A 115,343-nucleotide genomic window follows, 5' to 3' on the forward strand; every position below is an offset into this window, starting at 1 on the left:
GACGGGAGTAATGGGCCGACAAAAGAAAAACACGATCGACCGACCGGGATGAACGGCCGTTTCCGGTAAACGAGACCTATAACCAGAGGGATAGAGACATGACCAACAGACGGCAATTTCTCACACGGGCTGGGGCGGTGACCTTGGGCGCTACCGGTGCCGCAACGCTCTCCACGCCGGCGATCGTGAAGGCGCAGACGGCCATCAAATGGCGTTTCCAGACCTATGCCGGTGCCGCACTCGGCGAGCACGTCACCAAGCCGATCGTCGATGCGATCAACGCGGCGGCCAAGGGCGAGCTTGAAATCGAGCTTTACTACGCAGACCAGATCGTCCCGACCGGCGAGCTCTTCCGCGCGCTTCAGGCCGGCACGATCGATGCCGTCCATTCGGACGACGATTCCATGGCTTCGCCTGCGGACGTCGCCACCTTTGGCGGCTATTTCCCGCTCGCCACCAAGCAGATTCTCGACGTGCCCGTGCTCTTTAAGCAATACGGTCTCGCCGACATCTGGAAGTCTTCCTATGAGAAGGTCGGCGGCGTCGTATGGCTCTCGTCTTCGGGCCAGGATCCCTGCCACTTCAATACCAAGAAGCCGATCACCTCGCTCAAGGACCTCGAAGGGCTGCGGCTCTACACTTTCCCGACCGCCGGGCGCTTCCTCAGCCAGTTCGGCGTCGTGCCGGTCACCATTCCCTACGAGGATGCGCAGGTGGCTGTCCAGACCGGCGAGCTTGACGGCATGGCCTGGTCCGGCATCACCGAGGACTACACGGTGGGCTGGGCCGATGTGACCGACCATTTCCTGACGAACAATATTTCCGGTGCCTGGATCGGCTCCTTCTTCGTCAACGAGCAGAAATGGGCGGAATTGCCGGAGCACCTCAAGGGGCTTGTCCTGACGGCAATCGAATCCGGCAACAACTATCGCAACCAGTGGTACTGGGGCGGCGAAGCCAAACTGCGTGCCGGGGGCGACAAGCTCAAACTGACCAGCATTTCGGCCGCCGACTGGAAGCCTGTCGAGGAAGCCGCCAAGGTTTTCTGGAAGGAGATTGCCGGACAGAGCGAGACAGCTGCAAAGGTCGTCAAGATCTTCGAGGACTACAATGCCGTCCTCGAGAAAGCCGGACCGCCCTACACGAACGGATGATGGGTTCAGCCCGCACAATGAAGGCTCGGGAGCAATCCCGGGCCACCTCCAAATGAGAAACCCGAGAAGGGTCTGAACCGCCAGGGTAACGTCATGAGCACGACTTATACATTCGAACAGTTGAAGAAGGATGTTGCCGAAGGCCGCATCGATACCGTCCTGGCCTGCCAGATCGACATGCAGGGAAGGCTGATGGGCAAAAGGTTCCATGCACAGTTCTTCGTCGATAGCGCTTGGGAAGAAACCCATAGCTGCAACTATCTTTTGGCGACCGATATGGAGATGGACACCGTCTCCGGCTACAAGTCGACGAGTTGGGAAGCCGGCTACGGCGATTATACGATGAAGCCGGATCTTTCGACGCTTCGCCGGATCCCGTGGCTTGAAGGCACGGCGCTGGTTCTCTGCGACATGCTCGACCACCACACCCACAAGGAAGTCCCGCACTCGCCGCGCGCCATCCTGAAGAAGCAGGTTGCCCGGCTAGAGGCGATGGGCCTGAAAGCCTTCATGGCGACGGAACTCGAATTCTTCCTGTTCGACCAGTCCTATGATGACGCGCGCAAAAGCGGCTACCGCGACCTGAAGCTCGTCAGCGGCTACAACGAAGACTATCACATCTTCCAGACCACCAAGGAAGAAGACGTGATGCGGGCGATCCGCAACGGCCTGCAGGGCGCCGGCATTCCGGTTGAAAACACCAAAGGCGAAGCGTCCGCTGGCCAGGAAGAGGTCAACGTCCGCTACGCCGACGCGCTGACCATGGCCGACCGGCATGTGATCATCAAGAACGGTTGCAAGGAAATCGCCTGGTCTCGTGGCAAGGCGATCACCTTCCTCGCCAAGTGGAACTACGATGCTGCCGGCTCCTCGTCGCACATCCACCAGTCGCTGTGGAGTGCCGACGGCAAGACGCCGAGATTCTTCGACAAGGATGCCGAATACGGCATGTCGGACCTGATGCGCCACTATGTGGCCGGTCTTTTGACCCACGCCGGGGAAATCACCTATTTCCTGGCGCCCTATATCAATTCCTACAAGCGCTTCGTCGCCGGCACGTTTGCGCCGACCAAGGCCGTCTGGAGCAAGGACAACCGCACGGCCGGTTATCGCCTCTGCGGCGAGGGCTCGAAGGCCATCCGCATCGAGTGCCGCGTCGGCGGCTCCGACCTCAATCCCTATCTGGCCATGGCGGCGCTGATCGCGGCCGGTATCGCCGGCATCGAGGGCAAGATGGAGCTTGAAGCACCCTTCGTCGGTGACGCCTATGGCGGCAACAACGTCCGCGAAATTCCGCGCACGCTGCGTGATGCCGCTGCAGCTCTCAACAGTTCCAAGATGCTGCTCGACGCCTTCGGCGAGGACGTCATCGAGCACTATACCCGCGCCGCCGAATGGGAGCAGGAAGAATATGACCGCCGGGTGACGGACTGGGAGGTGGCGAGGGGGTTTGAGCGGGCTTGAGATAATCGCAACGCAGCGGTCGGATTGTTGCTTTCTTCGCAAGGTGCTAGAATGTCTAGATTATTGGCGAGGATTTCGGCATGAGTGGTATCGACAGTGCATGGTTCCATGAACAACTGGCCCGGAAAAGCGCTTCACTGCGGGACCTCGCCCGCTTCATGGAACTCGACCCGAGCGCCGTGTCACGCATGCTGAACGGCGAACGCAAGATGAGCGCAGAGGAACAGGATAACATTGCGGCCTTTCTCGGCGCCGCCCTTCAAGATGTCGCCGCGCATCGGCGTGGCGGCATTTCGGGTTTTGGCGAGACCAAGCAGGAGGCCTATGTTCCGGAGCCGATGAAGATGTTTACAAAGGACGACGTCATCTACAAGGACGGCAAGCGCTATATGGAAACGGAAGACGGCAGGCTTCTGGAATTGCATCCTGCCTATGGGTGTATGGAGGGAACAATCACGATACCGCCTGGTGTTGATTTGACAGAACCGATGGACTGGGGCGAGGACTGGGGCGACAAGCTTTACAATGAATAGCCGTTTTTTGCTCGATACCTGTTTCGTGATCTGGATGTCGCAGAAAGAGCTTATCGCTCCAGCAGCTTTGGAGGCGTTGGGCAACAGCAAGACGCGGCAGATTCCGGTTTTCGTATCTGCAGTGACAGCTTGGGAAATGGCTATGCTCCTTGCGAAGGGCCGTTTGCGCGAAACGCGAAGTGCGGAGCGTTGGTACAGCGATTTTCTGAAGGATGGTGAATTCACCGAGCAGCCGGTCACCGCCACTCTCTTCATAGCCTCTTGTTCTTTGCCGTTTCTCAACCACAAGGACCCGATTGACCGCATCCTCATCGCGACCGCACGCGAGAACGACTTGACCATCATCACGCGCGACCGCGCAATCCTTTCCTACGGCGAAGCGGGCCATGTCCGTACGCTGGCCTGTTGAAATTTCGGAGACACTGATGACCATGATCCAATGCATTTCCCCGGTGAACGGGGAAGTTTACGCGGAGCGCCCCGCCGTTGACGCAGCTACCGCTTCGGCGGTGGTTGCGCGTGCGCGCGCTGCACAGAAAAGCTGGGCGAAGCTCGCCGTCGAGGACCGGGTGAAGCTGGTTCTGTCCGGTGTCGCACGGCTTAACGAAATGGTCGACGAGGTCGTGCCGGAACTCGCCTGGCAGATGGGCCGACCGGTGCGTTACGGCGGCGAGTTCCGCGGTTTCAACGAGCGCTCCAATTATGTCGCTACGATCGCCGCCGATGCACTTGCTCCGATCGTCGTCGAAAACAGCGGCAATTTCGAGCGCCGCATCGAGCGCGTCGCTCACGGTGTCGTCTTTGTCATCGCGCCGTGGAACTACCCATACATGACGGCAATCAACACGGTCGCGCCGGCGCTGATGGCGGGCAATGCCGTCATCCTCAAGCATGCCAGCCAGACCATCCTGGTCGGCGAGCGCATGGTGCGCGCCTTCGTCGAAGCCGGCGTTCCGGAAGACATCTTCCAGAACATCTTCCTCGATCACGTCACGACCTCGTCGCTGATCGCGGCCAAGAGCTTCGATTTCGTCAATTTCACCGGTTCCGTCGAGGGCGGCCGGTCGATCGAGCGGGCGGCGGCCGGCACCTTTACCGGGCTTGGCCTCGAGCTTGGCGGCAAGGATCCCGGTTATGTCATGGAAGACGCCGATCTGGATGCCGCCGTCGATACGCTGATGGATGGCGCCATGTTCAACTCCGGGCAGTGCTGCTGCGGCATCGAGCGTATCTATGTGAACGAAAACCTTTACGACGATTTCGTCGAGAAGGCCGTGGCCTTTGCGTCTGCCTACAAGCTCGGCAATCCGCTGGAGCAGGAAACTTCTCTCGGCCCGATGGCGCACAAGCGTTTTGCCGCCGAGGTGCGCGCGCAGACAGCCGAGGCCGTCGCCAAGGGTGCCAAGGCTCTGGTCGATCCGAAACTCTTCCCGGCCGACGACGGCGGCGCTTATCTTGGCCCCCAGGTTCTGGTCGATGTCGATCACTCCATGAAGGTCATGACGGAAGAGAGCTTCGGCCCGGTCGTCGGCATCATGAAGGTGAAGAACGACGCCGAGGCGCTGGCGCTGATGAACGATTGCAAATACGGCCTGACGACGTCGCTGTGGACGAAGGATGCCGAACGCGCCGCGCGCATTGGCCAGGACCTCGAAACCGGCACCGTCTTCATGAACCGCGCAGATTATCTCGATCCGGCGCTCTGCTGGACCGGCGTCAAGGAAACCGGACGCGGCGGCTCGCTGTCGGTCATCGGTTTCCAGAACCTGACCCGCCCGAAATCCTACCACCTCAAGAAAGCCTGACCCATGACCATCACTGCCAACTGGAGCTACCCGACATCCATCAAATTCGGGGCAGGGCGCATCAAGGAACTCGCCGACCATTGCAAGGCAGTCGGCATCAAGAGGCCGCTGCTGATCACCGACCGTGGCTTGGCGCCGATGCCGATCACGCAAAGCGCGCTCGATAGTCTCGACGCAGCCGGTCTCGGCCGCGCGCTGTTCGCCGATGTCGACAGCAATCCGACGGACATCAATCTCGATGCCGGCGTCAAGGCCTTCAAGGCCGGCGGCCATGACGGCGTGATCGCCTTCGGTGGCGGTTCGGGCCTTGATCTCGGCAAGGCCGTCGCCTTCATGGCCGGCCAGAGCCGTCCGGTCTGGGATTTCGAGGATGTCGGCGACTGGTGGACACGGGCCAGCGTCGAGGGCATCGCCCCGATCATCGCCGTGCCGACCACGGCCGGCACCGGTTCGGAAGTCGGCCGCGCATCGGTGATCACCAACTCGCAGACGCACACGAAGAAGGTCATCTTCCATCCGAAGTTCCTGCCCGCGATCACCATCTGCGATCCGGAACTGACGGTCGGCATGCCGAAGGTGATCACCGCCGGCACCGGCATGGACGCCTTTGCCCATTGCCTGGAAGCGTATTCCTCGCCCTTCTACCATCCAATGTCGGCCGGCATCGCGCTGGAAGGCCTGCGGCTCGTCAAGGAATATCTGCCGCGCGCCTATAAGGACGGTACCGATATCGAAGCCCGGGCCCATATGATGTCGGCCGCCGCCATGGGTGCTGTTGCCTTCCAGAAAGGGCTCGGCGCCATTCATTCGCTGTCGCATCCGGTGGGCGCGATCTACAACACCCATCACGGCATGACCAATGCCGTCGTCATGCCGCCGGTGCTGCGTTTCAATCGCCCGGCGATCGAAGGGAAGATCGCCCAGGCCGCCGCCTATCTCGGCATTTCCGGCGGTTACGACGGATTCTACGACTATGTCCTGAAGCTGCGCGAAGACCTCGGCGTTCCGGACAAGCTGTCGGCGCTCGGCGTCGGCACCGACCGCATCGACGAAATGGCCGCCATGGCGATCGTCGATCCGACGGCTGGCGGCAATCCGGTCGAATTGACGCTTGATGCCGCCAAGCAGTTGTTCAAGGACTGCATCTAAACAAACGTGCGGTTTGCCGCTTACTGCATAATTCCTTAAATCGGAATCGATTTAAGGATAAAATTATGCAGCAGATTTAAAGTGTTACAGCGACCTTTGCGCGTCATATTTGACGCGCGGCGCTGTAGCAGCATCAACAATTCAGGAGGGCCAGCATCTGCGCTGGCCCTTTTGTTTTCCGGCCAAGGATTGTTTGCCGTTTTTTAATCCCGTTTTGCAACCTTGTTGATGGAGACGCGCGACCTTCGAGGCGGATCGGGTGCGTGCGGTGCGGGTTCCGGAAGCAACATGGCGATCATTTCAATTGCGAATGCAAAAGGCGGCACCGGCAAGACGACGGCGGCCGTGCTGCTTGCCATGGAGTTTGCCCAAAGGGGCGGCAAGGTCGTGATCCTCGATTGTGATCCGCTGGCCTTCGCCGCCAAATGGCACGGCCTGCCCAGGTCGATCGACGTCATTTCCATCGTGACGGGTGTTGCCTTTGCCAATCTCGGCGGCAATCTGCGCGTGCTACAGGGGCAGGCCTCGCATATCATCGTCGATCTCTCCTGCGCCCGCGATGCGCTCGTGGCGCTTGCCGCCGGTCTTTCGGATTTGGTTCTCATTCCGGTGCAGGGATGCGCCATGGATGCGCAGGGCGCCGCCCATGTGCTCGATCTCGTCGGACAGGTGCAGAGCAATGCGCGTGGCCACATCAATCATGCGGTGGTGCTGACCCGCGTCAATTCCTTCGTCACCACGCGCGCCATGCGCAGCGTCAAGGCGCTGCTTGCCAGTCGTGGTGTTGCCTTCCTGGATGTCCCCATCATGGAGCGGAGTGCCTATCGCGACATGTTTGAACATGGCGGCTCGCTCTATGCGATGGATGAAGGCCGGGTCAGCAATCTTGCCAAAGCACTCGCCAACATGCAGGCGCTGGCGCTTGAGGTCGAACGCTGCATCGCCGGGCCAAAGCATCTGCAGTCGAATTGCAGCCTGGCCCGTATTGGCTACAAGGCTCCGGCCGAAGTTTCGCCGCCCTGGAAGCGCGCGGCCGGACCAACCGATCCCGACGTCTTCCATATCGATCTCTGACGTCGAGCTTTTCTCCATTTTATCAAGAGACTCGCCCGAGACTCTCTTGAATTCCGTTCGACGGCGTTCAGCAATCGTTAATTCTCGGGAGGGCTGTATTCAGACTTTGTTAACCACGTTCTGGAAGATTTGATTAACCGAAGCGCGATGGTTTTCGAGCGTTAGACGGGAGCCATGCCGGGGCTCGGACTTCTTTCAGACAGGAACAGACATGCCAGTCATTACATTCGCGAATACAAAGGGCGGCGCGGGCAAGACGACCGCCGCACTCATCCTGGCAACCGAGCTTGCCCGCCACGGCGCCCGCGTCACCATCCTTGATGCTGACCCGCAGCACTGGATTTCCCACTGGCATGATATTTCCGGCAAAATTCCGAATGTCGATGTCATCTCCTATGTGACCATGGCCTCCATCCAGGGACACATCAACGAGAACAAAGCAAAGACCGACTATTTCATCATCGACCTGGCCGGCGCGCGCAACACGCTGATGGCAACCGCGATCGGCCTGTCCGATCACGTCATGATCCCGATCCAGGGCTGTGCGATGGACGCGAAAGGCGGCGCCCAGGTTCTCGAACTGCTCGGCTATCTCAAGGAAAAGGCCGGCGTCGATATTCCCCATTCGGTCGTGCTCACCCGCGTCAATTCGCTGGTTACCACCCGCGCGCTGCAGGTCGTCAAGCAGCTACTGGCCCAGCGCGCCGTGCATGTGCTGGAAACGCCGATCATCGAACGCTCGGCCTTCCGTGATATCTTCGACTGTGGCGGCACGCTCCAGACCATGGACCCGCACCGGGTCAGCAATCTCGACAAGGCCTGCGAGAATGCCCGCGCCTTCGGAGACGAAGTCCGCAAGCTGTTGCCGCTTCGTCTCACCGGCGGTATGCGCCGCGCCGCCTGATCGGTCATCCTCTTCGATGAAAAAACGGGCCGCGCATCGATTGCGCGGCCCGTTTTGTTGAGACGGCGGTCAGAACCGCCGGTCGATGAAATGCTTGGCCTGTGCGCCGACATGGTAGAAGGCGGACTTCATGCTGCGCCACGGGTCTGGCGTCACGGGCGTTTCGAGGATGGGCAGGGCAGCGGGCTCGCCCGTCACATGATTGGCAAGTGCTCGGCCGAAGACGGTGCCGGGCGCGATGCCGCGGCCATTATAGCCGCTGACGGAAAAGACGTTCGGCGCCATCACATGCATCTGCGGCAGGTTGTTGGTGGTCATGCCGATGCGGCCGTCCCACCAGTATTCGAAGCGGATATCGCCAAGCGCTGGAAACAGCTTGCGCAACGACCGTTCGGCGAAAGCCCGGTGCGTGCCTTCCGCCAGCGTATCGAGCCGGCCGACGCTGCCGAAGATCAGCCGGTTCTGCTGGTCCATGCGGAAGGACGTCATGACGAGGCCTGTGTCCCAGCAGCCTTGCCGTTCGGGCAGGATGGAGCGGGCGAGATTGTCCGATAGCGGCGTGGTGGCAAACTGGAAATAGGGCAGGATCGTCAGTTCCTGGGTGTAGCTGGTCCAGGGCGTCTGGCTCAGCATGTCGCCATAGGCATTGGTGGCGACGATGACGGACTTGGCCGTGATCGTGCCGTTGCCGGCCGACAGTTTCCACAAGTCACCGGCGCGGGTCGCCGAACGAAGCGGGGTATCGGTATAGATCTGCGCGCCAGCGGCAAGGGCCGCGCGGGCAAGGCCACGGGCGTAGGCAAGCGGCTGGATCGTGCCGGCGCGCCGGTCGAGCAGGGCGCCGGCAAAACCTTCAGCGCCTGTCAGCGCGGTTGCCCGGTTTGCGTCGAGAACCTCCACCGGCGCGCCGAAGGTTTTCCATTGACGTTCGCGGTCTTGAATGTCCTTGACGCCTTCCGGGCCAACAGCCAAGTGAAGCGTGCCGTTACGCACGGCTTCGCAAGGCATGTCGTGCTTTTCGACGAGTTGGTAGACCAGCGACGGGCCGTCACCGAGTTCGCGCAGCAGCCGGGTTCCGACCTCCTTGCCGAGCGTGGCGATCAGGTCCTCGGGCTTCGTCCACATGCCGGCATTGACCAGGCCGACATTGCGGCCTGAGCCGCCGAACCCGATCATCTTCGCCTCGGCGACCGCGGCCGTGACGCCCTTCTCGGCGAGATGCAGGGCGGCGGAGAGACCGGTAAAGCCGCCGCCGATGATGGCGACATCAACGGTGATATCGCTGGAGAGCGGTCGGGTTTCGGGAGCGGCGGGCGCCGTTGCATGCCATAGGTTCGGAAGGGTGCGTTCGGCGGCCATCAAGGCATTCCTCGTCTGTCGGTTTTGGTCTTCGATGTCTCCGACAGATAACGCATCGCGGCAATGTTTTTTTATGAGAATATCTGATGAAGTCATGATCCCGGGCATTGCTGCCGACCTGCTGGAAAAGGTCTGCACAAATGGAAAGGTCGTGGCGCGCTTCCAAGCTCAACGCCACGACCCTGATGTCCATTCTTCGCGAAATCGTACCCTAATATCGCTTTTTCCGACCGTAGACACGTATCGGCGAATACTTTCGTGCTGAAGGTCTCAGGTCGCGGTTTGATCGCCGAGCCTGATGACCGTCATTTTCGCCTACAAAAGGTCTTCGTCACTCCCCCAAATAGGGGAGCTGAGATATTTTTTCATTCTCAGTCGAGAAATTCGACCGTGGTCCCCACACTGACCATCTTGGCCAGTTCCGTTGCGTCCCAGTTGGTGAGGCGCACGCAGCCATGGCTCTGGGTCTTGCCGATCTTCGATGGTTCCGGCGTGCCGTGAATGCCGTAGGTCGGTTTGGATAGCGCAATCCAGACGGTGCCGACCGGACCGTTCGGACCAGGCTGCAGGGTAAGCACCTTGTCGTTTTCGCCCTGCTTGAAGTTGATCTTCGGATTGTAGGTGTAGCCCGGATCAAAGGCGATGCGATCGACCTGCACCGTGCCGGACGGCGACGGTGTATCCGACGAGCCGATCGTGGCCGGATAGGCCGCAACGAGCGCACCGGCGTCGTCATAGGCGAAGATCTGCTTGCGGTATTTGTCGGCAACGATGCGGGCGACCTTGCCCTTCTTCACCTCGCCGGGATTGATCACCTTGATGATCGTGCCGGGAATGGTGAAATCGATGCCGGGATTGAGTTCGCGCAGATAGGCCTCGTCCATGTGGAATTTCTCGCCCAGCATCTCCGTCGTTGCGGTGAAGGAGAGATGCGGCAGGGCGGCCTTGTGGGCGTAATCTTCCGGGATAGAGGCGACGTAGGGACCGGCGGCATCCGCCGCGGTGATCGTGTAGGTGGTTATCGGCAGCCCGCCGGTGAACCGCAGTCGCTCGAGGATGTCATCGGTATTGTTCGGATCCAGCGTCTCGCCAGTCGCCTGCTGCCAGGCTTCGATCGCCTTGGTGACGTTCGAGCCGGTCTTGCCATCGATCACACCAGGCGAAAAGCCTTCGCGATCGAGGAAGACCTGCAGAGCGGTGATTTCGGCGCTCGACTTCTTGCCGATGCGGGCTGCGGCCGGCAGCGTCTGGCGCTGCGGCTGCATGTCTTGCGTCGGCTCGGACGGCAGGGCAACCATGTCGTTCTCGTCCGGTTGCGACGGTAAGGCCCCGCGTTCGACGCTGGGCGGCGTGACATCGCGGTAATCCGGGATCGAGCCGGTCACATCGCCGGGCTGCGAGAAGTTCTGGTCAGGATAGCCTTGGTCGGAGAAGCCGAAGCCCTGATTGTTATAGGCCTCGCGATTCATGTCGCGGCGGCGCATGGTATTACGCTCGCGGCCCGTCCCCATAACGGTCGCGACGATATTGCCCCAGCTGTCGACCAAAACGGTGCGGCCCCGATGGTCGCGCATCATCCGCACTTCACCCGATTCGGGGATGTAATCGAGTATTTCACCTTGTGGCGTCACCAGCACGGCGTTGTCGGGCAGGCGGCCAAACGCGTCCTGTGCCTTCGCGTTAGAGGTAAGCGCGAGCGGGCTGGCGCAGGCAAAAAGGGCGATACTGAATCGTAATGCGAACGTCACGGTAAACCTGTTGTCTGGCAGTTGAGCTCGGGGCGTACAAATCAAATGGGACGGTAATATGAATAAACTGAATTCATTATGAACAGTTCCCTAAAATCCATGAATTTCGGTGTGTTGGCCTTTTTCGGCAGGTGAACCGTTGGCGGCCCTGCGCTACCCTCTTAGAGCATGGCCGCGGCGATTCCCGCCGCGCGAAACCTGGTAGAGGATTGCGTATGCCCATCACGACATCCGGTGGCGGCGAGGGCGAATTCCAGATCCTGCTCGACCGACAGTCGGCGCTGGATATCGGCGCTTTTGTGATCGATGGTGTCGATATCTCCCCGGGAATTGCCATTCCGTCGGACGGCGACCGCCGTATCGACCATGCGCTGCAGGGCTTCTTCTTCACCTGCGGCCCCGACCACATCCGCCATCCGGAGTCGATCGAAGGAGATGCGGAGGGACGGATATTTCCCTTGCACGGGTCGCTCTGTGCAACGCCGGTCGGCTGGACCCGAATGGCGGAAGCGGACGAGGCGCCCGGCTGTTCCGGAGAAACCGACGTCCAGCTTGCGGGTGGCGGAACGGCGCGTGTCTTGCGGCGGTGGTCGATCAATCCCGATACGTCCGAAGTCATGCTGGCGGACCGGATCACCAATACCGGCGACCGGCCGTTTCCGCCGATGCTGATGTATCACATGAATATCGGTGGCTGGCTGATGGGTGAGCAAACGCGGATTTCCGGAACCATGTTTTCGGGAGAAACACGCTCCTGGCGTTTTGGCGAAGGAGAGCGCGCGCATTTCTGCCTGCCCGCCGCAGCATCCGCCGAGAACGGCTGGGCAAGCGTAACGCTCGGTCCGTTCGAGACCCTGTCCGGACGCTCGCTGACCGTCCGCTTCTTGACGGACACCCTGCCATACCTGCAGATGTGGCGATGCCAGCGGGGTTCGGCCGACGTCGTCAGCATCGAGCCGGTCTCGCACCGGATCGCCAAACGCACGGAACTCGCCGCCGCTGGCGAAATGTCGCTGCTTGGGCCGGGGAATAGCATCGACTACGCGCTGGCGTTCCAGATCGGCTGAGCCGCTTTCCGATTGACGCATCATACCGCCGGTCTTACATCAGTCCGGGCATCATTTTCGAGGAAGGCTTTCCCATGGACATTCGCCAGATCAACGATGAATATTCGGTCACCGGTCAGATTTCGGTCGAGGATCTCGACGCGATCAAAGCCATGGGTTTCAAGTCCATCGTCTGCCATCGCCCGGATTTCGAGCAGCCCGACCAGCCGCAATTTGAAACGATCGCCGCCCGCGCCAAAGAACTCGGCCTCGACATCACCCATATTCCGATCGGCCCGATGGGCGTGACGGAGGATGCCGTGCGTGGGATGGTTGATGCTCTCGACACGTTCGAGCGCCCCATGCTCGGCTACTGCCGCTCCGGCGCCCGCTCCACCAACGTTTACCAGCAGACCCAGCATCTGCGCGGGTGATCTTTTCTGGTCAGCGGACTGTCCGACGCTACCGCCCCTCATCCGGCCTGTAGGCCACCTTCTCCCCGTTTTGACGGGGAGAAGGGACAAGCGGCAAACTCTGTCGTTCCCTCTCCCCGTCAAAACGGGGAGAGGGCTAGGGTGAGGGGCAAATCAGCGAGAAGCGTGGCAAGGGCGGCAGCCCTGTAAACCTACCCATTCCGGATCTGCGAGAGTGTCCGCGTCGGCGTGATGGCTTCCGGATCGAGCCGGATCTCGATGATCGACGGTTTGCCGCTCGCCCGCGCGCGCAGGAAGGCATCGGCGAACTCTGATGTCTTTTCCACCAGTTCACCGTGGCCGCCATAGGCGCGGGCGAAGGCGGCGAAATCGGGGTTGGTAAGGTCGGTGCCGCTGACCCGGCCCGGGTATTCCCGCTCCTGGTGCATGCGGATGGTGCCGTAGATGCCGTTGTTGATGACCAGCGTGATGATCGGCAGGTTGTAGCGCACCGCGGTCGCGAACTCCTGGCCGTGCATCATGAAACAGCCGTCGCCGGCAAAGCAGATCACCTCGCGGTCCGGAAACAGATGCTTGGCCGCGACTGCCGCCGGCAGGCCGTAGCCCATGGAGCCGGAGGTCGGCGCGGCCTGTGTGTTGAACCGACGGAACCGATGGAACCGATGCACCCAGGTCGCATAGTTGCCGGCGCCATTGGTGAAGATCGTATCCTTGGCGGTATTCTCCTCGATGAAGCGCATGATCGGCCCCATCTGCACATCGCCTGGCCCGGTTTCCGGCGGGGTCGACCAGGCGAGATAGGCCTGGTGCATCGCCGCTGCCCGGCCGTTGCCTGCCGGGTTTGCCGCAGGGGTCAGTGTTTCAAGCGCGGCCGCGAAATCCGAGGGTGACGCGACGATCGCCAGATCCGGGCGATAGACGCGGCCGAGTTCGCTTGGGTCCGGATGGACATGGACCAGCGTCTGGCGTGGGTAGGGGATATCGATCAGCGAATAGCCGGACGACGGCATTTCGGAAAACCGGCCGCCGATGAGGAGTACCAGATCGGCCTCGTGAATTTCCTTCGCCAGGGCAGGATTGATGCCGATCCCGACATCGCCGGCATAATTGGGATGCAGGTGATCGAACAGCATCTGGCGCCGGAAGGAGCAGCCGACGGGGAGATCGAACCGCTCCGCGAAAGCCTGGAACTGACGGACGGCATCCTCCGTCCAGCGCGTGCCGCCGAGGATGGCGACCGGGCGCTCAGCCTTGGCGAGCAGGGTTTCGAGCGCCGCCATCTGGCCGGGGCCGGGATGGCTCTCCACCGGCTGGTAGGGACGTGCGGCGACCGCTTCGGTCTTCTGTGTCAGCATGTCCTCCGGCAGGGTCAGAACCACGGGGCCGGGGCGACCGGAAGTTGCGATGGCGAAGGCGCGGGTGACGAATTCGGGAATGCGGGCGGGATCATCGATCTCGCCCACCCATTTGGCGATCTCGGTGAAGGCGCGGCGATACTCGATCTCCTGGAAAGCTTCGCGTTCACGGGCTTCGCGCTGAACCTGGCCGATGAACAGGATCATCGGGATCGAATCCTGTCTTGAAATATGCAGGCCGGCGGACGCATTCATGGCGCCGGGTCCGCGCGTGACCATGCAGATGCCGGGCTCTCCCGTCAGCCGGCCCCAGGTATCGGCCATCATTGCCGCGCCGCCTTCCTGGCGGCAGACGACAACGTCGATATCGGTGTCATGGAGCGCGTCGAGCACGGCGAGATAGCTCTCCCCCGGCACGCAGGACACCCGCTTGACGCCGTTCGCCTTCAGCGCCTCGACGATCAGTTCTCCGCCTGTCTTCATATCCGCTCCTCCCAAAAGCCTAAAACCATATTCTTAGATGGCCGGTGATACCGGCGCGATACCAGCGCTCTTGTTGATCCTGCGTTCGCGCCAGATGATGTAGAGACCGGAGGCGATGATGATCGCAATCCCCAGCCATTTCAGGGCATCCGGCAAGTCGCCGAACACCAGCCAGCCGAAGATCGTCGCCGAGACGATTTCCAGATATTGCAAAGGTGCCAGCACCGAGGCCGGCGCGGCGCGGTAGGCATAGACGCCGAGCACGCCGGAAATCGTCGCCACGACGCCGACGCAGAGCAGGTAGAGGCTGGCGGTCATATCCGGCGTGACCGGATCGAAGACCGCCGAACCCGTCCCCTCGCCAAACAACAGCAGCAGGCCGCAGAACAGCGCGCCCCACAAGCCGGCATGGAACTGCATCGACCAGGGATCCTCGCTCTGGGCGACCATGCGCGTCACCAGCAGGAAGATCGCCAGGCCGAAGCCCGAAACGATGGGCAAAAGCGCGATCCAGCCGACTTCCTCCATGCTCGGCTGGATGACCAGCAGCGCGCCGAGAAAGCCGACGGCGCAGGCCGTGTAGCGCCGCCAGCCGATGGTTTCCTTCAGGAAGATGCTGCCGAGAATGGTGAGGATGATCGGCTCGACGAAGAAGATGGCGATGGCATCGGCAACCTCCATCACCTTCAGCGTGGTGATGAAGGAGAGCATGGTGATCAACAGCAGGCCGCCGCGCAGCATGTGCAACCCGGTCTTCTTCCATGTCAGGTCAAACAGCGTGCCGCGCAACAGCACGATGGGCAGGATGAAGACCATCTGCAGCACGAAGCGGATCGCCGTGATCTGTGCTGATGGAATAGTGGCGATCGCCAGCTTGGAAAAGATATCGATCAGCGGCGCGATCAGGACCGCGATCACCATCAGGCCCAGCCCGAACGAAACGTCGCCGCTTTTCGCAAATGATGATGGTGAGGTGAGACTGGTCATGCGTCGTCAGATCCGCTTGTCCGCGATGATCGCCAGAGACCAGTCGGCAAAGTCCCGCATCGCGCGATCACGCTCGGTTTCGTTCAGCGTCTCGTGGCGCATCGTCGGATAGATGGTCGTTGTCACGCGCTCGAAGCCGGTCGCGACCATACGCTGCGAAAGCCAGTGGATTTCGCGCCCGCCGTTCGTCGCTGGATCCTCCCCGCCGCCAACGAGGTGGATGGGCAGGGCTGATGGCAGTTTCCGCAGGCGATCCGGCCTGACGCCCGAAAATGTCAGGTCGAACAGGTCGATCCACATCGAAACGCTGGCATCGAAGCCGCAGAGCGGATCGTTGATGTAGAGCGCCACTTCCGCCGGGTCATGCGAGAGCCAGTCGAAATCGGTCGTACGGCCGGCGATCGATTTGCCCCAGGCGCCGAAGGTGAGCTTTGGCAGCACGCCGCTCGGCACGTCCGAGCCTTTCAACATTTTCTCCACGGCAAGAATGACCTGCGCGGCGCGGCCGGCGAGACCGGGATTGAAATTGGAGTTCCAGACGGCGAGCCCGGCATATCGTTTGGGATCGTCCTCGGCTGCGTTGAGAGCGATCAACCCGCCCATCGAATGGCCGAACAGAATGACCGGCAGGCCGGGATGGCTGGCGCCCACCATGTCGCGCATGGCCCGGACATCGGCCAGCACCTTGGCGAGCCCTTGCGTGCCGGCAAAACGGCCGAGCGGCGCATCGCTGGCGCGCGTCGCGCCATGACCGCGGTGGTCGTTCGCGTAGACATGAAATCCCTGCGCCGCCATGAAGGCGGCGAAGCGGGCGTAGCGGGCGGAATGTTCGGCAAGCCCGTGGCTGATCATCAGCACGCCGCGTTCCGGCGAGACGGCGCCTTGACGACGCCAGGCAAGGGCCGCGCCGCTGGGGCTTTGCAATGTCTCGACCGTGGTGAACACCCCGAATCCTCTCCCCGGTGAAGTTCCAGCTCAAAGGGTTATCAACTTGATTTATCAGGCAAAGGCAATTGCTGCATGGTGCTCGTTTTGCATCAGGTCATAAAATATCCGCCGGATGACGATTCCAGGTTGCATTTTTCTCGTTTTAGACTTCATATGATCCTGTTTTGTTCTTATTTAACGGGAGGCACTGATGAAGGGGAATGTGAAATATCTTGGGTTTGCATTGGTGTGCTGCATGAGCCTCGTCGGCATGGTGGCCATGATGACCCTGCCGGCCCTTGCGGCCGAAAAGACGTCTTCTCCGCCGCCGAAAACCCAATATATCCTCGCCGTCAGCTGGCAGCCCGGTTTTTGCGAAACGCGGCCGAAGCGCAAGGAATGCGCCGGACAAACGGCGGACCGGTTCGATGCGACGCATTTTTCCCTGCATGGTCTCTGGCCGGTGAAGAAGAGTTATTGCGGCGTGGCCGCCGATATCCGCGCCCGCGACAAGAAGGGCAGCTGGCTGGACCTGCCGCAACTGGCGATGGCGCAAGACACGGCGGCCCGTCTCCTTGTCGCCATGCCCGGAACGCAATCCGGTCTGGACCGGCACCAATGGCTGCGCAGCGGCACCTGTCAGGGCGGCACGGCGCAGGACTATTTCGCGCTTCAGCTTAAATATCTCGATGAGCTCAACGGCTCGGCGGTCCGCACCTTGTTTGCCGGCCGGATCGGCGAGGAAGTGACGGAAAGCGAGATCAAGCAGGCTTTCGACACGAGTTTCGGCGCTGGCGCCGGCGAGCGGGTGCGGATGCGTTGCCAGAAGGCGGGATCGCGCAGCGTCATTACCGGACTGACGATCGGCCTTTCGGGAGACGTTTCGGCTGGATCCGGCCTGTCGCAGTTGATCCTTGCGGCGGGCGAGACTGATTTCAAATGCGATCGGGGCACCGTCGATGCGGCCGGCATTCAGTGAATGGCGTGCTTAAAGCCGGTTTCTTCATTGCTCCGGCGGGATAATTCGCCTACATAGCGGGCAAAATCCCATTCCGTCGGAGCAGTCTGTCCATGGCACGTCAATTCATTTATCACATGTCGGGGCTGAACAAGTCCTACGGCACCAAGAAGGTCCTGGAGAACGTCCACCTGTCGTTCTACCCCGACGCCAAGATCGGTATCCTCGGTCCGAACGGTGCCGGTAAGTCGACGGTCCTGAAGATCATGGCCGGGCTCGACACCGAATATACCGGTGAAGCCTGGGTGGCCGAAGGCGCGACCGTCGGCTACCTCGCCCAGGAGCCGCATCTCGACCCGACGAAAACCGCCAAGGAAAACGTCATGGACGGCGTTGCCGACAAGACGGCGATCCTCGAGCGCTACAACGAACTGATGATGAACTATTCCGACGAGACGGCCGATGAGGGCGCACGTCTGCAAGACATCATCGACGGCCAGAATCTCTGGGATCTCGACAGCCAGGTCGAAATGGCCATGGAAGCCCTGCGCTGCCCGCCGGCCGATGCCGATGTCACCAGTCTCTCGGGTGGTGAGCGCCGCCGTATCGCCTTGTGCAAGCTTCTGCTCTCCAAGCCGGACCTGCTGTTGCTCGACGAACCAACCAACCATCTGGATGCGGAGACGATCGGCTGGCTTGAAAACCACCTGCGCCAATATTCCGGCGCCGTCATGATGATCACCCACGATCGCTACTTCCTGGACAATGTCACGGGCTGGATCCTCGAGCTCGATCGTGGCCGCGGCATCCCCTATGAAGGCAACTATTCGGCCTATCTGCTCGCCAAAGCCAAGCGCATGCAGCAGGAATCGCGTGAAGATGCGTCCCGCCAGAAGGCGATCAGCCGCGAGCAGGAATGGATCGCGTCCAGTCCCAAGGCCCGCCAGTCCAAGTCGAAGGCGCGTATCAAGGCCTATGACCAGCTGGTCGAGGCGGCCGAGAACGTCCGGCCCGGCGATGCGCAGATCATCATTCCAGTCGCCGAACGCCTCGGACAGGTCGTCATCGAGATGGAAGGCATCACCAAGGGTTACGGCGACCGCGTTCTGATCGACGATCTGACGTTGAAGTTGCCGCCGGGCGGTATCGTTGGGGTCATCGGCCCGAACGGCGCCGGCAAGACGACCCTGTTTCGCATGATCACCGGCCAGGAACAGCCCGACAGCGGTACGTTCCGCGTCGGCAATTCCGTTCAACTGAGCTATGTCGACCAGAGCCGCGACGCGCTCGACCCGAACAAGACCGTCTGGGAGGAAGTATCCGGCGGCGCCGAAGTCATCAAGCTCGGCAAGTTCGACATGAATTCGCGTGCCTATTGCGGCGCCTTCAACTTCAAGGGCACAGACCAGCAACAGAAGGTCGGCAACCTGTCGGGCGGTCAGCGCAACCGCGTCCACCTCGCCAAGATGCTGAAGTCCGGTGGCAATGTCCTGTTGCTCGACGAACCGACCAACGACCTTGACACGGAAACACTCGGTGCGCTGGAAGTGGCGCTCGAAAATTTCGCCGGCTGCGCCGTCATCATCAGCCACGATCGCATGTTCCTCGACCGTCTCGCCACGCATATCCTGGCCTTTGAAGGCGATAGCCATGTCGAATGGTTCGAAGGCAACTTCGAGGATTACGAGCAGGACAAGATCCGTCGTCTCGGCGCGGAATCGGTCAATCCAAGCCGCGTCAGCTACAAGCGCCTGACCCGTTAAACGATCGACCGCGATGATGCGTCCGTGGATGCGTGATCAGCAGCCTGTTAAGAAAATTGAAAATGGCGGTCCGGTTGGATCGCCTTTTTCGTTTGTGTGAGCCTCGTTATGACATTTCATCTTGCGACAATTTTGAAAATCACATAAACATATCTTTATGTGTTGATGAGGTTTGGAAATGGCGCGAGAGCAGGGACTGGGTTTGGATGCGTTGGTCGACGTGCTCAAGGCGGCGGGAGAGCCGACCCGCATGCGTCTTCTCGCGCTGCTCGCGGCTGGCGACCTGACCGTCACCGATCTTACCGAAATTCTCGGCCAGTCGCAGCCCCGAATCTCCCGCCACCTAAAGCTGCTGGCCGAGGTGTCGCTGATCGATCGGTATCAGGAGGGGGCCTGGGCTTATTTTCGCCTGAAGGGCGAGGGGGCGGGCGTGGCGCTGGTGCGTGGCCTCCTGTCCGCCGCCAATGCCGACGATGCCGTCCTGACGCGTGACGGCGAGCGGCTCGCGTCGCTGAAACTGACGCGCTCGGAAAAGGCGCAAGCCTATTTCAGCCGCAACGCCGCCGAATGGGATGAATTGCGGCGCCTGCATGTGAGCGAAGCGGATGTCGAGGCGGCGCTGAAGGAAATGGTCGGTCCGGAGCCGGTGGATGGCCTGCTCGATCTCGGCACCGGCACCGGCCGCATCTTGCAACTCTTCGAAGGCATCTATCAGCGGGGCGTCGGCGTCGATGCCAGCCGCGACATGCTCGCCGTCGCCCGCGCCAATCTCGACCGGGCTGGAATCACCAAGGCCTCGATCCGCCATGGTGACATCTTCAACCTTCCGCTCGACGGTCGACAGTTCGACCTCGTCACCATCCACCAGGTCCTGCATTTCCTGCAGCAGCCGGAGGCCGCGATCGCGGAAGCCGCGCGCATGCTGTCGCCCGGCGGGCGGCTGGCGATCATTGATCTTGCGCCGCACGCGCTGGAATATCTGCGGGATGACCACGCGCATGTTCGCCTCGGCTTTTCCCGGCAGACGATGACGGACTGGCTGGAGAAGGCCGGCCTGACCGTCGAGCAGGCCGTCGATCTGACGCCGGATACCGATCGCGACCGGCAGCTGACGGTGACCATCTGGCTTGCCCGCGACCAGCGGCAGGCCTCCGCATTCGATACACCGGCGGGCAAACGCGCGCTGGCCCATGCCGGGAGGACATGACATGGCGATACACACTCTTTACCCGGCGGAACGCGGAAACCTGCGGCTCTCGTTTGAATATTTCCCGCCGAAGAACGACGAGATGGAGGTCCAGCTTTTCCAGACCGTTTCCGATCTTTCGGCGTTCGGCCCTGCCTTCGTGACGATGACCTATGGCGCCGGCGGCTCGACCAAGGCGCGTTCGTTGACGGCCGTTCGGCGCATGATCAACGAGGAAGGGTGTGCCAACACGGCGGCGCATCTGACCTGCGTCGGTGCATCCCGTGCCGAGGTGGATGCGATCGTCGGCGAGTTCATCGAGAGCGGCGTGCGTCATTTCGTGGCCCTGCGCGGTGATCCGCAGGGTGGCATTGGCGCCCGTTACGAGCCTTTCCCGGATGGCTATGAGAATGCCGCAGCCTTGATCGCGGCCATCGCCTCTCGCGGCGATTTCGAGATTTCCGTCTCGGCCTATCCGGAAAAGCATCCGGAAAGCCCGAATGTCGATGCCGATATCGACATGCTCAAGCGCAAGGTCGATAGTGGCGCGACGCGGGCCCTGACGCAGTTCTTTTTTGATAACAACGATTTCGAGCGCTATCTGGAGCGGGTGCGTCGGGCGGGCATCAATATTCCGGTGGTGCCCGGTATCCTGCCGATCAACAACCTGGCGCAGGTCAGCAAGTTTGCAGCCCTCTGCGGCGCCACGGTCCCGGATGCGATCGCCACGCGGCTCATCCATCTCGACGAGAGCCCGCAGGAGCGCTTCAAGGAAGCGACTTTGATCGCCGCCGAACAGATCGTCGATCTGGCGCGCCGGGGCTTGCGCGATTTCCATGTCTATACGATGAACCGGTCGCCGCTGGTCTCGGCCGTGTGCGATCTCGTCGGCTTCGAGCGGATAAAGCCTTCCGTTCTTCAGGCGACGGGAGCGGCGGCCTGATCGTCGCCTATCCCACTGCGTTCGGCAGAAAAAAGCCCTTGAGACCAGAAGGTTTCAAGGGCTTCGTTTTTGAGGCAGCTGTTGCTCTGCGGTGATCCTTTGAGCGTTTCACCTTGCTCGATCATGCTGCAATGGATTTACGGTATTAAAGTCCTTTTCTTACCGACTGGACTGGCTCTTCAGATGAAGAGCATGGTTGCGACGAATACGAACGCTGCACTTATCATGAGGACATTCAACGAATGTGTAAGTCCCATAACCGGCCCTCCTTGCGTTGACCCCTGAAAGATAGGGTGAAAATGTCACGCGTGAAAGGAAAAGTTATGCTGCGCTGCGGAAATCGCGACTTGAGAAGGGGTTATTCACAGGCTTAAATCAATGATTAAAAAGGCCTTTATCCGCCGCCACAATTTTTTCACAATGTCTTAAGCCTGGTTAATGTAACGCGCTGAAATGCGCCGTGAGTGACCGATTAGACACATGCGCGCGGTCATCTATTCCTCCCGATTCCGTCACGCCCGGCGGCGGCGCTGCAGGATTCGTCCATCGAGAACCACGAGCCCGCCGGCAATCAGCAGCATGCCGGCGACGTCGGTCGGTTCCAAAGTTTCACCGAGGAAGAGGAAGCCGAGGAGGATGGCGCTCGGCGGGACCAGCAGCGTCACCAGCGAGGTGTTGGTAGCGCCGGCGCGGCTCATGATGCGGAAAAACAGGATATAGCCGTAGGCAGTCGAAATGAGCGCGAGCGCCAGAACGGCCAGCATCGAGGTCATCGGCGGTACAGCCAGTGTCCAGGGCCGATCGATGGCGAGCGACAGCGGCAGCATGATCAGTGATGACGCCGTCAACTGCCCGGCCGCCGTCACAGGTGCCGCCAGCCCACGAAAACGCTTGCCATAGGTCGCGGCAAAGCCGTAGCTGACGGCAGCGATCACGGGAAACAGCAAGGCCCAGAGCGGAATAGTGCTGCCGGACGCGGTCAGGCCCGGCAGGGCGCTCGGGCCGATCAGCACGGCGGTGCCGGCGAGGCCGAGCAGGCAGCCGGCGATCTTGGCAAGGCTCAGCTTCTCGTCCTGCGTCCACGCGTTGGCGATCAGCACAGTCCAGACCGGCGTCGTGGCGTTCAGGATGGCCGCCAGCCCGGCGCCGATCTGCGTCTGGCCGAGAAAGATGAAAGTGTGCGGAATGGCGTTGTTGATCAGCCCCATCAGCAGGAATTGCGGCCATCGAGCAGCAAGCTCACGATAAATGTCGAAGCGGCCGAAGACATAGATGTGCAGGGCGAGTGCCGCGAGCGCCACGCGCAGCAGGACGAGCGTGAAGGCCGGCACATGCTGGATGGCGATGCGCGCGAAGAAGAACGAGCCGCCCCAGATCAGCCCGAGCAGCGCCAGCAGCCCCCAGGTGGCGAGTGTCATCCTGTTCTGTATGTCGCCCGTTTTTGTCTGCATTCGGCTTGACCTTCCCCTGTCTCCTCCGGATCATGGTCAGGGTTAAGGCCTGATATGGAAATTTGCCACCCGATTCTTGGGGGTGGGCCGTGACGATGAAGGACGATCTGCTGGAGCCGCTTGCGACACAATCGATTGCCGCTGCCGCGCATGAGGGGCAGGGGCTCATCTCCATTGCGATCGTGGTTGCTGTGGCGGCCCTCCTGGGGCTCGGGTTCCTGCGCCTGCGCCAGCCGCCGCTGGTCGGCTTCATCCTCGCCGGCGTGGCGCTCGGGCCGACCGGCTTCGGCTTCATTTCCTCGAGCGGCAATGTCACGCTGCTCGCTGAAATGGGCGTCGTCGTCCTCCTCTTCTTCATCGGCATGGAATTGTCGATCAAGGCCTTCGTGCTCAGCCTGCGGCAATCGGTTCTGGTGGCCGGCGGTCAGGTGGTCGCCGCCATCGCTGCGGCGGGCCTCATCCCGCTGATCACCGGGGCGAGCCTCGCCGAGGGGCTCATCCTCGGTTTCGTCATCGCCATGTCCTCGACGGTCGTCGCCATGAAGATGCTGGAGGATATGGGGGAATTGCGCAGCGAAACCGGCCGGATCGCGGTCGGCGTGCTGATCGCCCAGGATATCGCCGTCGTGCCCATGCTGATTCTCGTTTCGAGCCTGGGTGGTGAGGAGCAGAACATCGGCCTGATCGTCGCGAAGATCGTCATCGCCATCTCCATTCTCGCCGCGCTGCTCTGGTGGTTCGGCCATCGGGGAAAATTGAAGATTCCGTTCAGTGCGGAGATGGAAGACAAGGTCGAGATTCTGGCGCTCGGCGCGCTGGCCGTCTGTTTCGGAGCGGCGGCGATCTCGGGTCTTGCCGGCATGTCGCCGGCCTACGGCGCCTTTCTCGCGGGCATCGTCATCGGCAATTCCACTCTGCGCAGCCGCGTCATTCCGGTGATCGAGCCAATCCAGAGCGTGCTGCTCGTCGTTTTCTTCCTGTCGATCGGGCTGCTGATCGATCTCGATTTCATCGCGGCAAATTTCTGGTCTGTGTTGTTCGGCGCGCTGTTCGTTGTGGCAGCCAAGACGGTGCTGAACATCTTCCTGTTGCGCAAGACCGGGTCGTCACCACAGATCGCGTTGGTCGCCGGCCTGTCCATGGCGCAGATCGGCGAGTTTTCGTTCGTGCTGGCAGCCGCCGGCCTTGGCGCCGGCGTGTTGCGGTTCGAGACCTACAAGGTGGCGATCGCCGTCACTGCGTTGTCGCTGTTGGTCTCGCCGCTCTGGGTCAACATGATGCACAGGCTGGAAAACATCGCGTCGGAGCACCTGCAGACCTATCGGGAGGCCTTTGCGATCGCCTATGGGCGGGAATTGAGAGAGTTGTCAAAGCGGGGCGCTGCCCTTGATGGAGCCCGCTGGTCGCTCTGGGTGCGTTACCGCGCCTTTCGTCTTGCCCGCCACCACCGGCGGCGGGCGAAGATATCGACCGAAAGTCGGAACGACGATTAAAGCGCGTCGAGAACGGCCTGGGTTGCCCAGCCGTCGGCGGGCAGGCCGAGGCGCAGTTGCTCCTTCTGCAGCGCGGCGCGCGTACCAGCGCCGAGGATGCCGTCGATCTTGCCGACATCGTGGCCCATGCCCTGCAGCTTGGTCTGCAGCGCCTTCATGCCGTCGTCGCTGAGGCCCGGCTCCGGATGGTGCGTGTCATAGGGCGGTGCGCCGGCAAGCCGGGTGGCGAAATAGGCGGCCGATGTCGTGTAGATGAACGACTGGTTCCACTCGAGATAGACGTTGAAATTCGGATAGGTCAGAAAGGCGACGCCGTGGCGGCCCTGTGGGATGACCAGCGAGGCGGCGAGCTGCGGGAAGGCGGTGTTGCCATCGCGCGGGGCGACGCCAAGCTTGAACCAGTCGCCGGCCGTCATGCCGGTCTGCAACCCGGTTTTCTCCCAGGGCAGGTTTTCCGGCAGGTTCACTTCCTGGATCCATGGCTGGCCGGCGGTGAATCCGAGGCTCTTGATGAACTTGGCGGCCGTCAGGATCGCATCCGGCGAGCTCTGCTTGAGGTTGACATGACCGTCGCCGTCTCCGTCCATGCCCTGCGCGATGATGTCTTCCGGCAGCATCTGCACCTGGCCGATTTCACCGGCCCAGGCGCCCGTCGTCGTGCCGGGGTCGAGATCACCGTGCTGGACCATCTCGATCGCGGCGATCAGTTGCGGCCGGAACACTTCCGGGCGGCGGCAGTCATGCGCCAGCGTCACCAGGGCGTTGCGGGTGTTGAAGTCGCCCTGGACGGCGCCGAAATCGGTTTCCATTGCCCAGAAGGCGGTGATAACAGGGGCGGGGACGCCGAATTCCTTCTCGGCACGATCGAAGACCGCGGCATATTCCTTCATCTTCCTGGCGCCAATATCGAGGCGCGCCTTGCTGACGGTGCGCTGCGAGAATTCGGTGAAGCTCTGCTTGAAGACGCCCTGCGCGCGGTCGCGGCCCAGCACCTTTTCTGAAATCGCGGCACCGGCCAACGCGCGGTCGACTGCGTCGGCCGGGATGCCTTTGCCGATCGCCTCGGCTTTTACGCCTTCCAGAAAGACGGCGAGATCGCCGCCGCAGGGTGCGGCTGGCGGGGCGGCTTCTTGGGCAAGCGCGGTGGAGGTCAAAAGGGTGAGAAAACCGATCGAGAGAACGGAGCGCAGTGTGGCGCGTGTCATCGCAAGTCCTTGTTGGCAGGGCGGGTTGTCAGGTCGTAACCGGCCGGGCTCGACCGAACAGAGAGGGCCGATGCCGTCGCGGCAAGGTATGAGAGCCGCTGTCGCACGGCAATGGGGCTGAAAGAAGAATTACCGTGTCTGACGCGGAAATTTACGGTGTCGGTCGCGGTTTCGAGACGGCGGAGACCCAATTCTTCCAGTTTTTCTGTGATCCGGCAAAGACGTTGATGTCGGTATTGCCTGCAATGCCGGGAATGACGCCGGTGCTGGTATATTGCCAGAAGGCCCAGCGGCGCTCCTCATAGATTTTTGTCGGGTGCGCGGCGACCGAGCGGACCCAGAAATGATAGTCGTTGAACTGGCCGACGAGATTGTCGCGGTGGAAGTCCACCGAGGTATAAATGATCGGGCGCTTGCCGTAATGGGCTTCCAACCGGTCCATGAAGCGCTTCATTTCGGTCTGCACCGTCAGCGACGACGGCCGATAGGTGCAGGTCTTGGATTCGCCGTTCCATTCCACGTCGAGGACCGGCGGCAGGTAGACCGCGCTCTTCGGCACATTGGCAATGAACCAATCGGCCTGCTGATCGGCCGTCGAACAGAAATAGTAGAAATGGTAGGGGGCATAGGGCAGGCCGGCGGCGCGGGCCCTCTGCCAGTATTCGTTGAACTTGGCATCGACTCGATCCTTGCCCTCCGTCGCCTTGATGAAGGCGAAGGAGACGCCGGATGCCTTTACCTTGGTCCAGTCGACATCGCCCTGCCATTTGGAGACGTCGATGCCGTGGATATTGTGGTGGTGCGGCGTGCGCGCGCCGAAGTCCTGCGGATCCTTGTCATGGAATTTCGGCGGGATCGATGCCGTCGAGACGAGATCGTAATCCGTCGTCGAGCAGGCGGACAGAAGCGTCACAATGGGCAGCAGAGCCAGGAAAAGCCGGCGCATGAGGTATCCGTTTTCTAACGATCGACGACGTTGCCTCACACGATGATACCCGCTGTTATGATCATCCCCAGGAGGCGTGAACCTCATATTCACCATATCATCGTAAAAATTGGGTTAGTTTCAAGCACAATCACCGAATCCACGTCTGCGGCAGTCGAGCGTGGAAGCAGGGATGATCATGACGCAGGATCGTTACCCGGGGCTTGCGACTGTTGCTCAAGCCGGACGGCGGTAGACAAAGAGCCAGGCATAACCGCGGCCAACTGGCTTGAACTCGACCGCGTGGCCGGCCTGCGCCGCCTTCCTTTTCAGCACTGTGACGAGCGTCTTGCGCGGGGTGACATGAAAGCGTGTCAGCCAAGCCTGCAGGCCTCGCCGGAACAGGCGAGGCAAACGCTCCTGCTGGCCGAAATCGGCGATGTGCAGCGAGCCGCCGGGATTGAGCGCCGCAATCGCCGCGTCGATCGCCTTTTCCCAGTCCGGGATCATCGACAGGGCATAGGAGATGACGATCCGGTCGAAACCAGTCTGACCGAATTCCGACGGTGCAAAATCCGTGGCATCGGCGACCCGCAGGACTGTCCGGAGGAAGCCAGCCTTGTGCAGCTTCGCCTCGGCCGACATCAGCATTTCGGCGGAGATGTCGAGTCCGAAGAGCTGTGCCGCCGGAAAGCGGCTGCCGATCATCGCGAGGTTGCGGCCGGTGCCGCAACCGACTTCGAGCACGCTGCCGCCTGCAGGCATGTTTAGACCATGGATCATCGTGTCGCGGCCGAACAGATAATATTTTCGCGTCAGGTCGTAGAAATGGCGCTGGGTGCGGTACATCCGGTCCATGCGCTCGGCATGGCTGTCCTGTCCGTTGTCGATGGCAGTCATGCCATCTTCCGGTAGATGTGGAAGCCGCCATAGATCGCCGAGCGGTCCTTGAGGTTCAGCGCCTGCGACTGCTCGCCGTCATAGGACCACTGGGCGAGCAGGGTTTGCGACACGCGGCCTTCGAGAACACTGGCTTCGGCGGCCGTGCGAAAGATGACGATGGCGTCGTCTGCTGCGGTGCGGGTGATTTCCGTCCAAAGGTCGTTCAACTGCTTGTCGGTCATCCAGTCCTGCGCATCGAGCAGAACGTAGCGATCGACGGAGCCGGCCGTCTTTCTGGCCAGCAGTTCGGTGAAGCTCGCGTGATGGACATGCACGCGCTCGGCATTGTTGCGGATCGTCTCGTGGCGGCCGGCCTGCAGATAGACCGGCAGCTCGCCTTCGTGCGGCATGGGATACCGACGGGCAAACGCCTGCCACGTGAAATAGTTTTCCCGCAGGGGGAAGTGGCAGGAGAGCTTTTCCAGCCGCTGGCGCAACACGCCGGCAAGCGACTTCTCGTCGCTCAGGCTCGCCAGTTCATCGAATTGCTGCGGCGGAATGCCGAGACCGAACAGTGAGCTCTTGCGGCTGGTGATCCAGCGGATGACCGGACGGTCGAATAGTGGCGCGAGGCGCTCGTCGAAGAACTGGCGCTGTTCGCGCATCGAGCGGGCATTGGCAAGCTCGCTCGGATCCACGCCATGCAGGCGGGCGAGCAGGTGGCCAAGGCCAATGAAACGGCCGAGAAGGCCTGTGCGATAAATGTTCTTGCCGAAGACCCGGATGCGGCGCTGGCCGGTCAAGCCGCGGCTGTTCCAGTATTTCCGTGTTGCATCGTCGAGCTTCGGCGCGATGAAGAGGTCATAGGCCTGGACGTTGCTGGCAATGTCGTTGCGCGCCAGGAAGCGGACGATGTCCTGATGGCCGGGCAGATGACGGAAGGCGGCAAGCTTCAGCCGGTTCAGCGCCACATGGTGTGGATTGAGATCGACGACATCGATACGTTCCGGGGCAGCGGAGAGATAGGCCAGCATGTTGCAGCCGCCGGAGCCAATGGTAACGATATGGTGTTCCGGCCGGATCCGCATGGCGGCCATGTCGACGGCCGGGTCTTCCCAGATCTGCGGATAGACGAGGCCGGTGAAGAGAAGCCCGAAAAGTCGCTCAGACAGGCCATCAAAGCTCAGGGCCTTGTGCTGGATCAATGCGGTCTTGAGCTTCTGGTTCTTCTTGCCAAAGCCTGCATCTGGCGCGAGATCGGTCATGTCAGCCTGCCATCCGTTGACGATGCCGCGCTTCTAAGACGAGTCCGCTACACTTTGATGACGGTCTGAATATACAAATTCTCATCCATAAGATTTGATTAAGTGTGTCTGTGTTAGACAAGCCCATCCTTTTCGGGGCGCTGACATGATGTTAAAGTCTTTTCTGCCGAAATCGGAGCAGCGTCATGCTGCGGCGGGCGCGGCAATCGGGTCGCTCTTCCCGATCATTTGCACTTTTTACGACCGAATGACCGAGAGCGATTATGGCTTCTGGGGCAATGGTTCGGCGTCGATCGCCGTGAGCCTGATGCCGATTGTCTGCGGCGTGTTGTTTTATCAATGGGCATGCTCGCGCAACCGCCTGATCGCCGAGCTTCAGCAGCACCGCAGAACCGAGGAAGACTTGCAGCGCGTGGTTCACACAGACCAGCTGACGGGTATCTCCAACCGTTTTGCGCTGGAACGCGATATCCGCGAGAGGCTGTCGGCGACGACCAGGCCCGCCGATCGCACCGCTCTTCTCCTGCTCGACCTCGACCGATTCAAGTTCGTCAACGATTCCATGGGCCATGATGTCGGCGACGAGTTGCTGGTGGCGCTCAGCAAGCGGCTGATCCAGGCCGTGTCGGACACAGCGAAGGTTTACCGCCTGGGCGGCGACGAATTCGTCATCGTCATCGCCGAGGCGCCATCGGACGGCAAGATCGACGATATCTGCGCCACGATCAAAAGCCTGTTCTCCGAACCCTTCGATCTCTCCGGCGCGCAGTTCTGGACCGGCGGCAGCATCGGCGTCGCCTATATCGAGCCGGGCGACGAAACCATGTCGGCGGTGCTCAAGCGGGCGGACCTTGCGCTCTACAAGGCCAAGGAGATCGCCGGTAACAGTCACATGCTCTACGAGCCCGATATGGCGGCGGAAGCCTCGCAGAAGGGGGAGATGGAATATGATCTGTCCCGCGCGCTCGCCGCCGGCGAATTTTTCCTCGAATACCAGCCGATCGTCGGCATCGAAAGCCGGGCGATCCGCTCGTTCGAGGCGCTGATCCGCTGGCGTCATCCGGAAAAGGGCATCATCCCGCCGGATCTTTTCATCGCGTCCGCCGAAAGGACGGGCCTCATCCTGCCGATCGGCAATTGGGTCGTACGCACGGCTTGCCTCGAAGCCGCGCGCTGGCCGGCGCCGACGGGGATCGCGGTCAATGTCGCAGGCGACCAGTTCAAGGATCGTGCCTTCGTCTCGCATGTCAAGGCGTGTCTCGCAGAGGCGGGCCTCGCGCCCGGGCGCCTGACGATCGAGGTCACTGAATCGATCTTTCATGTCGACGCGGAGGTCGTCAGCCGGAGTTTGCAGGAACTGCGCGCCCATGGCGTGCGCGTTGCGCTCGATGATTTCGGCATCGGCTTTTCCTCGATCAACAATCTGAGGCGTTTCCCTCTTGACCAATTAAAGGTCGATCGTTCCTTCACGCGCTCCATGCTCGGTAACCAGCGCGACGCCGAACTGGTGGATATCATCTTGCAGCTTGGCAATACGTTCCAGGTCTCGACCACGATCGAGGGCATCGAAACCGAGGGACAGATGGAATTTGTTCGGGCGCTTGGTGCTTCGGAGGCGCAGGGTTTCCTGATTTCTCGGCCGGTTTCCGCCAACGACGCCTTCGCCATCCTGCAGCGCGAACCGGCAAAGCTCGCGGCGCGATCAATGGGTTAGAAACATTTCGCGCCAAAGTGATTGCCATAAAGCCTTTCTAAATGCGTGGAATCCTGTTTTTGTGGCCCCTTACAGTGCCGCGCGTCAAAACGATGCGCAGAGGTCGCTGTAAGACTTGAAAGACGCTGCATCATTTTATCCTGACATCGATCACGATTTAAGGAATTATGCTGTCGCGAAGCAGGGACGATGCGTATGCGCAGAAAATGGTTGTGGCTTGCGGGCTCGGTCTCGACAGCCATTGCGGGCGTTGTGGCCTGGCTCGTCGTGATGCCGCCGGAACTGCTGCGCGTCGGTGACGGCTATGCCGCCAAGATCGTCTGCTCCAATGTCTTTGTTGCCGGACGCGACCCGCAGGTCGTGCTGGCCGACGACGTCCAGGCACCGGGCCATCCGCTACTGCGCCTCGTGCGCATTTCCGTCGATGAGACCCGCAAGACCGTGACGGCGCGCATGTTCGGCTTTGCCGCGCCGGGGCATGCCATCTACCGCGAAGGACTTGGCTGCACCAATGTGACACAGGGCGAGTTCGCCGCATTTCCGGGTAACCGGCAACTCCGCCGTCGTGCGCAGCAGGTGGATGATTCCAAGCCCTGGCCAGATGGCAGCGGCACGGCGATCAATCCGGCGGTGCAGACGCTGGTGATGGATAAGCAACTGGCCGGTCCGGGAATGCGCGCCATCCTCGTGATCAAGAACGGCCGGATCCTGGCCGAGACCTATGCCGACGGTTTCAGCAGCGCGACGCCGCTGCTCGGCTGGTCGATGACCAAGTCGGTGACGGCGGCGCTGATCGGAATCCGTATTCGCGACGGAGAGATGGCGCTCGATCGCACCGAGCTTTTGCCGCAATGGCGCAATGATCCGCGCCACCAGATCACGCTCGCCGACCTGATGGCGATGCAGAGCGGGCTGCAGTTCAACGAGGACTATGGTGATGTGACCGACGTCACCCGCATGCTTTACCTTGAAGGCGACATGGCCGATTTCGCCGCGGACAAATCGCTCGAGGCAAAACCGGGCGAGCGCTTCAACTATTCGAGCGGCACCACGACGATCCTCTCGCGGCTCTGGATGGATACGTTCGGCAGCGTCCGCGAGGCACTGACCTTTCCGCGCGTGGCGCTGTTTAGGCCGCTCGGCATGACCAGCGCCGTACTGGAGCCGGACGCACACGGAACCTTCGTCGGTTCCTCCTACATGTATGCCACTGCGCGCGACTGGGGCCGGTTCGGCCTGTTCCTCCTGCAGAACGGCAACTGGAACGGCGAGCAATTGCTGCCGAACGGTTTCGTCGATTTCATGCGCACGCCGACCAAAGCGTCCAAAGGACGTTACGGAGCAGGGCAGGTCTGGACACAGTATGGACGTGATGGCGGCCCGGCTTTGCCGCCGGATGCCTATTGGATGCAAGGACATGACGGCCAGACGGTGATGCTGGTGCCATCCCTTGGTCTTGCCGTCGTGCGACTTGGGTTGACACCGTCGCGCAGCGGCTATGACGTGCGCGTCCTGGAGGCCAAAATAATAGAGGCGGTCAAATGACCGCCTCCAGAAAGTAAACTGCTTCCGCGAATTCGCCGGACTTATCGCATGCCGAGCGTATCGAGCAGGCCTTTGCGCTTGGCGTGGTAATAGTAGCCGCTGGCATAGAGCCTGACCGCGCCGTCATTCTGGTTGTCGGCCACCATCCAGGCGCCGGCCAGATATTTCGTCGCATATTTCAGGTTGGTTTCGGCATCGAACAGGCCTTCAGCCGGCCCTTCATAGCCAAGACCCTTGGCCGTGTTGTAGCGGATCTGCATCAAGCCATAGTTGCCGCTGTTGTAGGCGCGCGGATTGTAGGTGCTTTCGCGCTTGACGACGCGGTGAACCAGTTCTTCCGGAATATTGTTGAGCTTGGCGTAATAGGCGATCAGGCGATCGAGTTCCGGGCGGGAGCTTGTCGGCTTCTGGGTGATTCCCAAGGTGTCCGGAATAGCCTTCGCCATTGCGATAGCGCTCTGGCCGATCGACGGCTTCGGCATCGGTACGATCATGCGTTTGGCAACGAGCGTTTCGAGGCCGACCGGTTCGCCGGTGTCGAAATCCGACTCCATCGCGGCCATCATCACCATGCCCTGCGGAAGCAGCGGAGAGGTTTCAGTCGTTGCCGGCACAAGTGCATTGGCGGTTTCCGGAATGACGACGGCGGTTGCCGCCTGGACGCTTGCCGAAGCCTGCTGCGGCGTCACGAGCGCGTTGGCTGCCGATGGCGTCATGACTGCCGGCGTGGCCGTCGCGACCTGCGTCGTTGCCGTTTCGCCGGGCTTCATCATCGCGGTTTCGGCGGCAAGGGCGGCGGCTGTCGCGGCCGTGGCGCCATCCGGTGTGGGCAGTGCGTAAGCCGTCATTTCCGTTCCGGGCTTCGGCAGCGGGGTCACCGTCTGCACCGCCATCAGCTGTTCCATCGGCGTCCGCTCGACACTCGAGCAACCGCCAAGCAGCGTTGCCGAGATCAGGGCGCAGGCCGTAACGGCCGGTTTGTTAACGGAAAATCGGGTTTTTGCCATGCTGTCGCTTTCATGCTGGCAGGCAAATCATTGCCCGCAAATCAGCGGTCAAAAACCGCCATGCGCGAAACCTCATTAACCTATAGGGAAAACGATCGCAAGCCGGTGCCGCTTTTCACGTCGCCGTCCGCCTCAAACCGGCTGTCAGAAGCCCCGCGCCGACGAGCAAAGTACCGCCTGTCCGGTTGACGATCGCCTGTACTTTCGGCTTGCGAATAGTCTTGCGCGCGGCCGATGCCATGAGCGCGTAGGTCGTTGCATTGATGGTGGCAAGAACGAGGAATGTCGTCTCGAAAATCAGCATCTGATTGAACAGCGGACGGCTGAGATCGAGGAATTGCGGCAGGAAGGCCACGAAGAAAACGATGCTCTTCGGGTTCAGCGCCGTGACGATATAGGTGTGCAGGAAGATTCGCAGGGGCCGCTCGACCGGAGCGGCCATGGTGCCGTCGGCTGATTCCCGCGCAATGGGTGCGCGCCACAGCTTGATGCCGAGCCAGACCAGATAGGCGGCGCCGACCCATTTCAAGACGGTGAAGATCGCGGCCGAGGTGGCGAGCAGGGCGCCAAGGCCAAGCATGGAGGCTGTCATGGCGGTGAAATCGCCGAGCGCCACGCCGGCGACGGTGGCGCCAGCCGTCTTGCGACCATGGCCGAGCGCATAGGAAATGACGAGAAGGATGGTTGGGCCGGGAATCGCCAGCATGATGGCGGATGCCGCGACGAAAGCCAGCCAGTGTTCGATCGACATGAAAACGGCTCCGTTTGAACGTGGTCTTCGATCGAGGAAGCCATGCGCAAACGGAGCCGTCAAGTGTGATTTCCCGGATCGAAGTCCGGGACTATCCGGGAGAAATCAGCTGGCGTTCTTCCACGTCTGTCCGATGGCATCCATCACTTCGCCGAACCACTTGACCGAGGTGTCGAAGTGCTTGCCGCCCTTGATGCGCGGGAATTCGATCGTGCGCAGCTTGCCGTTCTGGTCTTCGTCATGGCCGGTGACGCCGGAGACCTTGTTGAGCGCGCTTTCGACCGCGAGATCGACCATGCCCTGGATCAGGCGCAAGTCATCGATATTGGCGGGAGCCGAGCGGGCATAGTATCCCGATTTCTGCACCATCGAGCGTTCGGCGCCAAGAAGGGCGGCAAACTGCTTGGAGAACCAGCCGCCGACATTGATCGTGTCGATCTTCACATGGCCGAACGCATCGCGCTTGACGGCTTCGCCGGCTGCTTCACGCTCGGCGACGACGGCGTCGAGGCAGGCACCTTCCGAGATGAACAGGGTGACGAAGCCGGTCTTGTCCATCGTCTCGCGCAGGCGTGCTGCTTCCGCTTCGAGATCGAACGCGGTCTCCGGCAGGTAGAGGCCATCGATATTCTTCATCTGGTGGTTCATCATGAAGCCATCGACGAATTCCCGGTCGTCGATATGCTGGATATAGGCGCGGGCGGTTGCGGCGGTCAGCCAGCCGCAATGGCGGCCCATGACTTCGTGCACGACCAGCGTCCGGGGTGCCGCACTCTGTTCGTTGCTGACATTGTCGAAGAACTTCGCGCCATATTCGGCCGCCGTCCATGCGCCCAGCGACTGGCGGATCGGCACGACGTCGTTATCGACTGTCTTCGGCAAGCCGACCACGGTGAGGTCGTAGCCATTGGCGCCGAGATAAGCGGCGAGATCGGCCGCGGTCGTGTTGGTGTCGTCACCACCGATCGTGTGCAGGATGGTGATGCCGTCGGCGGCCAGTCGTTCGGCGGCGACCCGCAGCGGATTCTGGCCTTCCTTGACGAGGCCACGCTTAACGCAGTCGGCGGTGTTGGTCAGCTTGACGCGGCTGTTGCCGATCGGCGAGCCGCCGTGGCGGTGCAGGACATGCGCCTTTTCGCGCATGTCGCGGGTGATTTCTATACGGTCGGCGAGCAGAAGTCCCTGATAGCCGGAACGATAGGCGACCAGTTCGATGTCCGGGGCGATATCCGTATAGCGTTCGATCAGGCCACCGACTGCGGAAGACAGGCAGGGCGCGAGCCCACCCGCGGTCAGCATTGCAACTTTCTGTTTGGCCATGGTTCCTCCTCAAGGGTATCGGCGGGATCGTTCGACGTTGTCTATCGCAATTCCCATGGAAGTTAAATGACATACAGAAGAGTGTGCGTCAGGCGATACGCGCCTTCCTGCCAAGCCAGACGATGAGGGCGACCGCCACCGCGAAACTGATCGTCGCGGGGCTGATCGCTTCGCCGACGAGCATGGCGGAGACGGCGAGCGTGACGAAGGATTGCAGCAATTGCACCTGCGCGACGCGGGCGATGCCGCCGAGCGCAAGACCTGCATTCCAGAAGACGAAACCGCCGAACATCGACATCAGGCCGAGATAGGCAAGCGCCCCCAGTTCGCTGTTGGTCGGCGCATGGACGCCGCTTTCCATGACCAGAAGCGTCGCGACGATAGACAGCGGCGCGGTGATGACCAGCGCCCAGGAAATGACTTCCCAGCCGGGAAGGATGCGCGAGACCTTTGCCGACAGAACGTAACCGAGCGAGGCGGTGACGGCGGCGAGGAACAACCAGAGATCGCCGGCCTGCAGATGGAAGCCGCTGTCGCGGATGGAGAAAAGGACGACGAGCGCCGCGCCCGCCAGACCATAGGCCCAGAAGGCCGGACCTGGCCGCTCTCCATCGACGATTGCCGCGAAGATCGAGGTCAGGAGAGGCAGGATCCCGAGAATGACACCGCCATGGCTTGCCGGAATGGTCTGCATTGCCGTGGTGGAAAAGATCGGAAAGCCGTAAACCACGCAGATGCCGGCGCCGAGCAGCATGCCGCCCTGTCCCTTTGGCCAACGCTTGCGCAACAGGATGAGTGTCAGCCCGGCGGCAACCGAGGCAATGACGGCACGGCCGAATGTAATGAAGAAAGGCGAAAACCCGCCAAGCGCGATATGGGTCATCGGCAGCGTCGCACCGAAGATGGTGACGCCGATCAGTCCGAGCACCATGCCCATGGCCTGCGGATGTGTCGAAATGCGCATGCGAACTCCGCAGCCGGATGTGAAGGATAGAGATGTTGCGCTCGCATCCGGAACCGTTTCCCGTCAAATTCATTTGCCTTATTGGATGATCACTGGCATGAATGCGCAGATAATGAGGTGCCATCACAAATTCGTCATTTGGCCCTCAGGTTTCGGATTGCCGCCTTGCAATAGATCCTGAACTCTGGTCATGCTGAAGACCGGAAGATTGTATTTTCAGATGACGATAGGGCCTTCGGCCAGACTGGTATCCCGCTCGGACACCCGGCCCCGGCGCATCGCCTAAACCTTTTGCTTATGAAGAGACCATGGGAAAGCACGTAGCCATATCGTTTTGGGACAGCATCCTCAGCATCGTCAACGCGACGGGCAATGCGCTCGCCGGTGTGGTCGAAGCGATTCGGACATTGTTCGAAGGCGATCCCGAAACCCGCCGCAAGGTGGCCTTTTCCGTCGCCATGATCGCGCTTTCGGCGAAGATGGCAAAAGCCGATGGCATCGTCACCGAGACCGAGGTCTCGGCCTTCCGCGATATTTTCAAGTTTCCCGACGACCAGGCACAGAATGTCGCACGGCTCTACAATCTCGCCCGCCAGGACGTCGCCGGTTATGAAGCCTATGCCGAACGCCTGGCGGCGCTTTGCGTTTCTTGCGAGCAGAACTGCCCCGTCCTCCAAGACATCATCGACGGCCTGTTCCATATTGCCAAGTCCGATGGCGCCGTGCACGAAAAAGAGTTGTCCTTCCTGATGCGCGTCGCGGAAATTTTTCAGATCAAGGAAGAGCGTTTCCAGGAAATCATGGCCCGGCATGTTCATGCCGGCAGCGATCCCTACAAGATTCTCGGCGTATCGCCGAAGGACGATTTTTCGCTCATCCGCAAGCGCTACCGTGTGCTGGTTTCGGAAAATCATCCGGACATGCTGGTGGCTCGTGGCGTGCCGGAAGAACTCCACGCGCTTGCCAATGACCGCATGGCCGCGCTCAATGCCGCCTACGAGGCCATCGAGAAAGAACGTCGCGCCGCATGACGGACTTCGCCTGCGACTATTCCGCCGCGCGCGTCGTGCCGTCGCCCAATCATGGGGAGCGGGTCGGCGTCCAGGCGCCGGACATGATCATTCTTCATTACACGGGCATGGAAACGGCGGCTGCGGCACTCGACTGGTTGTGTCGTGAAGAGAGCCAGGTTTCCAGCCATTATTTTGTCCACGAGGATGGCCGCGTCGATCAGCTCGTGCCGGAGAGCCGGCGCGCCTGGCATGCGGGCAAGAGCCTCTGGAAAGGTGAGACCGACATCAACTCACGTTCGATCGGCATCGAAATCGCCAATGTTGGCCACCCCGGCGGATTGCCGGATTTCCCTTTCGCGCAAATCCAAGCAGTCGTTGAACTGTGTCGAAACTGTGGCGAACGGTGGTCTATTACCCCTGAACGCGTGCTCGCACACAGCGATGTCGCCCCCATTCGCAAGGTCGATCCGGGCGAAAAATTCCCGTGGGCGACGCTGCATGCCGCCGGGGTAGGGCACTGGGTTGCGCCGGCCCCGATCGGCGGCGGCCGGTTCTTCCAGCGTGGCGATCAGGGCCAGCCCGTCGAGGCGGTACAGACCATGCTGTCGCTCTACGGCTACGGAATTGAAGTCACAGGCGTTTTTTGCGAGAAGACGGAAGGTGCCGTGGCCGCGTTCCAGCGGCATTTCCGCCCCGCCCAGGTCGACGGGATCGCTGATATTTCAACGCTCGATACGCTGCACCGGCTTCTGTCCGCGCTGCCGGATTTCAGCCTTTGAAAGGCCGCCGGAAACGTGTTTTCCGACAGGCTCTTTTTCCGACGATCTCACTAGTTTTGTGCGTTGCCACATCATCACCATGATGCGCGGGTCTTTTGCGGCCATACCAAACCGCAGGTGATTTGCACGGCTTCGGCCTTCTCCTGTTGATGATGAGAATCGGGATGTTTGACGGCAGGACGGGGTGCGTCCTCAACGTCATCGGCCCGGAATCGGAGACTTCAATTCATATGAGACTATCGAAACTTGCTGCGGCCGCGGCATGCTTCTGCATGCTGTTTTCCGGGGTTGAAACGTCGTATGCCGGGGGCAAAGACAAGACCATCACATCCGCCATTCCGTCGGCCACGCGCACGACGGGTTATCCGGTTCCGGATGTTTCCTTCAAAAATTCCGTTTATGCGGGCCTGATCCAGACCTATGCCAAGCAGTACGGCGTGCCGGTCGATCTCGCCCATGCGGTCATCAAGGTCGAAAGCAATTTCAATCCGAAGGCGCGCGGCAGCGCCGGTGAGATCGGCCTGATGCAGATCAAGCCCGCCACGGCGCGAATGATGGGCTATTCCGGCGGCAAGCGCGGCCTGTTCGATCCCGAGACCAACATCAAGTTCGGCATGAAATACCTCGCCGAGGCGCATGAACTGTCGGGTGGTTTCACCTGCGGCACGATCCTGCGCTACAATGCCGGCCATGGGGCCAAAAGGATGAACCCGGTGTCGCGCCGCTATTGCGGCAAGGTGCAGGCGATCATCAACTGAGGCGGACGATGCCGGCCTGCCGCATGATTCCTTAGATCGGAATCGATTCAAGGAGAAAATTATGCAGCCGATTTAAAGTGTTACAGCGACCTTTGCGCGTCATATTGGACGCGCGGCGCTGTAATGGTTTCGGGTTCTGTCCGGCATTTTTCCGATCCGAGGGTGTCAGCCTCGCTTCGCCGTGATATCTCCGCCTGATCGTTGCGGGGAATGGCGGATCATGGCGGAAACATTCGATTTTATCATTGTCGGCAAGGGCATGATGGGGGCTGCCGCCGCCCGGCATTTGGGCCAGAGCGGCGCCCGGATCGCGCTCATCGGCCCGGATGAACCGCAGGATTGGGAAAATCACCAGGGTGTTTTCTCCAGTCACTACGACAATGGCCGGATCACTCGGACGATCGATCCGGATCCCGTCTGGGCGCTTCTGGCGCAGCGGTCGATCGAGCGCTACGGCAGGATTGAAACCGAAAGCGGCATTGGCTTTTACAGCGAAGCCGGCTGCCTGATCACGGCACCCGCACCGGGCGGCGTGGATACCTATCTCGAACAGGTCATTGCCGCGCGCGACCGGCTGGGTGTCGAAGCACCCTTCATCGAAGCGAAGGACGTCGCTACCCGTTTCCCTTGGTTCCAGTTTCCGGAAGACTATTGCGGTGTTTTCGAACCGCGTAATGCCGGGCACATCAATCCCCGGGCGCTGGTTGAAGCGCAGGTCGTCCTCGCCGAAAAGGCCGGCGTCCGGGTGGTTCGTTCCGAGGTTTCGGCGGTGGTGCGCGTCGGCGCTGTCATCAATGTCCGGACCGTCGAGGGCAAGGTCTTCACTGCCGACCGTGCTCTGATCGCCGCCGGCGGCTTTTCCATTGCCAAGCCATTGCTGTCCCGGCCACTCGATCTCACCGTCAAGGCGCGCACCGTATTGTTCGCAGAGGTAGCCGAAGGGGACGTCGCCCGGTTTGCCCGCATGCCGTCGCTGATCGAGGCCGCTCTGGAGCAGGACCAGAGCTATTACCTCCTGCCGCCGATCCGTTATCCCGACGGCAAATTCTACATCAAGATCGGTGGTGACCCGAGTGATATCAACATTGGCAGCGAACCGGATGTGCGCGCCTGGTTCCGAGGCGCGGCCAATCGGACGGCGGCCGATCATATGGCGGGCCTCCTGTCGCGCGCCATGCCATCTCTCAAACCGGCATCGCTGACCTGGAAGCCCTGCGTCACCACGTTTACCCGCCATGGCTATCCCTATATCGGTTTTGCCGATTCGGACCGGGTCGCTGTCCTGACTGGCGGCAATGGCGCGGCGGCCAAGAGTTCGGACGAGATCGGCCGGCTGGGGGCCCTGTTGCTGCAGAACGGCGTGCTCGACGCGCCGGAATACGAGACGGATTTCGCGGTCTGCTTCCGGTAACAGATCGCATCGCTGAACCTTTTTGCTTTTGGCGCTGGCAATTGGCCGGAGGCTCGGTTATGCACCGCCTGCCAGTTGGCCGGGCAGCCGCGCTCCGCTAGGACCGAAAGGTTGCGGGGGGAGGAAAGTCCGGGCTCCACGGAAAAACGGTGCCGGATAACGTCCGGCGGGGGCGACCCCAGGGAAAGTGCCACAGAGAGAATACCGCCTGCGCCCGCGCAGGTAAGGGTGAAAGGGTGGGGTAAGAGCCCACCGCGCGCATGGCAACATGGGCGGCAAGGCAAACCCCACCGGGAGCAAGACCGAATAGGGATGACGCGGTTCGCGCAAGCGGACCGGCCTTTTCCGGGCCAGTCATCCGGGTGGGTTGCAGGAGGCAGCGTGCAAGCGTTGTCCCAGATGAATGGCTGCCACGTTCCGGCTTTCGGGCCGGTGCCATACAGAACCCGGCTTACAGGCCAACTGGCACATTTCCTCTTTTTTGATCAATCTTTTGGCGTTTTCGCAAATCGCGTATCCGCTTGAATGGTTGTTCTTTTTAGATTTTACTAAAATTTAAATTAGTTATTTTTGCATGCCGGGATTCGGCTTTGAATCCAAGGTGTTGCCAGTCCAATCGTAACCATTTGTTAAACTTAACAGACTATCAATATTTGCTCGACGCGCATGCCGAAACAGAGCAAATCCCATTGACGCCCATATGGTCCCATGCTATCCCAATCATGCACTGCACAAGGGCTGATTAAGGCCCATTCACCGCAAGTTTCGGGATCGCCCTGCCAGGGGTTTTCGCGCGGACATGTCGTCCGTCGTTGGAGTGCTGTGTTTTGTTCTGAGGGTGCGCGCGGGCTGTTGGGGCCGGCATGTCTACCGGAAACGGCTGTATTGCGTCATGAACCGCTTCCTATCGCATGCGACAAACCGGATCGACTCGAAGGGGCGGGTTTCTGTTCCCTCGATGTTTCGCTCGGTTCTGTCTGTGCTCGATATTCGGGAGCTTTATTGCTTCCAGGATTTTGTTTTTCCGGCTATCAGCGCCGGCGGTCCGGACCTTCTGGATCGTTTCGAAAGGCAAATCAGTGGCGAGGATCCCTTTTCGCCGCAGGCCAATCAGATGTCGCTCCTTGTTCATGGGGGCGGGGTCTTCATGAAGCTCGATCAGGAAGGCCGGCTGATGGTCACGGATTTTATCCGCGATTTCACCGGAATAACCGCGGAGGTCACCTTCGTGGGGCGGGCGGATCATTTTCAGTTGTGGGCGCCGCACGTGTTTATCGAGACGCAGGCGGCGGCACGGGAAGAGCGCAGGTTGCGAGGTCTGCGTTCGGACTAGAGTGGAGAAACGGAATGATGGCGGATCAAGGCGGAGGTTCTACTGATGCCGATGGCGGACCGGTCCGTCACATTCCGGTTCTTCTCCCCGAGGTTCTGGCGAGCCTCGACCTTCAGCCCGGCAAGGTCATCCTGGACGGCACGTTCGGGGCGGGCGGTTACACGGCGGCAATCCTGGCCGCCGGCGCCGATGTGATCGCGCTCGATCGGGATCCGGCAGCCATTTCCGGTGGGCAGTCTCTGGTCGAGGCAAGCGACGGCCATCTTACACTGGTGCATTCCCGTTTTTCCGATCTCGCCCAGCATGTGCCGGAAGGTGGCCTGGACGGTGTCGTGCTCGATATCGGCGTTTCCTCTATGCAGATCGATGAAGCCGACCGTGGCTTTTCCTTCCAGCGCAAGGGGCCGCTCGACATGCGCATGTCGTCGGACGGTGTTTCGGCGGCTGATGTCGTCAACCGCGCCAAGGTGTCTGATCTCACGCGCATTTTCGGTTTTCTCGGCGAGGAGCCGCAGTCCGGCCGTATCGCCCGCGCCATCGAAAAGCGGCGTCTCGAAGAGCCCTTCGTCACCACGCGTGACCTGGCCGGCCTCATCGAAATCGTCACGCCGCGCAAGGCCAAGGACAAGATCCATCCCGCGACCCGCGTCTTCCAGGCGCTGCGCATCTTCGTCAACGATGAGCTTGGCGAGCTTGCCCGTGCGTTGTTTGCCGCCGAGCAGGTGCTGAAGCCCGGTGGCCGCCTGACTGTGGTGACCTTTCATTCACTGGAAGACCGTATCGTCAAGAAATTCTTCCTGGATCGGGCCGGCAAGGCGTCCGGTTCCCGGCATCTTCCTGTTGCGCATGAACGCGCGGCAACTTTCGCACCAGTTGGGAAGTCCATGGTGGCGGCCAGCGAAGATGAAGCGTCCCGCAATCCGCGTGCCCGATCCGCCAAGATGCGGGTGGGTAGCCGGACCGATGCCCCGCCCGAGGCAGATGATCTGTCCATATTCGATTTGCCCAACCTTGCGAGCCTTGGAAAGATGGGGAGCTGAGAGATGTTGCGTACTTTGGACATCGTCCTGATCGTCGTCATGACGGCCGCCGCGACGGTCACCTATACGATCAAGCACCAGGCTGAGAACAAGCTGGAAGAAGTCCGCAAGCTGGAAGCCGAGATCAAGCTGGAGGAAGACACGATCGACCTCCTGCGCGCCGACTGGGCGCTGCTGACGCAGCCGAACCGACTGGAAAAACTGGTCGGTCTTTATCAGCAGGACCTGCAGCTCGCCCCGACCGCCTCAACCCAGATCGCCCAGCCGCAGGAATTGCCGATGCTCCGATCCGAGCTTCCGCCGCCAGCGGATGTTCTGGAGGCCATGGGCATGGGGAAGGGCAAGTCGAAGAAGCCGGTGGTCAAAGCCGACGATACCGATGATGTAGAAACGGGTTCGGTGGCGCGCTGATGTCTTTTCTGTCTCGTATCATGGTCGTCAAGAGCAAGGCGCATTTCTCCGCCGGCGGCAACAATCATCCAGGCGACATGGGGCGGCCCTTCGAGGGCACGCGCAAGCGCAACAACAATCAGGCGAGAAGTCGCGTCGCGATCGTCATCGCCAGCTTCGCCGCCGTCTACTGCGTGATCGGCGGGCGCCTCGTGCAATATGGTCTGGCGCAGCCGGAAACCGTTTCCAGCATTGGCCGCGGCGATAATCTGATGGCCTCGCGCCCGGATATTCTCGACCGCAACGGTGAAATCCTCGCAACCGACATCCGCACGGTCTCGCTCTATGCCGAACCGCACAAGATCGTCGATGCGGATGACGCCGTCGAGCAGCTCGCGACCGTCCTGCCCAATCTCAATGTCGCCGATATCTATAACAAGCTGAAGTCGCAATCTCGGTTCCAGTGGCTGCGCCGTCAGTTGACCCCGAAGCAGCAGAGCGAAATTCTCGCGCTTGGCATTCCCGGCATCGGCTTCCGTCCGGAAAAGCGCCGCTTCTATCCCGGTGGCGCGACCGCGTCGCATATCGTCGGTCATGTCAATGTCGATAACCGCGGCATTGCCGGCATGGAGCGCTACATCGACAGCCAAGGGCTGGCCGATCTTGCCGCCATCGGCATGACCAGCAATGCCAAACTCGAGCCCGTCAAGCTGTCGATCGACCTGCGCGTCCAGAACATCCTGCGCGATGTCGTGGTCGATGCCATGGGCAAGTTCAAGTCTCTGGCCGCCGGTGGCGTGGTAATGGATGTCAAGACCGGCGAAATCCTCGCCATGGTCTCCTATCCGGACTACGACCCGAACAAACCGGCCGATGGCGCCAAGGAAGGCTGGATGAACCGCATGTCGAACGGCACGTTCGAGATGGGGTCCACCTTCAAGTCCTTCACGACCGCGATGGCGCTCGATTCCGGCAAGGTGAAGCTGACAGACAGCTTCGATGCCCGTTTCCCGATCCGCATCGGCGGTTTCACCATCAAGGACTTCCACGGCAAGCACCGCGTCCTGACCGTGCCGGAAATCTTCCAGTATTCGTCGAACATCGGCACCGCCAAGATGGCGGATATCGTCGGCATCGCCGGCCACAAGGAGTTCCTGACCAGGCTTGGTCTGCTCACCAGGATGCAGACGGAACTGCCGGAAGTGAAGATGCCGAGCCAGCCACGCGAATGGAAGAAGATCAACTCGATCACCATTTCCTTCGGCCACGGCGTCTCGACCACGCCGTTGCAGACGGCTGTCGCCGGCGCGGCGCTGTTGAACGGCGGGAATCTGATCGAGCCGACCTTCCTGCCGCGTACGGAAGAAGAGGCTGCCGCCGTTTCGACGGCGGTCATCAAGAAGTCGACAAGCGACGACATGCGCTTCCTGTTCCGCTGGAATGGGGTCAACGGCTCAGGCAGGAACGCCCGCGTGCCCGGATACAATGTCGGCGGCAAGACGGGAACGGCGGACAAGGTCAAGAACGGTCGCTATTCCAGCGACGCCAACTTCAACGCGTTCCTGGCCGGCTTCCCGATCGACAATCCGCGTTACGTGGTTTTGACCTTCATCGATGAGCCGAAGACCGACAAGGGCAATGGCGCAGCGCTGGCCGGCAACACGGCGGCGCCCATGGTCCGCGACATCATCAGCCGTTCGGCGCCACTCTTGGGCATTGAGCCGAAATTCGGCGAGGACGGTTCTGCCTTGCTTGTGTCTTATTGACCATGGAATGACAATCAGGAGGATTCGCCGCCCGGCGCATCGGTTTGTTTTGAAAAGTGCTTCCATGAAGATCCAAGACCTGATCGGGAAAGATTTCCCCGAAATTGCCGCGCAGTTGAACCCTGAAGCCGGCAATATCGATATTGTCGCGATTACCGCCGATAGCCGGCAGGTTGTTCCGGGTTCGCTGTTCGTAGCGCTTTCAGGCACCAAGGCCGATGGCAACGTCTTCATTGCCGATGCGATCGCGCGCGGGGCGGCAGCGGTGGTTGCGGGCGCAAATCCGGGCAATGGAACAGCCGTGCCGGTTCTGGTTGCGGCGCTGCCCCGTCAGGTCCTCGCCTTCGCTGCCGCCAATTTCTACGGCGTCCAGCCGCACACGATGGTCGCGGTCACCGGAACGGCAGGCAAGACCTCGGTTGCCTCCTTCACCCGCCAGATCTGGGCCCATGCCGGCTTTGCCGCGGCGATGATCGGCACGACGGGCGTCATCGCGCCCGGCCGCAACGATTATGGTTCGCTGACGACCCCGGATCCGGTGTCCTTGCACAAATTGCTCGCCGAACTCGCCCAGTCCGGCGTCACCCATGCGGCGATGGAAGCATCGAGCCACGGGCTTGACCAGAACCGGCTCGATGGAGTTCGCCTCGCGGCCGCCGGCTTCACCAATCTCGGCCGTGACCACATGGATTATCATCCGACCCTCGAGGAATATATGGCGGCCAAGATGCGGCTGTTCGACGGCGTCTTGCCGAAGGGTTCGCCGGCGGTGATCTTCGCTGACGATGCCTGGTCCGGCCAGGCAATCGCTGCCGCCGAGGCCGCTGGCCAAGAGGTCCTGACCGTCGGGCGCAAGGGCGATTATCTCAGCCTGAAACGCGTCGAGCATTTCCGTCACAAGCAGGTTGCCGAAATCCATGTCGGCGATGCGATCTTCGAGGTTCATCTGCCTTTGGCGGGCGATTTCCAGATTTCCAACGCTTTGGTCGCCGCGGGCCTTGCCATGTCGACCGGCGTCAGCACCAAGGCGACGATGGCGGCGCTTGAAAAGCTGCAGGGCGCCTCCGGCCGTCTCGAACTGGTCGGCCATACCAAGGACGGCGCGCTCGCCTATGTCGATTACGCGCACAAGCCTGATGCCTTGGAAAACGTGCTGACCTCGGTTCGCCCCTTCACCACAGGCCGCATCATCGTGGTCTTCGGTTGTGGCGGTGACCGCGACAAGGGCAAACGTCCGATCATGGGCGAGATCGCCGCAAGGCTCGCCGATATCGTCATCGTCACCGACGACAATCCGCGTTCGGAAGTTCCTTCCACCATTCGCAGCGAGATCATGGCCGCCGCCAGGGGGGCCACCGAAATTGGCGATCGCGCCGAGGCGATCAAGGCCGCCGTCGAGATGCTGAAATCAGGCGACACGCTGATCGTTGCCGGCAAGGGGCACGAGGAGGGCCAGACGGTCGGCTCGGTCACGCTACCCTTCTCCGATCATGCCGAACTGCGCAAAGCATTGGGAGGGCATTGATTTGAGCTTTCTCTGGACAACCAGCGACCTGATGGCGGCCATGCACGGGCGGCCGATGGGAAAACTGCCCGAAGGCATCACCGGCATTTCCATCGACAGCCGTTCGCTCGGCAAGGATGAGGCCTTCTTTGCTATCAAGGGCGACCGTGTCGACGGTCATGACTATGCTGGTGTCGCCATGGCGAACGGCGCGGCGTTGCTGGTGGTCAGCGAGGCCAAGCTGCCGGCGCTCGGCCGTCTCAACGCACCGATGATCGTCGTCGACGATGTGCTCGATGCCATGGTCCGCCTCGGCTGCGCCGCGCGTGACCGCAGCGCCGCCAAGATCATCGCTGTCACCGGTTCGGTCGGCAAGACGACGACCAAGGAAATGCTGCGCCATGTGCTGGAGCCGTCCGGCCGGGTGCATGCCTCCGTTGCCTCCTTCAACAATCATTGGGGCGTGCCGCTGACCCTGTCGCGCATGCCGGAAAACACCGATTTCGGCATTTTCGAAATCGGCATGAACCATGCCGATGAAATCCGGCCGCTGGTCAAGATGGTGCGCCCGCATGTGGCCGTTATCACCACGATCGCCGCAGCCCATCTCGGCAATTTCAAGGATCTCGGCGAGATCGCGGCTGCCAAAGCGGAGATCATGGAAGGCCTCGTCGATGATGGCCACCTGATCCTCAATCGCGACAACGACCAGTTCGACGCGTTGGAAAAGGCAGCAGCCATTCAGGGCGTTGCCCATGTCCACAGCTTCGGTAGCAGCCCCAAGGCCGATTTCCGCATGGTCGAGTTTACCGGCGGCTCCGAAGGTGCGGTCCTCTGGGCCGTCGTTGACGGCAAGACACTGGAAATCCAGATGGGCGCGCCCGGCCGCCATATCGCCGAAAATGCCCTGGCTGTGATCGGTGCCGCCAGCCTTGTCGGAGCAGACATGGAAGCAGTGTTGACCGCGCTTGCGACGCTGCAACCGGAGAAAGGACGTGGCACACGCCATCACCTCTCGAACGGCTCTGGTTCGTTCACGCTGATCGATGAAAGCTACAATGCCAATCCGGCATCCATGCGGGCGGCGATCGCGCTGCTCAGGGATGCGCAGGTGTCGGGCGAGGGGCGGCGGATCGCCGTGCTCGGCGATATGCTGGAGATGGGCGAATTCGCAGGTCGCGTCCACGCCGAACTCGCCGGCCCGCTGGTCGAGGCCGGTATCCGCGACGTCTGGCTTGCCGGACCGGAAATGGCGCATCTGCGCGATGCGCTGCCGGCCGACATCGATGTCGTCTATCGCCAGACGGTCGATGAATTGAAGGAATTTTCGATGGCGTCGATCACCACGGGGGACGTGGTGATGATCAAGTCGTCGAAGGGAACGGGCTGCGGCAGGATCGTCACGGCGCTTCTCGATGCATATCCGGCATTTTCCGGAACAGGACAGGCGGAATAAGCATAGGACAAGGCTTTGAAGGCCGATGTCCGGTGCTGACACTTTTGATACCACGCAGCTATTCTTCCATTCGTTGATTCTGATGAATGGGATCTGCAACGAACCTTTGGGGAAAGGTCCCTCATGCTCATCTGGCTTGTCGAACTGGCGGACCATTTTCAGTTTTTCAATCTGTTCCGGTACATCACATTCCGTACCGGCGCGTCCTTGTTCACGTCCGCACTGATCGTCTTCCTGTTCGGACCACGGATGATTTCGTCATTGCGTGTGCGCCAGGGCCGCGGCCAGCCGATCCGGGCCGATGGACCGCAGACCCATTTCAAGAAGGCCGGTACGCCGACCATGGGCGGCCTGATGATCCTGGCCGGCATCGTCGGTTCGTCGTTGCTCTGGGCCGATCTGTCCAGCGTCTACGTCGTGTCGACGCTGCTGGTAACGCTTGGTTTCGGCGCCATCGGCTTCTATGACGATTACCTGAAAGTCACCAAGCAGTCGGACAAGGGGTTTTCCGGCCGGGCACGCCTTGGTCTTGAGTTCCTGATCGCCGCCATCGCCGTGTTTTTCATGATGCGGACGGCCCTGTCGGCCGGCGTCGCCGGCTCGACCTTCGGCTCCTCGCTGACCTTTCCGTTCCTGAAGGATTTCACCCTCAATCTCAGCTATTTCTTCATCCTGTTCGGCGGTTTCGTCATCGTCGGCGCCGGAAATGCCGTCAACCTGACCGATGGTCTGGATGGTCTCGCCATCGTCCCGGTGATGATCGCGGCGGCGTCCTTCGGTGTCATCGCCTATCTCGCCGGTAACGCGGTCTTTGCCAACTACCTGCAGATCCATTTCGTGCCCGGCACCGGCGAACTGGCCGTCATCCTCGGCGCCGTCATTGGCGCTGGTCTCGGCTTCCTGTGGTTCAACGCGCCGCCGGCCGCCATTTTCATGGGCGACACCGGTTCGCTGGCGCTCGGTGGCCTGATCGGCACGGTGGCCGTCGCCACCAAGCACGAGATCGTCATGGTCATCATCGGCGGCCTGTTCGTCATGGAAACCCTGTCGGTCATCATCCAGGTCTTCTGGTTCAAGCGCACCGGCAAGCGCGTCTTCCTGATGGCGCCGATCCACCATCATTTCGAAAAGCTCGGCTGGACCGAAAGCCAGGTCGTCATCCGCTTCTGGATCATCGCGGTCATCCTGGCCATGGTCGGCCTGTCGACCCTGAAGCTGCGGTAGGCCGATGATCCCCGTCACCACATTCAGCGGCAAGCAGGTCGCCCTTTTCGGTCTCGGTGGCTCGGGGCTGGCAACCGCGCAGGCTCTGGTCGCCGGCGGCGCCGAGGTCACCGCTTGGGACGACAATCCCGACAGCGTCGCCAAGGCGGCGGCTGCCGGTGTTGGCACCGGTGATCTTCATCACGCCGACTGGTCGGCCTTCGCCGCCTTCGTGCTGTCGCCCGGCGTGCCGCTGACGCATCCGAAGCCGCACTGGACCGTCGATCTTGCGCAAGCGGCCGGGGTCGAGGTCATCGGCGATGTCGAACTGTTCGTGCGCGAGCGCGCCGCCGTGGCGGCGGATTGTCCGTTCATCGCCATCACCGGCACCAACGGCAAATCGACGACGACGGCACTGATCGCCCATATCATGAAGGCGAGCGGACGCGACACGCAGCTTGGCGGCAATATCGGCACTGCGGTCCTGACGCTCGACCCGCCGGCGTCGGGCCGCTTCTTCGTTGTCGAATGCTCGTCCTACCAGATCGACCTTGCCCCCACGATCAACCCGACGGCTGGTATCCTGCTCAATCTGACACCGGATCACCTCGACCGGCATGGCAGCATGGAACACTATGCCGGGATCAAGGAGCGGCTGATCGCCGGGAGCGATACCGCGATCGTCGGTGTAGACGATGTCTATACCGAAGCCGTCGCCGACCGTGCAGCGCTGGCCGGTCGTCATGTCATCCGTATTGCCCGCCATCGCCCGCTCGGGGAGGGTTTTTACGCTGACGAAACGCGGATCATGCGCGCCGAAGGCGGACTGGCCACGGTCTTCGCTGACCTCGATGGCATCGCCACCCTGCGCGGCAATCACAATGCCCAGAATGCGGCGGCCGCCATCGCCGCCTGCCTTGCGGTCGGCGTTTCCGAGGCCGAAATCCGCGACGGGCTTGCCTCGTTCCCGGGCCTCAAGCATCGCATGCAGCCGGTCGGCCGCAAGGGCGACGTCGTCTTCGTCAATGACAGCAAGGCGACCAATGCCGATGCGGCGGCACCGGCGCTATCGAGCTATGACCGCATCTACTGGATCGCCGGTGGCCTGCCCAAGGAGGGCGGCATCACCACGCTTGCGCCGTTCTTTCCGAAGATCGCCAAGGCCTATCTGATCGGCGAGGCGGCGCCCGCCTTTGCGGCGACGCTGGGTGACGCCGTTCCGTTCGAGATTTCGGGCACGCTGGAGCAGGCGGTTGCACATGCGGCGGCGGATGCGGCGAAGGACGAGCGCGGCCCGTCGGCCGTCATGCTGTCCCCGGCTTGCGCAAGTTTCGACCAGTACAAGAATTTCGAGGTTCGTGGCGAAGCGTTCGTGAAGCATGTCGCTGCGATCGATGGTGTGACGATGTTGATATAGCCGCCCGGCGGCTGATGGGGCCACGAGCCCTGACGAAAAGGATACGGGCGCGCTGCGCCGTTGAAGGGGACGAAGAGATGGTAAGCCGTGCTGAACGTGGCCCTGTGGCCGACTGGTTCTGGACGATCGACAGGTTCTTCCTGGCGACCTTCATTCTGTTGATGGGGATCGGCTTCATGCTGTCCTTCGCCGCAAGTCCGGCGGTCGCCGAGCGGTTGAACCTCGACAGCTTCCATTTTGTCAAAAGGCACGCAGCCTTTCTCCTGCCCTCGCTTGGCATCATGATCGCGATCTCCTTCCTGACGCCCCGGCAGGTGCGCCGTGCGGCGATGATCCTGTTGATCGTGTCGCTCGCCATGATGGTGCTGGCGCTGTTCTTCGGTGCCGAGGTCAAGGGTTCCCGCCGCTGGATCTCGCTCGCCGGCTTGTCGATCCAGCCGTCCGAATTCATGAAGCCGGCCTTCGTCGTCGTCTGCGCCTGGCTGTTTTCCGAACATGCCCGCCAGCCGGAAATCCCTGGAAACCTTTTTGCCATCCTGCTGTTCGGTATGGTGGCGGCGCTACTCGTCGCCCAGCCCGACCTAGGCCAGACCATTCTCACGACCACCGTCTGGGGCGGTATGTTCTTCATGGCCGGCATGCCGTGGATCTGGATCATCCTGCTCGGCGGGGCCGGCGTCGGCGGTTTGGTCGTCGCCTATACGGTGCTGCCGCACGTCGCGGGCCGTATCGACCGGTTCATGACAGGCGAGGGCGATACGTTCCAGGTGGACACCGCCCGTGAAGCCATCATCCGTGGCGACTGGCTGGGCCAAGGGCCGGGCGAGGGCGTCATCAAGCGCATCATTCCTGATAGCCATACCGACTTCATCTTCTCCGTCGCGGCCGAGGAGTTCGGCATCATCTTCTGCATGGTCGTGGTGGCGATCTTCGCCTTCCTCGTCATGCGCGGCCTGTCGCATGCGTTCCGCGAGCGCAACGACTTCAACCGCTTTGCGGTCGCCGGACTCGTGCTGCAGATCGGCATCCAGTCGATGATCAATGTCGGCGTGAACCTGGAGCTGCTGCCGGCCAAGGGCATGACCCTGCCGTTGATCTCCTATGGCGGTTCGTCCATGGTGGCGATCTGCGTCACGGCCGGCTTCATCCTGGCGCTGACGCGCCATCGTCCGGAAAAGCGCGCCGTTGAGCGCAGCCTCTTCCGCTCCGGCGTGGGCGTTCCCGCCGAATAAGGATTGATCATGACCAAAGCCATCATCATGCTGGCCGCCGGCGGGACCGGCGGTCATCTGTTTCCGGCGGAAGCGCTCGCCTTCGAACTGAAGGCGCTGGGCTATTCCGTGCATCTGGTCACCGACAGTCGCGCCGAGCGCTATGCCGGCAAGTTCCCGGCCGATGAGATTCATGTGGTTCCTTCCGCGACGATCGGCTCGAAGAATCCCCTGAAAGTCGCCTCGTCGCTCTGGACGCTCTGGTCCGGTATTCGAATCGCCCGCCGGCTGATGGCGAAGGTTCGGCCGAAGGTCGTCGTCGGTTTCGGTGGTTATCCGACCATTCCGCCGCTCTTGGCCGCCACCGGCATGGGCATTCCCTCGATGATCCATGAACAGAACGCCGTGATGGGCCGCGCCAACAAGGCGCTCGCCAAGCGCGTCATGGCGATCGCCGGTGGCTTCCTGCCCGAAACCGATGGCGTCTATGCAGCTAAGACGGTGACAACAGGCAATCCCGTTCGTCCGGCGGTTCTGGAAGCGGCCAAGGTGCCGTATCAGGCTTCTGGCGCGGGCGAGGAGTTCCGGCTGGTCGTGTTCGGCGGCAGCCAGGGCGCGCAGTATTTCTCCAAGACCGTTCCGACGGCCGTCAGTCTGCTTGACGACAGCTTGAGGCAGCGCCTCAAGATCACCCAGCAGGCGCGCGCCGAAGACATGCCGATGGTGCAGGGTTGTGTGGCCAAGCTGGAGATGAACGCGGAAATCGCGCCGTTCTTCAACGATATGGCTGAGCGGATCGCGGGCGCGCATCTGGTGATCTGCCGCTCCGGTGCTTCCACCGTCTCGGAAATCTCGGTCATCGGCCGTCCGGCGATCTTGGTTCCCTATCCTTATGCGCTCGATCACGATCAGGCCGCCAATGCCGCGACGCTTGCCGCGACCGGTGGTGCGAAGGTCATCGTGCAGGCCGAATTGTCGGCGGAAAAACTCAGCCGCATTCTCACCGATGCGATGAACAATCCGGAGAAACTGGCCGGCATGGCGGAAAATGCCCGCAAGGCCGGCAAGCCCGATGCCGCCCGCTTGCTTGCCGCCATGGTTGAAGCTATTGCCAGCGGTTCGACGATTGCCAAGTTCAAGGAAACACGCTCATGAAAATGCCGCAGACGATCGGCCTCGTTCATTTCATCGGTATCGGTGGTATCGGCATGAGCGGCATTGCCGAGGTGCTGCACAATCTCGGCCATCGCGTGCAGGGATCGGACCAGTCCGACAGCGCCAATGTGCAGCGTCTGCGTGACAAGGGCATCGAGGTTTTCGTCGGTCACAAGGCGGAGAATATCGGCGATGCCGAGGTCGTCGTCGTGTCGACCGCGATCAAGAAGAACAATCCGGAACTGATCGCCGCGCGTGAAAAGCTGCTGCCGGTGGTTCGCCGCGCCGAAATGCTGGCGGAACTGATGCGCTTCCGCAATGCCATCGCCATCGGCGGAACCCATGGCAAGACCACGACCACCTCGATGGTTGCGACTCTGCTGGAAGCCGGTGGTCTCGACCCCACCGTCATCAACGGCGGCATCATCAATGCCTATGGCACCAATGCCCGCATGGGCGAGGGCGAGTGGATGGTAGTCGAGGCCGACGAATCCGACGGCACCTTTCTGAAGCTTCCGGCCGACGTTGCTGTCGTCACCAATATCGATCCGGAACATCTCGATCATTACGGCAACTTCGATGCCGTGCGCGCCGCTTTCCGCCAGTTTGTCGAGAATGTGCCGTTCTATGGCTTCGGCGTCATGTGCCTCGATCATCCCGAAGTGCAGACGATGGTTTCCAAGATCGAGGACCGCAAGGTCATCACATATGGTGAAAATCCGCAGGCCGACGTGCGTTTTTCCAATATCCGCATGGACGGCGCGACATCGGTGTTCGACGTCGAAATCCGCCGTCGCCGCACCGGTCAGGTGATCCAGTTGCAGGATCTGCGCCTGCCGATGCCTGGCCGCCACAATGTGTCGAATGCCACGGCCGCTATTGCCGTTGCCCAGCGGCTGGGCATCTCGCCAGAGGATATTGCCAAGGGACTTGCCTCCTTTGCCGGCGTGAAGCGGCGCTTCACCTTCACCGGGGAATGGAACAATGTCCGCGTCTACGACGATTACGGCCACCATCCTGTCGAGATCAAGGCGGTGCTGAAGGCTGCCCGAGAGGCCTGCCAGGGCCGTGTGATCGCCGTTCACCAGCCGCACCGCTTCACCCGCCTGCAAAGCCTGTTCGAGGATTTTTCCGCCTGCTTCAACGACGCCGATACGATTCTCCTGGCGCCGGTCTACTCCGCCGGCGAGGAGCCGATCGAAGGCATCAACTCGCAGGAGCTCGTCTCTCGCATCAAGGCAGGCGGTCACCGCGATGCCCGTTTCATCGAAGGCCCGGAAGCAATCGCGCCGATTGTATCGGCCATTGCACAACCCGGTGACTTTGTGGTTCTCTTGGGGGCTGGCAGCATCACATACTGGGCTGCCGCACTCCCGAAGGAACTCGCAGGCATTTCAGGAAATTCCGCATGAAACAGGTAAACGGTGAAAAACTTCTGGCGTCTCTTGGAGACGGCATCAAGGATGTGCGTGGGCGTCTGACGCCGGACGCGCCGATGGACCGCGTCACCTGGTTCCGCGCCGGCGGTCTTGCCGAGCTGATGTTCCAGCCGCATGACACGGACGATCTCGTCACCTTCCTCAAGATGTTGCCGGAGGAAGTGCCGATCATGGTCGCCGGCGTCGGCTCGAACCTTCTGGTGCGCGACGGCGGCATCAAGGGCGTCGTCATCCGCCTTTCGGCGAAGGGGTTCGGCGATGTCGAGCTGATTTCGGAAACGCGGGTGAAGGCTGGCGCCATCTGCCCGGACAAGAACCTTGCGGCCATGACGCTCGATCACGGCATCGGCGGTTTCCATTTCTACTATGGCATTCCCGGCTCGATCGGCGGCGCGCTGCGTATGAACGCCGGCGCCAATGGCGGCGAAACGCGCGAGCGCGTGGTCGAGGTCCATGCGGTCGATCGCAAGGGCAACCGGCATGTGCTCTCCAACACTGACATGGGCTACAGCTATCGGCATTCCTCGGCGGCCAGGGACCTGATCTTCACCCACGCTGTCTTTGAAGGTTATCCGGAGGACAAGGTGAAGATTCGCGCCGACATGGATGCCGTCCGCCAGCACCGCGAGACGGTGCAGCCGATTCGTGAAAAGACCGGCGGCTCGACCTTCAAGAATCCCGAAGGCCACTCCGCCTGGAAGCTGATCGACGAAGCGGGTTGCCGCGGCATGATCATCGGCGGTGCCCAGATGTCGCCGATGCATTGCAACTTCATGATCAACACCGGCCAGGCGAGCGGCTACGAGCTGGAATATCTCGGCGAGACCGTGCGCCAGCGTGTCTACGAGACCTCCGGCATCACGCTGGAATGGGAAATTAAGCGCATCGGTAATTTCATGCCGGGCTATGAGGTCAAGACATTCCTCGGCGAACTGACCGCCTGAAGCCCAGGTGAAACGAGACAACAAAAAACCGCCGCGGATCGCTCCACGGCGGTTTTTCGTTTTGTATAGGTCTTGCCTAGGACTTCGTTCTCGCCAGACAGCAGCATGCGGGCAAGCGTGACCAAGGCGGCGACGCCCAGATAACGGCAAGATCTCGGGGATTGGGGGGCTCAAAAAATTTCACGATTCCGACCTCATGCCATGGCTCGTTTGCCAATTAAAATTTATCTTCGGCTCTTTCGATTGCTTAATCCTTGACCGGAATCGCTTTTTCAAAAATCTTGGGTTGTGCGGCATTTATCGAGCCGCCTTTAGCTGGCTGTATCGTGCGGATGTTTCACTCAGGGGGGCCTGGCTGGAATGGGTTTCATGCACGGGAAGTCTTCTCGGAGCGTCGCTCCGGTTTGAAGGGAAAATCATGTTCAAGAAGCTTTCGGCTGAATTTTTAGGAACATTCTGGCTGGTATTCGGCGGCTGCGGCAGCGCCGTCCTGTCGGCCGCCTTTCCGGAGGTCGGAATCGGCCTGCTCGGAGTGTCGTTTGCCTTCGGCCTGACGGTGCTGACCATGGCCTATGCCGTCGGCGGCATTTCAGGCGGTCATTTCAATCCGGCCGTGTCGGTTGGTCTTACGGTCGCCGGCAAGTTTCCGGCCTCTTCGCTGGTCGGCTATATCATCGCCCAGGTCGCCGGTGCGATCCTGGCGGCCGCGGCACTTTACCTGGTCGCCAGCGGCAAGGCCGATTTCCAGCTCGGCGGCTTTGCCGCCAACGGCTACGGCGAACATTCGCCGGGCGGTTATTCGCTGACTTCGGCGCTGGTCATCGAGGTTCTGCTGACCGGCTTCTTTCTCTTCATCATTCTCGGCGCAACCAGCGGCCGGGTGCCCGCCGGCTTTGCGCCGATCGCCATTGGCCTTGCGTTGACGCTCATTCACCTGATCTCTATCCCGGTCACCAACACCTCCGTCAATCCGGCTCGCTCGACAGGGCAGGCTCTCTTCGTGGGCGGTTGGGCGCTGCAGCAACTGTGGCTGTTCTGGCTGGCCCCGATCGTCGGGGCGGCGCTTGGCGGCATCGCCTGGAAGGTCGTCGGCGAAGAAGACTGATCATCCCACTGATTCCGGACGGTCAAGGAAAGCCTCGTAGCCTCACGCTGCGAGGCTTTTGCTTTTCGAGCGCCCAGCGGCGCCGGCATTTTTGCTTGCGCCAGATTCACGCTCTGATTCCAAGCGATGAATCGAGGCACGGCATTGAATCGATGCGAAATATTTACCCTTCTCTTGGGTAGGGTTAACCAAAGTAAACGGTTCATTAACCATAATGCCGCTCTAGTGGGATTGTGCCTGATGGTCGCGACTCGTGTGCGAACAAGCTAGGCGCAAGCAGGAATTTGTAAGGCTGGCGTCATGTCGGGGGTTTTTATGAGTGGTAAGCATGTCGCTGTCCTGATGGGCGGATTTTCTTCGGAGCGGCCGGTGAGCCTGTCCTCCGGGACTGCGTGCGCCGATGCTCTCGAAGGTGAAGGTTACCGCGTCACCCGCGTGGACGTGGGCCACGACATTGCGTCCGTGCTTGCCGACCTGCGCCCCGATGTTGCCTTCAACGCCCTTCACGGTCCGTTCGGTGAGGATGGAACCATCCAAGGTATCCTCGAATATCTTGAGATTCCCTATACGCATTCCGGCGTGCTTGCCTCGGCGCTCGCCATGGACAAGGCGCAGGCCAAGATCATTGCTGCTGCCGCCGGTATTCCGACGGCCGAGGCGCGGGTCATGGATCGTCACGATTTTGGCGCTGAGCATCCGCTGAAGCCGCCTTATGTGGTCAAGCCGGTGCGTGAAGGGTCGAGCTTCGGTGTGGTCATGGTCAAGGAAGACCAGTCGCATCCGCCGCAGATCGTAACCTCCAGTGAATGGCGATACGGTGACCGGGTCATGGTTGAGCGGTACATCGCCGGGCGCGAATTCACCTGCGGCGTCATGGGTAATTGCGCGCTGGGAGTCACCGAAGTGATTCCTCAAGGGCACGCCTTCTACGATTATGATTCCAAGTATGTAAAAGGCGGTTCAAAACACGTCATTCCGGCGGAAGTTTTACCGAATATTTACCAAAAAATACAAACACTCTCCCTCAAGGCGCATCAGGCGATTGGATGCCGCGGCGTAAGCCGCTCCGACTTCCGCTTCGACGACCGCTTCTCTGAAGACGGAGAGCTCATCTGGCTGGAAATCAACACTCAGCCCGGAATGACTCCAACCTCTCTGGTGCCCGAAATGGCCGTTCATGCCGGCCATACCTTTGGTGAATTTCTCAAGTGGATCGTGGAGGACGCGTCGTGTTTGCGTTGAGAGGCAGGAAGACAAGGCTTCGTGCGCCACTGGAAGCGGCTGACCTGGATGGTCAGCGCGTTCTTCCGCGGCCGCTTCGCCGCGTCGTGCGTTTCCTGATCAGCCTTGGAACCGGTCGCATCCACTTCATGCCGTATACCGGCACCATTTCGGCTGCTATCTTCCTGGCGGCGACTGGTTTTTATGGCATGTCGCTCGGAGGTCATAGCCAGAACGTCGCCCAAGCGACGACCTCGGCCGTTGGTTTCGCAATCGAGGACGTCAAGGTCTCCGGCAACGATCAGACCTCCGAGATCGACATCCTGCAGCAGCTCGGCCTTGATGGCACGACCTCTCTCGTCGCGCTCGACATCGATGTTGCCCGCAAGCTGATCAGCGAAATGCCGTGGGTCGAGAACGTTGCGGTGCGCAAGGTCTATCCCGGCACGATCGAGGTGACGCTCAAGGAGCGCAAGGCTTTCGGCATCTGGCAGCACGGCTCCGATCTGTCGCTGATCGAGGCGAGCGGCAGCGTCATCGCGCCGTTGCGTGACAATAAGTTCTCCGAACTTCCGCTGTTCGTCGGCCGTGATGCCGAGACGTCGGCTGCGGAATTCTACGCGCGCTTTTCGCAGTGGCCTGAAATCTCCAAGCGCGTGAAGGCCTATGTCCGTGTCGCCGGCCGCCGCTGGGACTTGATGCTGGACAACGGTATCACCATCAAGCTGCCGGAACACGATCTCGATCGCGCCATGCAGGTGCTCTCGACCATGGACGAGGGGCAGCAGTTGCTGGAGCGCGATATCGCCGCCGTCGACCTGCGGCTCGAGGATCGCACCACGGTCCAGCTCACTCCGGAAGCCGCCGCCCGCCGCGACGTGGCGCTGGAAGCCCGCACGAAAAAATTGAAGAAGTTGGAGCAGGAGAGCCGGACATGAGCATTTTCGGTTCCTCGCATATCGGTCTGCCTCGCCTGAAGCCGCTGTCGTCGAAGCGGTCGCATGTCGTTTCGGTGCTGGATATCGGCTCGACCAAGGTGGTCTGCATGATCGGCCGGCTGACACCCAAGGTCGAAAGTCAGATCCTGCCGAACCGTACCCACTCGATCGAGATCATCGGTATCGGCCATCACAAGTCCCGTGGCATGAAGAATGGCGTCATCGCCGATCTCGACGCTTGCGAAAGCGTTGTCCGTCTCGCGGTCGATGCCGCCGAGCGCATGGCGGGCCTGACGATCGACAGCCTGATCGTCAACATCTCCGCCGGTCGCCTGCAGAGCGATATCTACACCGCCTCCATCGATCTCGGTGGTCAGGAAGTCGATGCGGCTGATCTCAAGAAGGTTCTGGCTGCTGCCGGCCAGCAGTCGCTGCGCCAGGACCGCGTCATCCTGCATTCGCTGCCGACGGGGTTTTCGCTGGATGGCGAGCGCGGTATCCGTGATCCGCTCGCCATGTTCGGCGACCAGCTTGGTGTCGACATGCATGTCCTGACCGCCGAGCGCGCCGCCCTGAAGAACCTCGAACTCTGCATCAATCGCGGCCATCTGTCGGTCGAAGGTATCGTTGCGACGCCTTATGCCAGCGGGCTGGCGGCCCTTGTCGACGACGAGGTCGAACTCGGCTGCGCCGCCATCGACATGGGCGGCGGCACGACGACGATTTCGGTCTTCGCCGAAGGCAAGCTGGTTCATGCCGACGCGATCAGCCTTGGCGGCCATCACGTCACGACGGACCTTGCTCGCGGTCTCTCGACCCGGATCGAGGACGCCGAGCGCTTGAAGGTTGTCCATGGTTCGGCACTGCCCAACACCGTCGACGAGCGCGAAATCGTTTCTGTGCCGCCAATCGGCGAGGACGACCGCGACCAGCCGACACACGTGCCGCGCGCCCTTGTCTCGCGCATCGTGCGGGCCCGAATCGAGGAAACGCTCGAACTCATTCGCGACCGCATCCAGCGCTCGGGCTTCTCGCCGATCGTCGGCAAGCGCGTCGTCCTGACGGGTGGCGCCAGCCAGTTGACCGGCCTGCCGGAATCGGCGCGCCGCATTCTCGCCCGCAACGTCCGCATCGGCCGCCCGCTCGGCGTCTCCGGCTTGCCGGCAGCGGCCAAGGGCCCGGCCTTTTCGACCGCCGTCGGCCTGATGATCTATCCGCAGGTCGCGGACATGGAAACCCACGCGACGCAGGGCGGCCTGCTCTCGTCGCTGGCAGGAAACAACAGCCGGATCGCCCGCATGGGCCAATGGCTGAAGGAAAGTTTTTGAGGCCCGAAGCCTGCGAAGGACAGGAACCTTTCGCAGCCGAGGGAAGCATGAAGAGTTTTAGAGATTTGGCCGACCCGGCAAGGCGGCCAGAAACCAGGAAGGAACGGGTACAATGACGATCAACTTGCAGAAGCCGGATATCACCGAGCTGAAGCCGCGCATCACCGTGTTCGGTGTCGGCGGCGGCGGCGGCAACGCTGTCAACAACATGATCACCGCAGGCCTCGAAGGCGTCGATTTCGTCGTCGCCAACACCGATGCGCAGGCACTGACCATGACCAAGGCCGAGCGCATCATCCAGATGGGTGTCGCTGTCACCGAAGGCCTCGGCGCCGGCTCGCAGCCTGAAGTCGGCCGTGCGGCCGCCGAGGAATGCATCGACGAAATCATCGACCACCTGAACGGCACGCATATGTGCTTCGTCACCGCCGGCATGGGTGGCGGTACAGGTACCGGTGCTGCTCCGGTCGTCGCCCAGGCCGCCCGCAACAAAGGCATCCTGACGGTCGGCGTCGTCACCAAGCCGTTCCACTTCGAAGGCCAGCGCCGCATGCGTCTTGCCGACATGGGCATCCAGGAACTGCAGAAGTCGGTCGATACCCTGATCGTCATCCCGAACCAGAACCTGTTCCGGATCGCTAACGACAAGACCACGTTTGCCGACGCGTTTGCGATGGCCGACCAGGTCCTCTATTCCGGCGTTGCCTGCATCACCGACCTGATGGTCAAGGAAGGCCTGATCAATCTCGACTTCGCGGACGTCCGCTCCGTGATGCGCGAAATGGGCCGCGCCATGATGGGTACGGGCGAGGCATCCGGCGAAGGTCGCGCAATGGCCGCCGCCGAAGCCGCGATCGCCAACCCGTTGCTCGACGAAACCTCGATGAAGGGCGCCCAGGGCCTCTTGATCTCCATCACCGGCGGTCGCGACCTCACCCTGTTCGAAGTCGACGAAGCCGCTACCCGCATTCGCGAGGAAGTCGATCCGGACGCAAACATCATCCTCGGCGCAACGTTCGACGAAGAACTCGAAGGCCTGATCCGCGTTTCGGTCGTGGCAACGGGTATCGATCGCACGGCCGCGGAGGTGGCCGGTCGTTCCGCCGACTTTCGTCCTGTAGCCGCAAAGCCGATCATTCGTCCGTCGATCGCCATCCCGGCAGCCCCGGTCCAGCAGACCGTTGCCATCCAGCAGCAGCCGGCCCCGATCGCTCAACAGCCTGTGGCCCAGCAGCCGGTCGTGCAGCCGCAGCCGGTTGCTCAGCCGGTTCAGCAACAGACCGCCGATTCGATCGCTGAAGCCATCCGTGCAGCTGAACTGGAGCGCGAACTGTTCCTGTCCATGCCGCGTGGCGGCGCCACCGCTCCGGTGCAGCAGGCTCCGATCCAGCAAGTGCAGGAAGACTTCCGTCCGCAGAGCAGGCTGTTCGGAGCCTCCGCTCCAGTCGAACAGCCGGTCATGCAGGCTGCCGCTCCGGTTCAGCGCGCTGTCGAAATGCCGGCTTACCAGCCGCAGCCCGTTGCCCCCGCACCGGTTGCTCAGGTTCGCCAGGAGCCAATCGCTCCGATGATCCGCCAGCAGGCCGAACAGATCCGCATGCCGAAGGTCGAAGACTTCCCGCCGATGGTAAAGGCCGAAGCCGAGCATCGCGCTCAGCCAGTCGCCCAGGAAGAACGCGGCCCGATGGGTCTCCTGAAGCGAATCACCAATTCGCTCGGCCGCCGCGAAGAAGAAGCCCATGATGTGGCTGCCGACATGACGGCCGGTGCTCCGGCCGCAGCCTCGCAGCAGCGTCGTCCGCTGTCGCCGGAAGCCAGCGTCTACGCACCGCGTCGCGCTGCTCCGCTCGAAGACCGTGCCCGCGTCGCCTCGCAGCCGCGTGCTCATGAAGACGATCAGCTCGAAATCCCGGCGTTCCTGCGCCGTCAGTCGAACTGATCTGACACCCGCCTTCCACCTTGCCGAAATGCCCGGGTTTGCGCCCGGGCATTTTTTATGGATTATGCATTGTTTTCAGTTGCTAACGGGGAGGTCGCCGAAGCGTAACAAAGCGAAAGAAACAGTGATTTGGAATGACGCCCCGCTGCAATTATCTTCACAATCGGGACTGATGAGGCGGCATTGCGATTCGAGACTTCGCTGGCTTGCATGTTGGACCGGCAGGTGGCGTTTCGTGCCGCTTTCCGACTGTGTGGCCTGCGGCGTTTAAAAAGGCGCTTGGCTCTCGTCCCGTAAGACAATTCGGCGGTAACGCCACGATGCATTTGAAGGCGAGAAGCATGGGACTTGGAATTGGACAGCTTGGGTTTCAGACGACGATTGCGGAGTCTGTCACTCTGTCCGGCACGGGCGTTCATTCGGGCGCCGAAGTAGCGATCACGTTCCATCCGGCGGAAGCCGATAGCGGCATCATCTTTCAGCGCATGAATGGTGACACGGTCATTGCCGAATACAAAGCCGTGTCCTCGCAGGTCGGCAACACCGATCTCTGCACGATCCTCGGCTTCACGCCGGCCACGTTCATCGCCACTATCGAGCATGTCATGGCGGCGATCTACGCGCTTGGCCTCGACAACCTCCTGATCGAGGTTCACGGCGCCGAAATGCCGATCATGGACGGCAGCTCTGCTCCGTTCATTGAGGCGATCGAGCAGGCCGGTATCCGCGCTTTGGCAACCAAGCGCAGTTACATCCGTATTCTCAAGCCGGTTCGTATCGAATCGGGCGCGTCCTGGTCGGAGTTTCTACCGTATGAAGGTGGTATGCGTTTCGAGGTGGAGATCGATTTTGACAGTCCGTTGATCGGCCGTCAGGCCTGGAGGGGCGACATGACGCCGTCGACATTCAAGAATGAGCTGTCGCGTGCGCGCACCTTCGGCTTCATGCGCGATGTCGAGAAGATGTGGGCCGCCGGCCGCGGCCTCGGCTCTTCGCTCGAAAACTCCGTCGTCATCTCCGACGACAACACCGTCATCAACGTCGAAGGCCTGCGTTATGCCAAGGACGAGTTCGTGCGCCACAAGACGCTCGACGCCGTCGGTGACCTCGCGTTGGCCGGCATGCCGTTCCTGGGCTGCTACCGTTCCTATCGCGGCGGCCACAAGATGAACGCCAATGCCCTGAAGGCTCTGATGAGCGATCCGACGGCCTACGAGATCGTCGAGACCGCGCCGCAGCGCCAGCGTTCGGCACCGCGCGAAGTCATGGCCGTCAACGCCCCGTGATGTTTGTCCGGTTCGCTCATGCGAAATCGGGTTCCAACTTGCCAGAAGCCGGTCTTTTGACCGGCTTTTTCATGATCAAGCTGCCACAAAATTGCGTTAATCAATCATCATGACGTTGCGGTCTTGTTGCATCTTGATCTAAAACGCGGTTCATAGGCGGCGGTATTCTTACTGCCGTACGAGTTGGGATTTACGAATGGTATTTGCAGGCCGGTTTGAATTGAAGAAGATGGCGCGGATTGCCGTCATCGCGCTTGCGGCATCCGCAACCAGTGTGCTGGTGACTGCCTGCCAGAACGATCCCGACATCGATATCACCAAGCTGAGCGCGGAAACCGACCCGCCTGAGGTTCTTTACAATCAGGGTCTTGCCAACCTCAATGCCGGCAAGACGACGGAAGCGGCGCGCAAGTTCGACGCAATCGACAAGCAACACCCGTTCTCGGAATATGCCCGCAAGGCACTGGTCATGCGGTCCTTCATCAATTATCGCAACGGCCAGTATCAGGACGCCATCAACGGTGCCAGCCGCTACCTCAATCTCTATCCGGAGTCCGAAGACGCTGCTTACGCGCAGTACATCGTCGGTCTTGCCTATTCCAAGCAGATCCCGGCGGTGACGCAGGACCAGAAGCCTGCCTTCAAGACCATCGAGGCGATGCAGGCGGTGATCACGAACTATCCCGATTCGGAATATGTCGAGGATGCCCAGGCGAAAATGCGCTACGCCAAGGACCAACTCGCCGGCAAGGAAATGCAGGTCGGGCGCTATTATCTTGAGCGCAAGGAATATCTGGCGGCGATTACCCGCTTCCGTTCCGTCGTCGAGAAATATCCGAACACGAATCAGGTCGAGGAAGCGTTGTCGCGTCTGGTCGAGACCTATTTCGCCATGGGCATTACCAGCGAAGCGCAGACGGCGGCGGCCGTCCTTGGCCATAACTACCCCGATAGCCAGTGGTATGCGGATGCCTACAAGCTTTTGCAAACCGGCGGGCTTGAGCCGCGCGAAAACGGAAATTCGTGGATTTCGCGTGCAGGCAAGCAGCTTCTGGGCGCCTGACGGCCCTCGACGAAGAGATTTGAAACGGGATGCTTTCACAGATTTCGATCCGCGATATCGTCCTGATCGAACGACTTGATCTGTCCTTCGATGCCGGCCTCTCCGTGCTGACCGGCGAAACCGGCGCTGGAAAATCGATCCTGCTCGACAGCCTGTCGCTGGCCCTCGGTGGCCGTGGCGACGGATCGCTGGTGCGCCATGGTGGCGACAAGGGGCAGGTGACGGCGGTGTTCGATGTCGGCATGGGGCATCCGGCCCGGCTCTTGATCCGCGAGAATGGCATCGATGACGACGGCGACCTGATCTTTCGCCGCGTCCAGTCGGCCGATGGTCGCACCAAGGCCTATGTCAACGACCAGCCGGTTTCCGTGCAACTGATGCGCCAGGCCGGCCAGTTGCTGGTCGAGATCCACGGCCAGCACGACGATCGCGCGCTGGTCGATACCCACGCCCACCGCACATTGCTCGATGCTTTCGGCGGACTTGCCGAGGAAGCGCAGAACGTTGCTGGCCTCTACCGCATCTGGAAGGATGCGGAGCGGACGCTGAAGAAGCATCGCGACAAGGTCGAGGCCGCGGCCCGCGAAGCGGACTATCTGCGCGCCTCCGTCGAGGAATTGGAGGGCTTGTCGCCGCAGGATGGTGAGGAAGACGATCTCGCCGAACGCCGTTCCCGGATGATGAAGGCCGAGCGCATCGCCGTCGATATCAACGAGGCGAGCGAATTCCTGAACGGTCATGCGTCACCTGTGCCGTTGATCGCTTCGCTAGTGCGCCGGCTGGAGCGTAAAAGCCACGAAGCACCCGGCCTTCTGGAAGAAACCGTCGAATTTCTCGATACCGCGCTCAACCATCTGTCCGACGCGCAGATGGCCGTCGAGGCCGCACTTCGCAAGACTGAATACGATCCGAAGGAACTGGAGCGTGTCGAGGAGCGCCTGTTTGCCCTGCGGGCCGCCGCCCGCAAATACTCCGTCCCTGTCGTCGGTCTGCCGGCGCTCGCCGTCAAGATGATCTCCGACCTTGCCGATCTCGATGCCGGCGAGGAGAAGCTGAAGCAGCTCGATGTCCAGTTGGGGTTGACCAAGGGCGCTTTCGATACTGCCGCGGCTGCCCTTTCGGCCAAGCGCCACAACACGGCGACAGCATTGTCGGATGCGGTCATGGCGGAGCTTCCGGCGCTGAAGCTTGAGCGGGCGCGGTTCATGGTCGAGATGACGACTGACCCGGAGGCAGCAACGGCCGAAGGGATCGATATCGTCGAATTCCACGTCCAGACCAACCCCGGCACGCGTCCCGGCCCGATCATGAAGGTGGCTTCGGGCGGCGAACTTTCGCGCTTTCTCTTGGCGCTGAAGGTGGCACTCGCGGATCGCGGCTCGGCACCGACGCTGGTCTTCGACGAAATCGACACCGGAGTCGGTGGCGCCGTGGCGGATGCAATCGGCCAGCGGCTGAAACGGCTGTCGAAGACAGTCCAGGTCCTGTCAGTCACCCATGCGCCGCAGGTGGCGGCGCGAGCGGCCACGCATCTGTTGATTTCCAAGGGACCGACCGCGGAGAAATCCGAGACCATCGCCACCCGCGTCGCCCGCATGGACGACAAGGCCCGCACTGAAGAAATCGCTCGCATGCTGGCGGGGGCTTCGGTAACCGACGAGGCGAGGGCGGCTGCGGCGCGGCTGCTGGCGGGGAACGTCTAGTTTCGTCGCTCTCGCGATGGAAACTGCATCTTTCCATTCTCCGAAATTTCTCTAAAAACGACTTCGAAAACCGGAGCCGCATCATGTCCTCAGAAACCGCTGCTGTAGAAACCCTGACGCTTGAAGAGGCGGCGGCTGAGCTGGAGCGGCTGGCCAGGGAACTGGCGCATCATGACGCGCTTTATCACGGCAAGGACGCGCCGGAGATTTCCGATGCTGACTACGATGCGCTGAAGCGGCGCAACGAGGAGATCGAGGTCCGCTTCCCGGAACTCATCCGCGCCGACAGCCCGTCGCGCAAGGTGGGTGCGGCGCCTTCCGGTATTTTCCAGCAGATCATCCACGCTCGCCCGATGCTGTCGCTCGACAACGTCTTTTCCGACGGGGACGTCAGCGATTTCATTTCGAGCGTCTACCGGTTTCTCGGGCAGTTGCCGGACGACTCCATCGCGTTTACCGCCGAGCCGAAGATCGACGGCCTGTCCATGTCGTTGCGTTATGAAAACGGCCGGCTCGTCAGTGCTGCCACGCGCGGCGATGGCACCACCGGCGAGAACGTGACGGCCAATATCCGCACCATCCGGGAAATCCCGCAGACGCTGCCCGCCGGCGTGCCGGCAATCGTCGAGGTGCGCGGCGAGGTCTATATGGCCAAGAGCGATTTCCTGGCGCTGAACGAGCAGATGCTGGCGGAAGGTAAGCAGACCTATGTCAACCCGCGCAACACGGCTGCAGGGTCTTTACGCCAGCTCGACCCGACGATTACCGCCAGCCGCAAGCTGAAATTCTTCGCCTATGCCTGGGGCGAGATTTCCGACATGCCGGCCGACACGCAGTTTGGCATGGTCGAAGCGTTCGAGCGCTGGGGTTTTCCAGTCAATCCGCTGATGCAGCGGCTGTCATCGATTAAGGCCATTCTCTTGCATTACAACGAGATTGGACTGAAACGGCCCGACCTCGATTACGATATCGACGGCGTCGTCTACAAAGTGGACCGGCTCGACCTGCAGCAACGCCTCGGCTTCCGCTCCCGTTCGCCGCGCTGGGCGACGGCGCACAAGTTCCCGGCGGAGCAGGCGTTTACCACCGTCGAGAAGATCGAGATTCAGGTCGGCCGTACCGGCGCGCTGACGCCGGTGGCGCGGCTGACGCCGGTTACCGTCGGGGGTGTCGTCGTTACCAATGCGACGCTGCACAATGCCGACTATATCGAAGGTCTCGGCAATGGCGGCGAGCGTATCCGCGAGCCGGATCACGATATCCGCGTCGGCGATACCGTCATCGTCCAGCGAGCAGGGGACGTCATCCCGCAGGTACTCGATATCGTCATGGAAAAGCGGCCTGCGGACGCCGCGCGTTACCAGTTCCCGAAGACTTGTCCGGTCTGCGGCAGTCACGCGGTGCGCGAGCGCAACGAAAAGACCGGGAAACTCGATTCCGTCACCCGCTGTACCGGCGGCTTTGTCTGCCGTGCACAGGCTGTCGAGCACCTGAAGCACTTTGTCTCGCGCAATGCGTTCGACATTGAGGGGCTGGGGGCCAAGCAGATCGAATTCTTCTTCGAGGCTGACGATCCGTCGCTGTCGATCAGGACGGCAGCCGACATTTTTACGCTGGAAAGGCGGCAGGCAGCTTCGACCCTGACCAAGCTGGAAAACATCGATGGCTTCGGCAAGGTCAGTGTGCGCAAGCTCTACGATGCCATCAACGACCGTCGCGCGATCGCCCTGAACCGGCTCATCTACGCGCTCGGCATCCGTCATGTCGGCGAGACGACGGCGAAGCTGCTGGCGCGCTCCTATGGCAGCTATGCGGTCTTTGCGGAGGCGATGAAAGCGGCAGCCGAGCCCGGATCGGATGCCTGGAGCGATCTCAACACGATCGACGGGATCGGCGAGGTGGTCGCCCGGGCAATCGTAGAATTCTACAAGGAACCGCGCAATGTCGACGTCTTATCGAAGCTCCTGGCTCCGGGTATGGTTCGTCCACAGGACGCGGAAGCGCCGGTGGCAAGTTCCAGTCCCGTCGCCGGCAAGACCGTCGTCTTCACCGGTTCACTGGAAAAAATGACCCGCGACGAGGCCAAAGCCATGGCCGAACGCCTGGGCGCGAAGGTCGCGGGTTCCGTTTCAAAGAAGACCGATCTTCTGGTCGCCGGCCCCGGTGCCGGCTCGAAACTCGAAAAGGCCCGCGAACTCGGCGTCGAAACCACCGATGAGGACGGCTGGTTTATCCTGATCGGTGGGTAACCGCACTTCAACGGCCTGCAAAGCTTCCCTTGTCCGCTTGTCTTGTTTATGAGGACGGCCAGATTTATGACAGTTTCGTGACAATGACGAAAACGGATAGGTGAACAATGTTGGGTTGGTTCCGCAAGCTGATGCCGCGCGAGGACAAGTTCTTCGAACTTTTCGAAGCGCATTCGCGCACCGTCGTCGGCGCCGCCGACGCGCTGAAGGCGCTGCTGGCGGGCGAGGGTGACCATGAAGCCAACTGCCAGCGCATCGTCGCGCTCGAGGATCAGGCCGACAACATCACCCGCGATGTCATGCTCGCCGTTCGCCGCAGCTTCATCACGCCGTTCGACCGCGGCGACATCAAGGACCTGATCCAGTCGATGGATGATGCCATCGACATGATGCACAAGACCGTCAAGACCATCCGCCTGTTCGAGCAGACGAGCTTCGACCCCGGCATGCGCGAAATGGGCGTGCTGGTCGTCGATGCCGCGCGGTTGATCGCCGAGGCTATTCCGCTGCTCGACAAGGTTGGCACCAACGCTCAACGCCTCAGCGCCATCGCCGAGGAAGTGACCCGTGTCGAAGGCCGCTCTGACGAGTTGCACGACCAGGGGCTGAAGGACCTGTTCCGCCGCCACGGCGCATCCAACCCGATGGCTTACATCATCGGCAGCGAGATTTACGGCGAGCTTGAAAAGGTCGTCGACCGGTTCGAGGATGTCGCCAACGAAATCAGCGGCATCGTGATCGAGAACGTCTGATGGAGCCGACGCTCGCCTTTCCGCTGCTGCTCTGCCTGATCGGCGTGGCGCTATTCTTCGACTTCCTGAACGGGCTGCACGATGCCGCCAATTCGATCGCGACGATCGTCTCGACGCGCGTGTTGCGGCCGCAATACGCGGTCATGTGGGCCGCGTTCTTCAATTTCATCGCCTTCCTGTTCTTTGGTCTGCATGTGGCCGAGACGATCGGCAAGGGCATCATCGATCCGGCGATCGTGACGCCGCAGGTGATCTTTTCAGCGCTCATGGGTGCGATCATCTGGAACATCGTCACCTGGATTTTCGGCATTCCGTCGAGTTCGTCGCACGCGCTGGTGGGCGGTCTTGTTGGGGCGGGCCTGGCGCGCACGGGCGGAGACGCCATCGTGCTGAGCGGCCTGCTGAAGACGGTCGGCGCAATTTTCGTGTCTCCGATGATCGGCTTCCTGCTTGCCCTTATCCTCGTGCTGGTCGTGTCCTGGGTCTGCGTTCGCCAGACCCCGTTTGCCGTCGACCGCAGCTTTCGCGGGCTGCAGTTCATCTCGGCCTCGCTCTATTCGCTCGGCCATGGCGGCAACGACGCGCAGAAGACGATGGGTATCATCGCCGTCCTCCTGTTTTCGCAGGGCTATCTCGGCGGCACCTTCTATGTGCCGTTCTGGGTGGTGATCACCTGCCAGTCGGCCATGGCGCTCGGCACCCTGTTCGGTGGCTGGCGCATTGTTCATACGATGGGCTCCAAGATTACCCGGCTCAATCCGATGCAGGGTTTTTGCGCGGAAACCGGCGGTGCAATCACCCTGTTTGCGGCCACCTGGCTCGGCATTCCCGTTTCGACCACGCACACGATCACCGGCGCGATCGTCGGCGTCGGCGCGGCACGCCGCGTGTCGGCCGTCCGCTGGGGGCTGGCGGGCAATATCGTCATCGCCTGGATCATTACCCTGCCGGCGGCGGCCCTGATCTCGGCGCTGTTCTATTTCGTCACGAGTGCGCTCTGATCTCTTGATCTTTCGATCTCGCTTGCCGCCCGCTATCTGTGCGCGGCAAGCTGGGTCTGCGCGGTTTTCTGCGGCCGGCAGGAATGTCGTGGTTTGTTCCGGCGGCAGCATGCTCGCATGCGTCGCCTGAAATTCGACGCGACACCCGCGTCGAAATAGTGTCACTATGGGTTCGGGCGGTCGCAGAACTGCCGCCGACAACGAACCCGAGGAACATGCAAGCGATGAAACTGGCCACTCTGAAAGACAGTACCCGCGACGGCAAACTCGTCGTGGTCTCCAAGGATCTGACCCGCTGCTCGGAGGTCGGTCATATCGCCCGCACGCTGCAGGCGGCGCTCGATGACTGGGCGCATGTCGCCCCGCGTCTGGAACGGGTGGCGCTCGGGCTTGAAACCGGCTCGCAGCCGACCATTCGCTTTCACGAGCATGATGCCGCCTCACCGCTGCCGCGCGCCTTCTTCTGGGCCGGCGGTTCCGGCGGGTTTTCAGGGCCGCGCGATGCCATCCGGGTTGCCGCCGGTGCGTCGGATATCAATGTTACCACGCAGATCGCCGTGATCGTCGATGACATCGACAGGACAGACACAAACGAGGCGGCGGGCCAAGGAGCGGTGCTCTTCCTGCTCTCCAGCGACGTTTCCGTCGGTGGTTCGAATGTCGGTTCGTCCTTCTCGCCGGTTGCGGTGACCGCGGATGAACTGGGCGGAGCCGATGAACTCGCGGTTCTCGTTCGCCACAACGGCAAGTCCGTGCAAGGCGGAACCGGCAGTCTGAACGACGCCGTCGCCAGCGTCGGTTCGACGGTTGCCAGCCGTTCGCTGATTTCCGGCAGCATCGTCGCCAGCGGTTCTGGTCGCGCATCCTCGGCCTTGTCGGTTGGCGATACCGTGCGCATCGAGATGAACGATCGCACCGGTCATTCGATCTTCGGCGCCATCGAACAGACGGTCGAAATCCGCTGACAACAGCGGTCGCGGGCTCCGGATAGACGGAGCCCGCTTTTCCGCGACAATTCCGGCCAGCGATTCTTGAATTGTCTTTTTGCACTGCACACGTTAGGACACCTCGCTGGGTTTCAACGGATATTCCTGGGTGACCCGGAAGGAGCCAGCCGCCATCAATACGACGGCAAGCTTTGCGGATTGGAGGATCCTCGGATGGAAACAATCACAACCATTGCGGACCTGCGCGCGCGCCTGGCGGAACATCGCCGTGCCGGCAAATCCATCGGTCTGGTGCCGACCATGGGTTACCTGCATGTCGGCCATATGGAACTGGTCGCCCGGGCGCGAACGGCAAACGACATCGTCGTCGCCAGTCTTTTCGTCAACCCGCTGCAGTTCGGTGCCAACGAGGATCTGACGAAATATCCACGCGATCTTGCCCGCGACCAGACGATGCTCATTGAGGGCGGGGTGGATTTCCTGTTCGCGCCCGGTGTCTCCGATATGTATCCGCGCCCGATGGAAACGGTGGTCGATGTGCCGACGCTTGGCGGCGAACTGGAAGGAAAGGTTCGCCCCGGCCATTTCGCCGGCGTCTCGACGGTCGTCACCAAGCTTTTCAATATCGTCCAGCCCGATCGCGCCTATTTCGGCGAGAAGGATTTCCAGCAGTTGCAGATCATCAAGCGCATGGTTGACGATCTCGCGCAACCGGTCGAAGTGATCGGCGTTGCAACGGTGCGCGAAGCCGATGGTCTCGCCTGTTCCTCGCGCAATGTCTATCTGACAACGGCAGAGCGCGCGGCGGCGGCCATCGTGCCGAAGGCGCTCGATGAGGCCGAAAGGTTGGTTGCCTCGGGCCTGACGGATGTGGCGAAGATCGAGCGCGCGCTCACGGATTTCATCGCTGCCGAGCCGCTGGCACAGCCTGAAGTGGTGGCGATCCGCGATCCGGAAACACTGCATACTCTGACCGAAATTGGCGAAAAACCGGTTCTTCTGTTGCTTTTTGTCCGCTTCGGGAGCACGAAGCTGCTCGATAATCGGGTTTTCAGCCCGAAAACGGCTAAATTTGCGAAGGTGGCGTGAACATGAGTGTACAGGCAGTGAAGCGTCGCCTCAGCCCCGGCAATATCGAAGCGTTGAAGGGCGAGCGGCCGATCGTCAGCCTGACGGCCTATACGACGCCGATCGCCCGGCTGCTCGATCCGCATGTGGATTTCATGCTGGTGGGCGATTCACTCGGCATGGTGATCTACGGTCTCGATTCGACCGTCGGCGTCACGCTGGACATGATGATCGCCCATGGTCAAGCGGTCATGCGCGGCTCGGAAAAGGCCTGCGTCGTCGTTGATCTGCCGTTCGGCTCTTACCAGGAATCGAAGGAACAGGCTTTCCAGAGTGCTGCGCGCATCCTGAAGGAGACTGGCTGCAGCGCCGTCAAGCTCGAGGGCGGGGCCGAGATGGCCGAGACCGTCGATTTCCTTACCCAGCGCGGCATTCCGGTGCTCGGCCATGTCGGCCTGATGCCGCAGTTGGTCAACACCATGGGCGGCTATCGCTCGGTCGGTCGCAGCGACAAGGAAGCGGCCAAGATCCGGCGCGACGCCAAGGCTATCGACGATGCCGGCGCCTTTGCAATCGTGGTCGAAGGCACGGTCGAGCCCTTGGCGCGCGAAATTTCCGCAGCCTTGCGGGCGCCGACGATCGGCATCGGCGCGTCTCCGGCCTGCGACGGCCAGATTCTCGTCTCCGACGACATGCTGGGCATCTTCAGCGATTTCAAGCCGCGCTTCGTCAAGCATTTCGCCGAGCTCGCGCCGCAGATGTCGGCTGCTTTCGAAGCCTATGCCAATGAGGTGAAAGCGCGGACCTTTCCCGGCATCGAGCATACCTTTCAGGTGAAGCCCAAGCCCTGACCCAGGGCCACGCCCGGATATCCGTTTGCGCGGATGTCCGGGTTTCGATCAGAAATCCGGATCGCTGCATCAATCTTATTGAATTGTCGGTTGTCAGTCGGCGACCTATCTGTGGATTCGATTTCAGACATATTTCAATCGGAGCGCGGCTTTCGTTCGTCGTCCGTTCCGGAAAGTTCCCCATGAAAAAAGATGATTTTTGGCAGGGCGTTCGCGGTGGCTTCCCCGTGATGGTTTCCGCCTCTCCGTTCGGTGCGCTGTTTGGCGCGCTGGCGGTGGACAACGGCTTTTCGGTCTTCGATGCCGTCTTCATGAGCACCACGGTCTATGCCGGCGCCAGCCAGATGGTCGGTATCGAGCTGTTCGGCCACAACGTCCAGCCCTGGCTGATCGTGCTCTCCATCTTTGCGGTGAACTTCCGCCACATCCTCTATTCGGCATCGATCGCGCGGCATATCCGCCATTTCTCGGCCGTGCAGAAATTCTTCACCTTCTTCCTTCTGGTCGATCCGCAATATGCCGAAACGGAGAAGCGGGCGGAGCGCGGCGAGCCGGTCACGTTCTGGTGGTATCTCGGTTTCGCGCTGATCATTTATCTGCCCTGGCAATTGATGACGATGCTGGGCGCCATCTTCGGGCAGATGATCGGCGATCCCCGTTCCATCGGTCTTGATGTGCTTCTGCCGATCTATTTCCTCGGTCTGGTCCTCGGCTTCCGCAAGCGCGATCACTGGCTGCCGGTCGTCGCCGTCAGTTCGCTGGCCTCGGTCGCTGCCATGCATTTCGTCGGTTCGCCCTGGCATGTCAGCATCGGTGCCGTCGCCGGCATCGCGCTTGCCGCCTGCATGCCGCTGCCGGCCGCGCCGGAAGAGCCCGTCACCCTGAAACATGAGGTTTGATCATGGATAGCACCGAGCACCTGCACCTGATCTACATCATTCTCGCAGCCGCCGTGGCGACGTTTCTGACCCGTATCGGCGGGTATGTGATGATCACCCAGATGAAGCGCATCCCGCCGCGCATGGAGGCGGCGCTAAATGCCGTTCCCGCCGCCGTGCTGTCGACGCTGGTTGCGCCTGCCTTCGTCTATGGCGGCTGGGACGTTACGGCGTCGATGGTCGTCGCCTTCTTCGTCGGCTTGCGCTTTTCATCGCTGTGGATGCTGCTTGCCGGATGGCTCGTCGTCATGGCCATCCGGCATATCGGTCTCTTCTGAAAGCGCTCAGCGCGTCAACTCTGCCGTTGCCTCTTCGAGCCAGGTGAGCACGCCATCGTCGGAAATCAGCGGCGCCAGCTTTTCCCGCGTCAGGCGGTGATAGGTGTTCATCCATGCCAACTCCTCGTCCGTCAGCAATGGCGTGACGATCAGGCGGCGGTCGATCGGGCAGAAGGTGAGGGTCTCGAAACCGAGCATCGGCAGCTCGCCGCCGTCGATCTCGCTGGCTTCGAGCACATGCACCAGATTTTCAATGCGGATGCCGAAGGCGCCGGGGCGATAATAGCCAGGTTCGTTCGACAGGATCATGCCGGGCAGCAATTCCTGCATCGAGGCGCGTGAAATGCGCTGTGGGCCTTCATGCACGGAGAGATAGGAGCCGACGCCGTGGCCGGTGCCGTGGGCGAAATCGGCGCCCGCCTTCCACAACGCGATGCGGGCCAGCGGATCGAGATCGACGCCGCGTGAGCCCTTCGGAAAGCGGGCGGTGCTGATGGCGATCATGCCCTTCAGGACCAGCGTGAAGAAGCGGCGCTGCTCCTCCGGCACGGTGCCGATCGCCACGGTGCGGGTGATGTCCGTCGTACCGTTGACATACTGCCCGCCGGAATCGATCAGGAACATCGTGCCATCGGCAATCGCGAGATCGCTCTCCGTCGTCACACGGTAATGCATGATCGCGGCATGGGCGCCGGCGCCGGAGATGGTGTCAAAGGAAATGTCCTTGAGCGGGTTCTGCATGCGCTCGCCGACCGACTTGCGGAAGGCTTCGAGCTTCACGGCGGCAGCGATCTCGGTAATCTCTCCCGGCGTCGTTCCATCCAGCCAAGCGAGAAATTCGACCATGGCGGCGCCATCCTGCAGATGGGCGCGGGCGGAACCCTCGAGTTCGGCCGCGTTCTTGCGGGCGCGGGGCAGGCGGGCCGGATCGATGGCCTCGATCACCGTGCCGCCGCTCTTACGGATGCGCTCGGCAAGCGCGAAGGCCGCATGGTCGGGATCGATCATGATCTTCGCGCCCGTCGCGGCGAGGGCGGAGATTCTCTCCTCGAATGAGGAAGGCGCTTCGAAACTGGCAAGTTGCGTGAGGTAAGCCTCTTCCTCGATACCGGCCTTGCGCTTGTCGAGAAACAGCGCGACCTTGCCGTCCGCATGGACAATGGCGCGGGCGAGCGGATGCGGTGTGTGGGGAACGTCGCTACCGCGGATGTTGAAGGTCCAGGCGATCGACGAAGGATCGGTCAGCACGACGGCATCAGCGCCGGCTTTCGAAAGGTCCGTTGCCATGGTCGCGAGCTTGTCCCTGGCGAGCAGGCCGGCATGGTCGAGCGGCTGGATATTGACGCGGCCGAGGGGCGCGGCCGGACGGTTTTCCCACTGCTTGTCGAGCGGATTGTGATCCAGGAAGATCAAAGCGCCGCCGAGCCCCTGCAGGGCCTTTTCCAGCTTGCGGACTTCCGCGCCGGTATGCAGCCACGGATCGATGCCGAGGCGGAAGCCCTTGGCGCCATGACGTTCGAGCCAGACATGCGGCGGTTCGCCGACGAGGTCTCCGCCTTCGAAGACGCTGCCATCCACCTGTTCTGCCAACTGGGTAACGTAGCGTCCATCGACGAAGACGATCGCCTGGTTGCGCGTGATGAGCGCAATGCCGGCCGAGCCGGTGAAGCCGGTCAGCCAGGCCAGTCGTTCGGCCGATGCCGGGACATATTCTCCCTGATATTCATCGGCCCGCGGCACGAGGAAGCCATCGACATTCAGGTCGGCGAGTGCGGCGCGCAGCGCCGTGACGCGCGCCTTGCCGAATTGCGGTGTGGAGGTAACGTCAAAGGACTGGAACATGGATTTTTCCAAATTGGGGCTGAAGGGAGGGGCCGGTGAGCAGATCGCGCCGGGCGACCGATCCACGCCGATTCCTCAAGGGTGGATATACTCTAGCGGAAACAGTCTGGGGAGTGATAGCCCGTGTTTCTTACCTGTCCCATCAACCCTTCACGAATTTGCGGATGATCTCCCATGTCAGCCGCTGATTGTTTCGGGCCCAGCGATCGTTGGTGAAGAACACTCGCTCGGCCGGCTCCCAACCGCTGCAACTGAAATCCGACTGTCGTGCAAAGAATGCGACAAAATCAGCTTCGTTGTCCCATTGGGCAATCGGCTCTCCGAGACTGTGCCCGCCGTCCTGGATTTCACGCAGCGTGATCGTGGTGCCTGTCCGGATCAGTCCGTGCCCGCAATAGTCGCGATGAAATTCGTGGATCAGCCCGGTGCCCTGTTTGCAGGTCATCAGCTTGCGGTACAGGTCACGCGCCACCCAGGAGCCGAACGGTGCGTGGCTCAGGCGATCACGACATTCGAGATGTCTGCGTTCCATTTCTTCCTCCGATGCATCGATCAGGGGATAGGGCGGCCAACCGGCTTTATCGTCCAAGTTCCTGCCTCGCATAGACCAGAGTATCGACCCGACAATCCAGGCGATGACGCCAAGGCAGATGAGCGGTATCACGATCGCAAGCATCCATTCTCCATTCGCAGTCAGTCGCAATTATCATACTTATGCGTTCCGTGCATGGCACCCATGCTGCATTGCACCTAGACCGGTTCAAAAAATAGTCTATAAACCCACTCAACGAACACGGATGCAAATCTGATGTTCACGCGAATGCCTTCGGGCACGCGCTGCATGGTCTGAGCATGGTTGGTCATCCTTCTCCTCCTCCCTCCGGGTGGCCAATTTCAGACCGTGAAGAGTCCGCTTGAGCGCTCCTCCTCCTCAAGCTCGCGGACATGACCGGCTTGCCGGTCAGCGGGCGATGCTTCGGCATCGCCTTTGTTTCGAAAAACCCGCTTGTCCATGACGGACGGGCGGGTTTTTCATTTTCAGCCATTTCAAATGAATTGCTTCCGCGCGAGGCGGAAGCGTGTCAGGCGCGATCGAGGTGGATCGTGACCCAGCCATTGCGCCAGATCGTGCGGACATGGCGCAGGTGGTTGGCATTGTAGGCCGACAGGACCTTCCAGCGCTGTGACGCCAGGATGCCCGAGAGGATGACGGAGCCGCCGGGCGCCAGATGGTTTGCCAGCTGCGGCGCCATCTTGATCAGAGGCCGGGCGAGGATATTGGCGATGATCAGGTCGAACGGACCATGGGTATCGAAGGCCGGCGAATGAAAGCCGGGGGCTGTGATCGTGGTGATGCCGGCGGCGATATCGTTGCGCTTGACGTTTTCGGCCGCGACCCGGGTGGCGATGGGATCTATGTCGGTTGCCAGCACCGGAATGTGCTTCAGCTTTCTTGCGGCGATCGCCAACACGCCGCTGCCGGTGCCGAGATCGAGCGCATTGCGCACCTTGCGGGAGCGCATGACGGTTTCGATGACCTCGAGGCAGCCTGCCGTCGTGCCGTGATGGCCGGTGCCGAAGGCCTGGCCGGCGTCGATCTCGATGGCAATGTCATTGAGCGCGATCTTGTCTCGATCATGCGAGCCATGCACGAGGAAGCGACCGGCACGCACCGGCGACAGGCCTTCCAGCGATTTGGCGATCCAATCGACGTCCGGAATGACTTCCCTTTGGATCTCTGCATCCGGGAACCGTTCGGTGATAACGTCGGCGAAGCGCTCGCGCATTTCGTCTTCTTCATCGAAGTCGATATAGAGCGATGCTTCCCAGCGATCCTGCTTCTCATCCATTTCCATCGTTGCGATGGCGTAGCCTTCATCCTCAAAGGCATCGGTCATCAGGCTCATCGCGACCTCGGAAAGCATCTCGGTCGTGGTGATGAAAAGGCGCAGGTCACTCAAGGTCGTTGTCCTTCGGATCGGGCAGGGCGGCTGTGGCGCTCTATCATGCGCTACGATCAAAGGCAAAGCGCAGGGCCTAAAGCGTGTCGCGATCTTCCAGATTCGCTCCGTACGCTTTAGTCCTTTGTTCATACGCATGTCCCGCAGAACCGCTGCACACTTCTACGGGACATGCTTTAACGCTTGGTGAGGTTTTCCAGCTTCTGGACCGCCGTGTCGGGGTTTTCGCCATAGGCGATCGTGCCGGTGAAAGCTCCCTTGGCGTCAAGGAGGAAGACCGAGGCGGTGTGGTCCATCGTATAGTCACCGTCCGGATTTTTCTCGTCGAGCGGGATCTTCTTGGCGTAGACGCGAAAGCCCTTGACCATCTCCATCACCTTGTCCGGCGGACCGGAAATGCCGATGATGCGCTTGGAAACGTTGGAAACGTACTGATTCATGATCTCGGGCGTGTCGCGCTCGGGATCGACGCTGACGAAATAGGCCTGCAGCTTGGTGCCGTCCGGGTCGACCTTTTCCAGCCAGCCGTTCAGCTCGAACAGGGTCGTCGGGCAGACTTCCGGGCAATGGGTGAAGCCGAAGAAGACGGCGGACGGCTTGCCGGTGAAGGCCTTCTCGCTGATCGGCTGGCCGGTCTGCGAGACGAGTTCGAAAGGAACGCCGAAGGGGCCGGCCGCCAGCTGCTCTTTCGGATTGCTCATCCAGTAGGCGGCATAACCGAGGACGGCTGCGACCACTGCCACTGCTACCCACAGAACGATACGTAAAGTCTTCATGAAGATATCCGGTCACCTGCTGAACTGTCGCTGTTGAAATAGCGGTTCGGGACCGGCGTTGCAAACGTTCTAGCCGCCAGCGTCAAAATGTGGCAGGGCCGTTCTGAAGCGCCAGGAAGGTCAGAAGCACCAGGAAAGTCCGTTCTCGGCCATGGCGAGAAACATCTCCGGGCCTTGGACGATCCAGCCAATAAAGGCAGCGCCAGCCAGAAGCAGGCCACCACCCGCCGCGACGGTAGCAATCAGTGACTTCGGGTACTTGTCGTCCGCATCATCCATCGCGCGATGATACTGCCGTGAGCCTCTAATGGAAAGCCGGTTTCGTGTTTTTGCGAATGGCGCGACTGCCCCGAGGGTCGTTAAAATTGGGTGACCATTTTAGCGAATGTTTAATTTGTGTTTGCCATGTTCCAAGGGCGTGAGGGTGCCATTTCCCTTTTTGACATGACGTCGCCGGTTTTTGATCGAGCCCGGTTTCCCGCATTATCCACTCTCTTCACATGCGTGCGGCGCTGTTGCCGTGGCGCGGAAACGGATCAATGCCGAATGACATCGACAGCACAACTCGAACGCAAGCTTTCGGTCAGCCAGCGCCTTGGAACACTCGCCGTCGCCGCTTTTGTCGGCTTCGGCTCGATGGTGGCTATTGGCTGGTATCAGAATTCCCATGTTGGCGGCGCGCTACAGAACGCGGTTGTCGCACAGAACGCAATCCGAAACGCCAGCCTGATGCACCTGACCAATGTCGAACTCGTGCTCGCGGCCATGGATATCATCGTCGACAGGGACGAGCGCAAGGTTTCGCCCGAGCGGATCAAGCTCATTGCCGATTCGATCACGGCGCTCAATCAAGGCAAGCCGGGGCTTGCGGCTCTCGCGGCGACCGTCGGCAAGCCCGAAATCATGTCGACCTTCGATGCTGATCTTGCCGAACTGACGAGTGCCATCCAGACGGATTTGGTTGGGATGGTGGAGGACGGTGCGGACCCCAAGGCGTTTGGCGCAATCGACGATACGATCGACGGCGCGGGCGAACGCATGACCGCGTCTCTGACGAAATTGACGGATGAGGCCGGCATTCTGCTCTCGGCACGCGTCGGTGAGGCGATCGAACGGTCCGGTTCATCCGTGCTGATGCAGCTTGCTCTTGGGTTCCTGGCGATGACCACGCTGATGGGCCTGCTGTTTTTCCATGGCAACGTCCTTCGCCGCGGCATCTTTGCCGTGCGCGATAGCATGCAGCGTATCCTCAAGGGGGATTACCAGGCCGCGGTGGACGCCGTGTCGCGTGGTGATGAACTCGGCGAGATGGCCCGTTCGGTCGAAATGTTCCGGGTGGCGGCTGTCGAGAAGCTTGAGCTTGAGCAGAGAGCAGCGGCCAGCCGTTCCGAGAATGAAGCGGAACGCGAAACACGCGAAGCCGCGCGGTCAGAAGAGGCGCGTCAGGTGCGCGGCGCCGTGACGGCGCTCGGCGAAGGCCTCAACCGCCTTTCCGAGGGCAATCTGACGGTCACCATCGACCAGCCATTCCGCGCGGATCTCGAAAGTTTACGAATCGACTTCAACAACACGGTTCGCAAGCTGCAGAGCGTGCTGTCCAATGTCCAGGACAGTGGTTCCTCCATCCAATCCAACAGCCGCCAGATGCGCGGCGCGGCGGATGATCTCGCCAAGCGGACGGAGCAGCAGGCGGCCTCGCTTGAAGAAACGTCGGCAGCGCTCGACCAGATCACCGTCACGGTGCGCACAGCCACCCAGCGAGCCGAGGAAGCGAGCCAGATGGTCGGCGAAACCCGCACCAATGCCGAGGAATCCGGCCGCATCGTCGGCGAGGCCGTGGCGGCCATGGCCCGCATCGAGGATGCATCTTCCGAGATCGGCAAGATCATCAATGTGATTGATGAGATCGCCTTCCAGACCAACCTTCTGGCGCTCAACGCCGGCGTCGAGGCCGCCCGTGCCGGTGAAGCCGGCAAAGGCTTTGCCGTCGTCGCGCAGGAAGTCCGTGAATTGGCCCAGCGGGCGGCGGGTGCCGCCAAGGACATCAAGGTTCTGGTCGGACGCTCCAGCAACGAGGTCGGCAACGGTGTCAAACTGGTGCAGGCGACCGGCGAGGCGCTTGGCCGCATCGGCTCCGACGTGGTGCGCATCAATGAACACATGACCTCCATCGTCCAGGCTGCCCGCGAACAATCGACCGGCCTTCAGGAGATCAATACGGCGATCGGCCAGCTCGACCAGATGACGCAGCAGAATGCCGCCATGGTCGAGGAAACCAATGCCGCAAGCCATACGCTGGCGCAGGATGCGGAAGCCCTGACCGATCTGATCGGCCAGTTCCAGCTCAGCGGTTCATCCGTCCGTGCCCCCCGCCAGCCGATTCGTGTCGCCACGCCGGCGAACACGCGTCCAGCCCCATCCCCCGCCAAGGCCCTGATGGGCAAGCTGGCGGGCGCCTTTAGCAGCCCCGCGTCATCCGTGCCGAAGGCATCGGGTTCCGCCGAAAACTGGGAAGAATTCTGATCATGAACAACAGTGCCATCAAGCAATCCGGTGCCTACCTGGAAATCGTTTCCTTCCATCTGGGTGATCAGGAATTCTGCATCGACATCATGGCGATCCGCGAAATCCGCGGCTGGGCGCCGGTGACGCCGATGCCGCATACGCCGCCCTACGTTCTCGGCCTCATCAACCTGCGCGGCGCGGTGATCCCGGTCATCGACATGGCCTGCCGCCTCGGCATGAAGATGACCGAGCCGTCCGAGCGCTCGGCCATCATCGTCACCGACATCGCCGGCAAGCTGGTCGGCCTGCTCGTCGAGCAGGTTTCCGACATGATGACCATCAAAAGCGAGGCCCTGCAGCCGGCGCCGGAGATCATTCCGGAAGCCCAGCGCGCCTTCTGCCGCGGCATCGTGGCGCTAGAAAAGACCATGGTCTGCTTCCTCAACCTTGACACCGTCATCGCCGACGAGCTTGCCCAGGCGGCGTAAGCCGCCCGCATGTTTGTCGAAAATCAACGGACACCGCCCGGTTCACACCGGCGGTGTCCATTCGCGTTTCTGCCGGATTGGGCAAGAATAGCGGCACAGCGGCGTGGCGGGTGTCTTGCTTCCGGTTTAGTGTCGTGCTCTGCAGGCAGGCGGGTTTCCGTCCAGCCTCCGCGACGTGATGCCGGAAGGGAGACCGCCCATGAAATGCCTCTTGCTCGTCGATATCCAGAACGGCTTCTGCTCCGGCGGCAATCTGGCCGTGCCGAATGGCGAGGACGTCGTTCCCGTTGCCAACAGGCTGATCGCGGAGGGCGGATATGATCTCGTCGTCGCCTCGCAGGACTGGCATCCCGGCGATCACGGTAGCTTCGCCTCGCAGCATCCGGGCCGAAGCCCTTTTGAAATGGTCACGCTCGGCGGCAAGCCACAAATGCTGTGGCCGGATCATTGCGTCCAGGGAAGCCGCGATGCCGATTTCCATCCCGAGCTCAACACCGCCGCTGTCGATCATGTCCAGCGCAAGGGCGAGGATGTCGCCGTCGACAGCTATTCCGCCTTTCGCGACAACGACCAGACGGCGCTCACCGGACTGTCCGATTATCTCACCGGCAAGGGTGTCGATACGCTCGATGTCTGCGGTTTGGCGACCGACTATTGCGTGAAGGCGTCTGCGCTCGATGCCAAGGCGATGATGCCGGATGTGGATGTGCGGTTCATCGCAGACGCCAGCCGGGGGATTGATCCCGCCGGCGTCGAAACGGCGATTGCCGAAATGAATGCCGCGGGCATTCGCATCCTCACGTCTAAGGACGTTCTCGCCGGAGCCTGACCGCGCCGCCTATTGCGGCGCGCCTTCGGTCCAGGTGACGTTCTGTCCGAACAGCGGGATGGTCGAGATCGACATCTTGGCCGAACCGTCGGTCAGTTCACGCGAATGCGCCAGATAGATCAGCGTGTTGTTCTTCTTGTCGTAGATGCGGGTGACGACGAGCGTCTTCCAGATCAGCGACAATCCCTCGCGAAACACTTCCTCGCCTTCGTGGGACAGATCGATATCGCCGATCGTCACCGGGCCGGTCTGGCGGCAGGCGATCGAATTGTTGGAGGGATCCTCGAACCAGTTGCCGTTCTTCAGGCGATCGATGACGCTGCGATCGAAATAGGTCACGTGGCAGGTGACGCCTTCGATCTTGGGATCGCTGACCGCATCGATGCTGATATCGTTGCCAAGCCAGTCGACGCCGACTTCACCCACTGTTTCAGCCCGGGCGGGGAGGGATGCAAACGTGGCCGCGACAAGGGCGAGGGCGCTGAGCAGGCGGATGCGAAAGGTCATTGGCGGTTCTCCATGAGGGCATAGCTCACATAGGTATGTCGCCCGTCAATGCAAGCCGGGATGCGAGGAGCCTCAGGCGGTATTGGGAAACTGCAGCGGCGTCGTGGAGACGGCTGCCGCCGCACGCATTTGGGCTGCGGCACCGGCGAGGGCCCGGCTGCTGGCGGAGGAATAGAGGCTTTCGGAGACGCTCAAGCGGTCGCGTCCGGCAGCTTTTGCTTCGTAGAGCGCGCCATCGGCCCGGATCATCGCATCGGTGACGGTCCCGCCCGGTTCACCCGTTGCCAGCCCGATGCTGACCGTCAGCGCTATTTCGGCGCCGTTGATGTCGTTGATGCGAATGGCACGGACGCCGGCGCAGATGGCCTTGGCTATCTCGATCGCCGCAAGCCGATCGATTCCAGTCAGCGCGATGCCGAATTCCTCACCCCCCAGGCGCCCCAGAATGCCGCGCCCGCCCAGGGTTTCACGAACCGTCCGGCTGAAATGGGCAAGGGCGGCGTCCCCGCCGGCATGGCCGTACTGGTCGTTGATCTGTTTGAACCGGTCGAGGTCGAGCAGCATGAAGATGGGCTGGTCTCCGGCGGCGGTTGAAAACATCCGTTCGGCACGCGTCATGAAGGCACGCCGCGACAAGGTGCCGGTCAGGTCGTCATGGGCGACCATGTGGCGAAGATTGGCGATCATCCAGCCGTGCAGCATCAGGATCACGCCCAGGAAGAACAGCGGCATGATCAACTGCCGGGCGTTCATCAGTGTCGCTATCCAGAACTGCGGAGGGGCAACACCGCCAAATGCGGGAAGGCCGGCGCTGAAGACAACGACCCGCATGGCATGGATGCCGGCAACGGCGAAGGCCGCGAGGCAGCAGACCAGCAGATAGGGCATGATCGCCCGTTCCCGTGGCCAGTGGCGCATGATCGTCAGGCCGACAAGCGTGTAGATCAGTCCGGCGAGCCCGGCGCCGAGGCAGATGCGTGCGGTGGCATTATCGACGGCATAGCTGAAGAAAGTCAGGGCAGCGGCGGTGCCCGCAAGCACGGTCACGAGCGACCAGACATGCATGGACGCGCGGCCGAGAAATTCGCGAAAGCCCGCGAGAATGACCAGCCCGGCGGCAACGTTCAACACTGTCGAGGCCACCGTATGCACCCATATCGGTGCGAGATCGGATGTCAGGCCGAGCGCGGCTCCGGCCGCCGCCAGCGCGCAGGCGATGCAGAACTTCGAGGCGCCGGGTACGCCGGTCGTACGCAGGGACAGCAGGACGGGAAACATCACCATAACGGAGATCATTGCGATCGCGGAAAGAAAGCTCATGGACGCGAATTCCTGCCGTGGGTGCTGAAAACGATCTCGCTCATGCGGATGAGGCCGAATTGGTAAGTTGCGTCGCTTTAATTTTCTCAGTCGAAAGTCGCTGCAATTTTAATCAATGCGGTGATGTCCAGGCAATTTCCACCGCTCTTTGAGGCGTTGCCGATCAAGACAGCCGTGACAGTTTGTCGGGAGGCGATATCGCTTGGCGGGTCTTCAAACGAATCGGATGAAGGGAGCAGAGCCAGCTGCTTTTTCTGCTTGTCTATCCGCGGGATTTGGAACGATAGCGGCCGCGTCTGCCTCCCCAGAATTGGGGATAGACTATGAGGCATCACGGCAAAACGCCTCTTAACAAACAAGGCGTCCTTAATATTGCCAAAAATAAAGGTTCTGAGGCCTCACGCAAACGCATCGCGTTGCTCTCAAGTCCAGTACCAGTTTTGAGACGCCGTCACGGAATGTGTACGGCGGACCGCGAGGTCGCGGCGCAGAAGGCGTGCCTTCTTCCGTCTTGTGCTGCAGCCCGTGCGCCCCTTCCGTGCCACTCATGCTTCTCGTCTTTCGGGGAGCCAGCGTAAAGGAATTGGTTACCATACTTTGTCATTCTTCAGATCAACCGGCATGTGCAGGCAAGCGCGATAGAGAGCGCCCGACCGACATTGGACCGGCCTTGGCGGCGGCGCGTCTCGTTGTCCCCAGTGTGAGTAATGCGTTTCGGGTAACGAGTATCATGGCGTCAGCGGTTGAAAAGTGCAGACACGGTGCCTCTTCCGGCAAGACGAAGAAGGCGAAGCGGTTTTTATCCGGCGCCACCGTCATCGGTGTCGGCATCGCCGCCTCCGTCTGGATGATCGCAGCCTTTGCGGTCGTGCAGACCATGGGATCCTCCGTTCCTTCCGACAAGAAACCACGGCTTGAAGCCTCGCTTGGTCTCAACGCGATCGTTCGCGCCACACCGCAGCAGGAACGCGTGGTGCGGCTCGCCAAGTTTTCGCGGCTGACCATCAAGCCGCAGATGAATCTCGTCGCACAGGCCGTGCCGCAGAAGAGCACCGTGGCGGTCGCGACGGCGAAGCCTGCAAAGGATTTCGCCGAGCGTTCGATCGTCGTGGCGCTTGCCAGTGTGGCGGCCAGCCGTGGCGACGCCATGGTCACAGGCTCGGTGCCGGTGGTTGCGAGCGCTCTCGTGGAAAATGTCTCGCTCGAAGAGCAGGGCGTGAACAAGCCGTTCAACCTGGTCATGCAGGAGCCCGCTTCGTCGCTGAACGGCATGCTTCCGGATCTCGGGCCACTGCCGCTGGCCAAGCCGCGCAGCATCGCAAAGCTCGATGCCGACAAGACACAGGCTGACAAGGCCAGGAAGCCGAAGGAACTCGCCTATGCGCGGCCCGACCTGCCGGCCATGGATGACGACGAGGATGACGTCCAGCCGACATTCCGCGGCAAGAAGGGCGTCGCCTATTACGATATCTCGGCGGGCGTGGTCTACATGCCGAACGGCGAAAAGCTGGAAGCCCATTCCGGCATCGGCAAGATGCGCGACAACCCGGCCTATGTGCATGTGAAGATGAAGGGGCCGACCCCGCCCGGCACCTACAAGGTGACGATGCGTGAATCGCTGTTTCACGGCGTTGCCGCCGTCCGCCTGACGCCGACGGATGGGGTTGCGCCGCATGGCCGCGTCGGCCTCCTGGCCCATAGTTACCTGCTGCGCAACCGTGGCGACAGCCATGGCTGCGTCGCCTTCGCCAACTATCCGAAATTCCTCAAGGCCTTCAAGCGCGGCGAGATCAGCCATATGGTCATCGTCAAGAGCATGAAAGGCAAGTTCGCGCCAAGACGCGCTTTTGCCTCGCTGTTTTCCCGCAAGGGATGATCGTCCACGCGATGACGGATTGCCAAGGGGTCGGCTTTGCCGGCCCCTTTTGCGTTTGCGGTCTCGCGCTTGATGTGATTGCCGGCTACCATGATCTCTGCATCATCGTGCGGGAGACGCCGGCCGCTGGCCAAGCAACCTCCGCACCGTGATTGAGCCGGAACCCTGGAGGAGAACCCGATGGCCAAGAACACGATCTGCCTGTGGTACGACAAGGATGCCGAGGCCGCCGCCCGATTTTATGCCGAGGTCTTCCCCGACAGTTCGGTCAGCGCCGTGCACAAGGCACCGAGCGATTATCCGTCGGGGAAGGAAGACGATGTACTGACGGTCGAGTTTACCGTCGCCGGCGTCGCCTGTCTCGGCCTCAACGGCGGCCCCATCTTCAAGCACAACGAAGCCTTCTCCTTCCAGATCGCCACCGACAGCCAGGAAGAAACCGACCGCTACTGGGACGCCATCGTCGGCAATGGCGGGCAGGAGAGCGCCTGCGGCTGGTGCAAGGACAAGTGGGGCATTTCCTGGCAGATCACGCCGCGTGTCCTGACCGAAGCGCTTGCCGCCGGCGGCGCCGAAGCCAAGCGCGCCTTCGATGCGATGATGGACATGAAGAAGATCGACGTGGCGGTGATCGAGGCGGCGCGGCGGGGGTAGGGAGTTGGTTTTTGCCTCTGGACAAGACCCCTCCCCAACCCCTCCCCACAAGGGAGAGGGGCTTAATCTGCCGAACGTTCTGCCCGCAGCCATGCGAAAACCCTCACGCGGCGCGTTTCGCCCGTGGTTTGAATGATCAACTCGGCCGGGACACATCGTGTGCCTGATTGAGTTAGTAAGTAATGACACGCGATGTGTCCCGTTTCGGTGGTTTTTACCTGCAACTCCGGTTTCTCTGCCAGAATGGCACCCCTTTCGGGAACCACCAGGGTCGGCGGCATTGGCGCCACCATCCGTTCTGTTGTGTGCCTCACAGGCACGCCCCGATCCTGTTTCAAACGGGAGGGAAACCACTTTCTGCAGGCCCTCCTGACCATGCCTGCGTTTCAAACACAGACCAGGAGCACCGGCCCCACCTCGCCGGCAACGCTTTCCGGTGTATCCGATGGCGGGACGAGGGCAGTATGGCACGGTTGGTGGGGGCGGGGATGAGCGGGAGGAAAGATGCATGAACCGGCACGAGAATTGTTTATACCTCGAAGGCCAGGTTCGCTCGATCAAGCAAAAGCCGTAAGTGGGTGGGCTTCACTTTATAGATTGATTGTTGAGGGTTACCGTTTACAACACCAATATTACGCAGTTCATCAAGACTGATTGCTGGTTCAATATACGACACTAATAGGTAATTGATGACCTTTACGGGACGTGACGGCGTAGCATGCCATTCGTCAAGTTGCTTTTCGCTGTAAACGGACCTGCCTCCGCTTAGATGCATCAATTCCCGCGTTGACCTCGCAAGGGTAACACTTTCTAGTATCCCGAGGGCGGTGACGGCTTGAGAAGGGTGCTCTTTAGAGGCTCCTTTGTAGAAAAATAGCAATGAACCCGGTGCTCCCAAGTTGGATGGAGCGCGGCAAAGGTAAACCTTTCTTATCGTATTTCCAGGACGAGCGGGGCGTTCGGCATGCGATACCCCGCTAAAAAGGTCTCGTTGTCTTGGATTCCATAGGTCAGGGTAAAGTGTATCATGATAGGCTTCTTGAATCGGTATTCCGAAGCCTTTAATTGCATCATTCAATAAAAATCTTGGGTAGTTATTTCGAGCAGCTTCGTAGGGCGTAGTCGATGCAACAGCTTCCAGTCTTGCTGACGAAAATGCACGCTCATAGATGAATTCACCATTTGCGTTGCTACCGGCTTGTCGGAAGCCGTAGAACTCAAGAAGGTTCATAAGCGCAGCCTGATTTTCATATGTTGTAAGATACGCAATTTCATAACCGTTGGTCTGAGCATACCATAGAACTTGCTTTAAGAGCAGTTCTCCGAGCTTTACGCCGCGTTTATCGGGAGCTACCTTGAATGTGCAAATTTTTAAGATTTTCGCTGCCTTAGTGACCGCATCAGTTTCCGCTGCATTCTCGTCTTTGCGGACGATGAGACCTGCAAGTTGGTCGTCATCGTACACAACCCAACAAGGGCGACGTTGCTTGACGCACTTTTTGTGCCACCAGTCATCAAATTCTGGATAGTCGTGTCGAAGGCTATTAAAAAACTCGTCGGCATGGTCGATCATGTGTGCATCGACTTCGGCGACATGTCTGATGGGAACCTGCTTTGGCTCGTAGGTTTGCGTCAGAAGATCTGCCGCATCGCCAACGAACAAAACCCGCCTTCCAAGTTCGGCTGAATGTTTTAGGGCGCGCTCGTGGAGTCCTTTATCCTGTGAAACGAGAAAGTCGACAGCATCGCTCTTCAGGGCATGTAAGAGGGTTGCATCGACGATATCGTTCGGTTTTTTGAGAGGGCCGAAGGCCGCTTCAAGTTCCACCGTCGTAAGACCGCGTCTCTTACCGAATACTTGGTACTTGGCAATTTTGCTAAGTGATATGCGGCGTCGCTCCATGTTCTTATCGCGAGAAATATCCTCGCGAGCGACTTCGTGAACAAAAACATCGACTTTGTGGGCCGCAGCAAGGCTTGAAAATTTAGCGTATGCTGCATCGACAGCATGATAGTCTTCTAAGCCTATTAGAATGTTCGTATCAATTAGATACGACTGCTGCCTCATGTCTTAGCGCCTTTCGCAGATCACGGCTTGCGTACAAATATGACTGAGGAGGCTCGAACCCGAATCGCTCGCGCAGCTCGTTCAGGGGAATTGGTCTCGAAAAAGATCTTACATCTTCAAAAATAAGTGCGAATCCGAACTCTAAGCCTTGGAAGTAGTTTCCAAAATCTTCTCGCCCAATAAAAGCAGAGTCTTCGAACTCTGACCAGATTTCTTCCACAGGTAATTTCAGGACGTTTTTGATTTCAGCAACACCAACCATCGCTCGTACTGGTGAAGTTGAATAGATGTATGCAACTGTGCCGCCAGGCGCCGAGACGGGGAAGCGCCGTCTTAACTCAACAGTCTTGCGGCCTTCTAGTATTTTTTCCGAATACTGAGGCCTAATCGATAAAACAACATCTCGCTGGGCGCGAAAGGGTTCGTCTGCTAAAAGTGGGAAGACCAATTGGTCATCGTTTCCATACTCCGCCTCAAAGGCATCCTTAATTCGGAGTACAAGGCGGGCATCTGCAGGAAATACCGCATCGACTCGCAGTGAGGCCCCCAAAGCTTCCACGTAACGTTGAACAGTCGAAAGATAGACTTCGCCACCTTTCTCTATTTTCGATACCGCTGCTTGCTGAACATTAAGCCGGTTTGCCATCTCAACCTGTGTAAGTCCGGATAACAGACGGAGACGACGCAAATCTAAGCCCTCAGCGTGACCGCTGCGTAGCCCGCGGGCGTCTGATGCTTCAATAATTTTTCCAGCCAATTTACCCATTTATATGCACTCCGTTTGACCCGGGGTACCGCAGTGCGACATTCCCTGCAAGGAATATAGTGTTTGCGCAAGGCCAGAGCGCTATTTAAGATGCCAAGCGTGTAAAAAAGAACGCATATGGCGATTTGGCGCCCCTCAAACCCGCGCCACAAACCCGTCCAGCACCCGCTTCTGCCCGGCGCGATCAAAATCGATCGTCAGCTTGTTGCCCTCGATACCAGCGATATTGCCATTCCCGAACTTGATGTGAAACACCCTGTCGCCGATCGCGAATTTCGAGGGTTCGTCGATTTTTGATTTGGCGACGAGTTCGCCGTCGATGGTTCGGGCTTTCGGGCCTGATTCGCCGTAGCCGATGCGTTCGATCGAGACGCCGGAGCGGTTGCCCCAGTTGTCGCGGGTGGCGTCGGTCTTGTTGGCCTGAGCGCGTTTCCAGCCGGGGGTGGAATAGGTGTTGGCGAAGGGTTCCTGCTTGTCGAAGCGGGACTGGCCGTAGCCGCCGCGATTGTAGCCGCCATAGGACTGTTCGGCTTCCGACACTTCGACATGGGTAACCGGCAGTTCATCGAGAAAGCGCGAGGGGAGCGTCGATTGCCAAAGGCCGTGGATGCGGCGGTTGGAGACGAACCAGATATGGCAGCGGCGCTTGGCGCGCGTCAGGCCGACATAGGCGAGGCGGCGCTCTTCCTCGAGACCGGCACGGCCGCCTTCGTCCAGCGCGCGCTGATGCGGAAACAGGCCTTCCTCCCAGCCGGGCAGGAAGACGGTCTCGAATTCCAGGCCCTTGGCCGAATGCAGCGTCATGATCGAGACGGCGTCGAGGTTTTCGTTGGTCTCGGCGTCCATGACCAGCGCGATATGTTCGAGGAAGCCGCGCATGCTTTCGAACTGTTCCATCGAGCGGATCAGTTCCTTCAGGTTTTCCAGCCGTCCCGGCGCTTCCGCCGACTTGTCGTTCTTCCACATGTCGGTATAGCCGGACTCCTCAAGGATGGTCTCGGCGAGTTCGGTATGCGGGGTGGTTTCGAGCAGGCCCTGCCAGCGCTGGAACATGGTGACGACGTCGAACAGCGACTTGCGCGGCTTGGCCTTCAGCTCGTCGGTTTCGATCATGTCGGCGGTCGCGGCCAGCATGGGCACGTCGCGCTTGCGGGCATAGTCATGCAGGGCGCGCACCGTGGTGTCGCCCAGGCCGCGCTTCGGCGTATTGACGATGCGCTCGAAGGCGAGGTCGTCGGCCGGCTGGCAGACGAGGCGGAAATAGGCGAGCGCGTCGCGGATTTCCATGCGCTCGTAGAAGCGCGGGCCGCCAATGACGCGGTAGTTGAGGCCGAGCGTGACGAAACGGTCTTCGAACTCGCGCATCTGGAACGAGGCGCGCACCAGGATCGCCATGTCGTTGAGATTGTGCTTGTTGCGCTGGAGGCTTTCGATTTCCTCGCCGACGGCGCGGGCTTCCTCTTCCGAATCCCAGGCGGCGTGGACCTGCACCTTTTCGTCGTCGGGATCGACACGGTCGGTGAACAGCGTCTTGCCGAGGCGGCCCTCGTTGTGGGCGATCAGGTGGCCGGCAGCACCCAGAATATGCTCGGTGGAGCGGTAGTTGCGCTCCAGCTTGATCACCTTGGCGCCGGGGAAATCCTTTTCGAAGCGCAGGATATTGTCCACCTCCGCGCCGCGCCAGCCATAGATCGACTGGTCGTCGTCGCCGACGCAGCAAATGTTGACGGAGGCCTTGTCGTTTCTGGACGAAGACCCCTCCCCAACCCCTCCCCACAAGGGGGAGGGGCTAGGCTGCGGCGCGCTCTCGTTCCATTGCGGACCTTGCTCAGAGGGCGGAGGGGAAAGCCCCTCCCCCTTGTGGGGAGGGGTTGGGGAGGGGTTCTTTTTAACCGGCCGCTGCGCCAGAAGCCGCAGCCACATATACTGCGCGGTGTTGGTGTCCTGATATTCATCGACGAGGATATAGCGGAACTTGTCGTGGTATTCGCGCAAAACATCCGGGTGCGCGCGGAACATGCGGATCGGATGCAGGAGCAGATCGCCGAAGTCGCAGGCGTTCAGCGTCGTCAGCCGGGCCTGGTAGGCGGCGTAGAGTTCGCGGCCCTTTCCGTTGGCAAAGGAGCGGGCGTCGCCCTCGGGGATTTCGGCGGGGCCGAGGCCCTTGTTCTTCCAGCCGTCGATCATCTGGGCGAACTGCTTGGCCGGCCAGCGCTTGTCGTCGATGCCTTCCGCCTGGATCAACTGCTTGATGAGGCGCACGACATCGTCGGTATCGAGGATGGTGAAGGAGGATTTCAGCCCGACCAGTTCGGCATGGCGGCGCAAGAGCTTGACGCCGATCGAGTGGAACGTGCCCATCCAGGGCATGCCCTCGACCGCGCCGCCGACGAGAACGCCGACGCGTTCCTTCATCTCGCGCGCCGCCTTGTTGGTGAAGGTGACGGCGAGGATCTGGCTGGGGAAGGCCTTTGCCGAGGCGAGGATATGGGCGATGCGGGTGGTCAGCACGCGGGTCTTGCCGGTGCCGGCACCCGCGAGCACGAGGACGGGACCATCGAGGGTTTCCACCGCGTCACGCTGCTCCGGGTTCAGGCCGGAGAGATAATCGGGCGCACGATGCTGGTCACGGGCCGCCATGGCGCGGGCCGCGATGCCGCCGGAAACAGGCGCAGGCGGCGTGGGCTGGTGGCTGGACCCGCGCGCAGGACGCGGCGCGGGCTCCTCGTCGAAGAAGGGAATATCGTCAAAACCATTGCTCATGCGGCTCAATGTAGTGATTCGGAGCCGAAAGGCCAGAATTCCGTTCTGCTTTTATTCCGCAATGTCCAGCTTCTTCACCGTTACCGTCGCCATTTAGCCGCGATCAGGGCCGATGATCGGCGTCGAAGACGGGATCGACGGGAAGCTGCAGCGCCGTCGCCAGCTGGTTGGTCTTGGCGGCGAGCGAGATGACGCGCAGGAGATCGGCATGCTGCTCGGCGCTCATGCCCTTGGCTTTTGCGGCTGCCGTATGCGAATGGGCGCAGTAGGTGCAGCCATTGGTGACGGAGACGGCGATATAGAGCATCTCCTTGACGAGCGGATCGAGCGCCGAGGGCGTCGCCATCACCGCCTTGACCTCGGTCCAGGTGCTTTCGAGGAGCGCGGGATCAAACGCGAGGTAATGCCACATATTGTTGATGAAATCGGATTTGCGCGTCGCGCGGATGTCGTCGAAGACGGCCTTGACCCTCGGATCGGATTCGGGGTCGGTGTTTCGGGCGATGGTGCTCATGGAATCTCCTTATGGTCAGGGCCAGCTCTGAAGCCGCATATTGGCCAAAACCGTTCTATTACAAATACGTAATGATGGCATTCTAGGATTGCTTGCAGTGCAGCAAGAAGAGATAGTTGCAGAAAATAACGAGCCCGTGCGCCGTTTTGGCCGGGAAGACGTCTTATCAATTTGGAGTTCTGCATGCGGCTTTGGAAGCAGCTTTTGATCTGCCTGGTTATTCTTCTCGTCGGCCTCGGCGTCTGGGTCCATTTCGTGCCGGGCGCGGATACGATGCTGGCCAAGGCCGGCGTGCCGCCGAGGCTGATCGCGCTTATGGCCAAACCTGCTGGCGAGGCCAAGGACGGCGGCGGACAGGAGCAGGCTCAGGGCCAGGGCAGGGGACAGGGTCGTAACCAGGGCGGCGGCGGTGGTGGAGCACCGCTGGTCGTCACCCAGCCGGTCGATATCGCTGTCGTCAATGACCGGCTGAACGCGATCGGCAATGGCGCGGCGATTCTCTCGGTCAGCGTTACGCCGCTGGCGACCGGAAATCTCACCGAAATCCTTGTGAAATCCGGCGACAAGATCGAAAAGGGCCAGGTGATCGCCCGCCTCGACAGCGACGAGCAGGTGATATCAGCGGCTCAGGCCAAGGTCGCCGTCGACAGCGCCAAGGAAAAGGTCGAGCGCAACCGCAAGCTCGGTGACGCCGTTTCGGTCGCCGTGCTGCGCGATGCGGAATTTGCCATGCAGGCGGCGGAACTGGCGCTGAAGACCGCCGAACTCGACCTGAAGCGCCGCGATATCGTGTCCCCATCCGCCGGCATCGTCGGCATCATCACCGTCAATCCCGGCGATTACGTCACCACCTCGACGCCGATCGCTGTGGTCGATGACCGCACGCAGATTCTCGTCGATTTCTGGGTGCCGGAGCGCTTTTCCAACAAGATTTCCGTCGGTCAGGATGTCTCGGCGACGGCGATCGCCCTGCCCACCTCGGAACTGTCCGGTGTCATCGATTCCATCGACAACCGGGTCGATGCCGCAAGCCGGACGCTACGCGTGCGGGCGCGGATCGACAATCCCGACGATACGTTGCGCGCCGGCATGTCCTTCTCGGTCGAGGTGCGCTTTGCCGGCGACCAGTATCCGACCGTCAATCCGCTGGCCGTCCAATGGAGCGCCGATGGTTCTTATGTCTGGCGTGTTCAGGAGGAGAAGAGCCAGAAAGTGCCGGTCAAGATCATCCAGCGCAATTCCGACAAGGTGCTGGTCGATGCCGAACTCGCCAAGGGTGATGCCGTGGTGATGGAAGGCGTGCAGCGTCTGCGCGACGGCGGCGCGGTAAGGCTTGCCGAACAGCAGGAGCAGCGTCGCGACAGGAAGCCGGCCACTGAACCCACCGAGCAGAAGGTTTCCGAGGCGGAGACGGCGAAATGAGCGGCGATGCGCATCATTCCGGCGCCGGCCGCACTGCCGGCTTCACCGCATTGTTCATCCGCCGGCCGATCTTTGCGCTGGTGGTCAATACGCTGATCATCGTCGCCGGCTTGGCTGCGCTGAACGGCATCGAGATCCGCGAATTGCCGCAGGTCGATCGGCCCGTCGTTTCAGTCAACACGACGTTCGACGGCGCTTCTCCGGAAACGGTGGACCGCGAGCTGACCTCGGTGATCGAGGGCGCCGTATCACGCGTTCAGGGCATCAAGGATATTTCCTCGACCTCGCAATATGCCCAGAGCCGCGTCACGCTGCAATTTTCCGACACGACCGATATCGGCCAGGCGTCGAACGACATCCGCGACGCGCTCGGCCGGGTGAGGAACCAACTGCCGGAGGATGCCGACGAGCCGCGCATCGTCAAGGCCGATGCCGACAGCCAGCCGATCATGCGGCTGGCGCTGACCTCCGATACGCTGTCGATGGAAGACCTGACGCTGCTCGCCGAAAACGAGATCACCGACCGGCTGGCAGCCGTCGAGGGCGTCGCCGACGTCCAGATCAACGGCGACCAAGAGAAGATTTTTCGCATCGACATCAATCAGGGCAAGCTGGCTGGCCGAGGAATCACGATCGCCAATCTTCGCTCGGCGCTGGCAAGCGCCTCGCTCGATGTTCCGGCGGGTTCACTGACCAGCGTCAACCAGGATATTTCCGTTCGCGCCACGGCCGACCTGCAGACGCCCGAGCAGTTCGAAAACCTCATCCTGAGCGACAATGTGCGCCTCGGTGATATCGCGACTGTTACGCTTGGTCCAGATGTCGGCACGTCCTCGCTGCGCTCCGATGGCCGGCAGGGAATCGGTCTGGGCATCATTCGCCAGGCGCAGTCCAACACGCTCGACATTTCACGCGGCGTTGCCGACACGGTGGCGACCATCGCGGAAATCCTGCCGAAGGGAACGCAGCTGAAGGTCACCAGCGACGACGCGGTGTTCATCGACGGCGCCATTCACGAGGTCGAAATCGCGCTGGTCGCGTCTGTCGTCATCGTCACGCTCGTCATCTATCTCTTCCTGCTCGATTGGCGTGCAACGCTCATTCCGACGCTGACCATGCCGATCGCGCTGATCGGCACCTGTGCGGCCATCTATCTCGCCGGATTCTCGATCAATATCCTGACGCTGCTGGCGATCGTGCTGGCGACAGGGCTGGTGGTGGACGATGCCATCGTGGTGCTCGAAAATATCGTGCGACGGCGAAGCGAAGGCATGGGACCGCGCGCGGCCGCCGTGCTCGGAACGCTGGAAGTGTTCTTCGCCGTCATCGCCACGACCGCGACGCTGGCCGCCGTCTTCGTGCCTTTGTCCTTCCTTCCCGGCCAGACGGGCGGGCTTTTCCGCGAATTCGGTTTCGTACTGGCCTTTGCGATCCTGCTCTCGGCTTTCGTGTCGCTGACGCTGTGCCCGATGCTGGCCTCGCGTATGCTCAAACCCCATGACGAAGGGCATGGGCATACAGGTTTCATGGGCCGGATCGGTTATTTCGCTGCTGGATTCTATCGTCGAACGTTGCGCGCCTGCCTTAACACGCCGCTGGTCGTCTTCATGATCGCGGTCATGGTGACTGCGGCCGGTGCCGGCGCGTTCACGCTGCTGAAATCCGAGCTGACGCCGACGGAAGATCGCTCGCGCATCCTTCTGCGCATCCAGGCCCAGCAGGGTGTCTCGCTCGAATATACCCAGGAACAGATGCGCCGGGTCGAGGATGGATTGAAGCCGTTTGTCGAGAATGGCGAGATCGCCAATGTCTTCTCGATCTCCGGCCAGGGTGGTTCCGTCAATACCGGCTTCATGGTGTTGACGCTTGCTCCCTGGGCTGACCGGGAGCGGACGCAGCAGCAGATTTCGGCCGATATTGCCAAGATGGCCGCCAATATTCCCTCGATCCGGGCTTTCCCGCTGCAACCCAACAGCCTCGGCATCCGTGGCGCCGGCAACGGCCTGCAGGTGGCGCTGGTCGGCAATGACTATGGCAAGCTCGGCGATGCCGCCAGCAAGCTGGTTCGGCAAATGGAAGACAGCGGTCGTTTCGAGAATGTGCGTCTGAACTACGAGGCCAACCAGGCGCAGCTTTCCGTGACGATCGATCGCGAGCGGGCCTCCGATCTCGGTATCGACATTGTCGGGCTGTCGTCGGCGCTGCAGGCCATGCTGGATGGCAACAGCGTCCTCGATGTCTATGTCGAGGGCGAATCCTATCCGGTCAAGCTTCTGTCGACCACCAACCCGGTCAACGATCCGACCGACCTTCAAAACATCTTCCTCAAGACCGGCGACGGCAAGATCGTGCCGATGTCGACCATTGCCAGTGTCGAGGAAAAGGCCGTCGCGCCGCAATTGTCGCGGGAATCGCAGCTCCGGTCCGTGTCGCTTTCTGCGGGCCTGACCTCCGATATCGCCCTCGGAGACGCCCTGTCCATGGTCGAGCAGATGGCCGAGCCGCTTCTGCCGCCGGGGTCGCGCGTCGTACCGCTCGCTGAAGCCGCGACGCTGAACGAGAACGCCAATGGCCTGTTTATCACCTTCGGCTTCGCCATCGTCATCATCTTCCTGGTGCTGGCGGCGCAGTTCGAGAGCCTGATCAGCGGCCTGATCATCATGTCGACCGTGCCGCTGGGGTTGGCCTGCGCCGTCTTCGCCATGCTGCTGACCGGCAATACGCTCAATATCTATAGCCAGATCGGGCTGGTGCTGCTGGTCGGGATCATGGCGAAGAACGGCATCCTGATCGTCGAATTCGCCAATCAGTTGCGCGATCGCGGCGAGGATCTGCGCTCGGCGATCGAGAATGCCGCCAATATCCGTCTGCGTCCGGTGATGATGACGATGATCGCCACCATTGTCGGGGCGGTGCCGCTGGTGCTGGCGAGCGGTGCCGGCGCCGAGGCCCGCGTGGCGCTCGGCTGGGTGCTGGTCGGCGGTCTCGGGCTTGCGACCGTCGTAACGCTGTACCTGACCCCGGTCGCCTATCTCGTCATCGCGCGCTTCACCAAGCCGCATGTCGACGAGGAGCGACGCCTGCAGCGCGAGATGCAGCATGCCGAGACGCTGCAATTGGCTGAGGCGGCTGAGTAGGGCAGGGTGTGGGCGACAGCTTTCGGCCGGCTGAGGATGCTGACAAATGCCGAAGCCGGTTATTTGACGGAAGCCATACTCTACTCTCCGTCATACTCGCCCTTGTGGCGGGTATCCAGTGACCCGACGTCCGTCGGGTCCAAAGGCTCTTTCAGCTCAAGGACTTGAGCTGGCTGGATTCCTGTGACGAGCACAGGATGACGGAGGGAATGGTGGCCGCAGAATGTTCCAGGCGACCTTCAAGGGGGCCAGAAAGTGACTTTGACAGCAGTCTGGGCCGGCCGATCATCCATCAGCCGGCCTTTTGCAGTCTGTGGAAATTGTAGCGATTTCTGCCCTGTGTCCGGACTGTCTCACTGTGTCACAATTCTTTGCTAAACCCCGCATGTTACCGGTGAGGTTCTGGACAAAGTGATTCCGATTTGCACAGTAGCGCATTGAAATCTAAGAATTTCCGCGATGCGCAACGCGGCGGTTCGGGGAGGGTAGATGGCGTTGAAAGCGATTAAAACTGGTGTTCGCAACGAAACGGGCATTGCCGCCGCATTGCCGCTGCTGAGCGCTCGTTTCGGCGCTCGTTTCCAGACCGGCGAGGCCATTCGCGCCCAGCATGCACATACGACGACCTATATTCCAGCGCAGTTGCCGGACGCCGTCGTCTTTCCCGACAATGCCGCCGAGGTCGAGGCCATCGTCGCCATCGCTTCCGAACATGGCGTGCCGTTGATTCCCTTCGGAACGGGCTCCTCGCTCGAGGGGCATATCAACGCGCCGCATGGCGGCATCAGCGTCGATATGAGCCGGATGGACAAGGTGCTCGAAGTCAATGCGTCGGATTTCGACTGCACGGTACAGCCCGGCATCACGCGCGAAGCCCTGAACGTCTATCTGCGCGATACCGGCCTGTTCTTTCCGATCGATCCCGGCGCCAATGCCTCGATTGGCGGCATGACGTCGACGCGTGCCTCGGGCACGAACGCGGTGCGCTATGGCACGATGAAGGACAATGTGCTGGCCGTCACCGCCGTGACGGCTGGGGGCAAGGAAATCCGCACGGCTCATCGCGCCAAGAAATCATCGGCGGGCTATGATCTTACCCGTCTGTTCGTCGGGGCGGAAGGCACGCTCGGTATCCTCACCTCGATCACGCTTCGGCTGCAGGGCATTCCGGAAGTGATCGCCGGCGGCGTCTGTTCGTTTCCCTCGATCGGTGACGCCTGCAACACGGTGATCCTGACCATCCAGTCCGGCATTCCGGTGGCGCGGATCGAATTGCTCGATGCGCTTCAGATGCGGGCGAGCAACGCCTATTCGGGACTGTCGTTTCCAGAGGCGCCGGCTTTGTTCGTCGAGTTTCACGGCAGCGCGGAAAGCGTCGCGCTGCAATCGAAGCAGTTTGCAGAGATTGCGGCGGAGTTCGGCAGCTCCGAATTTCGCTGGACGGCCAATACCGAGGAGCGCAATGCGCTGTGGAAGGCGCGGCACAATGCCTATTGGGCACAGAAGAGCCTGGCGCCGGGGCTTGCCATTCTCTCTACCGATGTCTGCGTGCCGATCTCGCGGCTTGCCGATTGCGTCGAGGCGACGCAGGAGGACGTTCTTGCCAACGGCTTGATCGCGCCGATCGTCGGCCATGCCGGCGACGGGAACTTTCATGTCGGGCTGTTGTTTGATGACAAGGACGATGCCGATATCGCAAAAGCCGAGGCCTTCGTTGCCCGCCTGAACGAGCGCGCGCTGGCGATGGACGGCACCTGCACCGGCGAGCACGGTATCGGCCAGGGAAAGATGCCGTTTCTGGAGGCCGAGCTCGGCGATGCGCTGGATCTGATGCGGCAGGTAAAGCGATCGATCGATCCCGGCAACATCTTCAATCCCGGCAAGATTTTTGCCAGGTGAAAACGGCGTTCGGGTGCTACTGCATAATTCCTTAAATCGGAATCGATTTAAGGATAAGATTATGCAGCATATTAAAAGTGTTACAGCGACCTTTGCGCGTCATATTTGACGCGCGGCGCTGTAAGGAGTTGTGGCTGTCTGTCGGCACGCTGTGTGCGGCAGAGACATGGGATAGGACTGATAACTGGTGCTTTCGCGAATTCTGGCTTTCATCGGTGGTCTTATGGTCGTGGCGCTGTTTGCCGCGCTGATCGCACCGATGTTCGTGGACTGGACCGATTTTCGCAAGGATTTCGAGCGCGAGGCGAGCCGCATCATGGGCAAGCCCGTGGTCGTCCACGGCAGCGTCGACGCAAAGCTGATCCCATTTCCCTCGGTAACCCTCAACGATGTCCGGGTCGGGCAGTCGGAGACCGGCGAGCCGCTGATCCAGGTCGAGCATTTCTCGATGGACGCCGAACTGGCGCCTTTCCTCTCCGGTGAAGCGCTGATCTTCGACATGCGGCTGGAACAGCCGAAGGCGAAAATCCGGCTGCTGCCGGACGGCACGCTCGATTGGGCGAGGGGCCGCAAGGCCTCGATTCCCGCCAAGAACGTCGTCCTGGAAAATGTCGCGATCACGGGTGGCCAGATCGATTTCATCGACGAGCAGACGGGGCGGACGCGCCGCGTCACCGGGCTAGAAGCAGATCTGTCCGCGCGCTCTTTGGGTGGTCCGTGGAAGATCGACGGGCGCGCAGCGCTCGATGGCGAAGCCGGCAGTTTTTCGTTTGCCAGTGGTGAGCCTGACGATACCGGGACGCTTGGCCTGCGTTCTCGGCTGACGCCCGACAAGCGCCCCTTCGGCGTAGAGCTGGACGGCGAGCTGAAAATCGTCGATTTCAAGCCCGTCTATCAGGGCAATTTCACGCTGACCGAAAACCGGCCTGCGGAAGCGCAGAAGGCGCAGGATCAGCAGTCGTCCGCCCCGCGTGTGACCGGCACCTTCGAACTGACCAACGAACGCATTCGGGTTCCCGAATTCCGGATGGAGATCGGCCCGAGGGACGACCCCTATCTCGTCACCGGAGAAGCGACGCTCGACACCGGCAAGGAACAGGAATTCCTGCTTCTCGCGGATGGCCAGCAGATCGATGTCAGCCGTATCGGCAATGCCGGCGAGGCGGGGAAGACGGGGCGTGATCCGGCCATTTCCGTGCGCCAGCGGCTTGCCGCGATGATGGCGATCGCCGCCGATATCCCGATCCCGCAGGTGCCGGGTCGCGCCAGCCTGAAACTGCCGGCGATCGTCATCGGCGACACGACCGTGCGGGAGGTCCGGCTCGATCTGCGGCCCGACAAGGCCGGATGGATGATCGACAACGCCGTCGCGCAATTGCCGGGGCGCACGCAGTTCGAGGCGAAGGGCCGGCTGCAACTCAGTGGCCAGCGGGCGTTTCGCGGTGAAATGCTTGTCGCCTCCAACCAGCCGTCGGGCTTGGCGACCTGGCTGGCGGGCTCTGTCGATCCGGCGATCCGCAAGCTGAAGACCGCCGGCTTCTCGGCAACCGTCAATCTCACCGATACCTTGCAGCAATTCGAACGGCTGGAAGTGGCGGCCGGCCCCGCCGTGCTGCGTGGGCGCATTGAGCGGCAGGCATTGGACGGCGCGCCGCCCAGTCTATCGCTGCAGCTGAAGGGCAACCGGATCGATCTGGAGGCGCTCAGGGCGCTCGCCGGACTGGTGGCGGGTGATGCCTCGAATGAAACCGTTCTGGCGCACACCATTGCCGCCGATCTGTCAGCGGAACAATTCTCCGCCTTTGACGAGGACGCCAGCGATGTCCAGCTGGTGGCGACGCTGAAGAATGGCCAGCTGCAGGCCGAGCGCGTTTCGATCGGCAATCTGGCGGGTGCGCAGCTCGCCTTGTCGGGCCGCATGAGCGGCGAGATCTCCGCGCCGGTGATCTCGGCCAAGATGAAGCTCGCCTCTCCGGACCTGACGCCATTTCTCCAGATGATCGAGCGTCATGCTGCGGCCCATCCAGCGCTGGAACGGCTTGTCCGCAGTGGTCCCTACTACACCGACGCAGCACTTGACCTGACGCTGTCGACCGGCAGCCAGGACGGCAAGGCGCCGGTGACCTTCGGGATCATCGGCACGGCGAACGGCACGCGGATCGCCGCCAACTATCAGGCTCCCAATGTCGGACAGGCCTTGAGCGGGCAGGGCATTTTGCTCGAGGCGACACTCGAAAACCCCTCGACGCCGATCCTGCTCGGGCAGGTAGGCTTCGATCCCTTGCCGTTCGACGCCGATGCCAACGCGCTGCTCTCGGTCAAGCTGCAGGGCACGGACGACCAGAAGGCCAATGCCGGGCTGACCTTGACGACGGAACACACGTCGTTCTCGGCCAGCGGCGATGTCGATCTGTCGCGCGATGCGTTCCTCTCCGGTCAGACGAAGATCAATCTTGAAAGCCAGGATTTCGAACCTTTCCTGCTTTTGCAGGGCATCGGCCTGCCGCAGATGGGAACGGGCCTGCCGCTTGCGTTCAAGGCCGATGTCGCGACCACAGCGGATGCCGTGACCCTGTCGGGCATCGAAGGCAAGGCCGACGGCAACGCCTTTTCCGGGAGCTTCGCGCTTGACCGCAAGGCACCGGGCAAGGCGAAGGGGCAGATCGCGCTCGACACGCTCGATATGGGCTGGATCGGCGAGGGTATTCTCGGCGGCGTGCAGGACGGTGCGACCGGTGATCTGTCGTCGGCGCCGGTGGTGCAGCCGGCCTGGTCCGGTTTCGACGTTGCCGTGGATGTAACGGCGAAGCGGTTCTGGCCGGGCGTCTATGGCGCGATCTCGGATATGACCGGCAAGCTTTTCTGGAAGGGTGACCAGATCGAACTCAGTTCGCTCACCGGCGGCTGGCTGGGCGGCAAGGCGGAAGGGCGTTTACTGCTTGGCAATGGCGATGGGTCCGGATTCTTCCAGACGAAACTCGACCTCAAGGATGGTGATCTTGCCGCAGCGACCTGGAAGTCCGGCGGTACGGCCGTCGCGGAAGGGCGCTTCGACCTGTCGCTGTCGATGGAAGCGTCCGGCAAGACGGCACGCGCCATGGCCGAATCGACCAGCGGGTCCGGCACTGCGACGCTGCGAGATGTGACGGTTCACGGCCTGAATACAGCGGCACTGCCGGACCTGATGGCCGCCGCTGACAGTCTTGAGGGCGATATCACGCCTGATGTGGTGCAGCCCTTCGCCGTGAAAAATATTCTGTCCGGCAAGACGGTGCTTGGAACGGTTTCCGTTCCTTTCTCGATTGCTGGCGGTACGCTACGGGCGCAGAACGTGACAGCGGCCGACGATGCGGCGGGTCTATCCGGCAATCTGGAGATCAGCTTTCCCGACGAGCGTATGACTGGAGGCATCGATGTCGATTTCCGTCCGGGCGAAGAGGCACTGACCGGTGCAGGGGCCCAGGTGAGCCTCAATTATGCGGGGCTGCTGCAATCGCCGGGCATGACGCTCGATGCGACCGACCTGTCGAATTTTCTGTCACTGCGGGCCTTCGAGCGGGAACGCCGCCGCGTCGAGGCGCTGCAGGCCAATGTGCTGGAAAAGCAGCGTCTGCGCCGCGAGGTGGCGCTCTACAAGGCCAATGCCGTCGAGCGAGAGGCAGCGCGTCTGCGGGCCGAGGAGGAGCGGCGGCGCCGCGACCTCGCAGCCAAAGAAGCTGCGCGCCTGAAGGCGGAAGCCGAGGCCAATGCCGCGGCCGAGCAGAAGGCGGCGGAGGAGGCTGCCGCTGCGGAGAAAGCGGCTGCGGAAGCAAAGGCGGCGGCCGAGGCAGCACGCAAGTCAGAGGAAGAAAAGAGCCTCACCATCCAGCCGTTCGATCCGTCTCAGGGCGTAGTCCGTGGTGAAAACCTATCGGCGCCGCAAGGCGGTGGAGAGGGTGGGCACCAGCAGGATATCGTGCCCAACCGGCCGCTGAATTTTGACGTTCTTCCCGGTGTCACGCCGCAATAAGGGCTGATCTCAGGATTGCGCTGCGCGTTGAAGACCCGGAGCGGCGGCCAAGCGTTCCTGTTGCGTCAGCCGCGATTCTTTTCTGCTTTGATCCATTCAAGCACATACATCCGTAGCGCTGATGAGAGATTGCTGTCGGCCGAACGGCTATCGTCGACCTCCGCGATCAATTGCGCGAGCGCCATGTCGCGGGCGGTGGCGATCGATTTCAGTTCGATCCAGAAGGGTTCTTCCAGCGTGAAGCTGGTGCGGTGGCCGTGGAGCGTCGCGGAATGCTTACGGATCATCGAGTGGCCTCAGAAACTGAATCGACTGTCTGCCGGATTGATTCCGGTTTCGCGCTCAAGATCTTGATTTCAGGAGGAATTGCGAGAGGTGAGGATACGGCACCGTCAGCGTTCGTCGCCGGTGTCATGGCCCGCCGTTTCGCGCCGGCCCTGATCGAGCGACTTTTCGGCCTTGTCGTTCAACGCCTTGGTCAGTTGCTTCTCGGTCTTGGTCCGGCCGAACGAGATGCGGTTCTGCTCGGCGACCTTGTCCTTCTCCGTCCGCGCCTTCTGCTTGCGGAACTGACGGAGATTGACGACATCGCCGGTCATGACGGGTATCCTTGAGGCTGGCTTCAGTTCTTCTTGCGGAAGGAATCGAGCGAGACGACCGAGCCGCCTTCCTTCTTGCCGTCGTCGCCGGTCTTGGCTTCGGTTTCCGCTTCCGTGGGCTTCTCGACGGCGGTGATCGGGTAGGCGGTGATCTCGGCACCTTCGCTTTCTTCTTCCTCTGCGGCCGCAACATCGAACTCGAGTTCGAAATTGACCGACGGGTCATAGAAGCCGCGAATGGCGTTGAAGGGGATGACGAGCTTTTCCGGGGTGTCGGAGAAGGAAAGGCCGATTTCGAATAGCGTTTCCGTGACCTTAAGGTCCCAGAACTGGTGCTGCACGACGATGGTCATCTGTTCGGCATATTTTGCCTTCAGGTGCTGCGAGATGCGCACGCCCGGGGCGCCGGTGAGGAATGTGATGAAGAAATGATGATCACCGGGCAGGGCACCTGTCGCTGCGACTTCAATCAGAACCTTGCGAATGACGCCGCGAAGGGCGTCCTGCGCGAGAATGTCGTAGCGGATATGGTCTTGGCCCATAAGATCCCCGTCTTTCTTGTCACTCAACTCTGTTACTCTTATGCCATCGGCTCTGTATGCAGGAAAGGCCTGATATACGAGTCATTTGCATCATCTATAGACCATTTCAAGGCATTGGAGAATGACAAACGACGGAACATGCCGGCAAGGTAAAGGGGAGGGAAGTGGAGGTTTCTGTTGCCAGGTACCTCCGAACCCCGCCTAAAGGTGCGACCCCTTAGGACTTGATTTGAAGTGTCACACTGCGATTAAGCAGCGAGACGAGCTTCCGCATAGTTGTCGTTTGCAACTACAATTTTAGCCCGATAACGGTGGTACAATGCCGAGCAAAAAGTCGATCTTTACACCCTTGTCGATCCTATTTCGCCCCCATCAAAAGCCGGTCGGTACGTCATTTCGACCGGTTTTTGGTGGAGGCGCCGGGTACCGCCCCCGGGTCCAATAGGCTTATTTCATCGCCTGTTTATCGCCATAGCCGTCCGAAGACGGCAACTGTCATATAGGTGTTTCGATCTCCCAAGAAAAGAGCCTTTTCAAAAATTGGTCATATGCCTGTTGTCCGCCGAGACCTAGGGCGTGTCGTCAGTTGAGTTGTTTCGGGCTTGAGATTCCCAAATCAACTTTGATGTGATTCATAGCAGACCGGCTATTGGAGGGCTGGTTATGGCACGTCGTTATGGATTGCGGGACGATCAGTGGGATCGGATCAAGGACCTTCTGCCTGGGCGTGAAGGTCATGTTGGGGGTACGGCGGCGGATAATCGCCTGTTCGTGGAAGCGGTGCTTTATCGATACCGCGCCGGGATACCTTGGCGCGATCTTCCCGAGCGGTTCGGAGACTGGAAGAATGTCCACAGGCGGCTTCGGCGATGGTGCGAAAGCGGCGTCTTCGAGCGTATTTTCAAACACTTGGCTGCCGACCACGACAACGAGTACATGATGCTGGATTCTACCATCGTGCGCGCCCACCAGCATAGTGCCGGCGCGCAAAAAGGGGGTGCCAGGCGATCGGTCGATCCCGAGGCGGATTGACGACAAAGATTCATGTGATCGTCGATGCGCTCGGCAATCCGGTGGCGATATCCCTAACTCCGGGCCAAGCATCAGACCTTGCGCAGGCCGAGCCTCTTCTGGAAGCGGTTGATCCCCAAGCCTTCCTTGCGGACAAAGCCTATGACGCCGACGCGCTTATCGACCATCTCAAAGAACGACATATCAACCCGGTGATTCCACCAAAAGCCAATCGCATCAAGCCGAGGTCAACAGACTTCGCGCTTTATTGCGAGCGCAATCTCATTGAGCGTTTCTTCAATAATCTCAAGCAGTTCAGAGCCATTGCAACGCGATACGACAAGCTTGCCAACACTTTTCTCGGAGCCGTTCAGTTCATCGCTGCCTTCATTTCACTCAACTGACGACACGCCCTAATTCGCCTTGACTTGCTCGTCCGGCGTGAAAAAACTCTGGTTGCGCACCATTCATCAGGAACGGCGCGCGGAACAGACCCAAACCGTGTGAGGAGACACCATGACGGATTATCTCGCAGATGTTCAGAAATACGACAGCGGCGCCGATGAGGCGGTCGTGAACAAGATCGTCAAATATCTTGGGATCGCGCTGCGCAACCGGGACTCCTCGCTGGTTTCCGCGTCCGACAAGACCGAACTTGACCGGGTCAAGGAAAAGTGGTGCGGCAAGAAGCTCGGCGTCACCGGCGAGGATGCCGACGCGGCCGTTGAAGCCGCTGCCAAGACGATGGCCGGGGACCGGTCGAAGTCACGCGTGACCTTCTACTACCTGGTGGCCAAGCATCTCGACAAGCTGGCGACGATCTAGGATCCACCGATATTCCACCCATGCCGGCTTGCAAAATGGCGCTTTCCCGTGCTTCCGGTACTCACGTACCTTTAAGGACGCTCAAGCTCCGGATCCCGGAAATCACCATTTTCGACTCGGCCTGAGCGGAATGGCGATTGGTCCTAAAGCCATATCAAGCCTGGGGACATGCGGGATTTACGGATTGGTTCGCCGCCGACTTGCGCCTATTTTACCGCTCAAACGAATCGGCGGCGGACCCATGAAACAGTATCTCGACCTCTTGCGGCATGTGATGGAGACCGGGTCCGATCGCGGCGACCGCACGGGCACCGGCACGCGCTCGGTGTTCGGCTACCAGATGCGCTTCGATCTGGCCGAGGGGTTTCCGGTCCTGACGACCAAGAAGCTGCATCTGCGCTCGATCATCCACGAACTTCTCTGGTTTCTGAAAGGCGATACGAACATCGCCTATCTCAAGCAGAACGGCGTCAATATCTGGGACGAATGGGCCGACGAGAATGGCGACCTCGGGCCGGTCTATGGCTATCAGTGGCGGTCCTGGCCGACCCATGACGGGCGCCACCTCGACCAGATCGTCAATCTCGTCGAGGGCTTGAAGACCAATCCGAATTCGCGCCGCCACATCGTATCGGCCTGGAACCCGGCATTGGTGGACGAAATGGCGCTGCCGCCCTGCCACTGTCTGTTCCAGTTCTATGTCGCCGACGGCAAGCTCTCCTGCCAGCTCTACCAGCGCTCCGCCGACATCTTCCTCGGCGTGCCCTTCAATATCGCATCCTACGCGCTTTTAACGCTGATGGTGGCACAGGTGACCGGGCTGAAGCCGGGTGATTTCATCCATACGTTCGGTGATGCGCATATCTACAAGAATCATTTCGAACAGGCGCGCCAGCAACTGGGCCGTTCGCCAAAGGCCTTGCCGAAAATGGTCTTGAACCCGCAGGTGAAGGATCTGTTTTCCTTTAAGTTCGAAGACTTTGAGCTGGTCGGCTACGAAGCTGATTCACATATCAAGGCGCCGGTTTCGGTGTAAGCTTCGGGCGCAGCGGAGATCGGGCCCTGTGCTTGACCGGTTAGAGAGGACTGCATGCTGACACTCATTCACGCGCCGATGTCGCGATCGGGTCGCATGGTCTGGCTCCTGGAGGAACTGGGTGTCCAATACGATATCCGCTACGTTTCGATCCGCCGCAGGGATGGCTCCGGTGCGCCCGACGACGACAACCCGCATCCCCACAAGCAGGTGCCGGCGCTGCTGCACGACAAGGCGCTGATCACCGAATCGACCGCGATCACGCTCTACCTGAGCGACCTGTTTCCAAAATCGGATATGGGGCGGCCGCAGGGTGATGCTGGGCGCGGTGCCTATCTCTCCTGGCTTGCCTATTATGCCGGAGTGATCGAGCCGACGGGCACCGCCTTCATCAGCGGGATGACGCAGAGCAATCCGAACCTTGAAAAGGGCTATCGAGACATGTGCCGGCATGTCACCGGCACGCTGGAGCGGCAACCCTATCTGCTCGGCGACAGGATCAGCGCGGTCGATCTTCTGCTCGGCGGCGCGCTGGCCTGGATGCGCAGGCTGCTGCCGGAAAGCGTTGCAGTCGACCGTTATGTGCAAACGCTCACCGCCCGCCCGGCGCTTGTCCGCGCCCGCGAGATCGACAGCAAGCCGGATGGATTTCATGACTGACGCGAAAATCACCATCGTTGTCGCCGTTGCCGAAAACGGTGTCATCGGGCGCGAAGGCGGCCTGCCATGGCATCTGCCGACCGATCTCAAGCGCTTCAAGGCGCTGACGCTGGGCAAGCCCGTGATCATGGGCCGCAAGACCTGGGCTTCGATCGGCCGTCCGCTGCCGGGGCGGCCTAATATCGTCATCAGCCGCGATCCGGACTTTCGGGCCGAGGGCGCAACGAGCGTGATCTCGCTGGACGAGGCGATCCTGCTCGGCAGGCAACAGGCGAAGGCCCTTGGGGTCGACGAAATCTGCATCATCGGCGGCGGCGAGATTTACCGGCAGGCTATCCGGGTGACGGACATCCTCCATGTCACCGAGGTTGGCGCCACCGTCGATGGCGATACGCGTTTTCCGGGCATTGATCGGCTTGTGTTCGAAAAGAGCTTTTCCGAACCGCTGCCGCAGGGCGAAAAGGATAGCCACTCCATGCATTTTGCGACCTGGCGTCGCAAAAACTGAATCGCGTCAACTATTTTGCCGGATTTACGGTGAAGTTGGATGCGCCGCGTTGAAAGCATCCCGCCAGATACCTATAACGAGTTCACATCTCGGCCTGCGGCGCGTTCGCGGGTGCCTGATCTCGGAATTTTTCTATGGAAGAGGTATGAATGCCCTGGAGCAATCAGAACGGCGGCGGCGGTGGTCCTTGGGGGGGCGGCGGTGGCGGCGGCGGAAATAAAGGCCCCTGGGGTCAAGGACCGAACCGCCCACGCGGCGGCGGCGGCGGCCGTGGCAACGGCGGCCCGCCGGATCTGGAGGAAATCTTCCGCCGTGGGCAGGATCAACTCAAAGGCGTCGTTCCCGGTGGTTTCAATGGCGGTGTCGCCGTCATCATCGGCCTGCTGCTGATCGGCTTTGTCCTGATCAACTCGATCTACACGGTTCAGCCTGACGAGCGTGGCGTCGAGATGCGCTTCGGCAAGCCGAAGGACGAAGTGTCCATGCCGGGGCTTCATTACCATTTCTGGCCGCTGGAAACGGTCGAACTGGTCAAGATCACCGAGCAGCAGCAGAATATCGGCTCGAAGTCGGGCGTCGGCGACCAGTCCGCAGCCGGCCTGATGCTGTCGGGCGACCAGAATATCGTCAACGTGCAGTTTTCCGTGCTGTTCTCCGTGACCGATGCCAAGGCCTATCTGTTCAACGTCGAAAATCCTGCCGATACCCTGCAGCGTGTGTCCGAAAGCGCCATGCGCGAAGTCGTTGGCCGCCGGCCGGCGCAGGATATTTTCCGCGACAATCGCCAGGCGATCGCAGCCGACGTGAAGACCACGATCCAGGCGACGATGGACACCTATGGTGCCGGTATCTCCATCAATACGGTAGCGATCGAGGATGCGGCTCCGCCGCGCGAAGTGGCCGATGCCTTCGACGAGGTGCAGCGCGCCGAACAGGATGAAGACCGGTTCGTCGAGGAAGCCAACCAATACGCCAACCAGGTACTCGGCAAGGCGCGCGGCCAGTCCGCGCAGATTCGCGAAGAAGCGACTGCCTACAAGGACCGTGTCGTCAAGGAAGCGCAGGGTGAGGCGCAACGCTTCATCTCCGTCTACGATGCCTATGCCAAGGCACCTGACGTGACCCGCAAGCGGCTCTATCTGGAAACGATGCAGGGCGTTCTCGGCAAGTCGAAGAAGATCATTCTCGACGAGAAGAACGGCCAGGGCGTGCTGCCCTACCTGCCGCTGAATGAAATCGTCAAGCCCGCGACGTCGGGAGGGGCCCAGTAATGAACAATCGTCTTCCCTATATCCTGATCGGCCTGGCCCTCGTGCTGATGGCGGTCTATTCGTCCGTCTTCATCGTCAATCAGCGCCAGCAGGCGATCGTCGTGCGCTTCGGCCAGATCAAGGACGTCAAGACCGAGCCGGGCCTCTACTTCAAGCTGCCGTTCGCCTTCATGGATGCAGACCGCGTCCAGTATGTCGAAAAGCAGGCACTGCGCTTTGACCTCGACAATATCCGCGTCCAGGTCTCCGGCGGCAAGTTCTATGAAGTCGATGCGTTCGTGGTCTACAAGATTAGTGATGCCCGCCGCTTCCGCCAGACCGTCTCGGGCGACCGCGAATCGGCGGAATCACGTCTTCGCACGCGTCTCGATGCGTCGCTTCGCCGAGTTTACGGTTTGCGAGGCTTCGAATCGGCGCTGTCCGAAGAGCGGGCTTCAATGATGCGCGAAGTCCGCGCCGACCTGAAGGGCGACGCGGAATCGCTCGGCCTCAATATCGAGGACGTCCGCATTCGCCGTACCGACCTGACACAGGAAGTATCGCAGCAGACCTATGAACGGATGAAGGCCGAGCGTCTTGCCGAAGCCGAACTGATCCGCGCCCGCGGCAACGAAAAGGGCCAGACCCGCCGCGCCATCGCCGATCGTCAGGTCGTCGAGTTCGTAGCGGAGGCCCAGCGCGATTCGGAAATCCTGCGAGGCGAGGGTGAAGCTGAACGGACAGCCGTTTTTGCCGATGCTTTTGCCCGCGATCCGAAGTTCTTCGAGTTCTATCGCTCGATGGCGGCTTACGGCGCGGCGATCGCCAGCCCGGAAACGACGTTGGTCCTGTCGCCTGATTCGGAATTCTTCCGTTACTTCAACAACTCGGATGGGGCTGCTGTTCCGTCCGTCACCCAGCCGGCGACAGGAAACTGATCGAGACAATGGGTGATTTTCTGACAGGAATTGCTTTTTTCCTGATCATTGAGGGGCTGGTGTACGCACTGGCCCCTTTGCTTTTGGTGGAACTGGCGAAGCGATTGCCTGATATTCCTGAGCAACAGTTGCGGCTGTTCGGCCTTGCTTCCATCGCTGTTGGCGTCGTATTGGTCTGGCTCGTGCGAGGGTAGGACATGACACATAAATTGCTCATTCGTCTGGTGGATGCCGAATATGCGATCACCCGGCTCAATATCGGGTCGCAACTTCCGGAGTGGCTGCCGGGGGCGGGATTCTGGACCGTATCCAGTTCGCGCGAGGAAATGACGCTTGTCTGCCGGGCGGCGCGCATTCCTTCCGGCGTCCAGTCCTCGGGCGGCTGGCGGTGCTTCCGCATCGAGCAGCACTTCAATTTCGAGGTCCCGGGCGTGCTGGCATCGGTGCTCAACCCGCTATCGGACGCCGGCGTCGGCATCTTCGCCAATTCGACGTTCAGCACCGATTACGTCTTCATCATCGGATCCGACCTCGACAAGGCCGTGGCAGCCCTAAAGGCGCATGGTCACGAGATCATGACCTGAGGCGCTCGGCGTCCAGCAGACATTCGTGCTGACGAAAAGATGACTGGACGCGTCCCAAATCCGCCTTATCTTCGCATAGATTCTACGCCATACCGGGCAGCGGAAATTCCTATGTGTGCAGTGCCCGGATAGGCGTCTGCGCCATCTGATGAAGACCTTGCTGCCATCCCGGCATGCCATTTCCGAGAGGACCCCATGGGCTTGTCCATCCGCGCTTCCTTCGTCCGATCCGTCACGCTGGCGGCAAGCGCCGCGCTGGTTCTCAATGCATGGCCGGTGGTCGCCGTCGCTCAGACGAAGCCGCCGGTCATGACGCAGCAGGGACCGGAATCGGTCGCCGATCTCGCGGCCGGCCTTCTCGACGCCGTCGTCAACATCTCGACGTCGCAGAACATCAAGAACGACGACCAGACACCCATGCCGCAGGTGCCGGACGGTTCACCGTTCCAGCAGTTCTTCGACGAATACTTCAAGGGGCAGGGCGGAGAAGGCAGCAATCGCCAGCGCACGGTGGATTCGCTCGGCTCCGGCTTCGTCATCGATCCCTCGGGCGTCATCGTCACCAACAATCACGTGATCGAGGGTGCCGACGACATCGAAGTCAATTTCGCCAATGGCTCCAAGCTGAAGGCAAAGCTGATCGGCACCGATACCAAGACCGATCTCGCCGTCCTCAAGGTCGAGCCGAAAAAGCCGCTGACGGCGGTGCCGCTCGGTGATTCCCGCACGATGCGCATCGGCGACTGGGTGATGGCGATCGGCAACCCGTTCGGCCTTGGCGGCACGGTGACGGTCGGCATCATTTCGGCACGCGGCCGCAATATCAATGCGGGTCCTTACGACAATTTCATTCAGACCGACGCTGCGATCAACAAGGGCAATTCCGGCGGTCCGCTGTTCAACATGAAGGGCGAAGTCATCGGCATCAACACGGCGATCATTTCGCCGAGCGGCGGCTCGATCGGTATCGGCTTCTCGGTGCCGACCGAACTCGCTGCCAATGTCATCAACCAGCTCCGCGAGTTCGGTGAAACCCATCGCGGCTGGCTCGGTGTGCGCATCCAACCGGTGACGAGTGACATTGCCGAAAGCCTGAAAATGGAAACGCCGAAGGGCGCCCTGGTCGCCGGCATCATCAAGGGCGGGCCTGTCGATGGTGGGGACATCAAGACCGGCGACGTGATCATCAAGTTCGATGGCCGCGACGTGGTCGAGATGCGCGACCTGCCGCGTGTCGTTGCCGAAAGCCCGGTCGGCAAGGCCGTCGATGTGGTCGTCGTTCGCGACGGCAAGGAGCTGACCGTCAAGGTGACGCTTGGTCGTCTGGAGGACGGCGACAATGCCGCCGAGGCGGGACAGAGCCCACAGGGCGAGGAAGAGGGTACGGATCAGGCCGAACCACCGGCCGCTGAACTGCCGCCATCCGATGTGGTTCTCGGCATGAAGCTCGCGGTTCTCGACGCCGCCGCCCGCAAGACCTATGGCATTGCCGACGATGTCGAAGGCGTCGTCATCACCGACGTCGACCCGCAATCGGCCGCAGCCGAGCGCCGGATCGCGGCTGGCGACGTGATCGCCGAAATTGGCCAGGAAGCGATGGAGACGCCGGAAGACGTTTCGGCCCGTGTCGAAAAGCTGAAGGCGGATGGCCGCCGCAATGCGCTGCTGATGATTGCCAACAAGACCGGCGAACTCCGGTTCGTTACCGTTCGGATCGAATAGGCTTCTGCATGATTCGCGGTGTGGATTCGAGAGGTGGGCCGAAAGGTCCGCCTTTATCGTTCCTGCCAGTCCTTGCGGCTCAGCGCGTAAAGAACGTGACGCTTGAGATGGGGCAGGGTGTCGGGCACGCGGGGATGATCGAAATCGCGGTTCGGATCGCGCCGCATGCCGAGCCGTTGCATCACGGCCGTCGAGCGGCTGTTCTGCTCCACGGCGAAAGAGACGATTTCGGCAAGCCCACATGTCTCGAAGCCGTGTCGCAGCATGGCTTGGGACGCCTCCGTAACATAGCCCTTTTGCCAGAAGCGAATCGCCAGCCGCCAGCCGATCTCGATGGTGCCGTCGGGAAGATGTGGCTCGAGATCGGTCAATGCCAAACCGAGGAACCCGATCGGTTCGTCGGTGTCGCGCAGTGCCAGCGCGAAGAAGCCCAGACCGGTATCGGCGATGCGGCGCCGGATCTCGTCCATCAAAGCGTCGGATTCTGCACGCGTGCGACGGCGGGGGAAGAATTCCATGACTTTCGGGTCGGCGTTGATTTCGGCAAACAGCGGCCGGTCGGTCTTCCGCCAGTTGCGCACACGCAGCCGTTCTGTCTCGACGATGATCACCGGACGAAGTCCGTCTTCCGGTATCCCTGAATATAAAGAAGCGCTGTCAGATCGGCATGGTCGATACGGATCTTGACTTGTGAGGAGACGACCGGCTTTGCGTGCAGCGCGACGCCGGCGCCGGCCAGATGCAGCATGCCGAGGTCGTTGGCGCCGTCACCGACAGCCATGGCCTCGCTGGTGGAGATGCCGAGCCGTGTCGTGATATCGACGAGCGCATCGACCTTGGCCTGCTTGCCGAGGATCGGCTCGGCGACCGTACCGCTCAGCACGCCGTCCTTTTCGATGAGGATGTTCGCCCGGTTTTCGTGGAAGCCGAGCGTTGCCGCGATCGGCCCCGTGAAGACGGTGAAGCCGCCGGAAACCAGCGCCGTGTAATAGCCCTTGACCTTCATCGTGGCGATAAGTTCGAGGCCACCGGGGGTCAGGGTAATCCGCTTGGCAATCACGTCGCCGACGACGCTGAGCGGCAGGCCCTTGAGCAGGGCGACCCGTTCGATCAATGCCGGCTCGAAGGCGATCTCGCCGTTCATGGCGCGCGCGGTGATGGATGCGACCTGATCTTTCAGCCCGACTTCGGCGGCGAGTTCGTCGATGCATTCCTGGCCGATCATGGTGGAATCCATGTCGGCGATCAGCAGTTTCTTGCGCCGCGTCTCGGCGTTCTGGACGACGATGTCTACCGGCGCGTCACCGACCACGCCGCGCAGCAGCGCTTCCTGCCAGTCCGGATTGGCGCCGTCTTTCAGCGCGATATCGCAGGCAACCCCATCAGCCAGCCAGTAGAGGCCGGACGCATCGACCGCAGCGGCTGCTTCCTCGGCGAGTGCCGGTGAAAGGACGGGATTTGACGGATTGGCTACAAGCGTGGCAACGAAGGCCATGATGAAAAACCTTGAGATTGGACAGGACGCCATCCTGATAACCGGGCCGACCGCCAGCGGCAAGTCCGCTCTCGCGGTCGATTTGGCCAAGTGTAACAATGGCGTGGTCATCAATGCCGACAGCATGCAGGTCTACGATACGCTGCATGTGCTGACCGCCCGCCCGTCCAGCGCGGAGATGCAAGGCGTTCCCCATCATCTCTACGGCCATGTCCCGGCCTCGCAGCATTATTCGACCGGCGAATGGTTTCGTGATGCGACCGATCTTCTGGCGCGGGTGCGCGGCGAGGGACGGGTGCCCGTCTTCGTCGGCGGCACGGGGCTGTATTTCAAAGCCTTGACTGGCGGCCTGTCGGACATGCCGGCGATTCCGGCTGCGATCCGTGATGATGTTAGGCGACGACTGCAGGACGAAGGGGCGGAGGGGCTGCATGCGGTTCTGACAGCCAAGGATCCCGGCATGGCTGAGACGCTGCGCCCGGGCGACGGACAACGCATTGCCCGGGCACTGGAAATTTTCGAGGCCACCGGGCAATCCATCCGTCATTTTCAGGCGCAGCAGGGGCCGGTGGCGATCGATTCCGACCGTGCCATGAAGGTCGTCGTGCTGCCGGAGCGCGACCTCTTACGTCAAAGGATCAATGGCCGTTTCGCCAGTATGCTCGACACCGGCGCGGTCGAGGAAGTCGAGGCGCTGCTTGCCCTGAACCTAAAGCCGGAAATGCCGGCGATGAAGGCGATCGGCGTGCCGCAGATCGCGGCGATGCTGGCGGGAACCATGCGCAGAGACGAGGTCATCGAAACTGCCTCGGCCGCGACCCGCCAATATGCCAAACGGCAGATGACGTGGTTCCGCAATCAGCTGGACGACAGCTGGCAGCGCTGGGATCCGCAATCCGCCTGATCGGCCACGCTATTTCCGGATGATGCTGCTCAGCGGCTTTTTCAGCAGGCTTTCGCGCAGCGATGGCCGCGGTTGGTCGGATGACGGCTGGGCAAAGCTCGGTGTCGGACGCAGAGGTTGGCGATAGGGATCGGCTGCCGGTTGCGGCGCCGGATCGTCCGAAAGCAGTTGGTTGCGGATCTGGTTGAACCGCTCGAGCTGTGGATTGGGCGGTTCGGCACGCGGCAGCATGGTCGGATTGTACGGCTCGGGAGCGCACGCCTCGATCTCGCGCCGGGCGACCGGCGTTGTTTCGACGAAACCGTTGTTATCGGCATACTCGTCTTCTGCCGGTGATTGGTACGAACTGCTGGTTCCGGTTGAGGCGGCATACGCCTGCTGGAAGCCGGAAATATCGGGCCCGTTCATGGCACGCATGCGAGCGACGACGTTGCGCAGATCGACCGTATCCGGTGTCTCGTCGGTGATCTTGACAGCGACACCGTTGGCCTTCGGCAGGTTCTTTTCATCGACACGGGTAAAGCGCATGCGCATGGGAACAGCGACGGCTTCACCGAAGGCGATGGCTTCTCCATTGCCGATCGAGGAAATGAAGCTGGTCGTCGAGATCGACGAATTGGGGATCGCCGAGCGGATGATTTCCTGGTCGCGGT

At 61.1% G+C, this 115,343-nt stretch carries 99 protein-coding genes, 2 other RNA genes and 1 pseudogene (1 of these 102 cut by a window edge); 70 read left to right on the forward strand and 32 right to left on the reverse strand.

Features of this window, described 5'->3' with window-relative positions:
* Positions 1-98: 98 nt before the first annotated feature.
* The 8 genes from ACST81_RS10695 (at position 99) to ACST81_RS10730 (ending at position 8,083) form a co-directional block, all read left to right on the forward strand.
* On the forward strand, positions 99-1,154 hold the full coding sequence (locus tag ACST81_RS10695; RefSeq protein ID WP_438753184.1) for a TRAP transporter substrate-binding protein: 1,056 nt from the start codon (positions 99-101) through the stop codon (positions 1,152-1,154).
* A 93-nt stretch (positions 1,155-1,247) separates the two neighbouring features.
* A complete protein-coding gene (locus tag ACST81_RS10700; RefSeq protein ID WP_438753186.1) occupies positions 1,248-2,618 on the forward strand; it encodes a glutamine synthetase family protein in 1,371 nt (456 codons plus the stop codon).
* A gap of 80 nt (positions 2,619-2,698) precedes the next feature.
* Positions 2,699-3,151 carry a helix-turn-helix domain-containing protein gene (locus tag ACST81_RS10705; RefSeq protein ID WP_438753188.1) on the forward strand — a complete coding sequence of 151 codons (453 nt, stop codon included), beginning with the start codon at positions 2,699-2,701 and terminating at the stop codon, positions 3,149-3,151.
* Complete coding sequence (locus ACST81_RS10710; protein ID WP_438753191.1) at positions 3,144-3,560, forward strand: type II toxin-antitoxin system VapC family toxin; 417 nt, start codon at positions 3,144-3,146, stop codon at positions 3,558-3,560. Before ACST81_RS10705 ends, ACST81_RS10710 begins: the two co-directional genes overlap by 8 nt.
* 16 nt (positions 3,561-3,576) lie before the next feature.
* Positions 3,577-4,956 (forward strand): aldehyde dehydrogenase family protein, encoded by a 1,380-nt coding sequence (locus ACST81_RS10715; RefSeq protein WP_438753193.1) that lies wholly within the window; start codon positions 3,577-3,579, stop codon positions 4,954-4,956.
* A 3-nt stretch (positions 4,957-4,959) separates the two neighbouring features.
* Positions 4,960-6,105: an iron-containing alcohol dehydrogenase gene (locus ACST81_RS10720; RefSeq protein WP_438753195.1), complete on the forward strand. Its 1,146-nt coding sequence runs from the start codon at positions 4,960-4,962 to the stop codon at positions 6,103-6,105.
* A 288-nt stretch (positions 6,106-6,393) separates the two neighbouring features.
* Positions 6,394-7,179 (forward strand): AAA family ATPase, encoded by a 786-nt coding sequence (locus ACST81_RS10725; RefSeq protein ID WP_438753197.1) that lies wholly within the window; start codon positions 6,394-6,396, stop codon positions 7,177-7,179.
* A 211-nt stretch (positions 7,180-7,390) separates the two neighbouring features.
* Positions 7,391-8,083, forward strand: coding sequence for an AAA family ATPase (locus tag ACST81_RS10730; protein ID WP_438753199.1), 693 nt, complete (start codon positions 7,391-7,393; stop codon positions 8,081-8,083).
* A 69-nt stretch (positions 8,084-8,152) separates the two neighbouring features.
* Here ACST81_RS10730 and ACST81_RS10735 read toward each other — a convergent pair whose 3' ends face one another.
* Positions 8,153-9,442 (reverse strand): NAD(P)/FAD-dependent oxidoreductase, encoded by a 1,290-nt coding sequence (locus ACST81_RS10735; protein ID WP_438753202.1) that lies wholly within the window; start codon positions 9,440-9,442, stop codon positions 8,153-8,155.
* 371 nt (positions 9,443-9,813) lie between these two features.
* A complete protein-coding gene (locus tag ACST81_RS10740; RefSeq protein ID WP_438753204.1) occupies positions 9,814-11,190 on the reverse strand; it encodes a L,D-transpeptidase family protein in 1,377 nt (458 codons plus the stop codon).
* Positions 11,191-11,405: 215 nt separating this feature from the next.
* Here ACST81_RS10740 and ACST81_RS10745 point away from each other — a divergent pair, with 215 nt between their 5' ends.
* Both ACST81_RS10745 and ACST81_RS10750 read left to right on the forward strand, forming a co-directional pair.
* Positions 11,406-12,257: a DUF4432 family protein gene (locus ACST81_RS10745; RefSeq protein ID WP_438753206.1), complete on the forward strand. Its 852-nt coding sequence runs from the start codon at positions 11,406-11,408 to the stop codon at positions 12,255-12,257.
* A gap of 74 nt (positions 12,258-12,331) precedes the next feature.
* A complete protein-coding gene (locus tag ACST81_RS10750) occupies positions 12,332-12,670 on the forward strand; it encodes a TIGR01244 family sulfur transferase (RefSeq protein ID WP_438753209.1) in 339 nt (112 codons plus the stop codon).
* A 191-nt stretch (positions 12,671-12,861) separates the two neighbouring features.
* Here the strand turns inward: ACST81_RS10750 and ACST81_RS10755 are convergent, their stop codons facing one another.
* Genes ACST81_RS10755 through ACST81_RS10765 form a run of 3 tightly spaced genes read right to left on the reverse strand, consistent with a single transcriptional unit; the run spans position 12,862 to position 16,440 of the window.
* Positions 12,862-14,508, reverse strand: coding sequence for a thiamine pyrophosphate-binding protein (locus ACST81_RS10755; RefSeq protein ID WP_438753211.1), 1,647 nt, complete (start codon positions 14,506-14,508; stop codon positions 12,862-12,864).
* A gap of 33 nt (positions 14,509-14,541) precedes the next feature.
* On the reverse strand, positions 14,542-15,495 hold the full coding sequence (locus ACST81_RS10760) for a DMT family transporter (RefSeq protein ID WP_438753212.1): 954 nt from the start codon (positions 15,493-15,495) through the stop codon (positions 14,542-14,544).
* A 6-nt stretch (positions 15,496-15,501) separates the two neighbouring features.
* Positions 15,502-16,440 carry an alpha/beta hydrolase gene (locus ACST81_RS10765; protein ID WP_438753215.1) on the reverse strand — a complete coding sequence of 313 codons (939 nt, stop codon included), beginning with the start codon at positions 16,438-16,440 and terminating at the stop codon, positions 15,502-15,504.
* Between the two features lie 262 nt (positions 16,441-16,702).
* Between ACST81_RS10765 and ACST81_RS10770 the strand changes: the two genes are divergently transcribed.
* From ACST81_RS10770 to metF, 4 genes are all read left to right on the forward strand, one after another.
* Complete coding sequence (locus ACST81_RS10770) at positions 16,703-17,401, forward strand: ribonuclease T2 (RefSeq protein WP_438753500.1); 699 nt, start codon at positions 16,703-16,705, stop codon at positions 17,399-17,401.
* A 92-nt stretch (positions 17,402-17,493) separates the two neighbouring features.
* A complete protein-coding gene (gene ettA, locus ACST81_RS10775) occupies positions 17,494-19,143 on the forward strand; it encodes an energy-dependent translational throttle protein EttA (protein WP_438753217.1) in 1,650 nt (549 codons plus the stop codon).
* 178 nt (positions 19,144-19,321) lie between these two features.
* Positions 19,322-20,350 carry an ArsR/SmtB family transcription factor gene (locus ACST81_RS10780; RefSeq protein ID WP_438753220.1) on the forward strand — a complete coding sequence of 343 codons (1,029 nt, stop codon included), beginning with the start codon at positions 19,322-19,324 and terminating at the stop codon, positions 20,348-20,350.
* A 1-nt stretch (position 20,351) separates the two neighbouring features.
* Complete coding sequence (gene metF, locus ACST81_RS10785) at positions 20,352-21,272, forward strand: methylenetetrahydrofolate reductase [NAD(P)H] (protein WP_438753222.1); 921 nt, start codon at positions 20,352-20,354, stop codon at positions 21,270-21,272.
* A 512-nt stretch (positions 21,273-21,784) separates the two neighbouring features.
* Here metF and ACST81_RS10790 read toward each other — a convergent pair.
* Positions 21,785-22,723, reverse strand: a complete 939-nt coding sequence (locus ACST81_RS10790; protein WP_438753225.1) for a DMT family transporter — start codon at positions 22,721-22,723, stop codon at positions 21,785-21,787.
* Between the two features lie 95 nt (positions 22,724-22,818).
* Between ACST81_RS10790 and ACST81_RS10795 the strand changes: the two genes are divergently transcribed.
* Positions 22,819-24,216 (forward strand): cation:proton antiporter, encoded by a 1,398-nt coding sequence (locus ACST81_RS10795; RefSeq protein ID WP_438753503.1) that lies wholly within the window; start codon positions 22,819-22,821, stop codon positions 24,214-24,216.
* Here ACST81_RS10795 and ACST81_RS10800 read toward each other — a convergent pair.
* The 4 genes from ACST81_RS10800 to ACST81_RS10815 all read right to left on the reverse strand — a co-directional run bounded on the left by ACST81_RS10800 (position 24,213) and on the right by ACST81_RS10815 (position 28,493).
* Positions 24,213-25,421 carry a lytic murein transglycosylase gene (locus ACST81_RS10800; protein WP_438753226.1) on the reverse strand — a complete coding sequence of 403 codons (1,209 nt, stop codon included), beginning with the start codon at positions 25,419-25,421 and terminating at the stop codon, positions 24,213-24,215. The genes ACST81_RS10795 and ACST81_RS10800 overlap by 4 nt on opposite strands.
* 151 nt (positions 25,422-25,572) lie before the next feature.
* Positions 25,573-26,367, reverse strand: a complete 795-nt coding sequence (locus ACST81_RS10805) for a glycoside hydrolase family 25 protein (protein ID WP_438753227.1) — start codon at positions 26,365-26,367, stop codon at positions 25,573-25,575.
* A gap of 216 nt (positions 26,368-26,583) precedes the next feature.
* Positions 26,584-27,246, reverse strand: a complete 663-nt coding sequence (locus ACST81_RS10810; RefSeq protein ID WP_438753229.1) for a class I SAM-dependent methyltransferase — start codon at positions 27,244-27,246, stop codon at positions 26,584-26,586.
* Complete coding sequence (locus ACST81_RS10815) at positions 27,243-28,493, reverse strand: DUF3419 family protein (RefSeq protein WP_438753231.1); 1,251 nt, start codon at positions 28,491-28,493, stop codon at positions 27,243-27,245. Before ACST81_RS10815 ends, ACST81_RS10810 begins: the two co-directional genes overlap by 4 nt.
* 145 nt (positions 28,494-28,638) lie before the next feature.
* Between ACST81_RS10815 and ACST81_RS10820 the strand changes: the two genes are divergently transcribed.
* Positions 28,639-30,207: a putative bifunctional diguanylate cyclase/phosphodiesterase gene (locus ACST81_RS10820; RefSeq protein WP_438753234.1), complete on the forward strand. Its 1,569-nt coding sequence runs from the start codon at positions 28,639-28,641 to the stop codon at positions 30,205-30,207.
* A 195-nt stretch (positions 30,208-30,402) separates the two neighbouring features.
* Positions 30,403-31,752, forward strand: coding sequence for a serine hydrolase domain-containing protein (locus ACST81_RS10825; RefSeq protein ID WP_438753237.1), 1,350 nt, complete (start codon positions 30,403-30,405; stop codon positions 31,750-31,752).
* 41 nt (positions 31,753-31,793) lie between these two features.
* Here the strand turns inward: ACST81_RS10825 and ACST81_RS10830 are convergent, their stop codons facing one another.
* From ACST81_RS10830 to ACST81_RS10845, 4 genes are all read right to left on the reverse strand, one after another.
* Positions 31,794-32,759, reverse strand: a complete 966-nt coding sequence (locus ACST81_RS10830; RefSeq protein WP_438753238.1) for a transglycosylase SLT domain-containing protein — start codon at positions 32,757-32,759, stop codon at positions 31,794-31,796.
* A 115-nt stretch (positions 32,760-32,874) separates the two neighbouring features.
* Positions 32,875-33,510 carry a LysE family translocator gene (locus tag ACST81_RS10835; protein WP_438753239.1) on the reverse strand — a complete coding sequence of 212 codons (636 nt, stop codon included), beginning with the start codon at positions 33,508-33,510 and terminating at the stop codon, positions 32,875-32,877.
* A 105-nt stretch (positions 33,511-33,615) separates the two neighbouring features.
* On the reverse strand, positions 33,616-34,830 hold the full coding sequence (locus tag ACST81_RS10840; RefSeq protein WP_438753242.1) for a pyrophosphate--fructose-6-phosphate 1-phosphotransferase: 1,215 nt from the start codon (positions 34,828-34,830) through the stop codon (positions 33,616-33,618).
* Between the two features lie 88 nt (positions 34,831-34,918).
* A complete protein-coding gene (locus ACST81_RS10845) occupies positions 34,919-35,794 on the reverse strand; it encodes a DMT family transporter (protein WP_438753243.1) in 876 nt (291 codons plus the stop codon).
* 326 nt (positions 35,795-36,120) lie between these two features.
* On the opposite strand from ACST81_RS10845, the gene ACST81_RS10850 reads away from it, so the two are divergent.
* The 33 genes from ACST81_RS10850 to ACST81_RS11010 all read left to right on the forward strand — a co-directional run bounded on the left by ACST81_RS10850 (position 36,121) and on the right by ACST81_RS11010 (position 73,280).
* Entirely contained in the window at positions 36,121-36,825 is a 705-nt protein-coding gene (locus tag ACST81_RS10850; protein ID WP_438753505.1) for a TerB family tellurite resistance protein, read from the forward strand.
* Positions 36,822-37,586 (forward strand): N-acetylmuramoyl-L-alanine amidase, encoded by a 765-nt coding sequence (locus ACST81_RS10855; protein ID WP_438753244.1) that lies wholly within the window; start codon positions 36,822-36,824, stop codon positions 37,584-37,586. The genes ACST81_RS10850 and ACST81_RS10855 overlap by 4 nt, the downstream gene beginning before the upstream one ends.
* A gap of 230 nt (positions 37,587-37,816) precedes the next feature.
* Positions 37,817-38,344, forward strand: coding sequence for a lytic transglycosylase domain-containing protein (locus ACST81_RS10860; protein WP_438753246.1), 528 nt, complete (start codon positions 37,817-37,819; stop codon positions 38,342-38,344).
* A gap of 220 nt (positions 38,345-38,564) precedes the next feature.
* Complete coding sequence (locus ACST81_RS10865) at positions 38,565-39,755, forward strand: NAD(P)/FAD-dependent oxidoreductase (RefSeq protein WP_438753248.1); 1,191 nt, start codon at positions 38,565-38,567, stop codon at positions 39,753-39,755.
* A 71-nt stretch (positions 39,756-39,826) separates the two neighbouring features.
* Positions 39,827-40,225: RNase P RNA component class A (gene rnpB, locus ACST81_RS10870), an RNA gene on the forward strand.
* Between the two features lie 422 nt (positions 40,226-40,647).
* Positions 40,648-41,088, forward strand: a complete 441-nt coding sequence (mraZ, locus tag ACST81_RS10875; RefSeq protein ID WP_438753250.1) for a division/cell wall cluster transcriptional repressor MraZ — start codon at positions 40,648-40,650, stop codon at positions 41,086-41,088.
* Between the two features lie 14 nt (positions 41,089-41,102).
* Positions 41,103-42,128: a 16S rRNA (cytosine(1402)-N(4))-methyltransferase RsmH gene (gene rsmH / locus ACST81_RS10880; RefSeq protein ID WP_438753251.1), complete on the forward strand. Its 1,026-nt coding sequence runs from the start codon at positions 41,103-41,105 to the stop codon at positions 42,126-42,128.
* Positions 42,129-42,131: 3 nt separating this feature from the next.
* Entirely contained in the window at positions 42,132-42,539 is a 408-nt protein-coding gene (gene ftsL, locus ACST81_RS10885) for a cell division protein FtsL (RefSeq protein WP_438753253.1), read from the forward strand.
* A complete protein-coding gene (locus ACST81_RS10890) occupies positions 42,539-44,284 on the forward strand; it encodes a peptidoglycan D,D-transpeptidase FtsI family protein (protein ID WP_438753255.1) in 1,746 nt (581 codons plus the stop codon). The genes ftsL and ACST81_RS10890 overlap by 1 nt, the downstream gene beginning before the upstream one ends.
* Positions 44,285-44,348: 64 nt before the next feature.
* Entirely contained in the window at positions 44,349-45,809 is a 1,461-nt protein-coding gene (locus ACST81_RS10895) for a UDP-N-acetylmuramoyl-L-alanyl-D-glutamate--2,6-diaminopimelate ligase (protein WP_438753257.1), read from the forward strand.
* A gap of 1 nt (position 45,810) precedes the next feature.
* The gene (locus tag ACST81_RS10900; protein WP_438753258.1) at positions 45,811-47,244 is read left to right on the forward strand and encodes a UDP-N-acetylmuramoylalanyl-D-glutamyl-2,6-diaminopimelate--D-alanyl-D-alanine ligase; all 1,434 of its coding nucleotides are present in this window, start codon (positions 45,811-45,813) and stop codon (positions 47,242-47,244) included.
* Positions 47,245-47,367: 123 nt separating this feature from the next.
* A complete protein-coding gene (gene mraY, locus ACST81_RS10905) occupies positions 47,368-48,468 on the forward strand; it encodes a phospho-N-acetylmuramoyl-pentapeptide-transferase (protein WP_438753259.1) in 1,101 nt (366 codons plus the stop codon).
* A gap of 4 nt (positions 48,469-48,472) precedes the next feature.
* The gene (murD, locus tag ACST81_RS10910) at positions 48,473-49,864 is read left to right on the forward strand and encodes a UDP-N-acetylmuramoyl-L-alanine--D-glutamate ligase (RefSeq protein WP_438753261.1); all 1,392 of its coding nucleotides are present in this window, start codon (positions 48,473-48,475) and stop codon (positions 49,862-49,864) included.
* Between the two features lie 77 nt (positions 49,865-49,941).
* Entirely contained in the window at positions 49,942-51,096 is a 1,155-nt protein-coding gene (gene ftsW, locus ACST81_RS10915; RefSeq protein WP_438753262.1) for a putative lipid II flippase FtsW, read from the forward strand.
* Positions 51,097-51,105: 9 nt separating this feature from the next.
* On the forward strand, positions 51,106-52,230 hold the full coding sequence (gene murG / locus ACST81_RS10920) for an undecaprenyldiphospho-muramoylpentapeptide beta-N-acetylglucosaminyltransferase (RefSeq protein ID WP_438753263.1): 1,125 nt from the start codon (positions 51,106-51,108) through the stop codon (positions 52,228-52,230).
* The gene (gene murC / locus ACST81_RS10925; RefSeq protein WP_438753264.1) at positions 52,227-53,642 is read left to right on the forward strand and encodes a UDP-N-acetylmuramate--L-alanine ligase; all 1,416 of its coding nucleotides are present in this window, start codon (positions 52,227-52,229) and stop codon (positions 53,640-53,642) included. Before murG ends, murC begins: the two co-directional genes overlap by 4 nt.
* Positions 53,639-54,613 (forward strand): UDP-N-acetylmuramate dehydrogenase, encoded by a 975-nt coding sequence (murB, locus tag ACST81_RS10930; protein WP_438753265.1) that lies wholly within the window; start codon positions 53,639-53,641, stop codon positions 54,611-54,613. Before murC ends, murB begins: the two co-directional genes overlap by 4 nt.
* A 418-nt stretch (positions 54,614-55,031) precedes the next feature.
* Positions 55,032-55,718 carry an aquaporin Z gene (aqpZ, locus tag ACST81_RS10935; protein WP_438753267.1) on the forward strand — a complete coding sequence of 229 codons (687 nt, stop codon included), beginning with the start codon at positions 55,032-55,034 and terminating at the stop codon, positions 55,716-55,718.
* Positions 55,719-56,033: 315 nt separating this feature from the next.
* Complete coding sequence (locus tag ACST81_RS10940; protein ID WP_438753269.1) at positions 56,034-56,960, forward strand: D-alanine--D-alanine ligase; 927 nt, start codon at positions 56,034-56,036, stop codon at positions 56,958-56,960.
* The gene (locus ACST81_RS10945) at positions 56,948-57,877 is read left to right on the forward strand and encodes a cell division protein FtsQ/DivIB (RefSeq protein WP_438753270.1); all 930 of its coding nucleotides are present in this window, start codon (positions 56,948-56,950) and stop codon (positions 57,875-57,877) included. The genes ACST81_RS10940 and ACST81_RS10945 overlap by 13 nt, the downstream gene beginning before the upstream one ends.
* Positions 57,874-59,205, forward strand: coding sequence for a cell division protein FtsA (gene ftsA, locus ACST81_RS10950; RefSeq protein ID WP_438753271.1), 1,332 nt, complete (start codon positions 57,874-57,876; stop codon positions 59,203-59,205). The genes ACST81_RS10945 and ftsA overlap by 4 nt, the downstream gene beginning before the upstream one ends.
* Before the next feature lie 112 nt (positions 59,206-59,317).
* Positions 59,318-61,144, forward strand: a complete 1,827-nt coding sequence (gene ftsZ, locus ACST81_RS10955; protein WP_438753273.1) for a cell division protein FtsZ — start codon at positions 59,318-59,320, stop codon at positions 61,142-61,144.
* A gap of 341 nt (positions 61,145-61,485) precedes the next feature.
* Positions 61,486-62,430, forward strand: coding sequence for a UDP-3-O-acyl-N-acetylglucosamine deacetylase (gene lpxC / locus ACST81_RS10960; RefSeq protein ID WP_438753276.1), 945 nt, complete (start codon positions 61,486-61,488; stop codon positions 62,428-62,430).
* A 229-nt stretch (positions 62,431-62,659) separates the two neighbouring features.
* Positions 62,660-63,493, forward strand: coding sequence for an outer membrane protein assembly factor BamD (locus ACST81_RS10965; protein WP_438753508.1), 834 nt, complete (start codon positions 62,660-62,662; stop codon positions 63,491-63,493).
* Between the two features lie 29 nt (positions 63,494-63,522).
* Entirely contained in the window at positions 63,523-65,196 is a 1,674-nt protein-coding gene (gene recN, locus ACST81_RS10970) for a DNA repair protein RecN (RefSeq protein ID WP_438753278.1), read from the forward strand.
* Positions 65,197-65,279: 83 nt separating this feature from the next.
* Complete coding sequence (gene ligA, locus ACST81_RS10975; protein ID WP_438753280.1) at positions 65,280-67,445, forward strand: NAD-dependent DNA ligase LigA; 2,166 nt, start codon at positions 65,280-65,282, stop codon at positions 67,443-67,445.
* A 107-nt stretch (positions 67,446-67,552) separates the two neighbouring features.
* A complete protein-coding gene (locus tag ACST81_RS10980; RefSeq protein ID WP_438753281.1) occupies positions 67,553-68,197 on the forward strand; it encodes a DUF47 family protein in 645 nt (214 codons plus the stop codon).
* The gene (locus tag ACST81_RS10985) at positions 68,197-69,198 is read left to right on the forward strand and encodes an inorganic phosphate transporter (RefSeq protein WP_438753282.1); all 1,002 of its coding nucleotides are present in this window, start codon (positions 68,197-68,199) and stop codon (positions 69,196-69,198) included. Before ACST81_RS10980 ends, ACST81_RS10985 begins: the two co-directional genes overlap by 1 nt.
* Positions 69,199-69,422: 224 nt before the next feature.
* Positions 69,423-70,163 (forward strand): fumarylacetoacetate hydrolase family protein, encoded by a 741-nt coding sequence (locus tag ACST81_RS10990; protein ID WP_438753284.1) that lies wholly within the window; start codon positions 69,423-69,425, stop codon positions 70,161-70,163.
* Positions 70,164-70,358: 195 nt separating this feature from the next.
* On the forward strand, positions 70,359-71,234 hold the full coding sequence (gene panC, locus ACST81_RS10995; protein ID WP_438753286.1) for a pantoate--beta-alanine ligase: 876 nt from the start codon (positions 70,359-70,361) through the stop codon (positions 71,232-71,234).
* A 2-nt stretch (positions 71,235-71,236) separates the two neighbouring features.
* Positions 71,237-72,064 (forward strand): 3-methyl-2-oxobutanoate hydroxymethyltransferase, encoded by an 828-nt coding sequence (gene panB, locus ACST81_RS11000; protein ID WP_438753287.1) that lies wholly within the window; start codon positions 71,237-71,239, stop codon positions 72,062-72,064.
* A 182-nt stretch (positions 72,065-72,246) separates the two neighbouring features.
* On the forward strand, positions 72,247-72,963 hold the full coding sequence (locus tag ACST81_RS11005) for an AzlC family ABC transporter permease (protein ID WP_438753290.1): 717 nt from the start codon (positions 72,247-72,249) through the stop codon (positions 72,961-72,963).
* Between the two features lie 2 nt (positions 72,964-72,965).
* Entirely contained in the window at positions 72,966-73,280 is a 315-nt protein-coding gene (locus tag ACST81_RS11010; protein WP_438753292.1) for an AzlD family protein, read from the forward strand.
* A 6-nt stretch (positions 73,281-73,286) separates the two neighbouring features.
* Here ACST81_RS11010 and ACST81_RS11015 read toward each other — a convergent pair whose 3' ends face one another.
* The 5 genes from ACST81_RS11015 to ACST81_RS11035 form a co-directional block, all read right to left on the reverse strand.
* Positions 73,287-75,122 (reverse strand): aminopeptidase P family protein, encoded by a 1,836-nt coding sequence (locus ACST81_RS11015; RefSeq protein WP_438753293.1) that lies wholly within the window; start codon positions 75,120-75,122, stop codon positions 73,287-73,289.
* A gap of 142 nt (positions 75,123-75,264) precedes the next feature.
* Positions 75,265-75,798, reverse strand: coding sequence for a hypothetical protein (locus ACST81_RS11020; protein ID WP_438753294.1), 534 nt, complete (start codon positions 75,796-75,798; stop codon positions 75,265-75,267).
* A 406-nt stretch (positions 75,799-76,204) separates the two neighbouring features.
* A complete protein-coding gene (locus ACST81_RS11025) occupies positions 76,205-77,083 on the reverse strand; it encodes a 50S ribosomal protein L11 methyltransferase (protein WP_438753295.1) in 879 nt (292 codons plus the stop codon).
* 176 nt (positions 77,084-77,259) lie between these two features.
* Positions 77,260-77,859, reverse strand: a complete 600-nt coding sequence (locus ACST81_RS11030; RefSeq protein ID WP_438753296.1) for an SCO family protein — start codon at positions 77,857-77,859, stop codon at positions 77,260-77,262.
* Positions 77,860-77,979: 120 nt separating this feature from the next.
* Positions 77,980-78,138, reverse strand: coding sequence for a hypothetical protein (locus ACST81_RS11035; RefSeq protein ID WP_438753299.1), 159 nt, complete (start codon positions 78,136-78,138; stop codon positions 77,980-77,982).
* A 267-nt stretch (positions 78,139-78,405) separates the two neighbouring features.
* Here ACST81_RS11035 and ACST81_RS11040 point away from each other — a divergent pair, with 267 nt between their 5' ends.
* The 3 genes from ACST81_RS11040 (at position 78,406) to pncA (ending at position 81,681) form a co-directional block, all read left to right on the forward strand.
* Positions 78,406-80,382, forward strand: a complete 1,977-nt coding sequence (locus ACST81_RS11040) for a methyl-accepting chemotaxis protein (RefSeq protein ID WP_438753300.1) — start codon at positions 78,406-78,408, stop codon at positions 80,380-80,382.
* Positions 80,383-80,384: 2 nt separating this feature from the next.
* Positions 80,385-80,852, forward strand: coding sequence for a chemotaxis protein CheW (locus ACST81_RS11045; RefSeq protein ID WP_062580074.1), 468 nt, complete (start codon positions 80,385-80,387; stop codon positions 80,850-80,852).
* Positions 80,853-81,051: 199 nt separating this feature from the next.
* On the forward strand, positions 81,052-81,681 hold the full coding sequence (gene pncA, locus ACST81_RS11050; protein ID WP_438753301.1) for a bifunctional nicotinamidase/pyrazinamidase: 630 nt from the start codon (positions 81,052-81,054) through the stop codon (positions 81,679-81,681).
* A gap of 9 nt (positions 81,682-81,690) precedes the next feature.
* Here the strand turns inward: pncA and ACST81_RS11055 are convergent, their stop codons facing one another.
* Together ACST81_RS11055 and ACST81_RS11060 are read right to left on the reverse strand one after the other, a co-directional pair.
* Positions 81,691-82,188, reverse strand: a complete 498-nt coding sequence (locus ACST81_RS11055) for a CreA family protein (RefSeq protein ID WP_438753302.1) — start codon at positions 82,186-82,188, stop codon at positions 81,691-81,693.
* A gap of 72 nt (positions 82,189-82,260) precedes the next feature.
* Positions 82,261-83,508, reverse strand: coding sequence for a GGDEF domain-containing protein (locus ACST81_RS11060; protein WP_438753303.1), 1,248 nt, complete (start codon positions 83,506-83,508; stop codon positions 82,261-82,263).
* A gap of 730 nt (positions 83,509-84,238) precedes the next feature.
* Here ACST81_RS11060 and ACST81_RS11065 point away from each other — a divergent pair.
* The gene (locus tag ACST81_RS11065) at positions 84,239-85,384 is read left to right on the forward strand and encodes a DUF2778 domain-containing protein (RefSeq protein ID WP_438747583.1); all 1,146 of its coding nucleotides are present in this window, start codon (positions 84,239-84,241) and stop codon (positions 85,382-85,384) included.
* Positions 85,385-85,564: 180 nt separating this feature from the next.
* The gene (locus tag ACST81_RS11070) at positions 85,565-86,038 is read left to right on the forward strand and encodes a VOC family protein (protein ID WP_438747585.1); all 474 of its coding nucleotides are present in this window, start codon (positions 85,565-85,567) and stop codon (positions 86,036-86,038) included.
* 529 nt (positions 86,039-86,567) lie between these two features.
* Here ACST81_RS11070 and ACST81_RS11075 read toward each other — a convergent pair.
* The 4 genes from ACST81_RS11075 to ACST81_RS11090 all read right to left on the reverse strand — a co-directional run bounded on the left by ACST81_RS11075 (position 86,568) and on the right by ACST81_RS11090 (position 92,149).
* Complete coding sequence (locus ACST81_RS11075; protein ID WP_438747587.1) at positions 86,568-88,106, reverse strand: GNAT family N-acetyltransferase; 1,539 nt, start codon at positions 88,104-88,106, stop codon at positions 86,568-86,570.
* Positions 88,081-88,872 (reverse strand): helix-turn-helix domain-containing protein, encoded by a 792-nt coding sequence (locus ACST81_RS11080; protein ID WP_438747588.1) that lies wholly within the window; start codon positions 88,870-88,872, stop codon positions 88,081-88,083. The genes ACST81_RS11075 and ACST81_RS11080 overlap by 26 nt, the downstream gene beginning before the upstream one ends.
* 135 nt (positions 88,873-89,007) lie before the next feature.
* Entirely contained in the window at positions 89,008-91,635 is a 2,628-nt protein-coding gene (locus ACST81_RS11085) for an ATP-dependent helicase (protein WP_438747590.1), read from the reverse strand.
* A 103-nt stretch (positions 91,636-91,738) separates the two neighbouring features.
* The gene (locus ACST81_RS11090) at positions 91,739-92,149 is read right to left on the reverse strand and encodes a carboxymuconolactone decarboxylase family protein (RefSeq protein WP_438747592.1); all 411 of its coding nucleotides are present in this window, start codon (positions 92,147-92,149) and stop codon (positions 91,739-91,741) included.
* Positions 92,150-92,332: 183 nt separating this feature from the next.
* Here ACST81_RS11090 and ACST81_RS11095 point away from each other — a divergent pair, with 183 nt between their 5' ends.
* From ACST81_RS11095 to ACST81_RS11110, 4 genes are all read left to right on the forward strand, one after another.
* Complete coding sequence (locus ACST81_RS11095) at positions 92,333-93,571, forward strand: efflux RND transporter periplasmic adaptor subunit (protein ID WP_438747594.1); 1,239 nt, start codon at positions 92,333-92,335, stop codon at positions 93,569-93,571.
* Positions 93,568-96,708, forward strand: coding sequence for an efflux RND transporter permease subunit (locus tag ACST81_RS11100; RefSeq protein WP_438747596.1), 3,141 nt, complete (start codon positions 93,568-93,570; stop codon positions 96,706-96,708). The genes ACST81_RS11095 and ACST81_RS11100 overlap by 4 nt, the downstream gene beginning before the upstream one ends.
* Before the next feature lie 489 nt (positions 96,709-97,197).
* Entirely contained in the window at positions 97,198-98,607 is a 1,410-nt protein-coding gene (locus ACST81_RS11105) for an FAD-binding oxidoreductase (protein WP_438747598.1), read from the forward strand.
* A gap of 223 nt (positions 98,608-98,830) precedes the next feature.
* Positions 98,831-102,616 (forward strand): AsmA family protein, encoded by a 3,786-nt coding sequence (locus ACST81_RS11110; protein ID WP_438753511.1) that lies wholly within the window; start codon positions 98,831-98,833, stop codon positions 102,614-102,616.
* Between the two features lie 65 nt (positions 102,617-102,681).
* Here ACST81_RS11110 and ACST81_RS11115 read toward each other — a convergent pair whose 3' ends face one another.
* The 4 genes from ACST81_RS11115 to ssrA form a co-directional block, all read right to left on the reverse strand.
* Complete coding sequence (locus ACST81_RS11115) at positions 102,682-102,903, reverse strand: ribbon-helix-helix domain-containing protein (RefSeq protein WP_438747599.1); 222 nt, start codon at positions 102,901-102,903, stop codon at positions 102,682-102,684.
* Positions 102,904-103,008: 105 nt separating this feature from the next.
* Positions 103,009-103,215 (reverse strand): DUF4169 family protein, encoded by a 207-nt coding sequence (locus tag ACST81_RS11120; RefSeq protein WP_438747601.1) that lies wholly within the window; start codon positions 103,213-103,215, stop codon positions 103,009-103,011.
* Positions 103,216-103,238: 23 nt separating this feature from the next.
* Complete coding sequence (locus ACST81_RS11125; RefSeq protein ID WP_438753513.1) at positions 103,239-103,757, reverse strand: SspB family protein; 519 nt, start codon at positions 103,755-103,757, stop codon at positions 103,239-103,241.
* A 163-nt stretch (positions 103,758-103,920) separates the two neighbouring features.
* Positions 103,921-104,286, reverse strand: a transfer-messenger RNA (tmRNA) gene (gene ssrA / locus ACST81_RS11130).
* 134 nt (positions 104,287-104,420) lie between these two features.
* On the opposite strand from ssrA, the pseudogene ACST81_RS11135 reads away from it, so the two are divergent.
* From ACST81_RS11135 to ACST81_RS11180, 10 genes and pseudogenes are all read left to right on the forward strand, one after another.
* A pseudogene (locus ACST81_RS11135) lies at positions 104,421-105,172 on the forward strand (IS5 family transposase).
* A 112-nt stretch (positions 105,173-105,284) separates the two neighbouring features.
* On the forward strand, positions 105,285-105,593 hold the full coding sequence (locus ACST81_RS11140) for a DUF2853 family protein (protein WP_438747603.1): 309 nt from the start codon (positions 105,285-105,287) through the stop codon (positions 105,591-105,593).
* 241 nt (positions 105,594-105,834) lie between these two features.
* The gene (locus tag ACST81_RS11145; protein ID WP_438747605.1) at positions 105,835-106,629 is read left to right on the forward strand and encodes a thymidylate synthase; all 795 of its coding nucleotides are present in this window, start codon (positions 105,835-105,837) and stop codon (positions 106,627-106,629) included.
* A 54-nt stretch (positions 106,630-106,683) separates the two neighbouring features.
* Positions 106,684-107,289: a glutathione S-transferase family protein gene (locus ACST81_RS11150; protein ID WP_438747607.1), complete on the forward strand. Its 606-nt coding sequence runs from the start codon at positions 106,684-106,686 to the stop codon at positions 107,287-107,289.
* Positions 107,282-107,797, forward strand: a complete 516-nt coding sequence (locus ACST81_RS11155) for a dihydrofolate reductase (RefSeq protein ID WP_438747610.1) — start codon at positions 107,282-107,284, stop codon at positions 107,795-107,797. The genes ACST81_RS11150 and ACST81_RS11155 overlap by 8 nt, the downstream gene beginning before the upstream one ends.
* 149 nt (positions 107,798-107,946) lie before the next feature.
* Positions 107,947-109,068 carry an FtsH protease activity modulator HflK gene (hflK, locus tag ACST81_RS11160; protein WP_438747613.1) on the forward strand — a complete coding sequence of 374 codons (1,122 nt, stop codon included), beginning with the start codon at positions 107,947-107,949 and terminating at the stop codon, positions 109,066-109,068.
* Positions 109,068-109,985, forward strand: coding sequence for a protease modulator HflC (gene hflC, locus ACST81_RS11165; protein ID WP_438747615.1), 918 nt, complete (start codon positions 109,068-109,070; stop codon positions 109,983-109,985). Before hflK ends, hflC begins: the two co-directional genes overlap by 1 nt.
* An 8-nt stretch (positions 109,986-109,993) precedes the next feature.
* Positions 109,994-110,179: a DUF2065 domain-containing protein gene (locus ACST81_RS11170; protein ID WP_438747617.1), complete on the forward strand. Its 186-nt coding sequence runs from the start codon at positions 109,994-109,996 to the stop codon at positions 110,177-110,179.
* A 3-nt stretch (positions 110,180-110,182) separates the two neighbouring features.
* On the forward strand, positions 110,183-110,569 hold the full coding sequence (locus tag ACST81_RS11175) for an ACT domain-containing protein (protein ID WP_438747618.1): 387 nt from the start codon (positions 110,183-110,185) through the stop codon (positions 110,567-110,569).
* 195 nt (positions 110,570-110,764) lie between these two features.
* On the forward strand, positions 110,765-112,291 hold the full coding sequence (locus tag ACST81_RS11180; protein WP_438747620.1) for a DegQ family serine endoprotease: 1,527 nt from the start codon (positions 110,765-110,767) through the stop codon (positions 112,289-112,291).
* 53 nt (positions 112,292-112,344) lie between these two features.
* Here the strand turns inward: ACST81_RS11180 and ACST81_RS11185 are convergent, their stop codons facing one another.
* The gene (locus ACST81_RS11185; protein ID WP_438747623.1) at positions 112,345-112,902 is read right to left on the reverse strand and encodes a GNAT family N-acetyltransferase; all 558 of its coding nucleotides are present in this window, start codon (positions 112,900-112,902) and stop codon (positions 112,345-112,347) included.
* On the reverse strand, positions 112,899-113,786 hold the full coding sequence (serB, locus tag ACST81_RS11190; protein ID WP_438747624.1) for a phosphoserine phosphatase SerB: 888 nt from the start codon (positions 113,784-113,786) through the stop codon (positions 112,899-112,901). Before serB ends, ACST81_RS11185 begins: the two co-directional genes overlap by 4 nt.
* Before the next feature lies 1 nt (position 113,787).
* On the opposite strand from serB, the gene miaA reads away from it, so the two are divergent.
* A complete protein-coding gene (miaA, locus tag ACST81_RS11195) occupies positions 113,788-114,690 on the forward strand; it encodes a tRNA (adenosine(37)-N6)-dimethylallyltransferase MiaA (protein WP_438753515.1) in 903 nt (300 codons plus the stop codon).
* A gap of 9 nt (positions 114,691-114,699) precedes the next feature.
* Here miaA and ACST81_RS11200 read toward each other — a convergent pair whose 3' ends face one another.
* Positions 114,700-115,343: the final stretch of an ATP-binding protein gene (locus tag ACST81_RS11200; protein ID WP_438747626.1), read on the reverse strand. The gene runs 1,408 nt beyond the window's last position; the window shows 644 of its 2,052 coding nt (coding positions 1,409-2,052); the start codon falls outside the window, past its right edge; it ends in the stop codon at positions 114,700-114,702.

The organism is Pararhizobium sp. O133, assembly GCF_051669845.1.
In the GTDB taxonomy this organism is placed as follows: domain Bacteria; phylum Pseudomonadota; class Alphaproteobacteria; order Rhizobiales; family Rhizobiaceae; genus Pararhizobium.

Bases quoted from the DNA above. Each gene is read 5' to 3' on its own strand.
- ACST81_RS10695 (WP_438753184.1), top strand. From the start codon at position 99: ATGACCAACAGACGGCAATTTCTCACACGGGCTGGGGCGGTGACCTTG.
- ACST81_RS10700 (WP_438753186.1), top strand. From the start codon at position 1,248: ATGAGCACGACTTATACATTCGAACAGTTGAAGAAGGATGTTGCCGAA.
- ACST81_RS10705 (WP_438753188.1), top strand. From the start codon at position 2,699: ATGAGTGGTATCGACAGTGCATGGTTCCATGAACAACTGGCCCGGAAA.
- ACST81_RS10710 (WP_438753191.1), top strand. From the start codon at position 3,144: ATGAATAGCCGTTTTTTGCTCGATACCTGTTTCGTGATCTGGATGTCG.
- ACST81_RS10715 (WP_438753193.1), top strand. From the start codon at position 3,577: ATGACCATGATCCAATGCATTTCCCCGGTGAACGGGGAAGTTTACGCG.
- ACST81_RS10720 (WP_438753195.1), top strand. From the start codon at position 4,960: ATGACCATCACTGCCAACTGGAGCTACCCGACATCCATCAAATTCGGG.
- ACST81_RS10725 (WP_438753197.1), top strand. From the start codon at position 6,394: ATGGCGATCATTTCAATTGCGAATGCAAAAGGCGGCACCGGCAAGACG.
- ACST81_RS10730 (WP_438753199.1), top strand. From the start codon at position 7,391: ATGCCAGTCATTACATTCGCGAATACAAAGGGCGGCGCGGGCAAGACG.
- ACST81_RS10735 (WP_438753202.1), bottom strand. From the start codon at position 9,442: ATGGCCGCCGAACGCACCCTTCCGAACCTATGGCATGCAACGGCGCCC.
- ACST81_RS10745 (WP_438753206.1), top strand. From the start codon at position 11,406: ATGCCCATCACGACATCCGGTGGCGGCGAGGGCGAATTCCAGATCCTG.
- ACST81_RS10750 (WP_438753209.1), top strand. From the start codon at position 12,332: ATGGACATTCGCCAGATCAACGATGAATATTCGGTCACCGGTCAGATT.
- ACST81_RS10755 (WP_438753211.1), bottom strand. From the start codon at position 14,508: ATGAAGACAGGCGGAGAACTGATCGTCGAGGCGCTGAAGGCGAACGGC.
- ACST81_RS10760 (WP_438753212.1), bottom strand. From the start codon at position 15,495: ATGACCAGTCTCACCTCACCATCATCATTTGCGAAAAGCGGCGACGTT.
- ACST81_RS10770 (WP_438753500.1), top strand. From the start codon at position 16,703: ATGATGACCCTGCCGGCCCTTGCGGCCGAAAAGACGTCTTCTCCGCCG.
- ettA (WP_438753217.1), top strand. From the start codon at position 17,494: ATGGCACGTCAATTCATTTATCACATGTCGGGGCTGAACAAGTCCTAC.
- ACST81_RS10780 (WP_438753220.1), top strand. From the start codon at position 19,322: ATGGCGCGAGAGCAGGGACTGGGTTTGGATGCGTTGGTCGACGTGCTC.
- metF (WP_438753222.1), top strand. From the start codon at position 20,352: ATGGCGATACACACTCTTTACCCGGCGGAACGCGGAAACCTGCGGCTC.
- ACST81_RS10790 (WP_438753225.1), bottom strand. From the start codon at position 22,723: ATGCAGACAAAAACGGGCGACATACAGAACAGGATGACACTCGCCACC.
- ACST81_RS10795 (WP_438753503.1), top strand. From the start codon at position 22,819: ATGAAGGACGATCTGCTGGAGCCGCTTGCGACACAATCGATTGCCGCT.
- ACST81_RS10800 (WP_438753226.1), bottom strand. From the start codon at position 25,421: ATGACACGCGCCACACTGCGCTCCGTTCTCTCGATCGGTTTTCTCACC.
- ACST81_RS10805 (WP_438753227.1), bottom strand. From the start codon at position 26,367: ATGCGCCGGCTTTTCCTGGCTCTGCTGCCCATTGTGACGCTTCTGTCC.
- ACST81_RS10810 (WP_438753229.1), bottom strand. From the start codon at position 27,246: ATGACTGCCATCGACAACGGACAGGACAGCCATGCCGAGCGCATGGAC.
- ACST81_RS10815 (WP_438753231.1), bottom strand. From the start codon at position 28,493: ATGACCGATCTCGCGCCAGATGCAGGCTTTGGCAAGAAGAACCAGAAG.
- ACST81_RS10820 (WP_438753234.1), top strand. From the start codon at position 28,639: ATGATGTTAAAGTCTTTTCTGCCGAAATCGGAGCAGCGTCATGCTGCG.
- ACST81_RS10825 (WP_438753237.1), top strand. From the start codon at position 30,403: ATGCGCAGAAAATGGTTGTGGCTTGCGGGCTCGGTCTCGACAGCCATT.
- ACST81_RS10830 (WP_438753238.1), bottom strand. From the start codon at position 32,759: ATGGCAAAAACCCGATTTTCCGTTAACAAACCGGCCGTTACGGCCTGC.
- ACST81_RS10835 (WP_438753239.1), bottom strand. From the start codon at position 33,510: ATGTCGATCGAACACTGGCTGGCTTTCGTCGCGGCATCCGCCATCATG.
- ACST81_RS10840 (WP_438753242.1), bottom strand. From the start codon at position 34,830: ATGGCCAAACAGAAAGTTGCAATGCTGACCGCGGGTGGGCTCGCGCCC.
- ACST81_RS10845 (WP_438753243.1), bottom strand. From the start codon at position 35,794: ATGCGCATTTCGACACATCCGCAGGCCATGGGCATGGTGCTCGGACTG.
- ACST81_RS10855 (WP_438753244.1), top strand. From the start codon at position 36,822: ATGACGGACTTCGCCTGCGACTATTCCGCCGCGCGCGTCGTGCCGTCG.
- ACST81_RS10860 (WP_438753246.1), top strand. From the start codon at position 37,817: ATGAGACTATCGAAACTTGCTGCGGCCGCGGCATGCTTCTGCATGCTG.
- ACST81_RS10865 (WP_438753248.1), top strand. From the start codon at position 38,565: ATGGCGGAAACATTCGATTTTATCATTGTCGGCAAGGGCATGATGGGG.
- mraZ (WP_438753250.1), top strand. From the start codon at position 40,648: ATGAACCGCTTCCTATCGCATGCGACAAACCGGATCGACTCGAAGGGG.
- rsmH (WP_438753251.1), top strand. From the start codon at position 41,103: ATGATGGCGGATCAAGGCGGAGGTTCTACTGATGCCGATGGCGGACCG.
- ftsL (WP_438753253.1), top strand. From the start codon at position 42,132: ATGTTGCGTACTTTGGACATCGTCCTGATCGTCGTCATGACGGCCGCC.
- ACST81_RS10890 (WP_438753255.1), top strand. From the start codon at position 42,539: ATGTCTTTTCTGTCTCGTATCATGGTCGTCAAGAGCAAGGCGCATTTC.
- ACST81_RS10895 (WP_438753257.1), top strand. From the start codon at position 44,349: ATGAAGATCCAAGACCTGATCGGGAAAGATTTCCCCGAAATTGCCGCG.
- mraY (WP_438753259.1), top strand. From the start codon at position 47,368: ATGCTCATCTGGCTTGTCGAACTGGCGGACCATTTTCAGTTTTTCAAT.
- murD (WP_438753261.1), top strand. From the start codon at position 48,473: ATGATCCCCGTCACCACATTCAGCGGCAAGCAGGTCGCCCTTTTCGGT.
- ftsW (WP_438753262.1), top strand. From the start codon at position 49,942: ATGGTAAGCCGTGCTGAACGTGGCCCTGTGGCCGACTGGTTCTGGACG.
- murG (WP_438753263.1), top strand. From the start codon at position 51,106: ATGACCAAAGCCATCATCATGCTGGCCGCCGGCGGGACCGGCGGTCAT.
- murC (WP_438753264.1), top strand. From the start codon at position 52,227: ATGAAAATGCCGCAGACGATCGGCCTCGTTCATTTCATCGGTATCGGT.
- murB (WP_438753265.1), top strand. From the start codon at position 53,639: ATGAAACAGGTAAACGGTGAAAAACTTCTGGCGTCTCTTGGAGACGGC.
- aqpZ (WP_438753267.1), top strand. From the start codon at position 55,032: ATGTTCAAGAAGCTTTCGGCTGAATTTTTAGGAACATTCTGGCTGGTA.
- ACST81_RS10940 (WP_438753269.1), top strand. From the start codon at position 56,034: ATGAGTGGTAAGCATGTCGCTGTCCTGATGGGCGGATTTTCTTCGGAG.
- ftsA (WP_438753271.1), top strand. From the start codon at position 57,874: ATGAGCATTTTCGGTTCCTCGCATATCGGTCTGCCTCGCCTGAAGCCG.
- ftsZ (WP_438753273.1), top strand. From the start codon at position 59,318: ATGACGATCAACTTGCAGAAGCCGGATATCACCGAGCTGAAGCCGCGC.
- lpxC (WP_438753276.1), top strand. From the start codon at position 61,486: ATGGGACTTGGAATTGGACAGCTTGGGTTTCAGACGACGATTGCGGAG.
- ACST81_RS10965 (WP_438753508.1), top strand. From the start codon at position 62,660: ATGGCGCGGATTGCCGTCATCGCGCTTGCGGCATCCGCAACCAGTGTG.
- recN (WP_438753278.1), top strand. From the start codon at position 63,523: ATGCTTTCACAGATTTCGATCCGCGATATCGTCCTGATCGAACGACTT.
- ligA (WP_438753280.1), top strand. From the start codon at position 65,280: ATGTCCTCAGAAACCGCTGCTGTAGAAACCCTGACGCTTGAAGAGGCG.
- ACST81_RS10980 (WP_438753281.1), top strand. From the start codon at position 67,553: ATGTTGGGTTGGTTCCGCAAGCTGATGCCGCGCGAGGACAAGTTCTTC.
- ACST81_RS10985 (WP_438753282.1), top strand. From the start codon at position 68,197: ATGGAGCCGACGCTCGCCTTTCCGCTGCTGCTCTGCCTGATCGGCGTG.
- ACST81_RS10990 (WP_438753284.1), top strand. From the start codon at position 69,423: ATGAAACTGGCCACTCTGAAAGACAGTACCCGCGACGGCAAACTCGTC.
- panC (WP_438753286.1), top strand. From the start codon at position 70,359: ATGGAAACAATCACAACCATTGCGGACCTGCGCGCGCGCCTGGCGGAA.
- panB (WP_438753287.1), top strand. From the start codon at position 71,237: ATGAGTGTACAGGCAGTGAAGCGTCGCCTCAGCCCCGGCAATATCGAA.
- ACST81_RS11005 (WP_438753290.1), top strand. From the start codon at position 72,247: ATGAAAAAAGATGATTTTTGGCAGGGCGTTCGCGGTGGCTTCCCCGTG.
- ACST81_RS11010 (WP_438753292.1), top strand. From the start codon at position 72,966: ATGGATAGCACCGAGCACCTGCACCTGATCTACATCATTCTCGCAGCC.
- ACST81_RS11015 (WP_438753293.1), bottom strand. From the start codon at position 75,122: ATGTTCCAGTCCTTTGACGTTACCTCCACACCGCAATTCGGCAAGGCG.
- ACST81_RS11020 (WP_438753294.1), bottom strand. From the start codon at position 75,798: ATGCTTGCGATCGTGATACCGCTCATCTGCCTTGGCGTCATCGCCTGG.
- ACST81_RS11030 (WP_438753296.1), bottom strand. From the start codon at position 77,859: ATGAAGACTTTACGTATCGTTCTGTGGGTAGCAGTGGCAGTGGTCGCA.
- ACST81_RS11035 (WP_438753299.1), bottom strand. From the start codon at position 78,138: ATGGATGATGCGGACGACAAGTACCCGAAGTCACTGATTGCTACCGTC.
- ACST81_RS11040 (WP_438753300.1), top strand. From the start codon at position 78,406: ATGACATCGACAGCACAACTCGAACGCAAGCTTTCGGTCAGCCAGCGC.
- ACST81_RS11045 (WP_062580074.1), top strand. From the start codon at position 80,385: ATGAACAACAGTGCCATCAAGCAATCCGGTGCCTACCTGGAAATCGTT.
- pncA (WP_438753301.1), top strand. From the start codon at position 81,052: ATGAAATGCCTCTTGCTCGTCGATATCCAGAACGGCTTCTGCTCCGGC.
- ACST81_RS11055 (WP_438753302.1), bottom strand. From the start codon at position 82,188: ATGACCTTTCGCATCCGCCTGCTCAGCGCCCTCGCCCTTGTCGCGGCC.
- ACST81_RS11060 (WP_438753303.1), bottom strand. From the start codon at position 83,508: ATGAGCTTTCTTTCCGCGATCGCAATGATCTCCGTTATGGTGATGTTT.
- ACST81_RS11065 (WP_438747583.1), top strand. From the start codon at position 84,239: ATGGCGTCAGCGGTTGAAAAGTGCAGACACGGTGCCTCTTCCGGCAAG.
- ACST81_RS11070 (WP_438747585.1), top strand. From the start codon at position 85,565: ATGGCCAAGAACACGATCTGCCTGTGGTACGACAAGGATGCCGAGGCC.
- ACST81_RS11075 (WP_438747587.1), bottom strand. From the start codon at position 88,106: ATGAGGCAGCAGTCGTATCTAATTGATACGAACATTCTAATAGGCTTA.
- ACST81_RS11080 (WP_438747588.1), bottom strand. From the start codon at position 88,872: ATGGGTAAATTGGCTGGAAAAATTATTGAAGCATCAGACGCCCGCGGG.
- ACST81_RS11085 (WP_438747590.1), bottom strand. From the start codon at position 91,635: ATGAGCAATGGTTTTGACGATATTCCCTTCTTCGACGAGGAGCCCGCG.
- ACST81_RS11090 (WP_438747592.1), bottom strand. From the start codon at position 92,149: ATGAGCACCATCGCCCGAAACACCGACCCCGAATCCGATCCGAGGGTC.
- ACST81_RS11095 (WP_438747594.1), top strand. From the start codon at position 92,333: ATGCGGCTTTGGAAGCAGCTTTTGATCTGCCTGGTTATTCTTCTCGTC.
- ACST81_RS11100 (WP_438747596.1), top strand. From the start codon at position 93,568: ATGAGCGGCGATGCGCATCATTCCGGCGCCGGCCGCACTGCCGGCTTC.
- ACST81_RS11105 (WP_438747598.1), top strand. From the start codon at position 97,198: ATGGCGTTGAAAGCGATTAAAACTGGTGTTCGCAACGAAACGGGCATT.
- ACST81_RS11110 (WP_438753511.1), top strand. From the start codon at position 98,831: ATGGTCGTGGCGCTGTTTGCCGCGCTGATCGCACCGATGTTCGTGGAC.
- ACST81_RS11115 (WP_438747599.1), bottom strand. From the start codon at position 102,903: ATGATCCGTAAGCATTCCGCGACGCTCCACGGCCACCGCACCAGCTTC.
- ACST81_RS11120 (WP_438747601.1), bottom strand. From the start codon at position 103,215: ATGACCGGCGATGTCGTCAATCTCCGTCAGTTCCGCAAGCAGAAGGCG.
- ACST81_RS11125 (WP_438753513.1), bottom strand. From the start codon at position 103,757: ATGGGCCAAGACCATATCCGCTACGACATTCTCGCGCAGGACGCCCTT.
- ACST81_RS11140 (WP_438747603.1), top strand. From the start codon at position 105,285: ATGACGGATTATCTCGCAGATGTTCAGAAATACGACAGCGGCGCCGAT.
- ACST81_RS11145 (WP_438747605.1), top strand. From the start codon at position 105,835: ATGAAACAGTATCTCGACCTCTTGCGGCATGTGATGGAGACCGGGTCC.
- ACST81_RS11150 (WP_438747607.1), top strand. From the start codon at position 106,684: ATGCTGACACTCATTCACGCGCCGATGTCGCGATCGGGTCGCATGGTC.
- ACST81_RS11155 (WP_438747610.1), top strand. From the start codon at position 107,282: ATGACTGACGCGAAAATCACCATCGTTGTCGCCGTTGCCGAAAACGGT.
- hflK (WP_438747613.1), top strand. From the start codon at position 107,947: ATGCCCTGGAGCAATCAGAACGGCGGCGGCGGTGGTCCTTGGGGGGGC.
- hflC (WP_438747615.1), top strand. From the start codon at position 109,068: ATGAACAATCGTCTTCCCTATATCCTGATCGGCCTGGCCCTCGTGCTG.
- ACST81_RS11170 (WP_438747617.1), top strand. From the start codon at position 109,994: ATGGGTGATTTTCTGACAGGAATTGCTTTTTTCCTGATCATTGAGGGG.
- ACST81_RS11175 (WP_438747618.1), top strand. From the start codon at position 110,183: ATGACACATAAATTGCTCATTCGTCTGGTGGATGCCGAATATGCGATC.
- ACST81_RS11180 (WP_438747620.1), top strand. From the start codon at position 110,765: ATGGGCTTGTCCATCCGCGCTTCCTTCGTCCGATCCGTCACGCTGGCG.
- serB (WP_438747624.1), bottom strand. From the start codon at position 113,786: ATGGCCTTCGTTGCCACGCTTGTAGCCAATCCGTCAAATCCCGTCCTT.
- miaA (WP_438753515.1), top strand. From the start codon at position 113,788: ATGAAAAACCTTGAGATTGGACAGGACGCCATCCTGATAACCGGGCCG.